This is a genomic window from bacterium (genome assembly GCA_037143175.1).
Classification (GTDB): Bacteria; Verrucomicrobiota; Kiritimatiellia; order CAIKKV01; family CAITUY01; genus JAABPW01.
The window spans coordinates 57,672-163,036 of sequence record JBAWZF010000002.1 but is presented as its reverse complement, the minus strand read 5'-3'; the positions used below and the strand labels follow the sequence as shown (position 1 = coordinate 163,036).

Below are 105,365 nucleotides of genomic sequence, written 5' to 3'. Positions count from 1 at the left end.
ACATGGCGTACTGTTTCGTGGTGGGGCGGAGGGACGCATCCGGCAGAAATTCATAGAGGAGAATCTGCTGGAGGCGGTTATTGGTTTGCCAGCGAACCTGTTCTTCGGGACCGGCATTCCCGCCGCCATCCTGCTGTTTAACAAAGGCAAGACCCATGGGGACGTTCTCTTTATTGATGCCTCCCGCGAATATAAGGACGCCAAGAACCAGAATATTCTGACCGATGAGCATCTCGACAAAATCGTCCGCATCTATCGCAAGTTTGAGACGGTCGAGAAATACGCCTATCGCGCTACCCCGCAGGAATTGGCCGACAATGATTTCAACCTCAACATTCCCCGCTACGTGGATACTTTTGAGGAAGAGGAAGAGATTGATCTCGCTGCCGTGAAGAAAGAGATTGCCGGACTGGAGAAGGAGCTTGTCGTCGTGCGAGCCAAAATGGATCGGTATTTGAAGGAGTTGGGACTGTAATTGCCGCGCAAAAGGAGTCTGAATATGTCAAATGACAAAATGACCATGATTAACGTAAAAGGCGCGGCCATTACCATTGTCTCCCAGAACAGGGAGGACTACATTTCCCTGACTGATATTGCCCGATACCGTGATGCGGAACGGACTGATTACATCATTCAAAATTGGTTACGCAATCGCAATACCATTGAGTTTCTTGGAATATGGGAAGGCTTGAACAACCCCGGTTTTAAACCCATCGAATTCGATGGGTTTAAAAAACAGGCAGGGCTCAACAGTTTCATCCTAACCGCAAAGCAATGGATCGCAAAGACGGAGGCCATTGGTCTGGTATCCAAGCCGGGGCGTTACGGGGGCACCTTCGCTCATAAGGACATTGCCTTTGAATTCGCCTCATGGATATCGGTTGAGTTTAAACTCTATCTAATCAAGGAGTTTCAGAGGCTCAAGGAAGACGAAAACCGCCGATTGTCACTGGCTTGGAATCTCAACCGTACACTTGCCAAGCTAAATTACCGCATTCATACCGACGCCATTAAGGCGCACCTCATTCCTACCGCCCTGACTCCTGAACAAATCAGTTTCACGTATGCCAATGAAGCAGACGTATTGAATGTCGCGCTTTTCGGCCAGACGGCCAGGGAGTGGCGGGCGGCCAATCCCTCTCTGGATGGCAATATGCGTGACTATGCGGCTATTGAGCAATTGCTGGTATTGGCCAATATCGAAGGCATGAATGCCGAGTTCATTCACATGGACCTGCCCCAAGGGGAGCGACTCAAACGCCTTAATCAAATCGCCATCCGCCAGATGCAGACTCTTACCGCCCATTCAAACTTAGCCCGCTTGGAGAAAGGCGATAAGTGAAAGAAACGGAAACCATAGAACTCAAGAAAAGTCTGGCTGAGCTTACAGCCGGGCTGGGTTCCATTTCCGCCATTCTCAACAAACATGGCCATGGTGAACTGTGGTTTGGTATTCGCAATGACGGGAAAGCTGTTGGGCTCGAAGTAAACGAAAAGACACTGCGCGATGTGTCGCAGGCCATAGCCGCTCATATCGAGCCCAAAATATACCCCCATGTCACCCTTGAGATAGTTGATGGGTGTCACTGCATCAAAGTAGCGTTTGACGGACATGAAGCGCCGTATCATTCCCATGGCCGTGCCTATATGCGCGTGGCAGATGAAGACCGGCAATTGAGTGTCAAAGCGCTGGAAAAACTGATTCTGGCGAAAAACAGTGAACTACTGCGTTGGGATAATAGAATTTGTGGACTGAGTGTTGCGGATCTTGACGTTGAAAAGTTGAAGCGGTTTGTTGATCGAGCCGGGCTTAGTTGGGATACGCCGGCTAATGCGGTCGAAAAGCTTGGTCTGCTCAAAGCCGGGAAGCTGCTGAACGCAGCAGCCCTGTTTTTTGCCAAGTCGGCCCCGATGGAGCTACGCTGTGCGGTGTTTGGAACGACCGATAGTGCGATGATTATTGACCGCCACGATATCCAGGGCGACATTTTGGAATTGATCGAAGAGGCGCAACGGTTTGTGCTTAAAAATATTCACATCGGGATGCGGCTCAATGGGTTGTATCGGGTAGACGTGCCGGAGGTATCAGTAGATGCTTTGCGCGAAGCTATCATCAATGCTTTTTGCCATCGTGATTACTGCGACCCGGATTACGTGCAGGTGGCGATCTTCAAGGATCGCGTCGAAATCCGGAATCCTGGAACTTTATATGGTTGCCTGACGCTGGATGACTTGCGCAAAGGGCATGTTTCGCAGCGACGCAATCCCTTGATTGCCGATTTGTTTCGTCGTATCGAAATGGTGGAGGCTTGGGGGCGCGGCATGCCATTGATACTCAAGAATGCTCCCGATGTTGTTTTTCGCGAAATCGGGAGTCTGTTTATCGTTTCATTCAACCGGCCATCCTCAATCGAAGCTCTGAAAATAGTTGAGGTGTCAGGTTCCCGAAAGAAAGTTCCTAAAAGAAAGTTCCTAAAGGAAAGTTCCGGTAAGACCGCCGAGAGAATACTGGCTCTCATGGCGGTGAACCCGGCAGTCACCACGGAGCAGATTGGTGAAGAACTTGGCATTAGCGGGCGTGCCGTTCGAAAGCAAATCGCCACTTTGAGAGATGCGAAGCAGCTTCTTCGTACTGGCGGACGCAAACTGGGCCATTGGGAGGTGCTGAAATGAGCGACTACGACGACATGTTTGAATCCATCAGAGGCTTGGCAGAGCAACTCCAGGCTTTGAATCAGCAAGCCGTGTTGGCGTACACTTCAATCGTAGATGACATCCTGCGATCCAGCAGTCGCGATACCAATCACATCGAACACACCCTCGACGGCCTGCTCTCCTTCTGCTGTTATGAACCAGCCCTCCAACTCTACAAAAAACTCTGCCGCCACTACTTCTTCATAAATCCTGTTGCCACGGCGGAATACATCAACGCCTACAGAGAAATGTGGGATTCGGAGGAAAAGGATGAGCAGCCGAAGCCCGTGAAGAAGCGTGCCCGGAAAGCTGTTGCGAAGGTGAAGCAGTTGAAAGGGAAGATAGTGAGCGGGAAGAAGGGTGGGGTATGAAGCCTAAAACGAATTGGCAGATCAATTTGCTCGGAGAATGGGCCAATATCGAAAGGGGGCGTTTTTCTCATCGTCCGCGCAATGATCCAAGTTTTTTTGGTGGCGATATTCCGTTCATGCAAACTGGCGATGTGAGTGGGGCTCAATTTGGAACGATTCACCATTACTCTCAAACGCTCAACGCAAGAGGGTTGGCGGTAAGTAAGTTATTTCCTAACCTCAAGTTCCCAGCCTTCGCGACCATAGAAGTAACCATACCCGTCGATATCAAGAAACAGCAGAGGATTGCGGACATACTTGATACTTGTGATCAAGAACTTCTCCTTTTGGGAGCTAAGCGGGATGCCCTTGACCAGCAGAAGCGCGGGCTGATGCAAAAATTGCTAACCGGCGCTATTCGCGTCAGAACGGAAAAACATGGCTGACCAAACCAACATACCTACAAACGAACAGTTCTTGCGCGAAGCTTTTGCTACTGAGCAGCAATGCTTGGTCACCAAACTCCAATCCTCTGCGCGTATCATTCATGCCGGTGATCGCGGTGAAGTAAATGAGCAACATTTTATTGATTTCTTGCGAAAGTACCTGCCGAATCGGTACACGGTGGAGAAAGCCATTGTCTTAGACTCGCTCGGTAGTGTAAGCCATTCAATTGATGTTGTGGTATTTGACCGTCAATACACTCCCACATTGCTTGATAATGACAAGCACCGGTATGTCCCTGCTGAAGCCGTCTACGCTATTTTCGAATGTAAGCCGAAGATTGATAAAGGTTATCTGGAGTACGCTGCCGAAAAGGCTGCGTCTGTGCGAAAACTAAAACGCACGTCAGTAGAGATTCACCATGCCGGAGGGGTTTATCCGGCCAAGAAACACTTCGACATTGTGGCGGGCATATTGGCCATTGAAGTGGACTGGAAGGAAGGCTTTAGTGATGCTTTCCGAACGGTACATGCGGGGCTCACTGGGGATAGTGAGATTGATTGCGGCTTTGCTGCGACTGGTGCTTCATTTGATATATTTGCGGGGGCGGGGGCATATACATACGGTCCATCCAACAACGCCCTTGCTTTCTTCGCCTTTCGCTTATTGTGGAAATTGCAATCTCTGGCCACTGTACCAGCTGTTGACTGGATGGCTTATGCCGAAAAACTTAGCCAAAATAATGGAGGTGTCTGACTATGTACGATTACTCAGAACGAATTGAGAGTTTTCGCGATCAAAAAGTGCGACTTAGTGTAGATTTTAGGGAGAAATTGTTATCCCACCGAAAAGCCAATCGCGACCGCTTAATCGCTAGGCTCCCAAATGAAATACCCGGAGTCACTATTGGTGTATCAAGCTTCCAACCTCAAGGCTCCGTTGCTATGCAAACGGTCATCCAAACTAGGTTTGTGAATGATGAGTATGACATCGATGACGGAGTGGTGTTGTGGAAGCACCAGCTGGTGAATAAGGATGGTGAAGAACTTACTGCGGCTCAAGCCAAAGACAAAGTTAGGGAAGCCCTCAAGGATGACCGGTTCAACCGGCAGCCTCGAAATTGCACCAACTGCGTTAGGGTTTTCTATGCAGATACAGATGAGGAGAAACACCATGTGGACTTTCCTGTTTACCGAAAGTGGCTGGAGTCAAATGGCGATATTATGCGCGAGTTGGCAAGCGAAAAGTCATGGGAAAAGTCAGATCCAACTCAAGTCAATGTATGGTTTGATGCCACAGTCGAGGGGCGAAACGCGATTGTAGACGGGTGGGGTACTCAGTTCCGTCAGCTTGTTCAACTGTTGAAGCGATTTTGTCGTAGTCGGCCGGATACAGATTGGGACATGCCAAACGGAATGAAATTGACCATGCTGGTCAGTGAATGCCAGCCTAACTACCATCAACGTATTGATGTCGCGTTCAGGGAATTGTTGACTAATCTTAAGATTCGACTCCTAGGCTCAAAACGTATTTGTAACCTGGCGCATCCGGATAAGCCGGCCATCACAAAAACCGAGGCAGATAGTAACGTTGTTGCATTGCTAGTTCATGTACAGGAAGCGCTAGCTGAGTTGAGTGAACTGGATAAAACTGAAAATAACAATGCAGATTCTGCCAGGACGAGGTGGGACTGGGTCTTCAAGAGCGACGGATTCTTCAAGGAATTTGATGACAAGCGCAAGGATGAGGAGAAGAAGAAGGCTCTGCTTGAAAAGGCTGCGTTAGTGGGAAATGGCGTTCGGACATCATCGGCAGGGGTGTTGGGTGCAATCGGTGTAGTAAATGTAGCGCACAAATTCTATGGATCGAGCAATCATTAAAAAACGTGATCGTGCAGCCGAGTACCGCAATTTTGTCCTTCAAAAGACATTTATGGAGAAACGGTTTCCAGGGTTCCGGTGTGCGCTTCACAACAACTTGCTTGAATGTGAAGGTGAGATTACACCTTCAGAGCATTGCGCTACTTATACAGTCAAAGTAAGTTATAAAAATGGTGGAATACCGGAAGTTCGTATTCGGAGACCACAAATTCCTCGGGGAAGCTGGGGGCATATACACATCTATCGAGAAGGCACGCTATGCCTCTACGATCATCGAGAACAACCTTGGCGATGGAGCGACAATCTACATGATAAAATCATACCATGGACGGCCGAATGGCTGGTGTTCTATGAGCTTTTCCTAATGTGCGGGAAATGGCTGGGGCCGGAAGCCCCTCATAAAAATGATGCAAAAGTTCCGCAACGGCCAATAAAAAACTGATAGGTGAATATGAATAACCCTTCCTTCCAGGAATCCCACATCAGTCAAATCCCAGCCGTGCGGCTGCTGCAGCAACTCGGATACGCGTACCTGAGTCCGGAGGAGGTGTATGCCGAGCGGCGCGCCAAGCTCCGCTATGTCTTGCTGGAGTTTGTGCTTAGCAGGCAGTTAAAGCGGCTCAATTCAATTTCTTTCAAGGGGCAAACGGTGCCGTTCTCGGATGAGAATATTGCCAAGGCCATTGAAGCGTTGCGGGAGGTTCCGTTCGATGGGTTGGTCCGGACGAGTGAGAAGGTTTATGATCTGCTGACTCTTGGCAAGAGTCTGGATCAGACCATTGATGGGGTGACCAAGGGTTTTACACTTCGCTTTATTGACTGGGCTAATCCCCGTAACAATACCTTCCATGTCACCTCGGAGTTTGAAGTGGAGCGCACCGGCAGCAAGGAAACCCGGCGGCCTGACATTGTCTGTTTCGTGAACGGCATCCCTTTTGTGGCAATCGAATGCAAACGTCCGGAAGAGAAGCATTCACTGGAGCAGGCCATCAAGCAGTCAATTCGGAATTGGCAGAATGACGAGATCCCTCATCTCTTCCTCTATACCCAGCTTGTTCTGGCCCTGAATAAGAATGAAGGCAGTTATGGCACGACCGGCACGCCGATCAAGTTCTGGGCGAAGTGGCGCGAGATGCGCGATGTGGATGCGGAGGTGCGTGCTGCCATCAATGGGCCGGTGCGGCGCGAGGAGCATGACAAACTGTTCAAGGGTGCGTTTGCCTATGCCAAGCAGGCATTTGAGGAAATGGCGATCCAGGCTCGGGAGCCGACCGAACAGGACCGGTTGATTTGGGCGCTATGCCGTCCTGAGCGACTCATTGAACTGGCGCGGCAGTTTATGCTCTATGATGAGGGCGGAGCGGTGAAGAAGGTCGCTAGGTATCAGCAATATTTCGCCATCCGTAAGACCTTGGAGAGGGTACAGCAGCGCGATACTGAGGGACGCCGCAAAGGTGGCGTAATCTGGCAAACCCAAGGCTCGGGCAAGTCACTGGTGATGGTGCTGTTGGGCAAGGCCTTGGCTTTGGATGATCAGATCAAGAATCCCCGGATCGTGATCGTTACGGACCGTGTCGATCTCGATGAGCAGATTTGGAAGACCTTCCATCAGTGCGGCAAGGAGCCGCGCATGGCCAAGACTGGGAAAAACCTGCAAGAGTTGTTGAAGAATGAGCGTGTGGCCGTGATCACCACCGTGATTGATAAGTTCCGGGCGGCCGCCAATGTTGCCGATAACTTCAAGAATGAGGATGACGACATCTTCGTCCTCGTGGATGAAAGCCATCGCAGCCAATATGGGGAGGCCAACATCCGCATGCGTAAAGCCTTGCCAAAGGCCTGTTTTATCGGCTTCACCGGAACGCCGCTGATGAAGAAGGAGAAAAACACGGCGCTGAAATTTGGCGGCTTCATCGAACCGGCGTACACCATTCGCGATGCCGTGGCCGATGCGGCGGTAGTTCCGCTCCTCTATGAAGGCCGCCACATCATGCAGAATGTGAATAAGAAGGCCGTGGATGCCATGTTCGAGGCTATGTGCAAGGGCCTGACACCGGCGCAGAAGACCGACTTGAAGCGGAAATTCGCATCGCGCGATGAACTTAACCGATTGGAAAGCCGGCTGTACCTGATCGCGTGGGATGTTTCACAGCACTTTTCGACACAATGGGCAGGCACGGGTTTCAAGGGGCAGTTGACCGCTTCCGGTAAGAAGGAGGCTCTGATCCTGAAACGGTTCTTCGACGAATTCGGAAAGGTAACCAGTGAGGTGGTCATTTCCGGTCCCCAGGAGATCGAAGGCGATGACGGGGTCATGGTGATTAAAGAAGAGAGCGTCGAGCGATTCTGGAAAGCAATGATGGAGAAGTATGGTTCCGAAAAGGAATATAACCGCCAGATTATCAACTCGTTTAAGAAGTCTGAGACGCCTGAGCTCGTCATCGTGGTAGATAAACTGCTGACCGGTTTCGATGCGCCCCGTAATGTGGTGCTGTATATTGCGCGAAGTCTGAAGGAGCATACACTTCTCCAGGCCATTGCCCGCGTGAATCGGCTGCACACCGGCAAGGACTTCGGCTATATCATCGACTACTACGGGGTTGTCACGCAATTGCATGACGCGCTGGAGCTTTACAGCGACTTGGACGGCAAGTTCGATGAGGAAGATCTGGAAGGGACGCTGACCGATCTGACGGAGGCGCTCAAGGCATTGCCTAAACTGCATGACGCGCTCTGGGACTTGTTCCGGGAAGTAACCAACAAGAAGGATGAGGAGGCCTTTGAGCTGTCGCTGGAGAAGCCTGAGCGGCGGGAGGATTACTACACCAAGCTATCCAAGTTCTGCCGTGTATTGCGAATGGGGCTTTCCAGTATCCAGTGGGTAATTGCCACGCCGGACGATAAGGTCGAGCGTTACAAGAAGGATGCGATGTTTTTTCAGAAGCTGCGTGCCTCCGTGAAGATTCGGTATGCCGAGGAGATTGATTACCGGGACTATGAGGCGCAAATCCAGAAGATGCTGGCGACCTATGTTCAGGCGGATGAGGTCATTCAGGTGGTGGACCCTGTAAATATCTTCGAACGCCAGGCATTCGAAAAGGAAGTCGATAAGGCGCGATCCCCGAGGGCCAAGGCCGACATCATCGCCAATCGGACGAAAAAGACGATCACCGAAAAGATGGAGGAAGATCCGTTCTTCTATCGGAAATTCTCCCTGCTGCTGGAGCAGACGATTGCCGAGTACAAGCAGCAGCGTATCACGGATGCCCAATACCTGGCCAAGGTGAAGGAGATCATGGAGCGTGTGCGGGATCGCCGGAAGTCGGATATGCCGGCCTCCCTCGATGGCAATGACTTTGCCCAGGCGCTCTATGGAGCGGTTTCGGAAAAAATGACTCCTGGCGTGAGGGAGGGGTCTCCTTCATACGGGTCTGCGGCGGTTGCACGGGATGCCGCGATTGATCAGATTCGTGCGGAGATGAGCTTGAAACTGGAGGCCATCATTCGGGCAGAGGCGGTGGTTCGGTGGCGGGATAACTCGGACGCCCAGAACCGTATGCGGAACCAGATGGATGATTTTCTGTTTGAACTCCAGAAATTGAAGGGAATCACTCTTTCCCTGGAGCAGATGGATGCGCTGATTGAGTCCTGCCTTCAGATTGCCCGAAACCGTCCGGACGATGTGTAAATGCAAAAGATCTCCACGGTCATTGGGCAGTGTTTCTTGAAGCGAACTAAGCGGCATACGTTGGCGATCAGTGTGCTACCGAATGGCGCTGTGGAGGTGGTTGCTCCTTTGGGCGCCGGAGTTCCCGAGATACAGGACAAGATTCGGAAACGGTCTTTATGGATCATGCGGCAGCGCCGTCATTTTCTGGCCCTGCGTGTGGAGCGACCGGCACGGCGGTATTGCACCGGGGCGACCCATCGTTATCTGGGGCGGCAATACCGCCTGAAAATCTCTCTGGCAGCCAAGCCGGATGTAAAGTTGCGGGGGGGCTACCTGCATATCAGTTTACCATCCAATACCAGCATCGCGGTGTCCGTCTTACTTTCCGGCTGGATGAGGGTGAAGGCCAAGGAGCAATTTGAGCGACGCCTTCTGAAATGGCGAGCCTGGTGCGTCACGCGTGGATTGCCGGAACCCAAGTTGCATTTGCTCGACATGCCTAAACGGTGGGGGAGTACTCATTCTGACGGACGCATGTATCTGAATCCGGAATTGGTTCGCGCCCCGGTGCCGTGCATTGACTATGTGATCGTGCATGAGGTTTGCCATATCAAGCATCCTCGTCACGACAAAGAGTTCTATGCTGAGTTGGAAAAACTTAGCCCAGGGTGGCGAGCGATAAAGCAACGCTTAGAGACGTCAGAGTTGTGATCCAGAGGATGCGGTGAAATTTATCTCAAGCCCGCTATTAGGGCTTGAGATAAATTTGTGTCGTTTCGAAATGCTCCATCAAATACCGTCCGTTTTATCCTGAGAATCAGTCATTGCGGGGGTTGGAACATCCGCTTCAGTTGCTATTTCCTCGGTGTCTGGAATCGATTCTCCGCCTTCTTCCATTGTCACCGGATTTGGGTTACCAATGGGGGCCGGTTCCTCGATGACCACGGGTGGCGGAGTCGGTACCACAGGTATTGGTTCGGGGTGGGGCGGTTCCGGTGGGGGAATTTTCACTATGGGTGGAGCCGCCACCGGATCTGGCGCGATGATGGGGGGCGGGTCTGGCGTAGGGATCGGTGTCGCTACCGGTGTTTCTGTAAAGATCGGTTTAGGTGTCGGGGGCGGTTCATCCACTACGGCCGGTTCCGATGCTGGCGTTACGGGTGGCGGTTCGGACACTGGGGTGGGCGTCGGTTCGGGCTCCGGTATCGGTGTTGCGACCACCGGTTCCGGTGTTGGCGATTCTTCAACAATGACTGGCTCCGGCGGCGGTGCCGTTGGAGGCGCCTCAGGCGTATCTGGTTGCGACATTGGTATTGGGTCGAGAGGCGTTTCAGGTGACTGAATTTCCTCTATGGGTGGATTCACCACCGGCTCCGGCATGATGACCGGAACCGATACAGGTTCGGGTTCATGCGTTGGGATCTCGGCGACTTCTTCCATTGGTAGTGAGGTTGGTGATGTTACCTCGATCGCTGGTTCCGGTGTTGGAGCTTCTTCAATGACTGGCTCTGGCGATGAAAAAGGCTCGAAGTCCGTGATGGGTTCTGGAGCCGGTGTTGAAGATTCAGTTGCAGTTGTCTCTGGTGTTGAAGCCGGTGTGACCGGTGGGGTTTCTGCGGTTACCGGTTCTGGGATTACTGCTGCGGGTTCCTGTGATTGCGGCGTTTCTATGGGCGTTGGGTCTGGAGTGATGGTTGGCGCTTGGGGCCGTGTTTCGACAATGATCGGTGGCGGTTTTGAAGGCGGTGGGGCCGGAACCACGATGGATATGACTGGTTTAGCAGCCTGTTGAAAAATCATCGGCTCAGCCGGAGGCTTCGCCCTACCTTGGAAAATCTCTTGTATTTGGGTAGGGCGAGGCGTCCCTGCCGAGCCGTCTTGGCGAAATTGGTTGCTAGGTTGTGAGGACGATGCCGGTGCTGGAGCCGCAGGCGAACTTGGCCATATGGGCTCAGAGAATATCGCTTTGGATTCGTTGTTCTCGCTGCCCCCTGGTAACTGCCCGCTGCTCACTGCTCTTAGCATCGCCTTCGCTGCGTCTTGCCACAACACGATCACGGGACAGACCCTTCGACTGAGCTCAGGGCAAGCTGTCGCCACGGCCGTTGTTACGACCGCATAGACGCTGGGGCAGGCCAGTATGCCGGCGGGATCTTCGTGGAGTAACTGGCTAATTCGCGCCCGGACCGACGTTGGGTCGGCCGGAGTGACGATGATATTCAGGTGATACCCAGCCGCCGTGAGGTCCTGCTCCAATCCAGGAATCAGCGCCAGGGTGTTAGTCTGAGTGGTGACGGAAAGAACGAGACCGATCTGCTGTGCGATCGGATCCTTCGCTGCAATCTGAGATCTCCCATTTGAGATTCCATCAGGCTGTGCCGCAGCATGCGGCACAGCCTGATGGAGTGCGAAGCGGCGGGTGATCGGGTCGGGCTGATAGCCCAATTGACGGATGGCGGCGGAGACGCGGGCCTGAGTCGCAGGGGTAATTCCGCGTTGCGCGGCCTTCCCGTTGATGACCAGAGAGACCGTCGTTTCCGAGAGTCCGACAGCCTTGGCGACGTCTTTTAAAGTGACTTGTGAATTCATCTCAAGCCCTATAGCAGGGCTTGAGATGAATTGGAAGTGTTGTTTGAAAAAACAAACACCTCCATTGGTGACAATGGAGGTGTTTGCTCAGTCGTTGACTAAGTGGATCAACCGTACAACGGGCCGAAGTTCTGGCAGGCGCGGTAGTCTGCGCCTTGAGCATCCTGCTCGCCAAACAGACCCCACGTGCTGGGACGGAAAATGTTTTCGTCCTCAACATTGTGCATCGCCACGGGAATACGCAGCAACGAAGCCAGGGAGATCAGGTCGGCCCCGATGTGCCCGTAGCTGATCGCACCATGATTCGCGCTCCAGTTGTTCATGACGCTATAGACATCCTTGAAGGCGCCCTTGCCTGTAAGCCGCGGGGCAAACCAGGTTGTCGGCCAGGTCTGATTTGTTCGCTCATTCAGCGTCTTGTGAACCTTGGCGGGAATGTCCGCCGACCAGCCTTCGGCGATCTGAAGGATCGGACCCAGACCCTTGACCAGGCTGACCCGCATCATGGTCATGGGCATGCCGCCACGTGACAGATAGCAGGATGAGAAACCGCCGCCGCGGAAGTACTCGTGCACAGCAGACGGCCAGGTGGTCGCCTTCAGGCACTTGGCCGCTTCAGCCTCGGTGATATCCCAGAAAGGTTTCATTGCCGGTTTGCCCTTGATGGACTGTTCGCCAGTTCCGTCCAGGGAGGCGGCGCCGGAGTTGATCAGGTGAATCAAACCATTCGCCGCCAAGCCGGTCAGTTTCTGTCCTGTCACACGCTTAACCGCTTCGGGGCTCCAGAAGGTTCGCACATCGGCAAAGATCTGGGCGGTATTGGTTAGCAGATAACCGAACAGCATGGCCGTACCGTTCAAGCTGTCATTTTCCGTCGCGAATACCTTGGGCGCCCGGATGCCATTCCAGTCGAAGGAGGAGGTTAGCATGGCCTCCATGAAGTCGCCGTTAGGGAAGTGGTCGGTCCACTGGCGCTGGCCTTGGAAACCGCCGGCTATGGCATTGTGTCCTAGCGCTTCCTCGCCAAATCCGAGCTCTGCCAAACGGGGGTTACCCTCCATCAGGTCACGGGCAATCATGGTCATCTTGACGACAGTCTGCCAGTCGCGATCCTTGCCCTTGGCATCACGAGGTGAGCTGTTGATGTCCTTGCCCTCTTTGCAGTTCTTACGGGTCCAGGCATAGGCCTTCTCGAACTCTTTCGGATCAAAGATGTTCTCGTCGATGCGGCGTGTGAATTCAGACATGTCGATGCTCTCGACGCGCATACCGAGGTAGCTTTCAAAGAAGGGCTGATCGACAATCGAGCCGGCGATACCCATTGAGACGCCGCCCATGGAGAGATAAGACTTACCGCGCATGGTGGAGACGGCGAGTCCGGCCTTGGCGAAGCGCAACAACTTCTCCTGCACGTCCGCGGGAATCGTGGTGTCGCCCTTGTCCTGTACGTCACGGCCATAGATTCCGAAGGCTGGGAGCCCCTTCTGGTTGTGTCCTGCCAGACAGGCGGCCAGATAGACTGCGCCCGGACGTTCAGTGCCGTTGAAACCCCAGACCGCCTTGGGCATGGTTGGATCCATATCCATGGTCTCGCTGCCGTAGCACCAGCAAGGGGTTACTGTCAGCGAAACGCCCACGCCTTCACGACGGAATTTATCGGCACAGGCGGCCGCCTCCGTCACCCCGCCAATACAGGAGTCGGCGATGACGCATTCCACAGGCTTGCCATTGGGATATTTGAGATTGGAGGAGAGAAACTTGGAGGCCGTCAAGGCCATGGCCATGACTTGCTTTTCGAGCGACTCCCGCACGCCTCTGCGACGGCCGTCAATTGTGGGACGAATACCTATTTTGGGAAAACCACCGATCCATGTTGTCATTTTTAGTTGCTCCTTTAGTGAACGTTTCGGGGATCATATCACGCGTTTGTTTGCTACCAATGGCTGCGTTTGACGCGTGAATGTCATTTATTGACTTTTATTTCACAGTAAAATGTCATAATTATAATGCTAAATTTTTGGCGATGAAAGCTGAGCCCACATATTTTAGTGATCAGGTATCCTCCGCGCAGCGGTTTTATCTGCGACTGAATCCCTCTGACCCGGCGCCGTTGACGGTTATTAGCGGTGGGGTTGAGCAATGCCGGCCGGAATACACAATTCATCGCGCAGGCTTTCCACATCCGATTATTGAGTTCGTTGCGCGGGGGGCGGGACAACTCAAGATGCGTGATCGAACCTATCCGCTTACAACAGGGACGGTATTCATCTATAGTCGTGGCATAGAGCACCACATCACCTGCGATCCTGAGCAGCCCCTAAAAAAATATTTCGTTGTTCTGAGTGGTAAGGCAGGGCGCGATCTCATGCATGAATGTCAGCTGACCCCAGGGATGGTGGTGCGAGTGGGGCACCCTGAGCAGGTTCAGCAGATTTTTGAGGATTTGATCCGGCATGGTCGGGACGATCATCCCGACCGTCCGCGCATGTGCGCCGTAGTGGCGCAATATCTGATCATCAAGATCGGGGATCTTGCCACACCTTGTGGCGCGGCTTCCACCTCGCGCGCTTTCGCCACCTATCAGCGGTGTCGGCAGTATATCGGGGATCATTACCTCTCCATCAGGAACTTAAATGAAGTCGCGGAGGCCTGCCATGTTGACCCCGCATACTTATGTCGCCTGTTCCAGCGTTTCGGCCGTGAACGCCCCAGTCGCTACCTGCTGCACCTGCGACTAAATCGGGCGGCGGAATTGATTCAGAATTCAGGACTGATGATCAAGGAAGTGTCAGATAAACTGGGTTTCAGCGATCCCTATAATTTTTCCAGAGCCTTTCGCCGTGCCTTTGGGGTGCCGCCGGGCCATCTCCGTGCCCCTTAACGATTTGCTCAAGGTAGAATGGTCAGGCGGGCGGGAAGATCTATGGCATTCTTTTTATTCGGTAACAGGGAGGTTGCCGTTACCCTGTTCCCGGTTTGCCGGTCAAGCAGTCCGATCCATATTTGATAGTCACCGGGGGTGGCGCTTTGGGGAATGGTCACATTCCGGGATTCGACAAGGATTTCTGGGAAAGGCTGATAGCGGATGGTTTCAAGCGGAGCTTCCGCTAACAACACATGGTCATCCTGAAACAGACTGCCTTTCTTTTTGAAATGGACGAATACAGCCCATGTTTCCGGAGTCACATTGGACTGGCATTTCCAATAGTAACGGATCGGGAGGGTCTGTCCCCGCTGCGCCAAGTCACCCACGGTTACGCCCAACAGTTCAACGCCATTGCGAAACGTCGCAGCCGCAGGCATGGCTGGTTGCGTCGTGACTTTCAATACAGCATCATTCGTGTTGGCTTCCGAAACGAGGCCTTCGGCTGTTAATGCTGATACCAATGCCTGCCGGGCTGGGTAATGCGGTGGATAGGTTTGTACTGCCTGCCGGAGCGCGCTGAGGCGAGCTTGGTGGTTGGTGCTGGTCGTCCCCCTGATGGCTGACTCATAAAGAAGCTGGGATTTTTCTTTGGAGTAATTGGCACTGAAACATCCGTGCTCCGTCCAAAATACACGCGAATACATCGATCCGGCATGTGATTGTTGGTCTGCCTCGACCGCCAGGAGCGTGATTGAGCCCAACTGGATTTCCCGCCATGTCAACTCTGCCGCCCTAAGCACCTCACGGCTTCTTGGCACATCCCGCGAATCCATGAATAAGCCGGTATTTACGGGGAAACCCAAAGGGAAGGGATCTCGCGAATCGGCTCCGGCCATCTCATGGATGGAGCGGGTGAATAATGAAGGGAGCAGCGTCGACAGGGTATTGGACGTTGCTGCCGAAATGCGTTCTGTCAGCCAGCGTGGCGCATAGAAGCGTTTCAGCCCTTCCTTCTGAAGTGCTGTTACGCCCCGGGTCACTAGTGTGGCTGGAGTGTTGGTACTAGCCCAGCCTTCACCAACGGTTCCTCGTGCCATGCTGTCGGATTCCATAAAGAGTGTCTCGCCGAGTTTAATGAAATCCTCTCCTTCCATTGGCCCGAACAGCGTCAGTCGAATCTCGCTGATCCCGCCTTCTGGTGAGTCAAACCGGAATTCCTGGAAATACTGGACGCCATCGATCATGACATAGGGGCCGGACCAGAAATAGGAGGTGACTCCCAGGGGGGGCATCAAGGACTGCCAGGGTGAATCTTTGTCCTGCCGCCCCTCGATGGAGACACGCCAGGGATAGGAGTTATTCAAACTGAACAGGCGGACCCCGCATAGTCGAGTGGGACGTCCAAAAGCAAATGTGAGACTTCCGGTGGATCCAGACTTGAGCAAGGTGGACCAAGAGGAATCCATAACGGAGTCTATCAGAACTTTCCCGCAATCCTTTCCCTGATGATCCCGAACGGTGGAAATAGTGTCGGGTTCAACATAGTGCCATTTATTGGAAGGAGGGATGAGGCCATAATCCACCAGCATATTACCCACGACCGTTTGGCGATCTGCGCTTTTTGTGGCCAGCAGGAAGGCGCCCAGATTTCCGTAGCCGTTCAAGTAGGCGCGCCGTTCAGCCAATTCCACCCGCCGGGCATACGGGGCATAGCGCTCCAGGGGATAGGTTGCGACGCAGAGTTGTTCACGCGAGGCAAAGTTCAGCCAGTGCGTGGTGTAATGATCACCGACAAAATTTCCGTCGCAAAAAGGGGCTACCTCTTTTTGGAGCTGGGCCGCCATCTCCCAGCGCGCGCGATCAGCTGGTACGCCATCAAACATTTTAGGGAGTAACAGGATGTTGGGAGGGATGAGCAGGATAAAAGCCGCCCAGCCCCAGGGAAGCCGGAAACGCTCGAGAAGCCAGTTGCAGGCCACCGCCAGCATCACTGCCACGGCGGGAAAGAGAGGGAGAAGATAGCGGGTGGTATTCACACGCGAGAAGCCGGAGGTGCTGTAGACGGCTATCATAAAAACCGCCAGAAGTAAGGCGCCCAGGCGGAAGAAAAAGCGGTCGTCCTGAGCTGCCCGGATTCTCTCCCGGATTAACAAAGCTATAAAACAGGTCATCAGACCCAGGAGAACAATGAGTCGGGGGGCGCCGCGCCAGGAGGCGAGTGGATCCATTTCAAGAAGTCTCAGGAACATATGCCCGAAACTGACAATGCCCTGCGAGAAGGGTACTTTGGCCATTCCGCCGCCGAAATCGAGGGACCCCCATTGGTTCGCAATGTTCCAGAGCCACCACGGGAGGCTTCCGAGCAAAGTCCCGATGAGGGCGGGAATCAAGCCGACTTTAACCATTCGCCAGCGGAACCCGGTTAAGAGGATTACCCCTGCCGCCATAAGGAACACAACCACCAGTTGCGTTACCCACCAGGCGACCCCTGCCGCAAGGCCCATCCAGAAGTAGGTGCGCCATGAGACAGGCACCCCCCGGCTTTCACGGGAGGCAATCCGGCAGGCCAACCAAAGCGCCAGAAGCCCACCCACCATGACGTTCATGTACCCCCCGCGCGGGGCAACGGAATTATGCAGAAGCGTATCCGAGCCGACCAAACAGTAGAGCATGGCCATCAGTCCTGCACGCCGGCTTCCGGCCTCCCTTCCGAAGAGATACAACAACGGGAGAAGTAGTGTCCCGATCAGGGCGGGACTAAGATTGACTATAAAGGCGGAGACCTCAATGTTTAGGAGTTTGGCCAACAAGGCTGCCAGCCCTGGCTCGAGACTGCCCATATAGGCCACCCCGTAGGCGAAAACCGGGTAATCGGTACCTTCGGCCATATGCTTGGCCATCAGTCCAATGACGCTGAAGTCTCCATTACAGGCGGGATACCGCATGGCCCAGGCCATGCAAAGCCTTATCACTAACCCAATCACTGTGATCAACGTCACGCCTAATGGCCAGCGCCAGTTCCAGAGTTTTGCCCGTAACCCTGGATTCATGGTGTCATGTCCGCCAACAACAACTCACCCTTTGAAAGGGTTTTCTTGCGGCGTTGTTGCACCAGCAATTTCTGTAACTGGTCAAGTAGGAGATGTTCTTCTTCATCCTTCTCCTCGAGTCCCTCAACAAGATCCCTCATTTCAACCTCCAGTCGCTCAATCGGCATGCCGGGTGGTAATACCAATAAATAGCGTGCTGGTGCGATTTCAACCAAGCGGAGCCACTCAATCCTGCTTAGAGATCGGTTTGAATTCACCACAATGAGTGCCTTCCCGTTAAGGACTTCAATCAATTCGACAGGAGTTTTATTTGTATTTTGCGCTCCGATGGCCTCTTCGACGCATTTTACAAGTGCCCGCGCCCGATCGGGGCTTACCCGCTCCAGTGACTGCAGGATTCGTTCAGGCAAAGTTACTGTAATGGGACGACAAACTTCTTTGAACTTAGGTGGTCGTCCGCCGATGGCTTTGTCTATTTGTGTTGAAGTCATGGTGCTTCCTGCTTAATAATTAAACGTTTTTAAGGTTTTAACGTAAAAACCTACATAGGGAAAGAAAAAAGTATGAAGGAAGAAATTATCAAAACCGCGATTGTGCTTGGTGCCGGCCCTGCGGGGCTGGCGGCGGCGTTTGAACTGGCGCAGAATAACCATCGGGTTATTGTATTTGAACGGGACGATATTGTTGGTGGCATTTCCCGAACGACCGAACATCATGGCTACCGATTTGATATGGGTGGGCACCGTTTTTTTACCAAGAACCGTGAGGTGGAAGCCTGGTGGCATGCCGCGCTGAAATCGGATTTTCAACGAACCCCCAGATTGTCGCGAATCTACTATAACCGCCGGTTTTTCAAGTATCCGATAGCCATTAAGGATGCTCTTAAAAATGCCGGGATTGGCCCTTCTGCACTCTGGTTTCTCAGCTTCCTGCGGTACAAAATCAAGCCAATCCGTCCTGAAAAAAGCTTTGCCGACTGGGTGACCAACCGGTTTGGCAAGCGGTTATTTGAAACCTTTTTCAAGTCCTATACCGAAAAAGTCTGGGGCATTCCCACTACCGAGTTGTCGGCCGAATGGGCGGTACAGCGCATTAAGGGACTGTCCCTGTGGGAGGCGATCCGAAACGCCCTGATTCAAACCAAGGCCAAGGAGACCTCGCTGATTGAGGAGTTCGATTATCCAAAATACGGGCCGGGAATGATGTATGAGGCTGTTGCTGAGCAAATAAGGGCGGCAGGCGGAACCATTCTGACCGGACATCAAGTTACGGGACTTCGGCATCAAGACGGAAAAGTGACCGGTGTGAAGGTGACGAAGGAAGGCCTTCACACTGAGCACATAGCAGATGTGATCGTATCTACCATTCCTCTGCCGGATGCGTTGACCCTTCTTTTCCCTGACAAGCCTGAGGTGGCAACCACAGCCCGGAACATGCGGTTCCGCGATTTCATCTCTGTTAACCTCATCCTCGACCAGGCTGACGTTTTTCCGGATACTTGGATATATGTCCATGATCCCACCGTCAAACTGGGAAGGGTTCAGAATTTCAAGAATTGGAGCCGATGGATGACCCCCACGCAGGCTCATACGCCGATTGGTTGTGAGTATTTCTGTACGGAAGGTGATGCACTTTGGGAAACACCTGATGAGGAACTTCTTGAGCTCGCAGCTCTGGAACTCAAAGCCATCGGGCTCGGTGGTAACGCGGCGATCAAGGATGGGTGTGTGTGCCGTGTCCGTAATGCCTACCCGATGTACACCGGGCCCTATCAAGAGGCGATCAGTCATGCACGGTCCTTGCTATCGGGGCTCTCCAATCTGCAGGTGGCTGGGCGTGGCGGGATGTTCCGTTACAACAACATGGATCACTCCATTCTTTCCGGCTGGCTTGCGGCACGGAAACTCATGGGGCAGGATTGCAGCCCTTGGGATGCCAACACGGAGTCCGAGTATCACGAGGAACGATAATTCATATCAGAGGTGCAAAAGTTTAATTCCTTGATATGATGAGAATTCCAAATTTATGAATAAAACATTAGTTTTTACGGCCACTTACAATGAAAGTGACAATATTGCCTCGTTATGCACGCAAATCCTGAGCTCGAATCCTGATTGCGATATGCTGGTCGTTGATGACAATTCGCCCGATGGAACCGGTCGGATTTTGGACGAACTCGCTTTGAATCAACCTCGCCTCAAGGTCAGTCATAGACCCGGCAAATTGGGCCTGGGGAGTGCGCATGAGTGGGCTATGGAGTATGCCAAAAACCTGCATTACGAAGCATTGGTTACCATGGATGCCGACTTTTCACATGATCCGAAAGATATTCCCCGGCTTTTGAAAGCCCTTGGCGATAGCGATTTTGTGACCGGATCGCGATACATGGCGGGGGGCTCATGTAATTATGATGGATATCGGCGTTATGTGAGCAAGTTGGCAAATTGGGGTGCCAGGCGGCTGTTGGGTATACCCTTGCACGAAATGACAACGTCGTACCGGGTGTTTCGGGTAGATTTCCTGCGCCGAGTAGACTTGGGTGCGATCAAATCCAACGGGTATAGTTTTTTCATGGAAATTGTGTTTCGGCTATCCCGCGTGGGGGCACGGATGAAAGAAGTGCCTATCTGCTTTGAGGACCGTCGTGCTGGTGCATCAAAAATTCCGCCGTTTGAGATATTCAATGGACTTAGTCACCTACTTTACCTAGCTTGTCTCCGGTTACGCTGGCGAAAAACGCAAAGCGAATAAGATACTCGGGACAGGATGGTGAGGGGTGCAGAAATATCGATATGGATGGGGGATTTCGATAGCTGTGGTGCTGGGGCTGGCGCTTATGGTACGGCTTGTTTTGTTTTGGTCAGGTTGTTCCAATATGCCGGCGATTGATGACGAGTGTATCATCGCTCTACAAGCTAATCAGATTGTCCGCGGTGAATTTCCGCTTCTGATGATGGCTCAGCCTTATATGTTTCCCCTTGAAGCCTATTTTATGGCTCCATTCAGCAAGTTCCTGCCCCAAACCGCCTTTGGGGCTCGTGTGCTGGCCTTTGGCATGGGGTCGATCGCGTTGCTTATGGCGTGGTTAATCCTTCGCAGGTGGGGCCGATTTTCTGATGTTTGGCCAGGAGTGCTTTTGTTGCTTTTCGGGTCTCCTTTGCTTCTGGTCTTGCAGTTCGGCATGGCTTTGCCTGGCTACCCTTCTCTCATTTTCTTTTCAATATTTTTGGTTTGGCTTTCTCAAGTGAGCAGTGAGTCCAAAATCGCTCCAAAAGGTAAAGCGGTTTTAATCGGTGTTATTGGTGGATTGGTTTGCAGTGTAACGATGCTGGCCATCCCGATTCTGGTTATGGTCGGTGCTATGATAGGCCTGAACCGTAACTGGCGTTCGGCAAGATGGACTCTGCCGCTTTTCTTGATCGGTGTGATGGCGGGATTGATGCCGCACTGGATGGCCAATTATTACTACGGAGCGGGTGGTAATGTATTTCGAATGGAGTCCTGGAGTGTGGCGCTTGACGGGCTCGTGTCGCCAACCCTAAAGACCACGTTGCCAGCGGCTTTGGGGTTTGGGTCTCCCGTGGTTCCGGGGAGCCTTGAGCGGATTGATTTTTTCCCATCCATGAGTTTGGGCTATGGCCTGCTGTGGCTTCTATTTCTCATGGCAGTAACTTTGAAGGCATTGGGCGTAGGTTGGAAGCGATGGCGTCATGAGTGTTGGCCTTCACTGGATGCCGGACTTGTGTTCACGGGGGCATCATGGATCTGTCTGGTGATGTTTCTCTTCAGTGCCAGATCGGCATCACATACCTATCGCTACCTGACACTCATCGCGTTGTCCTTACCATTTCTGGTGGGATACTTTTACTGCCATTCGGGGCGGATTGGCCGGCGGATTGTGGCCGGACTCACAATGCTCATGCTGACGATCAATGTTTATAATGGGTGGAGTGTGCTGAAGCACTGGAGCGATCCGGCGTTTGGGGTTCAACTAAAATCGCATGATTTAAAGCCGGTGATCAAGTATCTGGATGAGCGGGGGATCCGGCGTGCTTATTCAGTTTATGCAGATGCCTATCGCCTGACCTATGCCACAGATGAGCGGATTATCTGCGCCCAGTTATATAATGAAAGATTCCCCTCCTGGCCGTTGCCCTACAAGGTCGCACTGGTTGACCCATCCACGAATGTGGCCTATGTGCTTTCCATGGACAATCGGTTTACCTCCGCAATCTTCGAGCGTGACTTGGCGTCGGCGAAGGTAACCTGTCGTGTCCGGGACTGTGGTGCCTATAAGGTCTATACCGATTTCGCGTCATCCCTGGGGAATGTGACGTCTGCCATGTTTTCTAAAGGAGATGCCAGTCATAGCCCTGAAAATGTGACGGGACGGCTCAATACACCCGATTTATTTTGGCGCTCTGAAGGATTCCATCAAGAACCAGGTATGTGGGTGTCAGTAGAATGGCCTGAGCCGCAGAAAGTCAGCCACATTCTGCTGAACCATGGTGTATTTATTCAGGATTGTCCTGATACTGTTCATGTTTACTTTCGCTCAGAAGGGAAATGGGTTCGGCTGCCGGATCCCATGTCATGTCTTTCCATTCCCTTCATGTTTAAAAATGGACATCCTGTTTATGGGGGGGAAATGACCCGTGTGGATCTGCCTGCCCCTGTCATAACATCTGGGCTCAAGCTCGAGATTGTGAATCCGCGGGTGCGTCGTGCCTGGACAATTTATGAAATTGCTACGGCTCCTTAAATGCAGAGGAATTACATCGCGCATGGTTTGATAGGCGACGTAATCAGTCTTGTTTTTAACTGGAGCTATGGTATAAGTTCGGCTCTTATTAGTGAGTAATACAAGGAATAGGAGCTAAGTTATGGGCGTGTTAAAGTGTGTCAGCCTGGTGATTGTGATCGGCCTATTGTCTTTTGTGAGTGGAGTGCAGGCGCAGGAGCTTGCTCAGAACATACAGGCGCCTGCTACGGCACCCGTTGTGGAGCCTGCGCCAGTAACGCCGGTTGCCGTTCCTGTGGTTACCGAGACTGTTCCCGCTTATGTGACGACTAATATTCCCTTGCATCAGACTGCTGCTGCAGTGGTTCATATTGCCACCAATATGCCTGCGCATGGCGCTACGAATGGAACTGCGCATGTTGCCACAAATGCGGCGGTTGTGCCCGTGACACATGTTGTGGAAGCGCACACCAATGTCGTTATTGCACCCGCCACCGAGGAAATGGTGATTACGGAAGGCGACCAGTTTTTTGTTGATACGTGGAAACATCCCTCCTTTCAAGTGGGTACAAGGAGCTTGCAGGTCAAGTTGTCGGACACGACTCGCGGCACACCCATGAACGGTTCATTTTTCGGGACCATTACCGAAATCTCCGAGGTTCAGGACAATTCGCCGGATAAAGTTTTCATTCAAGCCCGCCTTCCCCATACCCCGATCTGGCTTGGTGTAAGTTACGACCATGTTACAGCCCGGACGATGGATGATATCAATGGGGATGGGGTCCCGGATGCAGCTGGCGGCGATGGGGATGAAGAGATTAAGGGCTTTGTCCCATATGTGCAGGCCGCTTGGGATAATGAGACTCGTTTTACCCCCTATGCACAGGTCGGTTATGCTTTTTATCAGGCTGATTTTATTCCGAATTCCTGGGGTGATAATGGGCACAGATGGGTGGATGCCACAAGTAGTGTGCATGGGTTTGAGTTGGGCGGTGGTTTAGGCGTGCGACTTTATAAGAACCTGTCGGCCGATCTTTTTGCAAAGACCGTGAAGGTCGATGATATTACCGGCGAATGGCATGGCCACGGCGCGAGTGGCGGTCCCTTCGTCATGACCATGAGCTATGTAGCTTATGGGGCCGGGTTGAGCTGCCGGTTCTAAGCATTTTCTCCCAAACGATTATATCGGAAGCCATATGACGTTGCGCGATTCTTCATGGCGTTTGATTTCGGGGCGCCCCCACGGTTTTCTCATTGCCCTCATTTTACTTACCATGCTGGGTGCCGCATTACGACTCTACAAGCTGGGGAATTACCCGGGGGGATTCGGGCAGGATGAGGCGGTAGACCTGTATGATGCCTGGAGTCTGCTTACCACGGGGGCCGAACATCACGGTGACCGGTGGCCCTTAAACTCACGGCAGTTCGGGGACTCGCCCTCAACATTGCCATCGTATATCACCATGCCGTTTGTGGCGCTTCTGGGCACCACTGAGCTTGCCGCCCGACTTCCTTGCGCACTTTTGAACGTGGCTGCCATCCCCCTGTTCGGGCTCCTGTTATATCGTCTTTTCAGGAGTCGCGCTGCCGGCCTTTTCGGCGCCTTGATCTTTGCGGTATCCCCTTGGAATATTTATTTTTCTCGTTGGGCGGTAAGCCCGGGGTTCGTCACCGTTTTCCAAGTGGCGGGGCTCTTACTGATGATTCACCTGTTTACCTCTCAAGCGGGGCGTATTCGTGTCTATGGGACGGCGATTCTGACGGGTTTTGTTTTGTTTCTTTGGACGCACCAATACCTGTCCCAGTATTTCTTCGCGCCCTTTATGGTTGGGGTTGGCGTTCTGTTGTGGAATCGGAAAAACTGGCCGCGAATTCTGGTGATGGGCGGGGTGTATTCTTTTTTTATGCTTCTTGCCGTTTTGACACGAGTCCACAATCCCGCCACCATAGGTCGACTGCATCGCGAATGTGTGTTCTTTGGTGATCACATGTGGCAAAATTTCTGGCACAATTACTGCCAATATCAGTCTTTATTATTTCTTTTTAAAGCCCCGGCGATGTTGCCACTTCACCAGATCCCGTTGGTGTCGCATATTCAGCACAGTCTTGCACCCTTCTATCTGCTCGGGCTTTTCGTTCTGCTTGCGGCCGTCTTTATCCCAAGGCGTCTGCTCATACTATTAGGACGGCCAAATAGCCCTGATGATGTCAGGCACTGGCGGCGTGTCTCGCTTTGGATACTGGCGGGCTTTCTGCTCGCGCCGATCGTGGGCGCCATATTTACTCAGGAACTATACACCTCCAGGATGACCCATTTGCTGGCGCATGCCCTCCTGATTACATCGCTGGGGTGCGCGGCTTTTTGGTATCTGCTTTGCCGCATCCCGCTTCGGGTTGCAGCGCCGATGTTCGCTATCCTGCTTGTCTGCTATCTTGGGCAGTCTACGGTCAAGACCGTCAAAGGACTGGTGCGGAATAACCTCTACTTCAAAGAATATCTGCAACAGGGCGTGCCCGACGTCATGCGCTATCTGGCTTGTCAGCCTAACGTCCGGTCAGCGCGGTTTCCTCGGCTGTTCCAGGGGTACATCTATCACCTGTGTTTTACGCCGGTACATCCCGCCAAACTCAATCATGTCGAAGTGTCGCCCCCTCAGCCGGGTGTCGAAGAACGTTGGCGATATGCTGAGGTCACCCGCGTCGGTAATTATTATTTCAATCAGGATCTGGATGGGGTCGAGATCGCTAAGACGGCCACTCTGCGCCATCAAGTACGTGATGATGACCAGATCTGGTTTGATCTATACGAGCGAGATGGTGACTGGTTTGTGTTGAGGCATGAGAGGCGATAATCGCTTGGCATTATTCGTCGGGTAAGATATTTTTCACCGCAACCTTCAAGGAGAATTATGAATTCTAAAGATTTGGAAAAGATGTATGGCATGGCGAAAGCCCGCTATGCGGAGTTGGGGATCAATACCGACAAGGCGATTCGCCAGGCCTTGACCATCCCTGTGTCCATGCATTGCTGGCAGGCTGATGATGTGGGCGGCTTTGAGGTGAAAGAAGGTGCCTTGAATGGCGGTGGCATCATGGCCACCGGGAATCACGCCGGACGCGCCCGGACACCGGCCGAGGCCCGTTCCGACTATGACAAGGTTCTGGAACTCGTGCCCGGCACGCTGCGTCTGAACATCCATGCTTGCTACGCCGAAACGGCGGGGAAGGCTGTGGACCGTGACGCGCTGGAGCCGAAGCATTTTGCCAACTGGATGGCCTGGGCGAAACAGCACAAACTGTGTCTTGATTTCAATCCCACATTCTTTGCCCATCCCAAAGCCAATGAGGGCTATACGCTGTCACACCGCGATCCGGCCATCCGGGCGTTCTGGGTCCAGCACGCCATCGCCTGCCGCAAGATTGCTGCCGCCATGGCCCGTTCCCAGGGCGAGCCCTGTCTGGTCAATCACTGGATTCCTGACGGCTCCAAGGACTTCCCCGCGGATCGTTGGACCCCGCGAGAGTTGTTAACGGAATCGCTGGATAAGGCGATTGCGAACGAGAAGTCCGTTAGCAAGTCGCTGTGTGTGGATTACGTGGAAAGCAAGTTGTTCGGGATCGGTAGCGAAGAGTATGTGGTCGGTTCCTCTGAGTACTACAATGGATATGCGCTGAGCCGTGGAGTTGGGCTTTGCATGGATATGGGGCATTACCATCCGACAGAGACGATTCACGACAAGGTTTCGAGTGCGCTCCAGTTCCATAAGCGGCTGCTCCTGCATGTCAGCCGCCCGATGCGGTGGGATAGTGATCATGTGGTGCTGTTCGGCGACGATCTGCAGTATCTCTTTCTTGAAATTGGTCGTGGCAATGCCTGGGACCGTGTGGCGATTGCAACGGATTATTTTGACGCCAGTATTAACCGCATTGCGGCCTATGTCATTGGCCTGCGTGCGACGCGCAAGGCGATTCTGTTCGCACTCCTTGATCCTGCGGCAATCCTCGCCAAGTTGGAGCGCAAGGGTGACAATGCCGGCCGGATGGGCTTGATGGAAGAGATGAAGACCCTGCCGTTTGGCGCCGTGTGGGATTGGCTTTGCCTCAGCAAGGATGTGCCGGTAGGCCAGACTTGGCTGGATGAGGTTGGCCAGTACGAGCGGGACGTATTGTCGAAGCGGGGGTAGAATTAAATTTCCCCAAGGTGGCGTTCGACGTCCCCGGCGAACGCATTGGCCTTTCAAAGGTCCCTATACTGGCCCTGCAGCCGCCGAGACGTCGGCTGCCACCTGTTCCTGTTATCTCAGGCCCAAGCTTCTTCAATGATGTCGCCTTGAATGCCGACAATGACGTACTTGATGGGAACCTTGCGTGTGGCTTGAGCGGCGCCTTGTTTGGCAAGGGCCAGAAGGCCACGGCAACAGGGAACCTGCATGATCATCACTGTCAAGGTGTTGATTTTGGCGTCATCGATCCAGGATTTTATTTTCTCCACATACTCTTCCTGTTCGGAATCCAGCTTGGGGCAGCCGATGGCAATGGATTTGCCTTTAAGATAGGCGCTGTGATAGTTGCCAAGCGCATACGCCACGCAGTCGGCTGTCAATACAACGTCTGCACCCTGATAATAAGGGGCCATGGGATTGATGAGATGCATCTGAATCGGCCATTGGGCCAGTTGTGATTTCACAGCCACTTCGTTGCCGGCGGGTGCCGCCGAATCATCTCGTTTGAAAGCCATCGTCTGACTTCCGGGACATCCACATTGACTCATACCATTCTCCTCTATTTGGGGTTAGCCCATTTCTAGTTTATCCACCATGCCAAGATAAAAACTGGCCTTGGCGCCAAATTGTTCATCCACCGTGCTGAATTTTGAAAACAACTGCCCTACCTGCGAATCCGTTAATTCGCGGTTCATCCAGGGATAGAGGATTTCATCTTCTTTCCGGATATGTTCTTTGAGAAGGACGCCATACGCGTTGAGATGATCCATGATGGCACTGGCATCGCCTTGTTCGAGTGCAGTGAGTGCGCTGCGGACATGCTGGCGACCAATCTCATGTTCCTTATACATAACCGCCAGAATATCGGATCCTGCGTCAAAGTATTTGAACAGGATATCCTCTTCCTTGGCGTGGTGATATTTATCTGCATACTGCCGGACGAAATCAATCACCCCGGAAACAGTTTGGCGGGTGTCTGCATCGAGTCCCTGCTGAATCCTGATAGCCAGGGCAGGAATTCGGGCCAGCACACGCTTGATGTTGGTGTGTTCATTCACCAACGCCTGAAGAGGCGGGGAAAGTTTATTAGCGCCGGCGGGTGGAAGCTTGCGCTCGGTTTTAGGTAGTGCCATGGTGCGGCCGGGAAAAATCACCGCTGCAATTCCCGCGAACAGGGAGTGTTCTTGAGCTTCGGTCAAGTTATGGATGCTGACAACATCCTTTATTAGACAAGTTCCGACGCTGCAGGTCACGCACCCGATTCCCGCCGCTTCCAGAACGGCTCCCACGGCCGGATAGGCGGTAATCACATCCTTGATATAGAAGCCGACCACATCGGTCATGTTCGCCGGATTAATCTTTATATTTGCAGTCATTGATTCACCATCTTTCCCGTACTTGATGGGACCATGATTGCAGAGAGGTGGGCAGAAGACCTTGATGGAGATCAAGGAAATGGAAAGTAATGGGAACGAGAGGAAACGGGATTAAGGAGGTTGAATCCCGAATCGAATTAGAACTCGTCGGCGTTGGTAAGTTCTTTTTACATGCTATCCGTGGTAACAAGAAATATGTGAGGGCATCCTTCAGGACGGCAGGCCGGCATCGTGGAGCGCTTGGCCAAGGGTGGATGCTCCGCCGCCGGATGAGGTCTGGGCTACCGTCCAATCGCGGAGCTTTTCCAGTGCGGCCCCTTTACCAAGCGTCTCCTGACTCATGCTCAGGCCTTGGGCCATGGAGTTGGCTCGTCCAGTGGCAAACAATACGGCGGCACTATTGAGGGCGGTGAAGTCCGCGCAGGCACCGGTGTCGCGCCCCGCCAGCACGTGCAGGAAGCGGCGACGTTCCGTGATGAGATTTCCCGTGGTGGCAATGTCGGTGAAGGAGGCCGCTTTCAGGCCAAGATCTTCTGGCTCAAGCTGGTAAATCGAGGGAACGTTTTGTCCGGTAAATTCCCTGATAAACGTCGTCCCCGTAATGGATAACTCATCCATACCGCCGGGGTGCTGCCGGTCCTGCCCGTGTACGACCAGGCCGCGGACATAGCCCATGGCGGGCATGACTTCTGCGAGAAGGGGGAGAAGGGCTTCCGAGTAGACCCCGCGGACGGCGTGGGTCGGTCGGGCGGGGTTTGCCAGTGAAGCGGCGATATTGAGGGTGGAACCGAAGCGAATCTGGCTGAGGATACGCCCCAAGGCTGACGGATGAACCTTCCCGCTCATGCCGTTGTAGAGGCCTATGCCAGCACGGCGTATACTGCCGGTGACTGTTTCGATATCGCATTCCACGTCCACGCCGACAGACTCGAGGATATCCACTGTCCCACAGAAGGAGGTCAGGGCACGTGCCCCGTGGCGGGCCATCGCCACCCCACAAGCCGCCGCGACAATCGCAGCGGCGCTGCTCACGTTAAAGGTCTTAAGCTTGTCCATACCAGTTCCCGAGTTCTCGCACAGGATGTCGGGCAATGGGCCAGTTGCCAGAGTGGTGTCGAATTCAAGAATGGCCCGCCACGCTCCGACGATTTCTCCGGCGGTTTCCCGTTTGGCGACCAAAGCGGCGAGGAAGGCCCCCTGTTGGAGATCCGGTTGGCGATTTTCCAGGATCTCCTTGAAGAGACTGTAGGTTTCGGTTTCGCTCAAGTCCTGGCGGCAGATAAGTTTTTGAATCGCCTGTCCGAATGCCTTGAGATCAGTTTCGTTTGTGCTCATGGTGAGATATTTTTCCTGGTTATTTTGAGTTATGGGTAAATTAAAATTTTCATGCCGGTTCGACGCCGGACGAGATCGAGCCCTTCTGCGAGGCGGCTTAACGGGATGCGATGGCTGATAAGGTCGGCCACCTTCACCTTGCCGGAGCGGATCAGTTTCAAGGCGGCGACGCCATGGCGGTAGCTGCAGCCATAGGCGCCAACAAGGGTCTGCTCGCGATAGTGCAGGGTATTAAAATCCACTGACTGGCAAGATGAGGTGCGGGATAGGCCGGAGAAAATAACGAGGCGTCCGCGGGGTCCCAATCTGAGCCAGGCGTCATGATAGGCTTCGGGTGTGCCTACCGCCGGTATGGCGACATCAAGCGCCATGCCTGGGGGGAGGTCCTGCACGCCGCCAGCCAGGAGCCGTCGCCGGGGATCGGGCTCAATCACAATAGGAGTCGCCCCCATGGCTGCCCCGGCCCTGGCCAATAGCGTCCCTGCCGGGCCTGCGCCCCAGACACCGAGTTGTTCCCCGGCCGTGAGGTGAGCGAGTTCTAGGGCATTGAGACAGCAGGACAGGGGTTCGGCAAAGACGGCTGACTCGAAGTCCAGGTCGGAAGCCAACTCGATCAGGGAGGCGGCGGGAGTTGTGACGTATTCCGCGAATCCCCCGTCACGGTGAAAGCCCATGATTTGCATGTGCTCGCACAGATTTCCGGCTCCGGAACGGCAGGGTCCACAGGATCCGCAGCTGGTACCTGGATAGACATATACCCGCTTACCCAGCCAATCGAGGTCCGTACCGTCGCCTAGGGCATCGACCGTACCTGACACTTCCTCCGCCGGGATGCGGGGTAGTACCAAATCGCGGTGCCCAACTTCAATGAGCTTGAGGTCTGTCCGGCAGAGTCCGGCGAACGCCACTTTCACTCGCACTTCCCCGGGTGCGGGTGAAGGTGGTGGTAGGTTTTCGATTTCAAATGATCCGATCTGTCTGATTACGGCCGCTTTCATGCAGTTATCCTTCACACGTCCTCTATCGCGTTATGTCCAAAAATAAAAAAAGGTTCCGACGCCCCGGTATTAGCCGGCGCGTCGGAACCTTTTTCCATCAGATTCCTAAAAGTCTTGCGAGTGGACAGGTCTTCTGGCTTTCGGATCGGCATCGGGATCTTGCCTTCCCGGTCATGATTTCTGCGCCTGAACGCATGAACTCTGACCAGTGGCTGGTGGCTGCCCACCTCAAGAAACCCGACTCCCCGATTACAGCGACGGGATCGCTGCGGATTCTCACCGCATTCCGGGATGTCCACTACTCTTAATGCGGCCGGGAAGATAAAGGGGAATCAGGGGGCTGTCAATGGTCGTTTCCGCGTTGTCGTTTCCGAGTCTGTCCAGATGCAGACAACTCCTTGATGGCAACCAGCGAGAAAATGAAGATGCAATATATTCGTCCCGCAAGTGGAGCTTCGTGCCGGTTTGGCTCGGCTTAATCTCTATGCGAGAGCATATGCTCCATGGCGAGGATGGTTTTGCTGGCGGCCGCGCGAGAGAGGTCTGTCAGGTTTGTGCAGTGGTGATATTTATGCAGGAAATTGCTCAAGTGATCGTCGTGCCAGCCAAGCGCCTGTTGCAGGTGGCGAATGTAAAGCTTTTGTCGCAGGGTCAGGCCATTGGGATTGGTGGTGTAGTGTCGGCTACGGACCAGGAAGCGCATGAGTTTCCGGAACGAGTCATCGGTCAAGTTCTTGGATGAGTCTACGCCCGCTTCTCGTCGCAGGATTGCCCGGTATTCATCTTCGGAAAGGTTTAATTCCTCCTTCACGATGTGAATCAGGGCCAATTTTTTATGGTCCATGGCCGGCGTCTCCTTTCCCTCATTATTTTCCTGATGCGGCGATGGCTTGCATGCTTTCCCCTTGAACGAGTTCCACGAGAAAGGCCCAAAACGCTTCTTTCTCCAGCGTCTCGACAACTACCTGTGGAGGAAGAAAGCGTTGCATCTCATTAATAAAGGCTTTCCTCATCCTGGAATCGTTTTTTAAACTAACCATGCGCGCCTCAAGGTGTTTTGTGAATTCAGGGATGTTGCGCCGATGATCCGAGATTTTGGCAGGGATCAAGTTGAGCGGGAGTGCAATGCCTTGCTGTTTTAACCAGACGATATCCCACAGATCCCGATTCTTGATCCGGTTCGGGCGGAAAGCCAAGGCGAGCATTTTATCGGCAAGAATCTCTTCCCGGCTTTGCACTTGGATGATTAATCCTGAGGTTCCCATGTCAACGCCATAGAGATTTCTTAACATCATCGGCCTTCTATCGTGGCTGGGAATGGCACAAATATCAATGTGGATACGTTGTGGTGGTAAATCCCGCCTTTCAGGATGAGTGAGTAAAGTCATTTTCCAAGTATCTACCCCCGATGTTTCCTTAACCGGCTCATCGACTTGAACCTTCAGTGCATATTTCTTTTCCAGTCCCTCTACAAGAGTGCCGGCCAGTACGCCTAGTGTGTCACGTGTAAAGTTTTTTCCGCCAGTGAAATCAAGGTCTTCACTTAAACGCGGAGAGCCATAGCATGCCCGCAAGCAGGTTCCCCCAATGAAGGTCATGCCGGCAAGCAAACCAGCTGTACTCATTTCCCTCAGGATATCGTGATGAAGAAGTTCTTTTTCGACAACCGCCCGCACAGGAGTGAGTTCGGGTTTTGCGGTCATTGCCTGCTGAACCAAATGGTCAAATAAGTTCACGAGCCACCTCCCAGTTGATGAGATCCTTATTACGGCGGGTAGCACGCATATCCCTGAGGGCCAAGGATGGAGCCGCTCGCCAGAGTCGGCAAGTCGGATCATAAATGAGGCGGTCCGCTACGTCATCCGGCTTTTGTGTTGTGTGGACGAACTCAATGCGCCCGAAATCGCCGCAGTGGATCACGTTACTGCGGCCTGACGACATCAGGGTGATCCAGTTCATAGGGATCTGGGAAATGACCCCGGCATCGCTGAGGGCGGTTTCGAGACTGATATAGTTGAATTCACCAGCCCGCAGGAGCGCTGCCACATGAAACAACATCAGTCCACGTGGGTAGTCAGCTCGGGCGTAAAGATAGATGCCCCTGCAAATCCTCTTTATAATCCTCGACTTTTCGGCTCTACTGAGAAGTACCGCCATATCTTTTTGTAGAGGGAGCGCTCCCTGAAGATCTGATGATGAAAATAGATAATGCTCACCGTCAGCCAACTCTGCCAGCACTTGCTCTAACTGTTTCATCGGTTGCATTTGCATAACACTGTACACAAACTTTCATTATTTGCAATCTTATGTAGAGAAAGTTTCTGGCATGATAGTAAGTAGCGGAAGAGTCCGAAGCGTTTTGCCCCGGATCGAATGGCAGGTTAAAACGGGACGCTTAATCGGTTAAGTAATGGCGTTTTATGAACGCAGACAGTCGTTCAAAGCCTGTTCCCAATTCGGCAGAGGAGACCCGAATGTCTGGGAAAATTTATTGCAGCTCATGACGGAGTAGGAAGGGCGGCGGGCGGGTGTGGGATAATCGGAAGTAGTGATGGGGACGACCGGAATGTCGGCTGGTGTAAAGGCGCGGGTAAAGCCGTGCCAGGAAGTCTGTCCGGCGCATACACAGTGGTAGAGACCGCTGACTCCGGTCAAGTCGAAGGATCCATCCTGCGCCCGGACGTTTGAGAGGGCAGTGGCCGTGGCATCGGCAATGGTGCGGCACCAGGTGGGACAGCCAATCTGGTCGCTTACCACGCGCAGGGGTTTGCCTTCATTGGCGAGACGGCGCATGGTCAGCAGGAAATTCTTGCCCCTCAAACCATAGATCCAGGCGAGTCGGAAAATAAGGTGGGGGACGCCAGAGGCTTGGATGGCGCGATCGCCTTCCAATTTGGTGGCCCCATAGACGCTGAGGGGATGGGGTAGATCGGTCTCGACGTAAGGGTGCTGCTTGGTGCCATCAAAGACAAAGTCGGTGGAGTAATGGATCAACCCTGCGCCCAGCCGCAGGGCTTCTTCTGCCAGAAGGGTCGGGGCCTCAGCATTGAGTTTCCGGCACAGAACCGGTTCCGATTCGGCTTTGTCGACAGCGGTATAGGCTGCCGCATTGACGATCAGATTGGGCTTTGCCTCGCGAACAATCCGGACGATGGAGTCGGGGTCTGAGAAATCAATGGCAGGGTAGCAGACGGCGGTCACGTGCCCCAGTGGGGCCAGAGCCCGTTGCAACTCAAAGCCCACCTGTCCATCATGGCCAATTAAAAGAATGTTTTTCATTTTCCAGCTTTGTACCGGCGGATCAATTCATTCGTTGACGAATCGTGGGTCAAGGTTGCCTCTGAGGCTTGCAGTTCGGGGAGGATCTTGTTGGCTAACACCTTGCCCAATTGGACGCCCCACTGATCGAACGAGAAGACATTCCAAATCACACCTTGAACAAAAATCTTGTGTTCATAAAGGGCAATCAGTGAGCCCAGAATGCGGGGGGTCAGTTTCTCTGCCAGAATGGTATTGGTTGGCCGGTTGCCATTAAAGACTTTAAACGGGACCAACTTGGCAGGAGTACCTTCTGCGATGACATCCGTTTCGGTCTTACCGAACGCCAATGCTTCAGTTTGGGCAAAGAAGTTGGCCATAAACTTATCATGGTGATCCCCAATAGGGTTCAGGCTCTTGCTGAAGCCGATGAAGTCGCAGGGAATCAGCTTGGTCCCCTGATGGATCAGCTGATAGAAGGCGTGCTGGCCATTGGTGCCCGGTTCGCCCCAGATGACGGGACCTGTCTGCCATTGCACCGACTTGCCCTGTTTGTCGCAGCCCTTGCCGTTACTTTCCATGTCCGCCTGCTGGAAATAAGCCGCAAACCGATGAAGATACTGGTCGTAAGGGAGGATCGCATGGGTTTCGGCCCCTAGGAAATTGTTGTACCAGAAGCCAAGCAAAGCCAGCATAACTGGGGCATTTTGCTCCAGGGGGGCTTCGATAAAATGGCGATCCATGGCGTGGTACCCCTCGAGAAACTCGATGAACTTTTCAGGGCCGATGGCCAGCATAACCGGCAATCCGATGGCAGAACAGAGGGAGTAGCGGCCGCCCACCCAGTCCCAGAAGCCAAACATATTGGCGGTATCGATGCCAAAGGTGCTGACCTCGTTGGCGGCGGTGGAGAGTGCCACGAAATGACGGGCTACCGCGGCGGGATCCTTAAGCGTGTTCAGGCACCAGGCCCGCGCCGTTTCGGCGTTGGTCATGGTCTCCTGTGTGGTGAAGGTCTTGGAGGCGACAATGAAAAGCGTCTCTTCCGGATTAAGATCGCGCGTACATTCCGCGAAATGGGTGGCATCCACATTGGAGATGAACCGGAAGGTGAGATTACGGTCAGAGTAGGCCTTCAGGGCTTCATAGGCCATGACGGGGCCCAGATCCGAGCCGCCGATGCCGATATTAACGATGGTGCGGATGGGTTTGCCTGTGAAGCCAAGCCATTCCCCGGCGCGCACTTTACGGGAAAAGGCGGTCATTTTTTCGAGAACTGCATTCACTTCAGGCATGACGTCTTTGCGGTCAACTAGAATCGGGGTGTTGGCCCGGTTACGCAGAGCGATGTGGAGAACAGAGCGGTTCTCGGTCTGATTGATTTTCTTACCGCTGAACATATCCTGGGCAGCCTCAGTTATCTGGCAAGCACGGGCGAGGTCGAGCAGGAGTTTCAGGGATTCATCGTTGATCCGGTTTTTGGAATAATCAAGGTAGAGCCCGCAGACCTCCATGGCGAAGCGTTTTCCGCGGGTAGGATCATCACGAAAAAGATCCCGCAAGTGGGTGCCTTTGATGATCTCGGCGTTTTTTTTCAAAGCTTTCCACTCGGGGCGTTTATTCAAACGTATTGTTCTGGCCATTGACATTACTCCATAAAATCAGTGTTCAAAATGAATAACGGAAACAAGATGTAAATGAAAGGTTATTGATGATTTCTGCTGGGGATGAAGCAAAATTCAGAGGCGATAATATCGTGATTTTTTTCACGAACTATATCTAAATTATCAGGAAGAATTAAAAATGTTAATTATTTAACGTTAATCGTTTGACAAGATGAGAGGGGATACGTTATTCAGCTATTTCTCAATAATTAAAGGTGATAAAAAGGGAATACTTATGAGTAAACCAATGGAACAATTGCTTGAACTTCGACGGAAAGCCGAACAGCGGCTGCAAAAGGAGAAGTTAAGCTCAAAAATCCGGATTACAGTAGGCTCGGCAACCTGTGAAAATGCTGCAGGTGCCAATGAGGTCTTCAAGCGGGTCGAGGAACTGATTCACCAGCATAAGGTGAAAGATGTCACCTTGAGCCGTGTGGGTTGCACGGGCCGTTGCGACATGGAGCCGGTGATGACGGTGTTTGCCAAAGGTGCAGAGCCCATCAAATATAGTGCCATGAACCCTGAAAAAGTGGGGCAGTTTTTTGAGTCGCATGTTCTCAAAGGTGTGCCGGTCCAATCCCTTTCGATGCCCCGTGGGAAACGAGCAGGCGGGGAATTCCAGGAAGAGAAACTTTGGGCGGATCCACGGTTGGCCGATCGATTTTCCTCCGTGTTCGGCGATGTGGACTTCTTCGGCAAGCAGATGCGTGTGACGTTGCGTAATTGCGGTGTGATTGATCCCGAGAGCCTGGATGAATATCTTGTCGTCCGCGGGTATCAGGCAGCGGTGAAGGTGCTGACGGAGATGAAGCCGCAGGACGTTGTGAATTCGATAACCAAGTCCGGTTTGCGCGGGCGCGGCGGCGGTGGATTCCCTACTGGCGTGAAATGGAACTTTGCCTCGGTTCAGAAGAGCGAAGATAAATACATCATCTGCAATGCTGACGAGGGCGATCCCGGTGCATTCATGGATCGCAGTACCATTGAGGGTGACCCCCATACCATCGTTGAGGGGATGATCATTGGCGGTTATGCAATTGGTGCGAAACAGGGGTATGTCTACATCCGTGCGGAGTATCCTCTGGCCATCAAACGGCTTGAAGTTGCCATCGATGCGGCTCGCAAGGCTGGTTTCCTCGGAAAGAGCATTTTCGGAACCGACTGGGATTTCGATATCGAGATCCGGTTGGGCGCAGGTGCTTTTGTGTGCGGTGAAGAAACCGCTTTAATTCGATCCATCGAGGGCGAGCGGGGCATGCCCCGTCCACGGCCACCGTACCCGGCGGTTTGCGGTTTGTGGGGCAAGCCCACGGTCATTAACAATGTTGAAACGTTTGCCAACATTCCTGTGGTCATTCTGGATGGTCCCGAGTGGTTTGCATCCATTGGTACCGAAAAGAGTAAGGGCACGAAGGTGTTCGCACTGGCAGGTAAGGTTTGCAATACCGGACTGGTCGAAGTACCTATGGGCACTACCCTGCGTGACGTAGTCTACGGGGTCGGCGGCGGAATCCGGGACGGCAAGAAATTCAAGGCGGTTCAAACGGGTGGTCCGGCCGGGGGATGTCTTCCGGACTCGTGTCTTGATACCCCGGTTGATTACGAATCGCTTACGGCGGCTGGTTCCATGATGGGCAGCGGCGGGATGATCGTGATTGATGAGGATTCCTGCATGGTGGATATGGCGCGGTTTTTCCTGGATTTCACCCAGGATGAATCCTGCGGCAAATGCACACCCTGTCGGGAAGGCACGAAGCGCATGCTTGAGATCCTCCAGCGGATTGTGGACGGCAAGGGGGTCGAGGGTGATATTGAGAAGCTCCTTCGCCTGGGGGATACCATCAAGCGGACATCCCTGTGCGGGTTGGGTCAGGCATCGCCGAATCCCGTGATCAGCACGATCAAGCACTTCCGTGGAGAGTACGAAGCGCATATCCGCGAGAAACGTTGCCCTGCCGGGGTCTGTAAACACCTGCTTTCTTACACCATTATTGCTGAGAAGTGTATCGGGTGTGGGGCCTGTAAACGAAAATGTCCTGTGGCTTGCATTAGTGGGAAGCCGAAAGAGGTTCATACCATTGACGCCTCTCGATGCATTCGATGTGGGCAATGTTTTGAAGCATGCAAATTTGATGCGGTGAAGAGGAAATAGTTATGACAACAGAAAAAAAAGTAACTTTATGGATTGATGGTGTCAAGGTGACGGTGCCTGAAAAGAGCACTGTTCTTCAGGCCGCGCGATCCATCAATATTGATGTTCCCAGTCTTTGTTATCACCCGGATCTGAGTGTCGTGGGTGCCTGCCGGGTTTGTCTGGTGGAAGTGGAGGGTCAGCGTAATCCGGTCGCATCCTGTTCCTTCCCGGTCGCGGAAGGCATGAAAGTTAAGACCTCATCCACGTTGTTGCGCCGGTTGCGTCGCGATGTGGTGGAGCTGATTCTGGACAATCACCCGATGGATTGCCAGACCTGCGGACGCAATGGGACGTGTGAATTGCAGAAGCTGGCCTATGATCTAGGTGTGCGCGAGCGGTTGTTCCAGGGTGAACGCAAGCATTTTGAGAAGGACGAGTCGTCGCCGGTTCAACGTACCCCGGATAAATGTATTCTGTGCGGGCGGTGTATCCGCGTCTGCGGAGAAGTACAGGGAGTCCACAATCTGGGCGTCCAGAACCGTGGTTTCCACAACGTGGTGGCGCCGGCGCACGAGTGCAATATGATTGACTCTGTTTGCATCCATTGCGGACAGTGCGTCAACGTCTGCCCCACGGCGGCGTTTACCGAACAGGATGCCACCGAGTCGGTGTTTGAAGCCTTGGCCAACCCCGACTTGCATGTTGTTGTGCATACGGCTCCGGCTATCAGGGCCACGATTGGGGAAGGATTTGGGTTCAGGCCAGGAACCCCGGTGACCGGAAAACTGGTGACGGCCCTTCGGCGTGCCGGGTTCCACAAGGTGTTTGATACCAACTTCGGCGCCGACCTGACCATTATGGAGGAGTCCGCTGAATTCATCACCCGAGTCCAGAAAAAAGAGCGGCTCCCGTTGATCACCTCCTGCTCGCCGGGCTGGGTGAACTTCATGGAGCGTTTCTACCCGGAGTTGATTCCGCTGACTTCGACCTGCAAATCGCCCATGAGCATGCTGTCAACACTGCTGAAGACCTATTATGCGCAGCAGATGGGGATAGACCCGAAGAACATCTTTGTGGTGGCGGTGATGCCTTGCACGGCGAAAAAGTTTGAGGCCAGTCGTCCCGCCCATATGGCTCCGTGGGGCAAGCCCTACACGGATGCCGTGCTGACCACGCGCGAATTGATCTGGATGCTGAAATGCCTCGGGGTGGATTTCCATAACCTGGAAGACGGTATGTATGACTCTCCGCTGGGCGTCTCATCCGGTGCGGCCGACATTTTCGGTGCCACGGGCGGCGTGATGGAAGCGGCGCTTCGTACGGCGTATGAGAAGATTACAGGTCAAGAACTTGAAAATCTGGATTTCGAGAATGTCCGTGGCGTTGAGGGGGTCAAGGAAACCTCTGTTGAAATCAATGGCATGACGATTAATATTGGGGTGGCTAACGGGTTACAGAATGCCAAGCATCTCCTGGATCGCGTGGTGAGTGGTGAGAAACTATACCATATCATCGAGATTATGGCGTGTCCGGGCGGGTGTGTTGCGGGTGGCGGCCAGCCGTATCCGCCGAATGGGATGCATGTGCTGGATCCTGAACTGGGCCGCTTGCGGGCGCGGGCGCTCTATTCAATCGACGGAAGCAAGTCCCTGCGGAAGTCGCATGAGAACCCGGCTATTGAGTTGTTGTATGAGAATTTCCTGGGGGCGCCCAACAGCCATCTTTGCCATGAGTTGTTGCATACCCACTATGAACCCAAGTATCCAAGAGGTGTGAAATGAAGTCAGAGTTGTATAAAAAGGAACAGGACAAGGCCAAGGCGATCTTTCCGGAATCGATTGTTAGCTATATTGCGGAATGTTCCACAAAGAAAAATGCTGACAGTCACCTGATCTCCGTTTTGCATAAAGTGCAGGATCACTTTGGCTTTCTAGCCAAAGAGCATATGGATGCCGTGTCCGTCCTGATGCAGATTCCCTCGACCAAGGTCACAGGCGTGGCAAGCTTCTATCACTTCTTCAACTTTACCCCCCGGGGTAAGCACCGGATTTCCCTCTGCATGGGAACAGCGTGCTTTGTGAAGGGTGCAGGGCTTGTGATGAGCAAGCTAAAAGACCTGCTAGGCATTGATGTGGGCCAGACCACGGCGGATGCCCAGTTCTCGATCGATGTTGCCCGATGTGTCGGGGCCTGCGCCCTGGCACCGGTAATGATCGTTGATGAGAAAGTTTATGCCGGGGTCAAGCCAGAGCAGGTGGCCAAGATCCTTGCGGAATACGGGTTCGATCCGAAAAAAGCAAAAGCGTAAGTCTTCCCTGATAGCCTGTTGAACGCCACGGCTCAGCCGGAGGCTTCGCCCTACCTTGAGGAATCACTCGTATTCCGGTAGGGCGAGGCGTCCCTGCCGAGCCGTCTGGGGCGGTTTATTTTCAGGGCGATTTGACAGTTGCCCTCAGGTCAGGTAATGTATTTCCGTGCTGGTGAGTTGTCGTAAGTCCCCCGCTGGCGATCCCCCCCCTGAAAGTAAATAAGCAAATATGTATCGACCTGACCTTATTCGAAATGTTGCCATTGTAGCGCATGTTGACCATGGCAAGACCACCCTTGTTGATAAACTGTTCCAGCAGAGCGGTATGTTCCGAGACAACCAGGCGGTCGCAGAGCGACTGATGGACTCTATGGATCTTGAGCGTGAACGCGGCATCACCATTGCCTCCAAGAATGGCTCCTTTCAGTACGGGGAGCATACGATCAATATTATCGATACGCCCGGACATGCCGACTTCGGCGGACAGGTTGAGCGCGTATTACAGATGGCTGACGGCGCGCTGTTGCTGGTGGATGCTCAGGAGGGGCCGATGCCTCAGACGTTCTTCGTGTTGAAGAAGGTGCTGGCGCGTAATATTCCCGTGATTGTGGTTGTGAATAAAATCGACAAACCTGCGGCCCGGATTGATTGGGTGGTCAATCATGTGTTTGACCTGTTCGTAAAGTTGAATGCCCATGATGCAGCCCTCGACTTTCACACCATTTATGCCTCCGCCATCGGCGGGTTTGCATCGGCTGATTCTCATACACAGGGCACGGATATGCGGCCCATACTTGACGCCATCATCAAGTATATTCCCATGCCGAGTGGCGATGTTGATGCGCCACTCCAATTGCAGGTGAGCTCTATTGACCATTCACCGTTTATGGGACGGTTGGGTATTGGTAAAATCACTTCAGGCTCCATCAAGGTGGGTATGCCCGTGGTGGTGGCTAATATGGCGGGTAAGTTAGCCCCCACGCGCATTACCAAGCTTTATCGCTTCAATTGTAATCAGAAGGTTGAGACGGAACATGCCGGACTGGGAGAAGTGGTCGCTGTAGCCGGGCTGGATACGGTGGCGATTGGCGATACCTATACAGATCCGGAGTCTCCCCGCCCCGTGGCTTCGATCCCGGTTGATCCGCCCACGCTTTCGATGAATTTCATTCCCAACAACTCCCCGTTTGCCGGCACCGAGGGCACTTTTGTCACCTCGATTCATGTTGCCGATCGACTGAAGCGGGAAGCCCTGTACGATGTGGCGTTGGAGGTTGAGGTGCTGGCCGACGGATCCGGGCATAAGGTATCCGGGCGTGGTGAACTCCATCTATCCATTCTGATTGAGAAGATGCGGCGGGAAGGCTATGAATTCCAGGTTAGCTGTCCAAATGTCATTTACCGGCAGGTGGACGGCAAAATGCTTGAGCCGTATGAAGAGCTTACGATTGATGTGGCTGAGCAATACATGGGGACGGTGATCGAGAAACTCGGGGCGCGTAAGGGTATCATGCTTGAGATGGAGAAGGGCACCGGAATGTCGCGGCTCAAATACCGGATTCCCACGCGGGGTCTGCTCGGGTTTAAGTCCGAGTTTATGTCGGACACCAAAGGGATGGGGGTATTGACGTATATTTTCCTCGAATATGGTCCCTTTGCCGGGGAAATGCGTAAACGCAGAAATGGCGTATTGATCTCCATGGACACCTGTTCCACCGTTTCATTTGCGCTTTTCAATTTGCAGAAGCGGGGCAAGCTGTTCATGGGACCAGGGATTCGGGTCCAAAAGGGGCAGATTGTCGGTGAGCATTGCCGGGATAACGATTTGACCGTCAATCCGGCCAAAGGCAAGCAGCTCACTAATATGCGTGCGGCGGGTTCGGATGAGAATATCATTCTCACACCGCCGACCCAGATGAGTCTGGAAGATTGCATTGCCTATATCAACGAGGATGAACTGGTTGAAGTCACACCCAAGACTGTTCGATTGCGAAAAGATCCGAGAGTTCGCAAGGCCGTTAAAGCCCAGGAAGATTGAGCGTGTTTCTGAATTTCGATCATTGATTAATGATGCTTGAATTTTTTGGACAGGCTCTTCATAATTCATACCTAATCAGATCGTTGCGGACGATAGGGTGATGGGGGAGCATGAGTTATTACAAACTACTAGGCCTGAATGATGAGCCGTTTTCTACGAGCCCAGATCCTTCCTATTTTTTTCAGTCGGCTCAGCATAAATCGGCTCTGACGCGTCTGCGTATCGCGCTCAATCTCAAGCGCGGCCTCAGCATTATTGTGGGCGACCCGGGGACTGGAAAGACGACGCTGAGTCGGAAGCTTTCACAAGTCCTTAGTAATGATGAGGATGTGTGTTTCTCGATGATCCTGAATCCGTATTTCAGGACGCAAAAACAATTTCTTTCACGGTTGGTTTCTATTCTCCATGCCCCCATAGATCCTAAAAAAACATCGGGGCTGGACTGTATCGAAGCGGTGGAGCAATTTCTTTACAAAACCGGGGTTCAGGAAAAGAAACGTGTTGTTTTACTGATTGATGAGGCGCAACTTTTGCCGCCGTACGTGCTTGAGATCTTGCGAATTTTATTAAACTACGAGACGAATGAGTTTAAAATTCTTCAATTAGTTCTGGTGGGGCAGATGGAACTGGTGCCGGTGTTGAGCAAAATGCCGAACTTTTGGGATCGTATTGCGCTGAAATGTGTAATTAATCCCCTGAATTTTGATGAGGCCAAAGAACTGATCAACTACAGGCTTTTACAGGCAGGTTATCACGGGGCCGGGCTGTTCAGGGATGATGCTATACGATTGATTCACACTCATACGCGGGGCTATCCGCGGCAAATGTCCATTCTCTGCCATAATCTTTTAGAGATGCTTGTGATGAGGGAACGGTCCGTTATTGATGAGGCTCTGGTAAGGGAGGTGCTGGCTGAAGAGCTGCGCCCTGTTTCTGGGGTTGTCGAGCCGGTGCCGATTGTGTATTAAGTCAGGGATTATTTATGAGGGTATTAATCAACATATGACACCAGAGGAAAAACTTCTGGCATTGATCCAGCAGGATAAGCGACAAACGGGAACCGTTACGCCGCAAGAGAAACTGTTGGCGTTGATTGAGCAGGATAAGCAGAAGCCGGAGCCCTCCCTTCCGGTTCCGGTTCAGCCCGTTGCCACAGCTGTACCGATCCCAGTCGCTAAGCCGATTCCCGCCCCAGTGGCTGTAGCCGCCCCGCCTGCGGCTAAGCCGGATCCTATTCCGGCCCCCGCAGTCGTGAAGGCCGCTCCTGTTGTTGCAGCACCTCCGCTGGAGATCAAACAGACTCCTGCGCCCGTGAAGGCAGCTCCCGTCGTTGTCCCTCCGGCAGAGACCAAGAAAACACCTCTGGTCGTAATGCCCCCCGCCCCCGCACAGAATACTTCGACTCCGACGGCCAAGTCTGCGACGGTGCCCGTAATAGCTCCACAACCTGTCAGTTTGCCGACTCCTGCTCCCTCCGCTCCCCAGCCCATGCTATTCCCGACAATTCGCATATCGGGGGTGACGATCACGAATCGGGTTTTAGCGGTAATGGTGGTGCTGTTGATTGTAGCGGTTTTCTGCAGTGTCGCGGGAACCCAGCGTGGCGTTGATAATGAAATTCAAAAACAGATGAATGGCGCGGGAGAAATGTCGGTCACCCCGGTTGCAATTTCTGATGAGCCGGTTCCTGCGGCAGAATTTTTTCTGGAAAAAGTAAGCACGAGGAACTTTTTCTCCCCCAAAACGGCTGAAAAAGGCAAAACTGGCGCAGATGTACCGGAGACGTTGGGGCTGGCTAAAGATTTGAAATTGGTTGCGGTGTCAATGGATGCCGCAACGGCATCTGAATCCATGGCGATTATCAAAATCAAGGCTGATTCCAAAACGTATTTTGTGAAAATCGGGGAAAATGTTGGCGATACTGGGTTTGTTCTGACAAAAGTATTGGCTGATCGCATTGTGCTAAAACAGCGGAAGCAGGAATTTGAGCTGAAATAAAAGGGTAATATGAATAAATACCGATATAGAGCGTGTCATGCCCTGCGGTTGAGTTTTGTGTGGGCATTGGTAATGGCGGTGTTTTCTGTCGGGGCGCAGGCTCAGATGGCTGATACTGCGATGCCGGCGGTAATCGCGCAGATACCCAGTCAAAAACCGCATATGATTAGTGAATATCATTTGCCTGGACTGGAAAAAAAGATCTCCCTCGACCTGCTTGAGTCGATGGATGTTGTGGATCTTCTGAAATTTCTGTCCGTCAAGGCTGGCCTTAATATCATTATCGGTAAAGATGTCGCCGGATCCAGCAAGTTGATGATCAAAGATGTGACGATCGCGGATGCAATGGAGATCGTTCTCGCCGCGAACAGTCTGGCATATGAAATCCAGGGAACCATCATCAAGGTGATGACAGACAAAGAGTATCGGGAGCTTTACGGCGAAGGTTTCTATGAGCGCAAAAAGGCCAAGATTATTTCACTCAAGTCATCCATTCCAAGTCAGATGGCGCAGTTGCTGGAGCAAGTCAAGAGTACGATGGGAAAAATTGTTTTTGACGATAGCACAGGGAATCTGGTGTTAATTGATACGCCTGAAAAAATACGGGAGATGGAAGACGTTATCAGTAAGGCCGAACTGCCTTCCTTTCAGCGGGCGTATCCCACGGTAACCACCAATTTTGTGCTGCAATATGCAGTACCGGAAAAAATTGAGCCCCTAGTGACGCCCATGCTCACGAAAATTAAGGACGCCAGCATCGGGCAACTGAAGATTGACGCGCGCACCAAGACGCTCATTGTGACGGATCTTCCCAATGTGGTTCAAAAAATTGGTGATCTGATCGCCATGTTTGACCGGCCTCAGAAGCAGGTCTTTATAGAAGCCAAAATTATTCAGGTTCAACTGTCGGATTCAATGACTTTCGGGGTTAATTGGGATTATCTGTTTCAGGGGCTCGATCCGCGTTTTTCGTTGGCCCCGGCTTCGAGAATGATTCCCGGTGTGGATTCCGCTTCTGCCGTAAATGCTGTGGGAGGGAGTGTGACTTATCACACTATCGCCGCCGGAGCGGACTTGAATATGATTGTGAAGGCCTTGTCCACGGTGGGGAAGACGAAATTACTGCAGAATCCTCACATTGCCGCCCTGGATGGCAAAGAGGCGATGATTAAAGCGATTACTACCGAGCCTTATTCTGAACTGCAATATGAGACGGGAAGCTCGAATATTGTTGGGAAAACGTATAAGTTTGTCGAAGTTGGTGTGACGCTGGGCGTAACACCGCATATTAATGAACTGGGTTTCATTACTTGCGAAATCCGTCCGGAAGTCAGTTCTGTGCTTAGATGGTATGATTCCGATCCATCAGCAGGGGCCCAAAATTCCGGAGTTCCTGTGGTTAAAAAATCATTTGCCGAAACAAGCGTTAGTGTTAAGGATGGGGTTACCATTATTATTGCGGGTATGATTGATGAGAGCCAGACCAAGATGCGCTCACAAATACCTTTTTTGGGTAGTATCCCGCTTCTCGGTGTACTTTTTCGGTATGATGATACAAAGATTGTAAATTCCGAGACTATTATTCTTCTGACACCCCGCATTGTGACCGGCGACAAATTCTTCGAACGCAGTCGAGATATGAAAAAGCCTGTAAAAGGGGCGATCCCCTCGACCGGCCTAACCGCCGCTGAATTTGTGCAGTAAGAGGATCCAGGTTATTCTTCTTTTTTGATGCAGAATGGGAAATGAGGGTCTAAACGAGTGACTCAAGCCGTAAAATACTTCGTCATATTGTTTGCCTTTAGTTTATCTCTGCCAGTTTATGCCCAAACTTCTGCCGTACCTGCCCATATTGATGCCTCTATTTATCAACGTGTTGTAGATGAAAACCTGGATTTGCGAAAAGAGCAGGCTCGGATAGACGGTGAAATGGGCATTTTGCGCCGGAAAAATGCCAGTCTTCTACTTGATATTCAAGATCTTGAACGAAAACGCGATCAACTTTCAGCTTTGGTTGCTCAGCTCAAGACCCCGGATGAATTAACGTCTCAAATGGCGCGCCTCAACGCTGAAAAGGTGGTATTAGTCCGCGAAATAGAGCGTTTGAGGGAGTCGCTTGCAGCAAACGCTCCCCCAATGACCAATACCCCGGTTGTCTCGGTGACTCCCGCACCGAATTCCGATCTGTTTAGAAAGTTAGAGCGAGAAAATGCTGACTTGCGTCAGGATATGGCGAAAGCCCGAGCTGCAGGTATCAATGAGTCGGTCGCAAAAGAAATAGTTCAAAAAAGTGAGATTGCGCTCAAGGCTGAAGTGGCCAGGCTGACCGCTCAATATAAAGACACTGCCGCAGAGCTTGAGTCTTTGCGGCGTCGTGAGACGGGCCTAAAAAGGGCCATGACTGAGCAGGCAAAAAAAGCCTTTGACGCTGAACAAGCCAGGAATAAGGCCCTCGACGCGCAGGTTAAAAAGGATGAAGAAGCCCGGGAGGCCAAGCATAAGGCGATAGAGGCCGATGCCGCTCTTGAAAAGCTCAAAGCTCAAACCGCCCCTCCTGAAAATTCTGCAACTCAGAGTAGTAATGCGCCAACCGTTTCCGACCTGATGGCGGCGGCGCAAAAAAGTCTTTTGACGGGGCAAATTAGGGACGCTGAAAAGCTTTATCTTCAGGCGTATAAAAGCGAACCTAGGAATGCATCCATCAGTTACAATTTGGGAGTGCTCTACGGTGACTATCTTAAGGATTACGAAAAGGCGGCAAAATATTACCGCAACTATCTGGCCCTGGCGCCTAAGGCTGTCGATGCCGATGTGGTCCGTTCCTGGCTCATAGATATGACCGCCAAGGCAAAATGGTGAGAACCCCCTTTCTATGAGGCGGGAAATCAAACTGATAATTCTGGTGTTTGCCCTGGTGGTGGGGCCGGCCATCGCTTTGTCTTTTTTAGCTGTCCGGGTTCTCGAAAGTTGGCAACTTGTTCTGCAGAAGAGGATGGCCGGTGAAGCTGGTCATGTGCTAGATGAAGCTGTGGCGGCGTGGAATCACGAATTAACGGCGCTTCGCGCCATGCCGGATTTCCCTGCCAATCATACTAAGCCCTCAAATATGTGGGTCGCCCACGCCTCCGAATTAAGCCTTCAGCATTCATGGCTAGATGGGTTATTTGTTACCCGGGGTGGTGCTGAAATGGTGTACCCCCCGGTTGAGCCCATTGCTCCCCCGATTGAGCGTGATGTTACAAGTGCTGAACAGGCCGGCCCTTTGTCTCAGGTTGGAGCGTATCTTGAGCAGGGGGATATGGCGGCGACGATCAAATGTCTGGAACTGGTGGCGGAAAACAGGAGTCCGGAGTCCGGAGTCGGAACGCGGAATGCAAAGAACGAACGCGGACAAAGAGACTCTGATGAGGGGTTTCGCTATGATTTGATTGCTCTTAAAAGGCTGGCAACCATTTATGAGCTTCAGGGCCAGACGGCAAAGGTTTCGGAGATCAGGTTGAAAGTCCTGGAGGAGATGCTGCGCCGATATGATGAATTGGTGCCGCTCCAGCGGGAGTCAATGATTGAGTGGCTGGAATGTGCAGGGCTGCAAGGGGGGGAGGCTTCTGGGTTACAGTCCCAATGGCGGGAACGAATGCGGTTAAGGACAATGAAGCCGGATGAGCGGACAAGAGTGGGGAATGGCATTCGGATGATGGAGTCGACAATTCCTGATTCGGGATGGCTCACGATGCGCGTACAGGAGGCCGATTTCCTTGTCACTAAGCTCCCGCAGCCTGGGACTACTTCCCTGGTTTTGGCTTTGCAGTTTGATGAGCACAAGTTAATTGAGCACTTGAACGCCCTGTTTGCGATTGCGGTCAGCAATACGGAGATTCGGGTGAGGTGTCAGATTCGGGATGAGGGAGAGGCGGGACCAATTCTTGCGGTTCGACAATTACCGACACCCTTTGAGGCCATGTCTCTGGTGGCTACTCCCGAGGACGTTCCGGCTTTTGTGGCGAACGCTCGACTTCAGGCAAGGTTATATCGTGGGGGTGGTCTGTTGTTGTTGATCAGTGTGGTGGCTGGCATTTGGCTGGTATGGCGCGAAGCCGCCCGAGAGATTCAACAGGCGGGGGAGCGCAGCGCCTTTGCGGCGGCGGTTTCACATGATCTGCGGACCCCGCTTTCTTCCATGAGAATGTTGGCTGAAAGCTTGTACATGGGAAATGTCACTGACACGAACAAGCAAAAAAAGTTTCTGGGCACCATTATCAAGGAGAGCGATCGGTTGAGTAGGTTGACCGATCGGGCGCTCTACTTTATTCGCTACGGGCAGGGGGCATTACGATACCAATTTACCGAGGGTGATCTGGGAGGAGTGGTCAGGGAGACCGTTGAAACTTTTGCAGTGGGAGCGAGTGGGGAGGTAAAGATCGGGATTGATATCCCTTCCCAGCTTCCGTCGGTGAAATTTGATGCTGGGGCCATAGAGCAGGTGGTGTATAACCTACTGGACAATGCGGTCAAGTATTCGCGTAAAGAGGGAGAGGAGCGTGGAGTTCCGAGCTCCGAGCCCCGAGGGGCAGGGGACGATGGGTTAATCAATGTTAAGCTATTCGTTGAAGGGGGGCAGGTTGTACTCTCTGTGGAAGATCATGGCGTAGGGATGACTCCGGAGGAGGTGCGGCAGGTCTTGAAGCCGTATGCGCGCGGAAAGAATGCGGGACGGCAGAATGCCAGAGGGCTCGGCCTCGGGTTGGCATTGTGCCAGCATATTGTGCAAGCTCATGGGGGCAGTATTCAGATTCAAAGTGAACCCGGGAAAGGGTCGAAATTTAAAATAATTCTGCCGGGATGAAATAACCAATGAAACGACAATATTCCGTATTGATTATTGAGGATGACGAGTCGTTGATGCTGGGGTTGGAGGAAAATTTAAATGTGGCCGGGTATCGCGTGATGACCGCTGCCAGCGGTGGTGCGGGTCTCAAACTCGCCATTGACCGCAAGCCCGACCTGATTTTACTCGATCTCAACCTGCCTGATCTCGGTGGCTATGAGATCTGCAAAAATCTGAGGGAGCAGCGTAACCCGGCGGCCATCATCATGTTGACAGCTCGTAAAGAGGAGTCGGATAAATTACGTGGCTTTGAATTGGGCGCAGACGATTATGTGACAAAGCCCTTTAGTGTGAAAGAGTTGCTGGCGCGGGTGAATGCCATCCTGATGCGGGCTGACCGCAAAGTTGAAAAAGGAGTCCAATTCAGGTTTGGGGATTTTGTATTGGATATGGATACACGTGCTTTGACTACAAAAGGAAAAAACGTTGAGCTGACGCGTACGGAATTTGACTTGCTGGCGTATATGCTGGCCAATGAAGGCAAGTCACTGTCCCGTGAGACGTTATTGCGGGATGTGTGGGGTACGGAATATTACGGGACGCAGCGGTCGCTGGATACTTTTGTGGCGATGCTACGTTCGAAAATCGAAAAAAAATCAAATGCCCCGAGGCACATTCTGACCGTACATGGGGTGGGCTATAAGTTCTTTTTATGATTTCCTTGATCTATACGCCTGATTTGCTCACGGCTCACACGAGGTTCGCCCTCCAGGTGAATCGCTCGATTCATGGGCTTGTCGTCGTGCTCTTGCTTTGCGGGTTTTCTTCCTTTGCTGAGACTAATGCGTCTCTTGCTTTGCGTTATGCGCGGCTCTATGAGCGGGAGCTACTAGGCGAGCAGTCGGGATTGGTTCAGGACTATCGTGCGTTATACGCTTCTGCCCGGGGAGTGGACACAGAGCTTGCTGAAAAGAGCTTGTACCGAATTGGGGTGTGCGAAAAGAAGTTGGGGCGGATGGCGCAAGCTCGTGCTGCATGGCGAGAACTTGCAGACACATTCCCCTTAAATGATCCCGTTGTATCGACTGCCCGAGACCTGCTTAAGGCGCTGGAATGGGAAATGGATAAGGTTCTAATTTCGGGGGTTGTGCGCGTGCCTGCGGTGGAAGCCGGTGGATTGCCGGCTGGCAGGAGTATTGTTTTCGCCGGTGAATGGGGTAATGAGCCCCCTGTATTAACGGGTGTGGATGGTGCTTTCAACATAGGGCGGCGAGCGGCTGGATCTTTGCCGGATGGGCGCAGTTATGGCCTCATTTATGTGGAACATGCTACGTCATCACTTATTGGGGCGGATGTATGGATTGGGTCCAGTACAACGGGCCTGACGGTTTCATTGTCTGTGCCGGTCACCTTGGTGGGGTGGGTGGTTGATCGATCTGGCAGTCCCGTTGCCGGGGCGCGGATTCGTGTTACCGGATTCAAAATGGTGGCTGCAGCTTCTTCAGCCTCAAGGTATCCTGTGCCTTTGCCGGTAGACCGACTTATCCCTCCCATCTATTCTGGCACGAATGGCACGTTTGTCGCGGAGAGGCTTCCCGCAGGATTGCGTTATGAGCTGGCTCCCGAAAAGCCCGACTATCGTGTGGTTCTGAAAAGTGATGTCATTGGTTTTCAAGGTGCCAACAGCGTAATAACCGGATATGCGAACAACTTATCAACTCAACAACTCAGCAATTTGTATGAAAATATCACCTGGCTCAGAGGAAACTTGGCAATGGGGGCACCGTTTCGCTGGGATGAATTTCGGGGGCGTGTTGTGGTATTCCATTTTGGTTCTGTTTATGGGGAGGCCTCTTTACGGTCGCAATATCCGGACGAGGGCGGGGTGTTGTCCCGCTTGGTAGAGCTATATGGGGGACGTGGCTGTCTGTGTTTGTGGGTGCTGCCGGAGGGCGAAGGAAAGGGTGAAGCCGCTCAGATGGCTTTGGGGCTTTATCCGGATTTGCCAGTGGGGGTGATGGGGGAAGAAAGTCGAGAGATGAGCGTCGAAAAGCAGGAGTCGGGAAAATGGGATTGGGCGAGAGTAAGCGGAAACGTGGTGGTAGGGCGCGATGGGCGCATTCAGGCTGTCTGTTCTGACCAGCAGGTGTTTAAGGCGGCAAAAAAGGCCCTTGAGGAGTTTTTTTAATTATCCCTTATTGAGGGATAAAACTTCTTGTTATTGGGTCTTATAATAGGATAATTTTAAAACATGAGGGCTGTGTTCGAAAATCTTATTGATGACTTTTATGACCGACCGTTGCCCACATTAGTGCATCGTGAGAGGGCTATTACAGTTCTGCCGGGCAAGGCATCGGTGGTATTGGGAATGAGGCGGAGCGGCAAGACCTGTCTGTGTTATCAGTATATGACTGAACTAATGGCAGCTGGTACCCCAAAGGATCGGCTGCTTTATCTGAATTTCGAGGATGATCGGCTGCTGCCGATGAAAATTGAGGATATGGATGGAATCCTTGCGGCCTATTTCAGGCGTTATCCTGAAAACAAGGAGCATTCTTGCACGTTCTTTTTTGATGAAATTCAGGCAGTACCGGGATGGGAGCATTTTGTGCGTCGTCTTCTGGACACCGAAAACATCACGGTGGTTGTTACAGGCTCCTCATCGCGTATGCTCAGCCGTGAAATTGCGACATGCCTGCGGGGTCGTTCTTATGCTACGGAGGTTTTCCCCTATTCGTTCAGGGAATTTCTCAGCTGTCATCATGGGGAGGATGTAGAGTTGAATAGTCCACGCTGGGGTGCGTCGCGACGCGCCCGGGTGCAGCATGCGGCTGAGCAGTATCTTAAACTCGGTGGCTTTCCCGAGGTCCAATATTTTGCGGATGAGCAACGCCGGCAAGTGGTACGCAATTATGTGGACGTGGTGTTGCTGAGGGATGTACTTGAGCGGTATGGCGAGACCAATGTGACTGCGCTCCGGGCATTGATTCATCAATGTTTAGCCGCGCCAGCCAACCGTTTCAGTGTCACCAAGTTTTATAACAGTTTAAAAAGTCAGGGTATTGCGTGCTCCAAGAATACCTTGTATGACAATCTGGCCCAACTTGAGGATGCTTATTTGCTGGGGCGAGTGCCGGTATACAGTCGGTCGGCTGCTGTTCGACGTGTCAACCCGGCCAAGATCTATGCAAGTGATGTGGCCCTCCCCTCAGCGTTTAGGCAGCCTGGGGTTGAAGACAGCGGCTATCTTCTTGAGAATATGGTGTGGAGCCATTTGCGGGCGCGGGGGTTGGATTTATCCTATTATCTCTCGGCTGCGGGATTGGAGACTGATTTTGTTTGCCGAAAAGACGATCAGGATGAGGCGCAGTTGATTCAGGTCTGTTGGTCATTACGGGATGAACAGACTCTGGCGCGTGAGGTAAGTTCGCTGAAATCAGCCATGAACGAACTTAAGGTGACTAAAGGCTTGATTGTAACTTGGATGGAGGAGGCAAACCCTTGCGCCGAGATCACGGCGATACCCTTTTGGAAATGGGCGGTGGAGTGTTAGTTTTCAGTTTTATGGAGGACTTATATGATAAATAACTGCGGGCTGTCCCTCGTTTTGATGGCTTGCATTCTGTGAGGTGCATGATTGAATAGCGGAATTAATTGGGTGATATTTTTTGAATGGGGGAAAAGGAGAAATATTATGAGAAAACTGAGCGTACTTGGGGTGGGTATTGTTTTAATGGCAATGGCCGCATGGGTCTGGACGGGGTGCGAGAGTGCCGGTGGAACGGAGGGGATTACATTGTCACCAGACTCCAAAATTATAGGTTCTGGTTCAAGCAATACAACTTCGTCGGTGGTTTTTACCGCTCAGGTCAGTGGGAATCTTGCATTGCCGCTGGAATGGCGTGTGGCAAATTCCGGGTTGGGTAATATTATCAGTGCTTCTGGCAGTAATGCCACTTATCAGGCGAATTCCGGGAAGACGGGAGATAATGTTATTACCGTAAAGGACCAATACGGTAATGAGGGATCAGCTGTAGTGACGCAGCAGTAAAAAGGCTCATTTAGAGCGCTGACCTGTGCCTGATGAAGGGGTGAGGCACTTGTTTCTATTTGCGCGCTTTTTTTATGGGTGATAACATGGCCAACACATCAGGGAGTGAGGGTTAGCCTTATGTTTAATAATCAGGACGCGATCCATGTGCGGGGGGGGCTTCAGGCTCGAATACTGGGTTTATGTCTTCTGGCTTGTTTGATCCTGTCATCGGGTGTTCCAGTCAGTGGAGCGGTGATTACCCTTAAAATTCGCGCGATCAATCCCTCTCAATCGGAAAAACAAAAAGCCATCGCAACGGCGCTTCTGCCCAGTCTTGTCAAACCGGAAAATGTCGAAAACACTCAGGGTTTTGAGTTTGTTTATGATGTGGCCGGTAAAACGTATCGGATCAATAAGGAAGTGGAGCTGAATCCAGCCGAGACCCGTACGTTTGAGGTTGTGATCAAAGATGTTTGGGTCATACCGGAGGACGAGATTCAGAAGTTGGCGTTGCATGCAGGGAAATTGGCTGGCGCATTGAAATCCTCCGACAAAGAGGAAACGGCCGGCCGGCTTCAGGGCGTGATTGATGAGGGTGTAAAAGCCGTAATATCCCGGCAGGCGGCCTATGCTGTAGGAGCGGTTAAACCGCTGGATCATATTCGTGCTTATGAAGCGAATTTGGATGCCATGAGCCGGATCCGAAAAGATGTGGGCGTGCTGGAAAATCTGGTGATTTCCGCGGGGAAAGATCCGGAAATGATTCTTGGGGCACCCAAGAGTTCCCCTGCCGTGGACCGGGATATCAATGACTCAACCAATGCAGTTGTAATCCTGCATATTAAAGTCACTAACACGTCCCCGACTGAAAAGCGCCCGATTCCTGTGCGGCATGAATTTCCTGCGGAAGTACGGGCCACGGATATCATTGATGCGGGCGGTCTGGAGATCGGCGTGGATGCGACGAAGAACGTCTGTTATGCCTACTTGGCTGAAGCACTTGAATTGGAGCCGAAAGGTGAGCGTGTATTCGATGTCAAAATCAAGGATCCCTGGGCCTTGCCGACTGGGAAATTGGCCCGGCTGGAGACACGCATTAAAGAAATTCTCAACATCACTCGTGAAATGGAGACCTATCAGGCGGTGAACGTGCAAGCCCAGGCGATTTTGAAGGATTTGGAAGAGGTGAAAGAGCGGAAGGGGCCGGATGTGGTGAATGACCAGTATGTGGCCTTTGCGCGGCAACAGGTGGCGGATGTGCAGGGAGTTGAGGGGCGTATACGGAGGCTGGAAGAGCTTTTTCAGCCGAGTGAAAAGACGATTAAATCAGGGGTTCCCATGATGGACGTTCCGCGTCCCGATAAACGCACCACTTGGGTGATTATTTACATTATTCTCGGTTTTCTCGGGGTTTTCAGCTTGTTATTTTTCCTGCGTTGGTTCGGCAAGGGAAAAGCCGAAAAAATTGACGGGGCCGGCGGGTAAACATGATCGGGCGTTTAGACTATGGCGATATCATTTAAAATTTCTCCACTCCAGATGAAGGAGTATGGGGTCGTTTCTGAAATCAAGCAGGGGATTGCCCATGTGACAGGATTGACCAACTGCATGAATGGACAGTTGGTGCATTTTGATGGCGGAAGCCAGGGAACCATTGTTGGCTTTGATAATGGGTATGAGCTGGTGATGATTGTAAAAGAAGGCGCCAAGCTCAAACCTGGCGATAAGCTTTTCTCAACTATAGAATCCTGTACCGTGCCGGTTGGCGATCAATTTTTAGGGCGGATGGTCAATGGGTTGGGCGAGCCAATTGATGGCTTGGGGCCCATCAAGGCGGATAGGCGGCAGCCGATTTTTAATCAATCCCCCAGTGTACTTGAACGAACCCCGCTAAAAGAGTCGCTTGAAACTGGGGTGAAGATTCTGGACATGATGAATCCGGTCGGAAAAGGTCAGCGACAGTTGATTCTGGGTGATCGTGTGACGGGGAAAACCACGATTGCCACCGATACCATTCTTAATCAGCGAGGCAAGGGCGTCATCTGTATCTATTGCTGTATCGGCAAGGCCGAGGCCTCGTTGAACAAGGTTCTGGACCTGTTTCGTGAGAATGGGGTCATGGAGTATGGCCTGATTGTGTCGGCGACTGCGGCGTCGGCTGTTGGGCAGCAATATCTTGCCCCCTATGTGGCCGCCAGTTTAGGTGAGTATTTCATGGAGAAGGGGCGCGATGTGTTTGTGGTGTTTGACGACCTTACCAAGCATGCATGGGTGTACCGCCAGATGTCACTGCTTTTGGAGCGATCACCTGGGCGTGATGCCTATCCCGGAGATATTTTCTATCTTCACTCCCAGTTGGTGGAGCGGGCTGGAAAATTGCGACCGGAGCGGGGTTCGGGCTCGATGACATTTTTTCCCATTGTGGAAACGGTACAGGGGGATGTGACCGGGTATATCCCCACCAATATCATTTCCATGACCGATGGTCAGATTTATGTCAGTACGCCTTTGTTTACCGAGGGGTTTAAGCCCGCAATTGATATCGGGTTGTCCGTCTCTCGTATTGGCAGCAAAGTTCAGTGGCCTGCGATGCGGAAACTGGCGGGGATTTTGCGGTTGGAATACATTCAGTATAAGGAGCTTGAAAAACTGACCCGTATCAAAGCCGGGGTCTCGGCGGCAGTCGAAAAACGACTTCAAAAAGGGAAAGTGGTGGCGGAGATTCTTAAGCAGGATAAGAATGCGCCGGTTCCAATCGAGCATCAGGTCATCATTCTCTATGCGCTCGCCAATGGTTTTATGGAAAATCTTAAGCCCGATCAGGTTGGGGCGTATCAGGCCGGGGTATTGGCCAAAATTAAGGCCGAAAGACCGGACTTAATTCAGGACTTGATTCATAAGAAAGATCTCACCGAACAGATTAAGGAGGGGATCCATGAGCAGCTTACCGCGTATGGTGATGGCGCCATTCAAAATTAAGATTTCAGAGACCGGGGTGATCAAGGATATCAAGAAAATGATTGTCCGGATCACTGGGTTGCCCTCCTGTCTGAATGGGCAGTTAGTAGATTTCGGTGATGGCAATAAAGGCATCATCATGGGCTATGACCAGGATGATGTATTGGCGCTCATGCTGGGGAGTGACACCGGCGTCCGGTTAGGGCAATCCGTGGCGGGGAATAGTGAGCCATTCACGATTCCGGTAGGGGAGGCGATGATTGGTCGCATGGTGGATGCGATGGGCGCCCCCTGTGACGGACGTGGCGAGGTGAGTTGCGATGTGAATCGTCCGGTATTTTCCCCTTCGCCTCTGATCACGGAACGAGCCCCGGTTTCAAAAATGTTATTCACCGGCACGCGGGTCATTGATGCCATGGTGCCGATTGGTCTGGGCCAGCGGCAATTGATCATGGGGGATCGCATGACGGGCAAGACAAGCATTGCGACCGATGCCATCCTCAGCCAGCGTGGGCGTGATGTGGTCTGTATTTACTGTTGCATCGGGAAAGCCCTGGTATCCCTGGAAAAAGTGCTGACCGTCTTGTCCGAGAAAGAAGCGCTCCCCTACACCATTATCGTTGCCGCCACTGATAGTGCCACGGCGGGCGAGCAGTACATTGTGCCCTTTACTGCCGCCACCATCGGCGATTATCTGATGCGGCAGGGCAAGGATGTGCTCGTGGTGTTTGATGATCTTACCAAACATGCCTGGGCCTATCGCCAGATTTCCCTGCTTTTGGAGCGCCCCCCCGGCAGAGAGGCGTATCCCGGTGATATCTTTTATGTCCAGACCCAACTGATGGAGCGGGCGGGAAAATTGAATGAGGAGAATGGCAGTGGCTCCATGACGTTCCTGGGTTTGGCGGATACCCTGCAGGGGGATTTGACTGGTTATATTCCCTCCAATCTGATCTCCATTTGTGATGGTTTGGTGAGCCTCAACTCCAGTATGTTCGGTGAGGGGACGAGGCCGGCTGTTGACTTCAAACTCTCCCTCTCGATTGTTGGTGGGCGGGCACAGCCATTGATTCTGCGGGAATTGAGTGGCGGACTCCGAAGAGGTTTCCTGGAGTACATCGAGGTGGCGCGTCTGAGTAAGTTGCAGTCTGGTATGTCACGCGAGGCGGAAGCCATTATGAAGCGGGGGCAGGTGATGATGGTGATGTTCCAGCAGCCTCAATATCAGCCGGCCAGCCTGCTTGAAGAGGTGTTATTGCTCTATGGATTGCGGATGGGGGTGCTCGATAACTTGGATCCAAATGAATGGGTCAGGTTCCGTGGGGGGATTGAAGCTTTTGTCAAAAATAATGACCCGCAGCTTGAACGTGAAATGGAGGCATCGCCTCGTTTGACGATTGAATTTGAGCGACGTATGACAACGGCGATTCATGGTTTTTTTGATGCCAAAGGATAGACATGGCGGCAACTTTCGCGCTGAAAATATTAAATCCGAAGCATGTTGTCTTCGAGGGGAAAGTAAGCAGCGTGTTCCTACCCGGCGACGCAGGCGAGTTTGAGATACTGGCTTATCATGTGCCGATAGTCAGTCTCTTGAAAGAGGGAGATATTGTAGTGGACTGGAAGAGCCGTATACCGATTAAAAAAGGTATGATAAGGTTCTTGAACGAAGAGTGTGTGATTCTGCTGGAGGAGCGGAATCCAAAGAAAGTTGAAAAGAAGGCGGACAACTAAGCGATGCGGAATTTCGTTATTTTTCTGGTTATTTTTCTGGTAGTACTGGGGCCTTCGGCGGTAATCGCCACCATAGGGTATGCCAGTATTCGCGCACTGGGGCGTAATCCCTCGGCCGCCCAGAAAATATTGCAGGCAATGATTATTTCGCTGGTGTTCGCCGAAGCAATAGCCGTGATCGCGCTTCTGGTACTGTTCCAGTTATTCGGGCGCTGAACGACGGGTGAGGACTTGGGTGGAAAGGGTTTAATATGAGAATGATGGTGTATTTGATCATCGCACAGTTAGCGGTTTTTGTGGTTTTGGTGATAGGGCTCAAGCGGTTGCTGATGGGGGATACCCAGTTGGCCGCCACGAAACTCCGTGAAGTTGAGGCGGATCTCGGGCGGAAGGAAGAGGCCGTCCGGAAGCGCATCGAGGATAATGAGGCGGAGTTCCGGCGGAAGAGTGCCGAAGCTCAGGAAGGGTTGACCCGGACGCGGGAAGTCATGGAAAAAGAGGTGTCCCGCACGCGTGATGGCTTGTTGGATGAAGCCCGTAAAGAGCGGGATAAAATTGTGGATGAGGCGAATCGAAGCAAGGAGAAGCTGCGACAGGAGCTTGCCCGGGAAGCGCAGGCGCAGGCAGTTGAGCACGCCCGTCGCGTTTATGAGCTGGTCTTCAGTGAGGAATTGGGACGGAAGCTGGATCACTCCTTTTTAGATGAACTTTTGGTCGCTTTGGATGAGATGGATTCAAGTAGTATTACCATTTCCGCCGCAGCCATTGAGGTGGTGTGCAGTCATCCTCTTGAACCCGCTCATCGTGAAAGACTGCGGGAGATTGTATCCAGAAAATTTGACGTGGCGCTGGAAGTGCGGGAGACGGTCGATCCCACGCTGATTGCGGGGATTAAGATTAAGCTTGGAAGCCTTGAGATTGATGGGAGTCTTCGGAACCGGTTCAACGAGGCAATTGAACAATTGAAGAGCGAGCATGTGTGAGTTCTGTTCCCTCGCCCCTTGAGGGAGAGGGTTAGGGTGAGGGGTGGTTTCGGTCCATGGCGCTATTGAGTCAACTAAGACGGGATCTTCGGTTTAATACTGAGTTCCTTCAATTGATCGTAACGCTGAAAAATATTGCAGCGTCGCAATATCATACCATGGAGCGCGAAAAGGAGCGCTTTTCTGATTTCATGGATCAGTTTGCAGGGTTTTTCCGGGTTGTGGATATGGTTCACGTGGATGCCCCGCTGGTCTCTGTCGCGACTGATGTGATTGGTGTCGTGCTGGTGACGTCTGACTCGGGGTTTATGGGAGGCCTGAATGCCGGTGTGATTGATGCGGGATATGATGTGCAGGGCAACCTCCCGCCTGAAAAAATTAGTTTCATTGTGATCGGGGAAAGAGGCATCGCGAAATTAGCGGAAAAGGGGCGGGAGTTTAAGGCTTTCCCCGGGATTAATCAGGAGACCCGGTTTGAGCAGGCTCTCGAAATTCGTGACTACATTGTGAATGAAGTCAAGGAGAAGCGGATCGGGAAGGTTGTGGTGGTGCATCCCCGCGCCCTTTCTTTCACGCAGCAGACCGTAGATACCGTTCCTATTCTGCCCTGTGGCGAACTGTTTGATAAGAGTTCAGACTCCGAGATTACCCGGCGAACCGGAGTGATGAAACAGATTACGGATGCCCGCAAGGTGACGGTGGAATCCTCGTATCCTGATATGGTCGAATATCTGGCTGGAATGTGGGTGGCTTCGAAGTTGTTTGAAGTATTTGAAGATAGCAAACTGGCGGAATTTGCGGCACGGGCCATGCATCTGGAAGACAGTAGTCAAAAGCTGACGGGGGAACTGAAAAAACTGAAACATCAATGTTTCCGCGCGGCACATGAGCTGGTGGACAAGAGTATGCGTGAGTCGTTTTCGTCACGGAAAAAGAAGAAAAAGGTGGCATAATCTATGAGCACTCAAATTGCAGGAGAATTGAAGAAGGGCCGGGTAGTGGGGGTTCAGGGGCCTATTGTGGATGTCCGGTTTAATCAGATTTCGGATATGCCGGATCTGCATGAGTTGGTCATGGTCAGAACTTTTGATAAACGGGATCTTGCTTTGGAGGTCGCCGAGCATCTGGAGGGCAGTGTGGCTCGCTGTATTGCCTTGTCCTCGACCTTGAATCTCCAGCGGAATGCAGTGGCCACGTCAACGGGCGATGTGTTGCGGGTACCTGTAGGGGAGGCTCTTTTCGGGCGGATTATTAATGTGATGGGGCAGCCCATTGACGGGAAAGGGCCAATTAACGCCACCGAGACGCGACCCATTCACCGGGATGTAAGCAAATTGCGCGTTAATGTCGCCACCCTGGTTGACAATAAACGGGAAGTGATGGAGACCGGGATCAAGATGATCGATCTGCTTTACCCGGTGGTGAAGGGCAGCAAGACCGGGATTCTGGGAGGCGCCGGTTGCGGTAAGAGCGTGGTGATTCAGGAGTTAATTCACAATGTGGCCGCCGAACATGACGGCTGTAGCGTGTTTGCCGGTGTAGGTGAACGTATCCGGGAAGGTAATGAGCTCTATTTTGAATTCGAACATTCCGGTATTCTAAAAAAAGTTATCATGGCTTTCGGTCAGATGGATGAACCGCCAGGTGCCCGTTTTGAGGTGGTTAAAACCGGAATCACGCAGGCGGAATGGCTTCAAGAGCAGGGGAAAAACGTATTACTCTTCATTGATAATGTTTTCCGGTTTGTACAGGCAGGATCGGAAATCTCGACCTTGATGGGGCGTGTGCCATCGGAAACAGGCTACCAACCTACACTCAGTTCGGAGGTCGGCGATATTCACGAACGTATCAAGGCTGGCAGCGGGGGGTCGATCTCTGCCTTTGAAGCCGTCTATGTGCCTGCGGATGATCTGACGGATCCTGCCGTAGTGGCCATTTTCAGCTACCTGGATTCAGTGCTCGTGCTGTCCCGTGATCGGGCGCAACTGGGGCTTTATCCTGCAGTTGATCCCCTGAATTCCTCAAGCTCCAATATGGATTCCGCGATTGTTGGGGAGCGGCATTTTGGCATTGCGCAGGAAGTGGTGCGGATGTTGACTAAATATGATGAACTTCGGCGCATTGTGGCGGTTATCGGTATTGATGAATTGTCGCGAACAGATCGTCTGATCTATGAGCGCGCCCGAAAGCTTCAGAATTATCTGACGCAACCCTGTTTCGTTGCTGAATCCTATACGGGACGCAAAGGCCAGTATGTGCCCACCGAGGTCACGGTCAATGATTGCGCCCGCATTATTGAGGGTGGCTATGACGATCGTGATGAGCGTGAGTTTTATATGATCGGCCGGCTTCCTTAAGGAGAACTCATGGCGCCACAATGGAGTGAATTGCTGGTTGCAGAAAAACTGCTTTCCCCCATTCAAATGGAAGGCGCCATTCGCCTTTCCCGTGAGCGGAATGAACCCCTGATCAGGACGCTGGTGCTTCAGGGGCTGGTGCCGGAAGACAAACTGCTTCGGGTTGTGGCCCGCCAGCAGGGGATTGAATTTATCTCATTGCGGGAAACCCAGCCTGAACCTGCCGCCGTATCTAGCCTGTCCGCCCGGTTGGTGGCGCATTATCGTGTCATGCCTGTGACCTTGATCGGGCAGCGACTGGTGGTGGCCGTGGCGAACCCCTTTGATCAGGCGGCTATCGAGGATATCGAAAGCAGTCATGGATTCCGGGTTGAACGGGTATTGGCCTGTGAAGGCGATATCATGGCCGCCATTCGGATTCATTATGGAGTGGGATCCGAGACGGTGGAACGTATTCTGGCGGGATCCCATGAACAGGGCGCTTCCTCGCAACTTGAGGAGTCTCATGACCTGGAGCACAAGGCGGAGGACGCCTCAGTGATCAAGTTGGTCAATCAGATTCTGCATCAGGCCATTACCGATCGTGCCACGGATATTCATTTTGAGGTCTACCGTGATGATGTGACCCTGAGGAGGCGCATTGATGGGATCCTGTATGATACCCCGGTATCAAGGAATATGGCGGCGTTATATCCGGCCATTATTTCCCGCATCAAACTGATGGCGGGGCTCAATATTGTAGAGCGCAGGTTGCCTCAGGATGGTCGCGCCCGGGTGAACATCGGGTCCCATCAGTTTGACTTGCGTGTATCCGTGGTGCCTTCCGTGCATGGCGAGAATATTGTCATCCGGATCCTTCCCACCTCGATGCTGTTCAGTATGGAGCAGTTGGGGTTGTCGCCGGATCATCTTCATATCTTGACCGATCTGATTCAGTTGCCGCATGGGATTGTGTTTGTGACCGGGCCAACGGGCAGTGGGAAAAGCACGACATTGTATGCGTGTCTGACCCGTCTGAATACAAGAGATCATAAGATTATTACAATTGAAGACCCTGTGGAATATGAGATCAAAGGGATCATGCAGACTCAGGTAAATCCCCGTATCGATCTGACCTTTGCGCGAGCGCTTCGCAGCATGTTGCGGCACGATCCGGATATTATGATGGTGGGCGAAGTCCGGGATCGCGAGACGGCGGAAATCACCATTCAGACGGCCCTGACCGGGCATCTTGTGTTTAGCACCTTGCACACCAATGATGCCGCCAGCGCGGCGATCCGTCTGTTGGATATGGGCGTGGACCCCTATCTTATTGCCTCGACGGTGCGGGCTTTTGTGGCGCAACGTCTGGTGCGCGTGGTGTGTGAACATTGTCGGGAATGGATTGAAGTCCACGGGCGGCGCTGTAGTCGCGGGCGGGGGTGTCCCCAATGCAATGGTACCGGGTATCGGGGGCGGGTTGCCATCAGCGAAATCATGCAGGTGCTGCCGGAAATTCAGGATTTAATTTTGAGACGCGCTACCGCCAGGGATATCCGCCAGCAGGCGGTTGCGTTGGGGATGAAAACCTTGGCGGCCGATGGGTGGGATAAAATTGAGAAGGGGATCACGACGGTGGACGAAGTGACCAGGACGACCTTTGACACCCTGACACACGTTGAGGGCGGGTGAAGTGCCGACCTTTGTCTATAAAGCCAAGCAGGGACCGGATAAAACCGTTGAAGGTGAAGTGTTGGCGGAAAATCGTGCGGCAGCTGTCGCGCGGCTAGAACGGATGGGCTACAGTCCGCTTTCCATCGAAGAACTCGCAGGGCGTCATCAGGTGGCTCCATCGATTCGTGTTCGAAAGATCAAGACTCGCGATATCACGGTCTTTACCCGCCAGCTGGGGGGGCTGTTGCGGGCTGGCGTCCCCATTCTCCGCGCCCTGACGACGATTCAGCAGCAAACAGAGAATGCCGCTTTCCGGGGTGTGGTCATGGAAATTTCCGGTGCTGTCAGGGATGGACGGACGTTTTCAGAAAGTCTGGGGCGGTATCCACTTTTGTTTTCTGAGTTGTTTGTCAATATGGTTCGCTCCGGTGAATCTGCCGGAATGCTGGATGAAATATTGATGCGTCTCGCGGAGGCGAGGGAGAGTGATGATGAGCTTCGTTCGCGGGTGATCTCGGCCATTGCGTATCCCGCACTGGTGCTTTCCGTGGGGGTGCTTAGTGTCTTCGTCATTTTAACTTTTTTCCTTCCTCGTATCATGCACCTTTTTGAGGGATCCTCTGTGGTGTTGCCATGGCCTACCCGAGTCGTGATGAGTGTGAGTACAGTATGCTCTAGCTATTGGGGTATTCTGGTGGTCATGGGGGGGATCATAATCTTGATGTTGGGTCGCTATTTCAAGACAGAGGCCGGGCGGATGGCTTTAGATGGGGCTTTGCTGAAAATGCCGGTGATGGGGGCATTTGCGCGAGATACTGATATTGTCAGGTTTGCACGAACCCTGTCACTTCTGGTCAAGGCGGGGATATCAGTTGACCGGGCGTTAACGTTAGCCGGGAATACGTTGGTGAATGGGCACTTGAGGTCGGCGGTACTGGCGGCGGCGGATGAAACGGTGCATCAGGGGGCCACGGTGGCGGCCGGGTTCAAACGACGAAGCGAAATTCCTGAATTTGTCACCAATATGGTGGCTGTTGGCGAGGAAAGCGGGAGACTGGACGAGGCTTTATTGGAAGTGGCCGCATTCTATCAGCGCGAATTGGATCGTGATCTCCGGCAGGTTACCACGCTTTTGGAGCCAGCGTTGATATTATTGGTAGGGGTGGTGGTGGGATTTATAATATTCGCTATGTTGTTGCCAATATTTCAGATCGGGCAAGCGGTTCGGTAGAGGAGAAAAAAGTTGTTCAGTTGTTGGGTTGCTGAGTTGTTAGGGAAACTTAGACGAATGACCCTCCCCCATAACAACTCAGCAACTGGACAACCCGTTTGAAGAAAGAAGGAGAAGCATGAAAAGACAACATCAGAACGGTTTCACTCTGATTGAACTCATGATCGTGGTGATCATTATTGCGGCCTTGGCGGCAATGGTTGCGCCAAATTTAATTGGCCGGAGCGATGAAGCTAAGGCAAAAATTGCCCAAGGGGATTTGTCCAGTTTGGATACCGCGTTGAAACTTTATCGGCTGGATAAAGGTGCTTATCCAACTGGAGAGCAGGGGCTTGAGGTGCTGTTGGCTTCGCCTGGGGCGGGCCGTGAACCCTATTTGGACAAGCCTGCCCTTGATCCTTGGCAGCGAAAATACCAGTACCGGTGCCCTGGGGTGCACAAACCTTTAGGCTATGATTTGTTTTCAGTCGGGGCTGATGGCAAGGAAGGCACGGGAGATGACGTTAAGAATTGGGAATAAAGGGTTTACGTTGATCGAGGTGTTGGTGGCGGCGGTAATTCTTTTCGCTGGTCTGGGGGCCGTCCTGAAAGCCTATAGTTTGGCAGTGGTTGCCATGGAATCAGCTGCGGATAAATTGGCCATTTTTCAGGTAATGCAGGAGAAGACTGCGGAATTGGATTTTCAGGTATCCGGGTCTGATATAACGCAACCTGCCGGGGAGGGGCGTCAAAAGGTGGGGAATTACGAGTATTTGTGGCGGATCCAATCCATTCGTCAGGTGTTGACGCCGCAAGTTTCGATTTTGCGCGCCGTAATCGAGATCTCGCGAGTCAATCGTCCGCAGGGTAGTAGTTGTGTCTGTGAATGGGCGCAATTTCGTGAAAAGGAGCAGGTCAGGTGACGAGAACAAGAGCAGATGGAATGACTCTTCTTGAGCTCTTGATTGCGACGGCTCTGGTGGCTGTGGCGATGTTGGTTGTGGCGCAGGCGTTTGCAGCTGGCATCAGGGTGTGGTCTCGCGCGAGCCAGTTGGCAGGGAATTATGCCGACTCAGTGATTGCCTTGGAGACGTTTCAGAGGGATGTGCGGAACACAATCTCGTGTCGCCTGAATGCCTTTCGCGGGGGTGAAGTCTGGCTGGAGATCCCCTCGCTGATTGTGGGCGCGGGGATTGATGATCAGCCAGGGTTGATCCGATATGATTTTGATGTTGCCGGGCAGAAGTTGGATAGAGTGCTAAAACCTTGTGACGTTCTAGTGCCGGGGGTGATGCGGCGTGAAACGTTGGCGGGCGGTGTCAAAGAAATATCATTTTTATATGCTGAGCGTGGAGAATCTTCTGGATCGGCTCTGGTATGGGGAAGGACGTGGGAGGGCCGGACGAATAACCCTGCGGCTGTGAAGGTGATATGGCGAGGGCAGCAAGGAGAAGAATTATTTGAGTTTGAACGAACAGTATCGTTGCCCTGCAAGTAATCAGGGGAGTGTCCTGATCCTGACGTTGTGGGTGATATTTATGCTGGCTATGCTGGCGGTTGCGGTGGGGGCCCATATTGAGGGGCGACTCGCACTGGCGCGGCGGATTGAGCAGCGGACAGTGGGGTACTGTGCGGCCCGGGTGGGGGTGGAGCGGGGGCTTGCACGTCTGCTTCAGGAAACCAATGGGTGGGATGGGCTTACAGAGCCATGGGCGGATTCGGCGACTGAGTTTTCGAATGGGGTTTCTGGTGCGGGGGTGTTTTCCCTGTCATATAAGGTGGAACGTTCTGATGGCGGGAGTAATGTCGTTTATGGGCTATCTGATGAGCAAAGCAAAATTAATCTCAGGGGGCGGCTTGAACCGATTGTCGCGCTGTTGGAGGTTGCGGGAGGGCTGAGCCACGAAGCTGCGATCCGGGCGGGGGAAGAAATTGATGCGGCACGAACCCCTGCGGCAGATAAATCCCCCTCGATTGGAGCCAAGACTGGCTGGATCGATTCGCATATTGAGCCGGGCCCCTTTAAGTCGATTTACGAGCTTCGTTGGATCAAAGGAGTGACCCCGGAGATATTTGAGAATATCAAGGAGCATATAACTGTTTCAGGGGGATTTCGGGTAAATTTGAATACTGCGGATGCGGTGGTGCTCCAAAGTCTCGGGATGTTGAGTGGAGGGGTGGGAGGGAAGGCGGCGCAAAGTTTAGCAAGGAAGATATTGCAGTTCCGTGAAAGGGGCGGTATTTTCAAGACTTATCAAGGGGCAGGCTTGGTGGCGGCGATAAGTGAGGAAATCAAGTTAACGGATGATGAGAGCCGTTTGCTGTCGGGAATGACTCCCTTTGTGACTGTGGCCTCTGATCATTTCAGTGGCCATGCGGAAGGGTGGCTGGCGAGCGGATCCGCTCATCAGCGACGAAGGGTGGACTTTGTGTGGGATCGCAAAGAACGGAAGTTTGAGTTTTGGCATGAAGACTGATTTAAAAATTCCATTTGGCAAGACCGTGCTGGCAGTGGAGCCAGGGAGTGAGTGGTTCAAGCTGGTTGAGATTAGCCGGAACCGTGACGAAGTCAAAGTCGTGCGGGTGATCGTGAGGCGGGCTGCGGAGGTGGAATCGCTGGCCGGCCCGAATCTTTTGAAAGCACTCGGTATTGGAGAGTTGGCCGGAGAGCCGGTGGTGATCTGTCTTCCACGTCAGGCGGTCAATGTCCGGCTGTTTGATTTGCCCTCCGGGGATCCGCAGGAGATTGCCGATATGGTGGATCTCCAAATTGCGCGCCAAACGCCCTATTCCCGCGATGAAATTGTTTTCGATTATCGTGTGTTCCGGTCGGATAAAGATGGTTATACCCGCGTCATGCTGGTGATTGCGCAAACCGGGATTGTTCGCCAGAAGTATCGTTTTATTGAAGATGCAGGACTGTCTGTGAGTATGGTGACCACCACGACGGATGGCTGGCTGGCGGCGCTGCAGGACGGGAAATTGGCCTTTTCTCAGCGGCTGGCGGGGGCTGCAGCATTTCTGGATGTTGACATGATGTCCAGCGATTTGGTGGTACTGAATCAGGGTGTACCGTTGTTCAGCCGCAGTCTTTCGGTGGGGGCGAGTCAATTATTGGCCGGGGATGAGCCTTCGCGTGATAAAGCTGTGCAGGAAATTTCCATGGCACTCGAAACCTTTCGGAATGAAGTGCCGTCAGTTTCGATTGTGGCCGTGGCATTGGCTGGGACAGCAGGGGGGAATCAATCCTTTGTTAAGCTGTTGACGTCGGTGTTGGGGGTTGAAATCATTCCTGTAACCGGTGCGGGAGCTGACGCTTACGACAAAACTGGGCCTGAGGCCGCAACAGTCGTATTGACGGGTATTATTGGGGCGGCTGCGGCACCGGAGCGGCTGCAGATCAACCTAACTCCTGAGTCTGTTCGGCTACGAAAGTCGGTGATGGTCAAGGCGCGCCAACTAACGATGATGGCCATGCTTATCATGGCGGTTGTTGGCCTCATGTCATTATTTGTGGTGAGTCGCATTAATCGTCAGCAAGTTTGCCTGAACGAATTAAACATTATGATCAGGCAGACAACGGCTGACGCCGATCGAATTGATGCCATGAGCCGAAAAGTAGTTCTTGTTTCTGAGCGCATGGCGATCAGCATGACCCCTGCCCGGGCGCTGGTGGAACTTTTGGGGCTTGCCCCTGAGACTATGGCCTTTACTTCGATTCAGATTTCAGAGGCCTCGCAGCTGGTTTGCCGGGGATCGGCGGAGACGGTTGCCGACACAGTACGGTTGGTAAACTCAATGGAGGTTTCTTTGCTTTTTCAGAACGTTAAAAATACGCGGACGGTTTCCGGAAAAGATCGAACTGAGTTTGAGATTGCCTGTGAGTTGGAGAAAAAACGGCCATGATCGCTCTTAAATCAATACTTCCCCGGGGCCGGGATGCCTGGGTTATCGTTGCGGGAATTGTTTGCGTTATTCTTCTGTTAGGGGGGATTGCGTTGGGACCCGTTAGAAATAAGTTTCGCGAATTGGAAAATGATATCGTAGCCCAGGAGAAGACGCTCGCAAGAAACTTGAGGATTCTTTCACCTAATGCGCGGAAAGCGGTGGAGAATGAGTATCAGCAATATGGGTTGCGGATCCAGAAAAAGGGGTCTTCGGATGAAGAGAATTCTCAGATGCTGGCTGAGCTTGACCAGCTGGCCGGGCAGAGCAAGTTGACGTTGCTGGCTACAAAACCTCAGAAAACCAAGCCAGATCGAGACTGCGAAACGTATGTCGTTGAGATTGAGGTCGAAGGGGAGATGCCGGTACTAATGGGCTTTGTTTACGGCATCGAAACGTCTGCACAGCTATTGCGAATTGATCGTCTTGTGATTGAATCAAAAGATGGTAAGTCGGCTATCGTGAAAGGGGCGCTAACGGTCTCGAAAATCGTTACGTTATGACCCATTAAAAAAGCTTCAATTACGATTGTCGACGGATACAGTCTGTGGTATAGTGTGTAGTGTTGAGATAAGAAGAGGTTCGCTTTTTAAAGACCATTTATTTCTGGGGGATTAGAAATGAAAAATAAATCAGCGGTTTCCGTTGCAGGTGTATTAGCGTTTCTGTGTGCGGTAGTTGCGGCTAATGCGTATGTGTATGATGGTTTTGATACTCCCGTATCTGCGCCGTCAAATGCGCTCGGATGGTATGGCACGAGTGATGTGATTGTGACGAACAAACCTGCAGGTGGGTTTGGAACTGGATCCCTTTATATCCCAACGCTCAATTCCGTTACTAATACACCGGTTATCACTGTGTCTGACAGAAAAGTCTGGACGGATTTTTACACTGTCCCTCGTCGCTTCATCTCGGAGAGCGGAACTGCGCCAACTGTAGATACCAATGCAACCGCTCAGTTTTTCGTCAATTCTAATGGTTTCTGGGTGACCATTTCTGGAAATGGAACCAATGTTTGCACAAATTCATTTCTTAACGGTATTAAATACCCCACCGTTGATCAATATTCTGTATTCTATCATGTAAGTGTATTGCATGATTATTCAAATACGAATTGGTCATTATTTGTAGATGATGTACCGATTGCTACGAATTTAAGTTTCCTTGCTAGTGGTGTTACGACGCATTCATGGTTTCAGGTTCAAAATTTAGGCGGGAACAGTAATAATGTCTGCTGGTTGGATGATTTTTTGGTGACCAATAGAATGGCTACGACGGGAACAGGGAATAATACGATAACCAATGTTGTCCCTGGAACGACCATACCGGTCGCTGATGCGTTGGCTGGGTTTGGTTCAATGAGTGATCCGCGGCCGACAAATGAAGTGGTCGGCACGGTTGGTGCTACAGTTACTTTGGCATTTGGAGGGGGCGCGAATAATGGCAGGTTCATTGTTTTAGGCACATCGCAATCTTCACTAAGCGGCCTTTCAAGTAATGGTGTTCTTGATGATGAAGGCAACTTCTCTGCGGATCTTGCATCATTCAATGGGGATAGGAAATATTACAAAATCGTAACAGTATCAGATGATAATTTAATAGCCGTAACCAATGACGAAACCTATGCAGCTTTCAAGCAATACACAGATAGAAATAAATATTATGTTATTGGCGCAAACGTTATTTATCAAAATCCTACAAACAGGACAATGGCGGGCGCGATGGGGATGCAATTGAAGTACGGGTTGGGCCTCGATGATTTAATTACAATTATAACAAATGGTGTGAATCTTTGTACCTATAGGCTAGAGGGGGTCGCTCCTTATTCTTGGAACGGTACAGGGGATGAATTGGGGACAAATCAGTGGGCGCAAGGGGTGGGAATGCTATTGAAGAGATCATCATTGGGAGTAGCATCAGCCTCATATTATTTTGGGATTAAGGAGACAAATGCAATAAGTGTAGCCGTTAAAAATGACACGTGGTCCTATTTGTCGTGGCCGTATAACGCAACAAACTTCAGTGGTGATGGGTCAAGTGTTTTAGGATTTACTCCCAGTGAGAACGATTATATTTACATTCAAACTAACGGGAATGCAAATTTCATCCCTGCGAGATTTAAAGACTTTGTTTGGAAAAAGGGCGCAAACACAAATCTTTTGGGTAGTGCTATTTCTCTAACTCTTCAGCCTGGTGATGGGATTATTTATAAATCGAAGGGTGGCGATCGAGTTTTCTCATCTGTAGGTCCTTGATAATATAAGTTTTAAGGGGGTAAATAAAATGAAAGACGAAATAATTAAATCAGTATTAATGGTGATGCTGGCATTGCTGGGTGGTTCGTTGAGCTTGGCGCAAGTCGCGGATCTTGAAAAACCGACCGCTAATTTAACTGAAAAATGGGATACAAATAGTTCTGGTTGGGTGGCGAGTGATGCGAAGAGTGGATGGACAAACGGAGCAATTGCAATAAACTGTCCACTATTAGGCGAAGGTGATTATCTACCAACAACATATATGCTTAAAGCTGTGAATGGGGCTTCAGGTAATATATTTCAAGGGGATTATTCGAAAATAGAGTCAGTTTCGTTTGAGGTACAGCCGAATGAAATACATGCTAAACCTAGGTTTTATTTTGTTTCAGCAAATAGTGGCAAGCGGACATGGAAATTTCCTTTTCTTGACACATATATAAATGGTCAAAAAAGTAATATAAGTATTCCCTTTGTGTATTCTGCTAATTGGTCGACACAGATTGGTTCCACCTCTCTAGAGAACTTTAACATTGATAAAACAAACGTTTCTGAAATAGGTTTCATTTTTACAAGACAGGCTGATTATCGGATGGTTCAACAGTTTGCTGTTGATAACTTGAAGCTGGTGGGGCCTTGGAGTGGACCGTTTAGCAATGGTGTTTCTTTGGCGTGGGTAATGGAGTCCGGATTGACTAATGATTTCGGTTCGGCAGGTATAGCAGATAATGATGGTGATGGCTTTAGTAATGCGGCGGAGTTTTTGGCCGGTACTGATCCAGTAAATTCAAACTCATTCTTTAAAATTGAAATTGCTCGGAATGAGGCCGGAAAAATGGTTGTTAAATGGAATGGCAACCGGGATGTGAATTATGAAGTGCGTGAGGCTAATAGTTTGGGTTCTGACGGCATATTCGTAACAAAAACCAATATTGCGACATCGGCAGTGAAAGCTGAAGAAGTTGAGGTCGATAATTCAGATAGTAATTCAAAATTCTTTAAAGTGGTCATCAGTCAGAAATAGTGGGGAAAAAATGAAAATCACAAATATTTGGCTATTAATTATGACAGTTGGTTTTTTTGTAACGCAGGCTAAAGCTACGCCAACTATGGGTGCGGTTTGGAATTTTGGCGGCAATTCCTCTAGTCAATGGAGTGCTGTCGATTACAGTAGTCCAGGTCTTAGTCCTACAGTTGGTGGATCCGGGCAAAGTGTGACGCTGGAATTCGGGACCGGTGGCCTTGCACCTGCTGCAACACTATCAACGGTTGGTGCAGCTTATACGGAAAATTATGCTAGTTTCAATGATCCTAACTTAGCTTTGAGGTTTACTTTTAATCCGGTTAATGTTGATCCTGCCGAAAATCTAGTATTATATTTTGTGTCCGGAGGGAATACTTGGAGAGCTAATAATCTTAACACACTGAGTACGCCAGGGCTCCAAACATATACAGTCAATATTGGTTTGGAGTCGTACTGGACTCACACAGTAGGGAGTGGTGTTACTTGGAGTACAGGCTTTGGTAATATTCAAGAGATTGGGTTTTATGTTGTTGGCCCTAATCTAGAGTCAATACAGCAGTACACGTTTTCTGATATTTCGCTTACCTCTCAAAGTATGGCGGTTCCCGAGCCCGAAACAATCTGGATGATTTTTATGGTTTTGGCTTCCTTGTCCCTCACATTTCGGAGTCGATTATCTGGACTTGCAGCTCAAGTGAAGATGCAAATTAAAGCCTGATAATATAAGATGATTTAAAGGCCGAACTGAATAAGTTCGGCCTTTTTTTGTTGTAGGCCAAGAAAATAAGGAGTCAGATCAGGCTACTGATAATATCCCGAGAGAAAATAGACTGAAGGTGGCAATGTATGAAGGAGTCAAGGAGTCGATTAGCTGACTCGGATTGCCTTGGGGTACTGAGGGTCCTTTTTGCCATGGCGGGTGTATCTGTGCTCTCCCAGCCTCTTAGCATTCCCAGCACATCATGTGTTAGTGGCAGCGTAATGCTGTCATCGTAACCCTTAAGGCAGTCATTACAAAGAAGTCCGCCTCGTGATATTGAAAAAGTAACTGGGCGGTCCAGGGGAAATGACTGAGTCCCGCAATTGAGGCATTTTGAGAGTTGAGGGGCTACTCCCAAATGTTTAAGCAGTTTCAATTCTGACCAGTTCAATACTGTTTCTGATGTGCCTTGTGTGGCAAGAAAATCTAGAGTTTGTTCAGCCCAGTCAAACAGCGTCGGGCAGGCGGCTCCAGGCGGCGTCAGACGGCTCAGGAGATCGCAAAGGTAGGATGCCGTGAATGCAGCTCGCCAGTCGGTCCTGAAGGACTGCCTTGTGGCGAGTGGCGAGCATTCCTTAAGGATGTGCAGAGAACTGTGGCGGCTTTGATAGAAGAGCAGTTCGCAGGTGTAGAAACAGTCATATTGGCCCACCAAATTGCTTTTAATACGCTTGGCGCCTTTGGCGAGTGTGACCGTACGACCGTGATCCGGTGTGAGCCAGGTGATAACCTGTGAGGTTTTTGAGTAAGGATCCAATCGGAGTACAATGCCTGTTGTCTTGATGATCATGGGTGCTTGCAGATCTATTCCCTCTCCCCTCGAGGGAGAGGGTTAGGGTGAGGGGGGCCAGAGTCCATAAGCTTTGGCGTCTTTTAGCCATCGGAGTTCTCTGCGACGCATCTGTTGACGTCGTTTTGGCGTGTTGTCATCCGCGCCAGACAGATGGTCACACCCATGCGCCAGATAGAGTGCAAGTTCTTGATCAGGGCCTTTAAAGGTCGGTCCTAGTCGACAGGCGAGTTCAACATTGATGACGATTTCACCGCTTACTTCATTCTTGGACTCGCCCGGCATGGGCTCAAAATTAAAGCTTATGACATCGGTGGCATAATCATGGCCAAGATGTGCTTGGTTGACCTTGCGGGACTCCTGGTCGCTCACTAACACCACTGATACCTCGCCCCATTTAATTCCCCGCCGCTTCCCTGCTTTAACCAAAAAAAACTCAGCCAGCTTTCGTAGCGCAAGCCTATTGAGTTTCATTCGATTTTGTCGATCGATTACTATCGCTTTTGTAGTCATGTTGTTGAGTTGCCCGGGTGTTGGATTGATGAGGATAAGCACAATGTGGGGCTTTCAATTAGCAACTCAGCAACCCGACAACTCAGCAACCTTTCTTCTCCTCCTGCTTCGGATAGGCGATTCGGGAATGAAGCATGTTGGATAGACAGAATACAAAAGCTCGTTTGACGCGGGATAGCTCTTCAAGTGTCATTTCGCAATCATCCAACTGATTGTCTTCAACGCGGGCATCGACTATTCGGTCCACGAGTTCTGTAATGCCTGAAGCGGTTGGCTTTTCGAGAGAGCGAGAGGACGCTTCGACGGAGTCGGCAAGCATAATGATAGCGGCCTCTCGCGAAATTGGCTTGGGTCCGGGATAACGATAGCTCGATTCGTCCACAACCGCTCGTGCCTTATTTGGGGAGGCCATTGACTCAGCTTGAGCTTGTCGCCCTGCTTTATGATGGAAATAGACCACCAAGCCAGTACCCTGATGCTGTTGGATGATGTCGATGACGGCTTGTGGCAGCTTGTAAAGCATCGCGAGGGTAATGCCCTCCTTGATGTGAGACATAACCAGTAGGGCGCTCATGCTTGGCGCCAGATCGTCGTGTGGATTCTGGCCTGTCCGGATATTCTCAGTATAATAATCCGACTTGGTGATTTTGCCGATATCATGGAAATAGGCACCAACTCTGGCCAGTACTGAATTGGCGCCAATCTCATCCGCAGCGGCTTGTGCGAGGTTCGCTACCATCAGACTGTGGTGGTAAGTGCCCGGTGCCTCGAAGGCCAGGCGTTGCAGTAAAGGATGGGCAAGATCGGAAAGTTCCAGAAGGCTCACGGTAGAGGTGAGCCCGAAAAGGGACTCGCAAACGGGGAGCAGCAACAAAACAAGCAGTCCGGCCATGAGCCCTCCTGCAACGCTCGCTCCGATCAGGCTTGAGGCTTGTAAGGCATGAGTTGGGATGCGTTCAAATAAAACCCCAAGACATGCGATTTGAAAAATCCCGATCAGGAATCCGATGCGAATAACTTGCGTTCTCCGTCTGATCTTTTTAAGCCAGCGAGCGGAGGCGGCTGTTGCAATGAGGCCGGCGACCAGTAAGGGTGCACTCCCGTTACCCACAACAAAGCAGACAAGGGTAGTCCATAGGCCGACAACTATGGCCGCACCCCCGCCTAAGAGGATGCCGGAGAGCAATGGGGCCAATGCAAACGGGATAAGCATTTCCGCGGAAGTATGTGTGAAGACGGGGCCGTGATCAGTGAGATGAATTAGAATGCTGCCGGGAATGATGGTGAATAGTGCGCTCATGGCCAGCAAGAGAAGGTGGGTATTGCTTTTGAAGATTTTCGGGGCGAGAACCCGCAACATCATTGCTGCAATGACGGTTATAATCAGGAGGAACACCTCGTCGCCGATATTGGCGACAGTCAGTTTGAAGGTGCCTGCTTTATCATCGATACCAGTATATAAAAGCATACTGGCAGCACCCCAAAGAAATACGCCGATAAGCAGCGAAATGGAGGGTTGGTTCCACCAGCCGATATCAATCCTCAGAGGTTTGCGACCTCCGTCTTTGTAGCGTTCTTTAAGCCGCTGAGACCTGAATTTTGACAGCCATTGCTTCATAGGTTGTTGAGCCCGTGACAAACCAGACTTAACTTGATACAAGCCATTAATACATTTTTGGAGCCAACTGGCAAGAATGAGTAACCAGAAGCAATCATATCTATTTGTTGGGGATGATGAATATCCTCTTAACCTAGCCGCCCGGCAATTGGTGAACACCCTTGTGTCTCCTGCAGACCAGGCTTTTGGTCTTGAGGTAATCGAGGGTCGGGCGGATTCGGTAGACGATGCACTTGAGGTGACCAGGCGCTGCCATGAGGCGCTTGTGACTCCCGGTTTTTTAATGACGGGTGATAAAGTGATCTGGTGGCGTGGGGTCTCTTTCCTGGATGCGCCTGCCGAAAAGGAGGATTCCACCTCTGGCGGATCATCCGATGACAATGACAGGGTGAAGGAGGCGGTCAAGGGGCTTGTCGCGGCGATCCAAGCTGGGCAGGCGGGGAACACGGTGTTGCTGGTGACTGCTCCTAAAGTGGATAAACGATCGGCTTTCTATAAGTTATTCTCGAGCCGGTTCGAGGTCCGTGAATTCTGCCTGCCCGACAAAGCCTATCTCGTTGAGCGCGTAGGGCGTGAGAAAATCATCGCCACATTCAAGGAATTGGGCGTGGTATTGGAGCCCGAGGCGTTAGAGTTGTTTCTGAACCGGGTGGGGGCAGATTCCCGGCAAATTTATATGGAAGCCGAAAAACTCACCCTGTTTTTAGGGACACGCCGTCGAGCCACCGTTGAAGACATCAAAATGGTGGTCTCCACGACCCTGACTTCGGTGATGTGGGATCTTCTAGACGCAGTGGGTGAACGAAAATTACCGGAGGCCCTTGAGGTGCTACGCGATCTGCTGGCAGGAAAAGAAAATCCTATCGGTATTGTCGCCTCGCTCTCTTCTCGGATGCGTGATTTGGTTTTATATCGAGAGGGACTGGATCAAGGTTGGGTGCGAATTAGAGGGGGCGGATCCCGTGAAACGGCGGAGTGGACTGGTGGTGTACCAGGAGAGGTTGTGGACGTAATTTCCTCAATCCTTAAGCGCCCGCCAGACACTATTCATCCTTTTGTGGTGAGTAAGATGGCGCAACAGGCTCGTTGCTATTCTGCCTCTGCATTACGTCGCAATCAGCGACTGTTGTTGGAAACATACGAGACCTTAGTTTCGAGCAGTGTGCCAAATCAGACAGTTTTGGAACTTATGTTGATCCGGCTGATGACATAAAAAAGCGCAGAGTTGACAGCGGGCCAGTTTTCGATAAGGTTTGTCCCACTTTTCATCAAGGCCAACATAGCTCAGCTGGTAGAGCAGCGCATTCGTAATGCGCAGGTCGTCGGTTCGATCCCGACTGTTGGCTCCATTACATATGCATACTCCAGAATGCGGGTCATCTTTATTGATGCATACAAAAATATGCGGTTATTTTGGATAATATGGTGATATGGGGTAACAAGAGTGCTTGCGTTTATGGTAGGGCTTTGGCAGTTTCTTTTCCCTTGAAAACGTCGTTTCAAGTCGGTTCCCATGGACGAGTGTCCGGGGCGGCATGGGGCGATTTCTTGGACCACACTGAATCAGGGAGAACTGTATATGCCGAAGATCACTTTTATGGGCGCGGGTAGTACCGTCTTTGTCAAGAACGTCATCGGGGATTCGCTCCTCAGCCCGGCGCTGCAGAATTCCGAAATCGCCCTCTACGATATTGATGCGCACCGGCTCAAGGAGTCCAAACAGATGCTGGATATCCTCAACACCAACATCAACCAGGGCAGGGCCAAGATCAGCGCTTACCTCGGTGTTACCAACCGTAAGGCGGCCTTAAAGGGGGCGAACTATGTGGTCAACGCCATTCAGGTAGGTGGCTACAAACCCTCCACCGTCATTGATTTCGAGATCCCCAAGCGGTTCGGCCTGCGCCAGACCATCGCCGATACCCTTGGTATCGGCGGCATCTTCCGCGCTCTGCGCACCATTCCGGTCATGCTGGACTTCGCCCATGATATGGAGGGCGTCTGCCCTGACGCCTGGTTGCTTAACTATACCAACCCCATGTCCATGTTGACCGGCGCCATGTTGCGCGGAACTAGTATTCGGACCGTTGGCCTTTGCCATTCGGTACAGGTTTGCGCCGACGGTTTGCTGCGCAATCTGGGTATGGCGGAGAAGGTCTCCAAGTTGCGTTGGAGCATTGCCGGTATCAACCACATGGGATGGCTTTTGGAAATCGCTGACGGCGATGTCGATCTCTATCCTGAAATCAGAAAACGTGCGGCGCGGTTGGTGGCCGAGGCCCGGCGCAAAGGTGCGACAAAGAACTGGGATATGGTGCGGCTCGACATGATCCGCCACTTCGGGCACTACATCACCGAATCCTCTGAACACAATGCGGAATACACCCCTTACTGGATCAAGAGCCAGTTCCCCGGCCTCGTCGAGGAATTCGGTATACCCTTGGATGAATATCCCCGCCGCTGCATCAATCAGATCGCGGATTGGAAAAAGCGCAGCGTGGAGCTGACGCGTTCTTCCCAACTCAGTCACACCCGTTCCCATGAGTACGGCTCCTATATCATGGAAGCGATGGAGACCGATGTGCCGTTCCGGATTGGCGGCAATGTGCTTAACCAGGGACTGATCACCAATCTGCCCTCCAAGGCGGTGGTGGAGGTGCCTTGTATGGTGGATCGGAATGGCGTCCAAGGCTGTCATGTGGGCGAACTGCCGGAACAGTGTGCCGCGCTCAACCGCACAAACATCAATGTCCATCTCATGGCGATTGAGGCTGCGTTGACGGGCAACAAGGATGCGTTGTATCAGGCGGCCTATCTCGATCCGCACACCGCCGCCGAGTTACCGCTCGATAAGATTCGCGACCTGTGCGACGCCCTCATCAAGGCGCATGGCAACATGCTGCCCAAGTTCAAGAGTCGGGTTGAAAATCAGCCCAATAACTGGAAGCGAACGAATAGTAGTCGCATCAGACAGACTTTAGATAAGGTACAAGCATGATCAATATATTTCAGCCTTCTTCAGGCGATACGGTAACTCTTTATGCCGGGTCTGAATTAGCCCGTCTGTTGACTACCTTGGCTTCGGAGCCGGTGGCCATCAATTCTAAATCTGAAGCGGAGATCCGATTGCGGGTGGCAATGGAAGTTGATCCAATCCTGGAGGCAGGGGAGATTGCCATCAAATCGGAGGATTCTGTGGCCCGACTGGGCGGTGGCGATGCCGCTGCCCTGCTTCATGCCGTCTATACCTTCTGTGAAAAGCTCGGGTGTGTATTTGATTTTTCCGGTGAAAATCTCCCGCCTCGGAGGTCGTTATTAAAGTTTCCGACGTTGAACTTGCGACACCGACCCACTGTGCGGGAACGCGGGATTCGGATGCACTTGAATTTCGTCCAGGATCAGTCCTTCTTCTCTGAACCGGAGTTCGCCGCCTTTATCGATAACATGGCTCGTCAGCGTTTTAATTACCTGGCCTTCCACATGTATACGCCGCAGCAGTGGTTCCCGTTTTCGTATCGCGGCGTTAAGCCGCTCGATCATTCCCTGGGTAATCTCCGCCGCAAGCCGTTAGCCGCGGACATGATCGGGCGTCGTAAAGTCAAGGTGAAGGAGCACTGGTTCCCTCGTGAGTTTGAGGCTATCACGGATCCGGAAGCCCTGCGTGAGGCGGTCTATTCCCGCTATAAAAAGATGATGGCCCGCGCTCATGCCCGGGGCATTCGCAACAGCGTCTCGATAGAACCTGAATCCATGCCGCCCGCTCTGGCCGAGAAACTTCCCGAGTGGACGTCAGGTGAAGCCTCTGCTTTGGCTGGGTCTGGCGATCTGACTAAAACCTGGCAGGAGGAGTGGTCGGGTGTGAAATTGGCGGAACCGAATTTGCGGCACCCGCTGGTGATTGATATTGCTGTGGAGCGCGTTCTCCAGGGTATTGATGCATTTCCGGATCTGGATGAGGTGCAGTTGATGTCGCGTGAGGGTGTAGCCTGGCGTCCCGAAAAAGGCGAAACGATTGAGGCGGAAGTGGCCCGGTTGACGGAAAAATTTGGATTGCCCCCGGAGGCGTTCGACCGCGAGGCTTTGGGCCATGTGGTCACGCCGGAGCCGGGACCTGAAATGAATCCCAAGGCACATCCCTATTGGACGGTGCTTCCAGGTGACTGTTTCTATCCGACCGTCATCGGCACGTTGCGCTTTGTGGAATTTTCCCTTGCTATCTTGAGTGATGAGCGCGTCAGGCGCAAAATCGCGGAACGCCATCTTGAAACATCCATTGCAGTCTACAGTCCCAACCCGGAGACGATCCGGCTGATGATGCCCGGAGTGGCGCGGATGCTACCATGCGGTTCGCGCTTCCATTGTCTGGCGGACTATGGGGCCCGTGACATTGCCAACAATCTGCCGGCCTGGAAGCCGGTGGCAGAGGCGGGACACCGCATTGGGGTCATATCCTGGCTGGAATTCGATGGCACCATGATGTTGGCTCAGGGGTGGACGGATTCTCTGATTGAGAACATAAAACGTGCTTCCGAGATGGGGGTCGAAACCCTGTACTTCAATCACTGGCGGGTCCGCGGACTGGAGCATAATGCTGCGGCCGCCGCCGCGCTTTGCTGGGATGTCGGGCAGGAGCCGGACGTGTTCTACGCTGACTACTTCGGTCGTCTTTTCGGAACGGCGGCATCAGTACAAGCCATCACCGCCTATCGGCGCTTGGAGGAGGCCACGCTTTATGCCAAGACCAATAATTACAATATCGGTTTCACGGGCGACTGGGTGATTCAAAATTCCACGGAGGCGCCGGGTTATTATTGGCGCCGACTCAATCGTTCCCGTGACAATTATGCTGCTGCTGCAAAAGAGTTTGAGTGTCTCATTTCCAAAGTGACCGGGCCAGGGCGACGTCAGGCGGAATACATGCGGGACTTATGCCGGATCAGTGCCATGCACATTCAGGCTGTCAGTCATCTGCAGAACGCAAAATTGCCGCTCATGGGCTACAAGGCCTGGCCGGTAACGAATCCGATGGCCGCCTGGCCGCCCCCGGAGAAGTTGAAAGATCTGGTGCGTGAAGCTCAGAAGGCCGTCGCTCTCGAAAAGAACTATATGCGAACCTATGCCCGCTGGGTCAAGTCCTGTGACGAGCAAGGTCAATTGGCCCTCCATCATCAGGGCGTGATCGAGCCTTTTTCGAAATTTGCAGCGGCTTTGGCAGCCCGGCTTGTTGAAGAAAGCCAAGCAGATGATCATGGGAAGCGAATTCACGGTTGCGAATAAATAAAAAGGGAAAATAATGACGATGCGCAGCGTGATTCTCTTTTGTGTGATGGCGGGGCTGGCGGCAGGGATGGTGTGTCGTGCCCAAACTCCTGTCCCTGATGAGCGTGGATTATGGCAGGTCTGGGCTGCAAGTACCAATGCCGGCGATGCTCATGCAGCGGTGGTGGCGGCTTGTCGGGAATTCAGAACGAAGTCCCCGCAGGATTCCTTAGGGGTTGTGATTGCTGGTTTGGAAGCTTGGCATCAACTTAAGATGGGGAAAACCAACGAGGCGAGTGCGTTGCTAGAAACGATGTTGTCGGTGCCGGAAAATGCGACGTATCTTCAGGTAGCCAGTGCTGATATGGCGCGCGGTTGGCTTACCCGGCTGGATCGGGAGAAGGTTCGGGGTGCGCTGAAGAAAATCTATGCGCGGGATATTGAGTTCCCCTCATCATTGGAATCGATCAAGGCCCTCAAACTCAGTTCTCTTCCCCCGTTTACTGATCGGTGGGGCAAGCCCTGGGTGTACCGTCAGGAGTCTCTGTTAAAAGGGATGAATACCCAGCAATATGTTCTGGAGTCCACCCGACTGGGAGTGCGCTCCGATCTGGGGAAAGCGTTGGCTGTGCCGTATGCGAGTGGCATCAATATCGAACCCGTCCGTCTGGCGCCGGGCAGCACTGATACCGTTGAGTTTACGACTGCCGCAGGGAAGTCAGCTTTTCTTCAGGCAGGCGGAACCCTTAATAGTATTTCCGTAGCGTATCTGGGAGGAAAAATCATTGTGCTGGCCGATGAAAATCATTGGCGCGTAGTGCTGAAGCCGCAATGATTCCGCCATTAGCTGTTGTGTATCGACTTGGTTTTGGTAACATTCCAAAAACGGTCTGATAAACAAAGGAGCGAGCGCAGATGAGTAACACATTCTTTGTGAACATGCTTGCTTGTGGAGTGTGTGGGCTGCTGTTACTGGCGATACCGGTGTGTGGTCAGGGTGATGCCTCTTGGAATGCCACTCCCAACGACGTCAATAATCTCCTGAAAAGCATGAAGGATATGATCGGCGTGAGCTACAAAACGCAGGTCGCGACGCTGGAGCAGATCGACGTTGATCCGGCCAAGAATCCTCTCCTGTATCGGTCAGGGCATTACAATTATTCCTACACGGAGGCGCAGCGCAAGCGGCTTCGTGAATATGCGCTGGCGGGCGGCATGTTGGTTTATAACACCGGACTGGGCTCGGCTCCCTTTTATCGCTCCACGATCAAGGAACTGGCGCTCATTTTTCCTGAACAACCGGTGCAGAGGCTGACCTCGGATCATCCCGTTTTTCACGCCTATTATGATGTGGATCGGGTAAAGTATTGTCCCGGCGTGAAGAAATCAGGGTTTATCGGCGATGAGCCCTGGTTCGATGCAGTGGAAATCAACTGTCGGGTGGTGGCGCTGGTCTCGCGGTGGTGTATGGCGGTGGGCTGGGAAGATAAGGTGGAGCCGGAGTATCAGGCGTATGAGCCGGAATCTGCCAAGAAGTTGGGTGTGAATATTTTTTCCTACTCCTCGGCCATGCGGGCCTGGGCCAAAAGTCAGGCGCAGGGCATCAAGTTCGTTGATCGCCCCGAATCGAGCGCCGATAAGGTGGCCATCGTGCAGGTGATCTATGATGGGATCTGGAAAACCCGGCATGCGGGGCTGTCGGTGATCTTGCAAACGTTTAACCTGAAGACCGATGTGCCGGTTAAATTTGCCGTCAAGGAGGCCCGGCTGACGGATCCCGCCATTTTTAACGCCCCACTCATTTATTTGACTGGGCACGAGTATTTCACGCTCCGTAAGAGCGAGGCGGAACAACTCAAGAAGTACCTTGAAAATGGAGGCTTTCTGCTGGCTGAGGCCTGCTGTGGACGGAAGGGGTTTGATCTGTCGTTTCGCCAGTTGATGGCCGCGGTGTTCCCTGGCGCGCCCTTGAAACCCATTCCCCAGAGCAATGCGGTTTTCCGTACGCCCAACGATGTGCAGCAGGTGGGCGTGACCCCGTTGTTGCAGCAGGATCTGGGCGTCGCCGTGATCCAGCCGCGCCTTGAGGGGGTGGAGGTAAACGGCCATGTCGCCGTGATTTATAGCCCCTTCGGCATGGCGGGCGGCTGGGAAATGTCGCAGAGTCCTTATGCCAAGGGGTATGACGACGTCAGTTCCCAGCGTCTGGGGCAGAACATTCTGATGTATGTGGTGACGCAGTGAGGAAGCGGGTGGAGCAAGCCATGCCGGAATGTTCAGGCCGCAGGTTGGGCCTGGCGGTGGCAGGCCTGTTCCTGGTTGCCCACATCTCCCTGGGAGGCACTCCCAGCGGGAATGAGTTTGCCCGCGATCTATCGGAGGCGAAAACTCCGTCAGCACGCAAAATGATTCTGGATGATGCTCTGGGCAAACAGCATTTTTTCCGGTATCTGCGCATCGTGAACCTGGAGCAGGGCGAGTCTGGTGGTAATCCGTTTATCGAGCTAACCACCCGGGAACCGAGTTCCGGCATGATGGTTAAGCTGAAAGTTATGAAGAGTATGTCACTGGCAACCCTGAAAGAGGCGCCTGCGTCGGGAGTAGGCGATGCTGTTGCGGTTACAGGGGTCATCCAGAGCGCGGATCCTGTGAAGCGCGTGATGGTCCTTAATCCGGTAGTGGTGCGGTACAAGGATCTTCTGGCGCCTAAAGTGGGTAAGGAAATGCATTATGAGCGGGATTCGTCCGGAATTGTGTATTCCTTCACAGGCGGCAAAGAGGCGGTGAACGTTTCCAAGCGTGACGAGGACCTATTGAAAAATGAGGACGCCATTATTGCCGAGCGAGGTAAAGATGGCTGGGCAAGGTATCTTCTGGATGAAATTGCCAAGCGGGATAAGGCTGCGGATGAGGCGCGTGATAAGTTGGGAATCTATAAGCAAAGCGCGGAGCCGGCGGTGCCCGCCGCTCCATCGGTTCCGCCGCAGAGCGTGATCACGGACGATGAAAACTGAGACCTGACGATTATGGCTAAACACTCTAAACCCCTGGTAAATCTTGCGCCCAAGGAGCCTCAGGAGGAGGGGATTAAAGCATTCCTGAATTCCGAGGAAATGCATAAGCTCAGCCGGATCGTGCTCCTCTCCCGTTATGTCGTGGAAGGCAACCTGTCGGGTGCGCACCGGAGTCCTCTGAAAGGCGCCAGTTCGGAATTTGCCGACCATAAGGCGTACGGGGTGGGGGATGATCCCAAGCACATCGACTGGAAGGTATTGAGCCGTACTGATCGTTATTACATCAAGCGGTACGAGGACGAAACCAATCTCCGCGTGTATATCATTCTGGATCGCAGTAACTCCATGGGGTACGGCAGCGCGGGTGTCCGGAAATTTGATTTTGCCTGTCGTCTGGCGGCAGCCCTGGGCTACGTGGTCGTCAAGGCTCGTGACTCCGTGGGGATGTTCGTATTTTCGGATAAGATTGACATGGAGGTAGAGCCCCGTAACTCCTTAAACCACCTTCATAATATGCTTAAGCGGTTGCAGGGAGTGGAGCCGGCCTCCACCACCAATATGGCAGAAGCGCTTCATCAGATTGCTGCCTCGATTCATAAGCGGGCACTGGTGATCTTGATTTCAGACCTGCTGGATAACGAAAAAGAGGTCACGTTGGCGATCGCCCATTTCCGTAAGCGGCTGCATGACGTGATCGTACTCCATGTGCTGGATCCCGTGGAAATCGACCTGTCGCTCAAGCAGGGATTTGAGTTTGAGGATATGGAAACCGGGGAGCGTATTACGGTGGATCCCCGCGCCCTGGTGAAAGATTATCAGAAGGAGTTTGGTGCCTTTTTAGAACTTTACCGAACCACCTGTGAGGGAATGAAGGTGGATTACCGTCTGGTGCGGACAGATCAGCCGGTTGAGACGTATGTGAGGGCGTATCTGGAAGAGCGGCGGAGATTACCGAAATAACGTTATATGATTTCCTTCCTTAATCCCATATTCCTGGCGTTCGGGGCGGCGGTGCTCATTCCGCTCGTGCTGCACATGATCCAGTCCAGCCGGACGGTACGTATGCCGTTCAGCACGATCCGCTTCCTGAAGCTGGCTGAAAAGCGTTCGTCGCGGCGCATTAAAATGGAGAATTTCCTACTCTGGTTCCTGCGCACGTTGTTGATGGCCCTGCTTACGCTTGCCTTCGCCATGCCTATGGTCCGTACCAAGGATTTCGGGAATCTTCTGGGCCGTGCCGCCCGGGATGTCGCCATTGTGATCGATGGATCCTACAGCATGGACTACAAGATGGGGCGTCAGTTAGTCTGGAATCAGGCCACGGATCTGGCCGCCTCGATCATTGAGGGGCTTGCTGAAAAAGACCGGTTTTGCGTGTATTTGGCTGGCGATCAGGTGACGCCCATTTGCGAGCAATTAACGAGTAAAAAAGAGGAGACTGCCGCACGACTCAGGGCGCTCCCGATGCCCCTGGGCTCCTCTCAGCTCTGTCCTGCGACTTTAGCGGCGCTCGGCGTCATGGATCAGGATGTGAGCCGGGCCGAGCGGGAAATCCATATTATTTCCGACCACCAGTTGCTTCCCTGGACTCGATTCCAAAAGGCGCAAGCCGAGGCGGTGGGCACGAATGCGCCCGGTGCCTCGCCTGCTGGAGCCAAAGAGGGGGTCTGGGATCCCGCTAAGGTAAAAGATAATACCACGTGTTTCGTGACGCTGCTGGGGGCGCCCCTCCCGGAGAATGTTGCGACGGTTGACGTTGAGGTGGAGCCCAAGCTGATTACCGCGGAAACCCCCTGCCAGGTGACGGTACGATTCCTGCGCACGGGCCCCCGGCAGGAAACAGCAGCTTCCCTCTTTGCGGATGATAAGGAATTGGGCCGGCGGTCAGTTACGCTGGGCGATGGCGAGGCGAATGAAGCGAAGTTTATGGTTCCGCCGCTGGGCCCCGGTGTTCATACGATGCGGGTCGAGACCCCGGATGATAGTCTGGCTGTGGATAATGCATTTTACTTTCTGATCCGCTCCCGTGAAAAGTTACCGGCGTTGTGTGTGGGGTCACAGGATAACGCCCTGTATCTGCGTGCCGCCCTGGGAACGGCCCCCGGCGGTATCTCGACCATCGAGGTAAAGACCATTACGCCTGATAGACTGGCAGGGGAATCGCTGTCAGGCTATGCCTGTGTTTTCCTGTGTAACGCCATGTTGTTGGCCGGACAGGAGATCAAATTACTCGAACGCTATGTTGCTGCAGGGGGTATGTTGGTGGTGTTCGCCGGGGACGGTGGCGCCGTGTCGGACTATGGTGCCTGGACCTGCCTGCCAGCAACCCCGTCCGCCATCATTGATGTTCCGCTGGTGGATCGGAAGCGTTTGTTGAATTGGGACAAGCCGCAGCATCCGGTGGTGTGGGGCCTCAAAGAGGGGGGTATTTCTCCGAGCGTTGCGATCAAGCGCCAGTTGAAGTGTGAGACCATAAAGGAGAAAGCCGAGATCCTGATCTCGACGGGAGCGGGGTATCCCTTCCTGATTTCCCGCCCCAGCGGGCGGGGAGAGACGATGTTGTTCACCGTGTCGGCGGACCGCTCGTGGAGCGATTTTCCGCTATCCCCCTTCTTTCTGCCGTTGGCGCACCAACTCATCCAGTATGCTGCCGGCGTCGGTGCTGGCGTTTCATACTTGTGGGCGACAGACAGTCTTTCCATGGAGGAGTATTTGCCGGAGGCCACGCGCGATTCCGTTCTCAAAGGCCCGGATGGAAAGCCGATCTCCCTGCGAAGTGCCGTGGTGGAGGGTGAGACGGTGTCGTATGCGGAAGGTCTCACGCTGCCGGGACTGTATCGCTTGAGCCGGCCCGGGGCGCCGGGCGAAGTTCCTGCGCTGGCGATTAATATGCCGCGAGCGGAGTCCGACCTCACGCCGGTCAAGCAGGAGGATATCCCCGCGATTCTGGGGTTGAAAACCATGCAGGTTGCGACCAGCAGGGAAGAGCTGATGAAGAAAATTGATGATTTCCGCGTGGGCAAGACGTTGGATGAGCCGTTGTTGTGGCTGGCCTTGCTGGTGGCGATCCTGGAATCATTTTATGCCAATTTTCTCCTGCGGAAAGGGTCAAAGTTGACGGATTCGCTGAGTATCGCACCCTCCGGGAAAGTGAAGGATAAGGAAGCGTGATCATTTACGAACATACCGTGCCAGCTGCGGCGATTTGCATTGGGGTCACCTTGGCCCTGGTGGTCAGTGTCGCTGGCTACTGGCTTTACGTGAAGCGAAATTGGGCGCTGGCGCCGCTTATCGCGTTGAGGGCGCTTTTCTTAATTTTGCTGGGTTGGTGCCTGTTTATGCCCGGCGAGCGAACGGTTCAGACGCTCCAGCAAAGATCCAGGTTTCTTGTCCTTGTCGACAAATCCCGGAGTATGACCATGACGCCCGTAAAGGACGCCACGAACCGCTGGCAGGTGGCGCAGGAGGCTCTTCGGCGGCCGTGGTCGGCCGCCATGGCGGAGAAGTGCGATATTGATTGCTACTCCTTCTCAGACGAGGTGAGTGCGAAGTTGACACTCGAGGAGGCTGCGCGTCTGCCGCCTGACGGAACCTCAACACTGCTTCGTGATGCCCTGAAAAAACTGGTGGGCCGTTATGCGGGTCTGGATGTGACCGGGTGTTTGTTGTTAAGCGATGGGCTGGATACGCGTGAGGCATTCACGGATTGGGCTGTGGAAAAAAGGCATTTCCCTATCTTTTCATTACCGCTGGAAAAGGATGCCGTCTGGGAAGAGGAACCTGATGTCCGGGTTGAGACGGTCAGCACACCGCGCCGTGTCACGGTGGGCTGGCAGTCGGAATTGAAAGCCGTGATCTCGGGACAGGGGACCCAGGGCCGTCCGATACCCGTTCAGTTGTTCAAGGATGGCGCGCTGCTGCAGCAACTGGAGACCCAGATTCCGGCGGGCGGGGGAACCCGTGAAGTCGTATTCCCCCTGGATCATTCGGCTGTGGGGACCAGTACCTACCGTGTATTCCTGCCGCCTCTGATGAAAGAGGCGCAAACCAATGATAATGAAAGCGCGGTGGCCGTGCAGGCGCAGGATACCAAAAACCGCCTGATGTATGTCGAGGGGACGCCCCGCTGGGAATCCAAGTATCTCTCCCGTGTTCTCCGGGAGAGCAAACAGGTCAGCCCCGCTATTTTCCTGAGAGGGCCGAAGGGCAAGTTTATGACCTTTGGCGTCAAAGGGGATGTCGCTCCGGATATGCAGGAGTCACAGTTGGCGATGTTTAAGATTGTGATTCTGGGTAATCTCGACGCTGAAGAGCTCGGAGAGGGCCGAGCCAAGGCGCTGCTGAAATTTGTAGAAACGGGTGGGAGCTTGATTTTGCTGGGCGGAAGCAAGGCGTGGGGTGAATCGGGATTCTCTAAGACGCCGCTGAAAGCGTTGTTGCCTGCCAGGCAGTATTCGGAAAAAGCGCAGGAAGGTGAATTTGCCGTAGGTTTGACTGAACAGGGGCGTTCGCATGCCGCCTTCGCCGGGGATGCCGCATTTTGGGACAAGGTGCCGCCGGTTCTTTCGATCTTCCCGGGTGTGGTTCCCTCGCCGGCGGCGCGGGTGCTCGTCGAGGGTAAGACCTCTACAGGGATGCAACCGATGATTTTGGCCCAGGATTTCGGGCAAGGTAAGGTGGTCGCCATTTTCTCCGACTCGCTTTGGAAATGGCAACTGAGCCCGGATGCCTTGAAAAACAATCCCTACCCGCGTTTCTGGTATCAGTTGATTTCCTGGCTGTCGCCGAAGGCGGAGAAAATCGAAGGGAAGGATTGGGATGTGTTTGTCGATCGGGAGCAATGTTTCCTGGGGGAAACGGTTGAGATTACGGCCCGGTGGACCGGCGCAGAAAAACCGCTTGTTGGAATGGTTGTGAAAGCGGAGATCACCCTGCCGGACAAGCGGAAAATTCCCTTTACGATGACCAGTCAACTGGAGCAGGTTTTGGAAGGAAAGACGGTTCCCTCGTACAGTGTCAAGTTTAAGGGGGAAACGGCGGGGATGTTTGTCGTCCTGGCGGCGTCCGAGGCCGGGGGGCGGCGGCTCGAATCCGATCCGGTTTCCTTTGCGATCAAACCGTTTACCCCCGAATCGATTCCGCGGCCGCCCGCCCTCGAAACGTTGAAGGCTATCACGGCGAACAGTGGCGGGACGTTTTTTGAGACTGTAGATGAGATGGACCGGGCCTTGGCCTCCCTCCAGCCGAAGAAGTTGGAGCAGGAGATTTCTGAATATAAATCGTTATGGCAGCATTGGGCGATCATTAGTGGTCTAATAGCCCTGATTGCGGTAGAATGGATCATTAGAAAATTGCGCAATCTGACATAAGGTCCGTTTTGGCAGGGAGGATAAAATGACTCGAATGAAATGGATAGGCGGCGTGATGTTGTGTGGCATAATGGGACTGGCCTCTTTGCCCGTACTGGCGGAGTCAAACTTGTGTCCCAACGGCTCATTCAATTGCAAAACCAACCCGATTGAGGGGTGGAATGTTAATTATGCATGGATGGGTAATTCCAAATATACCGACAACCATACCTATGCGTCTTATCTGCCTGAATACAAGGGGCGGAGGAATGTATTAAAAATGAAGGTGCCCAGGTCGATTGAATCGAAAGTGGAAACCCCGCTGATGAAGTATGAGCCCGGAGATAGATACAAATGTACCTTCGATCTCTATGCCGATGTGGGAGAGGTGCGGATGTTGTTTCTGGGTTACAATTGGCGGCCGGGGATCGCCGCGGGCGAAGCCCCGAAGATTGAGGATATGAGGCGCATCTATAAGGGCGATGCCACCAGTACAAGCGGGGCATCCTGGAAAACAGTGACGGTGGTCTTTCCTCATGAGCAGATTTCAGAACTTGCGTATAGCCATCTGAAAAAAGTCAAATATGTAACGGTCATGTTATTTGTTCCGGGAGGCACAGACTACGTGGGTGACTTCTATCTCACCAACGTCAAGGTGGTGAAGCTGCCGGGAAAATGCACCGTGACAAAAGGGGCGACCAAGCCTGGCTCTGATGATAATGACTAGCGGCGTTCAGGAGGATCTTTATGGCTCCCTCAACATTAATTGGACAGCTTGAGAAAATCGGCAGGATGCTGAATCGATGGGGCGCGGAAGTCCGCCTGACTGTCGGTATTTCAGTACTGCTGTTTCTGCTGGAGGGCTTGGCCTTGTCAGACCTGCTGCTCCGTTACCAACGGGTTGGGCGCGTGGCCGCCTGGAGTCTGCTGGTGATCCTGGCGGGTGTTTTGGCTGGACGGGTTGCTCGGGCTCTGTCCCGGCGCCATACGCCCGAGGCCGTGGCGGTGAGTGTGGAGCGTGCATTTCCCCAACTGGATAATCATTTAATCAATTATCTACTGTTTTCCGCTTCCAGCCTGAAGGATTCCTTTATGGCGGCGTATGTCAAAATGGATATTCCGTTTTGGAGCGGACTGGATTTTCAGACGATGAAGGATCGGCGAACCCTGCGCCGGGCGCAGTTTGCGCTTGCGGGCGCACTCTTGCTGGCCTTAATCCCATGTGCTTTGGTGGGAAAGGCCTGGCCGGTGGCGATGTGGCGCATTGCCAATCCGTTCTCCCGGATGGCGCCCGTAAGCCTGACGCATATCCTGAGTATCGCCCCCGGGAATTCAACCTTGTTGCAGGGCGGAAATCTGACGGTGTCGTGTCAGGTTGAAGGCAAGTCGGGACATGAGGTGTGGCTCGATGTTCTGCCAGCGGATGGTGTGCAGAAGACGTTTAAACTGGGTACGCTGACGGGGCGTGGCGAGGAAGGGTTTTCCAACACCTTTTATAAAGTGACCACCGGTATGCAATATCGGTTTCGTGCAGGCGATGCGTTTACTCCTGATTGGTTCAAGATCACCTTGCGTCCCCCGCTGGCGTTCTCCTCCATTTCGGTAAAGGTTGAGCCTCCTTCTTATATGGCTCTGCCTCCGAAACAATACAATGCGCAGGCAGTGGCGATTGATATTCCTGCGGGCTCGGAAGTGGCGCTTGCAGTGCAGTGCAATGGGCCGCTGACAGGGCTTACTCTTTCAGGCCTTGGTACGCCGTTGGCCCTGGCACGCAAGGGGGATGACAAAGACTGGGGCACGAGCCTTCTTGTCACCAACGGTGCTGGCTTTATTCTTGCAGCGGTGGCGGCCAATGGAGACCGGGCAGAAACCACGTTGGCTTTCAATCTCCAGCCGGATCGCCCCCCGGGGCTCGTGATCAATTCTCCGCGGCAAACGGTGTCCTTGCTGCCCGGTGACGCGCCCGTGATTGACTTCACGGTTTCTGATGATTTTGGGCTGGGTGAAATTACCGTGGAGCGGGTTACTGACCCCAAGGATAAGACGGCTCCGGTTAAGGTACTCAAGACCTATAAGTGGGTGGCCAACAAAGGCCGGGATTTCACAACCCTTTGGAAAGGGGATGTCCGGAAGGTTTCCGAGACAGGGACCCTGACATTGCGGGTCGTGTCAAAGGATAATCGCACAGGCACACCCAATGTGACCGTTTCTCCCACCCTGGTGTTTACGTTGGATGACGTGTCGGCTGCGGCAAAGAAACGTGACGAACTCGATAAATCGGGTGCGGCGGATCTAACCCGGGTGATTGAGATTCAGCGTGAGAACCTTGCCCGGACCCGGCAACTTCTTGGGGTCTTGGATACGAGCACTCCAGACCAATGGAGCGAAGCGGGGGCTCAGCAGGAGACGATTCGGGGGATTGTTAAGCAGCTGTTCGAAAAAGGGGGCGGTCGGTGTTTGGGGAATTTGCTTGGGCCGGTTCGCAAATTGTATGCCGGTGAAATGGCCGAGGTGATCCCCGCGCTGCGCGGGGTGCCTTCCGTGAGGGATGCTGCGGAAAAGGTGAAGCAGGTCAGCCGGGCATTGGCGATGGAAGATAAGATTCTCCGACAACTCACTTTTGCTCAGGAGTCCGGGAAACTGGCGCAGGATAATAATCTGAACGGGTCCCTGATCGGAATGCTGGATGGCATCATCGTCAGGCAGGACAAGATCATCAAAGCCACAACAAAATGTGCCGAGCAGGGTGTGGCTGTGGTGGCTTCCGTGACGGCAGATCAGGATGGCCTGGGTTCAGAAGTGAGTGCGTTCATCAAGGCGTGCCGGACAGAAGCGGCGGCAGGACAAGGGGAGGATAAAGATCACGCGGCCTTCCTGGAGTCCATGGCCTTGACCTGTGAACAGGGAAAAATCGGGGGCGACATGCTTCTGGCGGCTGAGCAGCTTGAAAAGAACGCCCCTCGTGAGGCCATGCCGCATGAGCAGAACGCCTACAATAAACTTCTGTCTGCGCGGCAGAAATTCGAGGAAGTGAAGACGCAGGCTGAAAAAGAAAAAAATCAGGAAATGATCGAGGCGCTTCAGAATGCGAGTACAAAACTTGAAAAGCTTGTGGCGATGGAAAAGAAGCTGATTGCCGAAATGGATAAGGTCGAGGAGAACAAAGACAAGAGCGGCAAGAAAACCGATATGATGGAAGAGGAAGCCGAGGACATTCAGAAGAATATCAAGGATGCGTTACTTCAAGTGCCCAAGGATTTGGATATTTTCGCGCACCTGAATGTTGGTAATGACTTGGTTGAGGATGTGTTTTCCACCTTTGAAGAGGTCACTCAGGCTGAGGATTCCGGTTCATTGGCGGGTGGACCTGTGAAGGAAAAAGCGGTTGCCAAACGCGAGTACCTCGCCGAGCAGATGGAGAAAGTCAAAGGGCTGATTGATGACTTTGAGATGTGGCTGAAAAAGGCGCCAGATGGAACCAAAGTCACAGTGGAGGCTGCTGATAAGCAGGAGATGCCCGAGGGGGTTGCCTTGACGCCTTTGCAAACAGAAATGAATGACATCATTGGTGACTTGCAGAAGGACGATAAAGAGAAGCAGGAGCAGGATGCTGACGGGGCTATTAATGCTGCCGTTCCGGACATGGAAATGGGCGGGCCGATCATGGAAGGGGATACCACGACGTTTTCAGCCAAAGGGAAGTCCGGCAATGAAGCGCCGGACCACAAGGAGCAGGATGGCCGGTCGAATGTCGGGCGCCAGGGCATGGCCAACGGTGAAACGGCCGCCGGCTCAGGCACCATTGGTAAAGGGGATGATAAAATTGAGGCGCGCCGGACGCAGGATCCCACCCAGGCGGGGAAGGTGGAAGCCGATGGCGAGGCGGATACGAAGGCCACGGGCGGCGGCAAACTGGGGTCTGGTAAAGGCGACGACTTCGGGCAGGGGGGGGGCACAACGCGGATGGATTCAATGGAGGCCGGATCCAAGGCTGGAAATATGGCCATGATGGCGAAACGGGCCGATACTGCCTATGCGCAAGCCTCGCTGAAGGGGCTGCGCTCTGATTCTCTGAAGTCGGCCGCACATCACATGCGCCAGGCGGCGGACGCCGTGTCGAAGGGCGCCCCCATCGCTCAGGTGTCGGAGTTGAAGCGGAAAGTGATCGGGGAACTCAAAAAAGCCAAGACTGAACTGGGCGAGGGGAGCGCGGCCAATCTTGACGGACGCAGTTCCACTTCGATGTTGAGCGATATCGTTGAGGCAAGCCAGGACGAGGCGCCAGCAAAGTACAAGGGGTTGGTTTCGGAATACTACAAGAAGCTGAACGATTCACTGTAATGCTTTAATCTAAGATTACGATTATGATTATGATTAAGAGTGCAATTGCGATTGTATCAGGCGGGTTTTTGGCGGCTATTCTTGGGGGGCCGGCATGGGCGGCGGCGCCAAGTGCGTGGGCGGTTAAGGAGGCTCCGATCCGGTTTGTGCTGGATTTGACTCGCGCTCCCAGCCAGCCCAGTGCCGGGTATTTTGTGACCATTCCGGATGGCGGCAGTTTACCTGGCCCCGCCCCAGAACTCACGGTGTTTGACGAGGCGGGAAATCCTTTGACGAGTGGTGTGCTGTGGCATTGTCCGGATACGAGTTGTGCGTTGGTGTTTCAGGCGCCCAAGGCGGGGCAGTCAGTAGTCATTTATGCAAGTGGCGCGAAACAATTGAAGCGCTGGACTCCAGAGTCTGGTCTGACTCCTGGCGCCATCTTATGTGAGATCAATGGAACGTCGGCCCGGAAGGCAGCACTCCAATTAGGCGAATTCGGCCTCGTTGGGGCGAAGGTCCAGTATGGCAATCAGGGGTGGTCGGCAGGAACGTGGAAAAACGAGAAGCTCTTCCTGGCGATGCAGGATTGGCGTCCAGGCGGTACAGCGATGTATCTGCTGTCCTATGTGAATGTCACGGATCCCGGCTCGACATGGGTGGCTCCGGTATCACGGGCCGGACAGATGGATATCGCCATCGACGGGAAGCTGCTGAGCCTGTCCAAGAAAAATGAAAAACGGGGCGGGGTGGGGGAAACTCTGAATTTGACGCCCGGCCTTCACCGGGTGGAATTGTATGGATACAACAACGACGGCGGGGCGTTGGGACCGATGATGTTTTCCTGGCGTACGCCGAAGTCTACGGTTGCGGAGCTGGGTGGGGCCCGTGCCTCGGATGTGAGGTATCCCGGAACCCCCATGTTTGAGAGTCGCCTTCCCCGGGATCAGGAAGTTGTCAAATCCGGGGAATGTGAAATTCGTACGATTGAGTCGCGGGACGGTGGTCCGGTTGCCAGTTTTACGGTGTCGCCGGAAAATGTGTTTTTGTTCAATGGTGAGGATGCCGTGATTCAGTGCATTCTTAAGGCGCAGACGATTAACAATCCGACCGGAACCATGTATCGTTGGAGTTTTGATAACGCGCCTGGGGCGGTGGCTTCAGGTGCCGAGCCGAATTGGCTTTTCAAGGGAGGGGATTTTCACGGGGTAACGCTTGTCGCGGAGGCGGATGGAAAGCGGGCCTCGATCCACACCGTGTTTTACCCGCATTCGAGCGATAAAAGCAGCATCGAGCACGCCTCGACCCGGTCTGCCTTCCGGTCCGCCTGTCTTACCATGTTGAAGGCTTTTCCTGAAAAGAGCGATCCTGTCGCCAAGTGGGATGTGAGCTTGTGGAATAACTTTTTCCGCGTACTCGAGCTGCAGGGGAGAAATCCACTGGTTGAATATATCGTGACGAAGCGCTGGGACTTTTTCAGGAAGAAGTTGGATGCGGATAAAAAGGCGCTAGTGGAAGATCTGTTCCTTTTCTCCATGGAAACGCGAAATCCAAATGAGGCGATACGGTGGGCGGATGAATTCAGTACAGATGCGCCTAACCACGTCCGCTCGGTGATATTACAGTTGAAGAGTGCCGAAATTCGCATGATTTATCTCGGCGATTTGGAGGGAGCTCGCAAGGTCATCACTCCATTTTTGGCAGACAGCACTGAGGGGGGGGAATGGGCACGGATCAGGATGGGCGACCTGGAAATGCTGGCACGAAATATCAATGCGGCCACGCAACGCTATGGGGATGTTCAGAATCGTTCCAAGGGGGGTGCAGCGGCGGCTCCGGCGGTCATGCCGAAGCTTCGCGAATCGACGCCCTCTGGTCCCATGAAGTCAGCGGATTTCAACAGGTTAAGAGCCTCCCCTAAAGCGTCAGACAAGAAAGGGGAATATGCCGAACCTCCGCCCAATGTAGCCGCCTGGAAATTGGCCGCCATCCGGGACGTGGCGGCTTCTGAGAATGTGGCCAATCTGATTGATCAGGAATACTATCTGGAAGCGCTCCAAGCCTTGAAGGCATGGGAAAGGTCGTTCCCTTTGGCCAAAATTACGGGCGATTACATTTTGCGGGAGGCGAAGCTCTATATCGCATTAAAAGACTACAAGCGGGCTCGCATGATTCTAAGCGCCTATTGTGACCAGATTGACACCTCGAACTTTCTGCCTGAAGCGCTGAAGATGAACAGAACCTGCATGGTTTTTATGAATGAACCCGAGGCAGAAGTGGCGAAGTACGACAAAGAGATCCTGAAGCGGACACAGTTCGGCGGCGGGGAGTAAAACGAAGTATTCTGGAGAATTTGGCATGAAGGAATGGGTAAAGATTGGGGCGGGTGTAATGTTGATGGCTTGGGTGGTATCAGGGGCGGAACCGCTCAAGGAGCGCCATCGGCTTTATACGCCGCCGGATCCGACCGCTTCGGGCGGCATCATAGGCGTGATCACCACGCCGGCAAAACCCATTCTTCAGGTGTTGGCCATGCCGCCGGATGAGCCGCAACTCGTTTATGAGGGGCAAATCACCGGATCGAATCAGCAGGGATTTCTGTTTGAGAATCTCCCGATGGCGAAATATGACCTCTTTGTGATTTATGAAGATGAATTTTATGAAGGGCTTGAGCTGACCTATGAACCTGACACATTGACTGAAAAGGATCGCCAGAGCATCTCGTATATCGTGAATGCCTCCGACCCGTTTTTTAATAAGAAGGTGATTCATCGGGTCGCCGGCACCACGGGGCGTGGTAACTTCGCCCGTTGTGTGGTAACCCAATATCGGGATGGGCCGGGCACGGTGTCCGCGGATTATGAAGTGCTTAAAGGGATAAGCCGACGGACGTTCAAGCTGATCTGGCTGAAAGATGTCGGGGTGGGGTGGCAGGTGGTTCAGAAGCGGGATCTTTATCCCGTTACCGTCGCGATGAAGTTACTCACGCCCGCGCACCATTATTCAAAAGTGCTGTCGAGGGTCCGCGTGACGGATCAGGTGAAGAATTTGGGTGATATAAAACTTGTTGATGAAAAGAAAACCGCCCGATAGGGGCATTTCAGGGAGACCGCAATGGCCAGGATACTTGTGACGCAGGGTGATTATAAGGGGCGCGAAATTGAGCTTGTGGGGAATGATATTGTCATCGGACGTGAGGAGGATTGTGATCTTCCCTTGAATGACACCGAGGTGTCGCGTCATCATGCCAAGCTGTATTGTGAAAATGGGCTATGGCAACTTGCCGACTTGGATAGTGCCAACGGAACCACCTTGAATGGCGAGTCGGTTACGGTTGTGGAATTACATGAGGATGATGTGGTGTCCATTGGCGCTACGATTTTCGTATTTAAAAACGGCTCGGGATCTGTGGCAGCTCCGCCCCCGGCGCCAGCACGGCCACCAGCTCCTGCCCCGGCTCCCGCCCGCCCCGCTGCACCTGCAGCAGCACCAGCGCCGACTCCGGCTCCCGCCCCGAGCAAACCTGAAGCCAAGCTCGAGCCCAAGCCTGCGCCTGCTTCCGATCATGCGCCTAAGCCCGGTATGATGGCGACGGCAGATGATCTGAAGCTGGTTGAGCAGATGCGACAATCCATGGATGCTATTCGCAAGGAAGTGGGTAAGGTCATTATCGGTCAGGAAGATGTGCTCAATGAAATTTTGATGTGCATCATTGCTGGCGGACATGCCTTGTTGATCGGCTTGCCGGGGTTGGCCAAGACGCTGACCGTTAATACCATCGCCAAGGTTCTGGATATGAAGTTCAAGCGCGTCCAGTTTACGCCCGACTTGATGCCTTCCGATATTACCGGCACCGAGGTGCTGGAGACTGATCGGGTGACCCAGCAAAAGGAGTTCCGGTTCATGCAGGGGCCCATTTTCTGCAATATGCTGCTGGCGGATGAAATTAACCGGACGCCGCCGAAGACGCAGGCGGCTTTGCTGGAAGCGATGCAGGAGAAGCAGGTCAGTGTGGGCAAGGAAGTCTATAAGCTCGACAAGCCTTTCTTTGTCCTGGCCACGCAGAATCCGATTGAGCAGGAGGGGACGTATCCGTTGCCTGAGGCCCAGCTTGACCGGTTTATGTTCAATATTTTCGTGGATTACCCGACCCGGGACGAGGAGATCACGGTGATCTCCCGGACCACTGTTTCAGGGGGTGCGGAGCCTCAGGTTGTGATTGATAAAAATGCCGTGATTCATCTTCAGGAAGTGGTGCGAAAGATTCCCGTATCGGAGCATGTGATCGGGTATGCCGTCAACCTGGTACGAGCTACCCGGCCCGGCGACTCGATGGCTCCGGAACTCACCAAGAAGTACGTGTCTACCGGAGCGGGGCCACGCGCCGGACAGTTTTTGGTGTTAGCGGCCAAGGCGCGTGCTGTGTTGGAAGGGCGTATTCATGTGAGTTGTAATGATATCCGTAGTGCCGCCATGCCGGTATTACGGCATCGCATTCTGACTAACTTTGCCGCTGACTCCGAGGGATTAAAGTCCGTTGATATCGTCAAACGGCTGCTCTCCGAGATCAAGGAACCCGGGGCAGAGACCTATGAGCCCGCCAAGCCCGCGAAAAAGAAATAGTTGTTGAGGAAAAGAAAGTGGAAGGTGCGGAGCGCGTTGGAGGGCGAACCTTGTGTGAGCCAGGGAGCAAAGGGTGTGCATAATGCGTGGAGTGATCGGTATTTGTGTAATGATTTCCGCGATCCATGCGCATGATTTGAACGCGGCTCACACGAGGTTCGCCCTCCAATGTGCTTCGCTCATATTATGATGAAATCCTTTGGATATTTTTTTTTATTGGTGTGCACCTTGGGTGGTGGGTATCCTTCCCTGGCGGCTCCACCGGTGCCGGAGTCGATCCGGGGTGCGAATGAAATGTCCACTGCGCAGCGAAGGGTTTTTCTTCGGGGAACCATGTTCGATTGGCGGGTCGACACGGATGACCGCAGGGGGCTCGAAGCGCCCCCGATTCAGAAGTCCTGTCCGGTGGACGCCAAACTGCTGGATCTGGTCAAGCCGGAGAAATTTACCGTTGGCGGGATGCGGGTAATTGACGCCATCCGGGACCGGCGGAGCCGACGCGAGTATTCAGAAGATTCGTTCAGTCTCGAGGAATTGAGTTATCTCCTGTGGGCATCGCAGGGAATTTCGCGGATTGACCGCGATAGCCAGGGAAAGAGTGTGGCGCAATTCAGGACGGTGCCGTCGGGTGGGGCGAGGCACCCATTTGAAACCTACCTGATCATCAACCGGGTCAACGGTGTGAAACCGGGACTGTACCGCTATCTGCCCCTGGAACATCAGTTGTTGGTTGTCCGGAACGAGGCTGCCCTGGGGAAGCGGGTTACGGATGCCTGTTATGGGCAGGCGTTCATGGGTAACGCGGCGGTTGTGTTTGTATGGGCGGCTATTCCCTATCGGACCGAATGGCATTACGGTTGTATCGCCGAGAAACTAGTGGCCATTGACGTCGGGCATGTGTGCCAGAATCTTTATCTTGCCGCAGAATCCATTCATGGCGGAGTGTGTGCGGTCATGGGGTATAATCAGGTCCGCATGGATACCCTGATCGGGGTTGATGGAAAAGATGAGTTTGTCATTTATCTTGCAGCTGCAGGAAAGGTCAATGAAACCACCCAACCTTGAACCATTTCTTGTGAAGACATTGGATGAATTGTGTTGCGAAGCGCGGCACCAGAATTTCGACTTGCCGGTGTCTCGTGATACTTCGGTGCTGGGTGAGCCGGTTATGGTGGGCGGATGTACAATTCCCAACCGGCTTTGTGTCCAGCCCATGGAGGGCTGTGATGCCGGTGCCAGCGGAGTGCCCGGGGAACTGACTCTCCGGCGATATCGCCGTTATGCCGAGGGTGGCTTCGGGTTGATTTGGATTGAGGCCACCGCCGTGGATGGGCTGTGCCGCTCTAATCCCCGCCAACTGTGGCTAAATCCGGGAAATGTCAAAACCTTTGCCGAATGGGGCCGGGACATCAAGCAGGCTGGCCGGGACCGCTGGGGGCATGATGTGGTGCTGATTCTCCAACTCTCCCATGCGGGTCGAATAGACTCGGATGAGACTCTGGATCGGCTTCAGGAGACGTATGTGGCCGCCGGGTGCCTGGCGAAGGAGGCTGGCTTTGATGGGGTGGATGTGAAGGCGTGCCATGGCGATCTGGTCGCGGAACTCTTGTCCGCATACAAACGGCCGGGCCGCTATGGCGGTTCCTTCGAGAACCGGACACGGTTTCTGTGTGAGACAACCCGGAAACTTCGGGAGGCACTCGGTGAACCCTTTCTGTTGGCCTCCCGGTTGAATGCCTCTAATGGGGCTGATCCGGATGCATCCGAGTCGGTTAGGGTGGCTCGGGCCGTACGGGATGCGGGCGCGCAATTGCTCAACATTTCGGATGGCAAACTTTCGGGCAGCCGGGCGGAGGATGGGAAGTCTCCCATGGAGCAGTTTGCACGTCTGGCAGAAATGACGCAGATCATTCAGCAGGCTGTGCCTTCAATCCCGGTGGTGGGCGGGGGGGTGAGTTGGTTTCGACATTTTCTGCCGAATGTTGCGGCGGGCATCGTGCGCCAGCGCGGCGCGGCGCTGATTGGAGTCGGGCGTGCTGCTTTGGCTTATCCCGCCCTTGCGGGGGATCTGCTCCGGACTGGGCGGATGGAGCCTGACAAGTGTTGCATTACGTGTTCTGCCTGTATTCAGTTGGTCAAGGATGGGGGGACGGCGGGATGCCCGATCATGGATGGTGCAATCTATGGGGAGGAGTACCGGAGTCGCCGGCATTTTGCCTTGGATAATTTGAGGGATGAAGCACGTCGGTGCCTTGCCTGTGAGCCCGCCCCCTGTCGGGCCGGGTGTCCGACGCGGATTGACGTCCCGGCCTTTCTCAAGGCTTTCGCGGATGACGATATCGGGAAGGCCTATGAAATCATTCGCAAGACCAATGTGCTGCCGGAGATGTGTTCCCATTTGTGCCCGGTTGGCAGGCTGTGCGAGGGACCCTGCGTGACCAATACCCTGGCGGGGAATCCGATTCCTATTCACGATATTCAGTATGCGGTCTGTTGGGATGCCCGCCATAATGGACTCACGGGGGTTCGCGTGCCTCAGGCAGATACCGGGAAGCGCATTGCTATCGTGGGGGGCGGGCCTGCTGGTATCGCTTGTGCGGTAATTTTGCTGGAGCGGGGCCATCAGGTTGTGGTGTTTGAGCGGGGCTCCCGATTGGGCGGAACGCCCGAGCGGCTCATTCGTTCAAGTCGGTTCACCGGGGCTGCAGCTGAGGTTGAGGCCATTTTGCAACCCGCACTCAGAGAGGCTCGATTGACACTGAAATTTGGGTGTGAATTGGGGAAGGAGCTTGCGCTTGAAGAATTGCGGCGCGACCACGACGCCGTGTTTTTAGCGGCAGGGGTTTGGGGTGAACGATCGCTGGGCCGCCCGGAGGGCGTCTTGGATGGGGTGACCTTTCTGCAAAAAGCGCGCGCAGGCGAAATAGAGAAGGTGCCCTCGAAAGTGATTCTATTGGCGGGCGGTGATTGTGCCATGGATTGCGCGATGGTGGCTCGCGAGTTAGGAGCCCGCGAATTGACGATTGTTTATGCTGGAGCGCTTTCAGAAATGCATTGGCATATGCCGGATTCCTGGTTCCGGACGGAAGGTGTAAATTTCATGACCCAGACCCGCCCGATGGGCTATGCTTTGGAGGCTGGTGGCAAAGTCTCCGGGCTCTATGTCCGCATGAATCAGGTGGTTGGGCCAGACAAGGTGCCGGGCACTGAATATTTGATGGAGACGGGAATGGTCATTGAGGCCATGGGGCTTGGCATCGAAAAATCCCTTGTTGAGGCGCTCGAGGGATGCCAATTCAGCGAGAAGGGATTGGTAAAAACCCGGGGGGGTGCATCGCTTTCGTGCGGACTATCCGGCGTCTACGCCGGCGGAGGCCTTATCAATGGTGGTGCCGCTGTGGTCCAGTGTATTGAAGAGGGGATGAGGGCAGGGTGTGAAATCGATGATTTCCTTACGCCATAGGAGTTTAATCAAGCGAGGTTTGGTTAGGATTCGGAGGAGAATTTAATTTGAACAGAAGCACACTAAGACCGCGAAGCCCGCCTGCAACGCTATGCCCGCCCACAACGCTGCGCGTAGTGCTGCGGGTGGGCGTAGCATTGCGGGCAGGGGTTAAGGTTTTTCCGCCGCAGGCGGGTAATACAAATCCTCTTTGTGATCTTCGTGATCTTCTGTTCAAACTCTTTGTTTTGTTTCCGGTTAGGGGATGACACCGTAATATGAAATTGGAAAGCTGTAAAAAGATTGCGTTTGGACGTTGTGTGCCGATTGAAGATACCGTGAAAAGGCTGGAAGCAGCCATCTGGGGGATGCACGAATATCGGCTTTTTGAGACCAAGGTATCGGATCGTCTTTACTGGTCCGCTCTGTACATCGATGAGCTTGAATTTCGCTCCATGGGCAAGGGGATCACGGCTTTGCAGGCGAAAGCTGGCGCCCTGGCGGAGTGTGCGGAGTGGGTTGCCGCTAAGGAAACAGGTGAGCTTCCGGGCTATATGGTGGGACATCAGAAAACCATTCCGAACGCGGTGGGGATAGAAGAGTTTATTGCGCATATTGCCGTTTCAAAGGAAGTGGTTGAGAAGATCAAGCGCACTGATACTGCCATGCATTGGGTGGACGGTTATTCGTTGATGACGGGGAAAACGGTCAAACTTCCAATTGAATTCCTGAGGCGGATTGGCGGGCCCAACGGTATGGCCGCGGGCAACCGGAGAGAAGAGGCGATTGTTCATGCGACCAATGAGATTTTTGAGCGCCGGGTTCATATCACAGTGCTCAAGCAAAAACTCATCATGCCGACAATTGACATGGAGACCATCGGGCATCCTGTGATCCGGGACCAGATTGCGTTTTTAAAGGGTAAAGGGATTGAGATCTATCTCAAAGATTTGTCGTTTGGTGGGGAGATGCCTTGTATTGGTGCCTATTTCTGGGATCCGAATATCCCGGTAAATTATCAGTTCCATCATTTCTTCAAGGTGGGGGCTGGATTTAACTTGGAAGATGCGTTGATCCGTGTGTTCACTGAATATACCCAGGGCCGTATGATCAATGAGTTTATCACAGGGGCTAAGGAGGATCAGGAGCGGGTCTTGAAATATGACTTGCGCGCCCTCAAATGTATCGCGGATGGGGGGGATAATTACCTTTCTGCGTTTATGTTCGGGTTTGTGCCCCATGTTACTGCTGAATTCTTGAAAGAGGGTGACGTCGTGCCTTTTGAGAAGGGGGAGGAGTTTGACGACTGCATGCAGGACATTGAGAAGGCTAAAACCATCTTTGCAAAACTGGGGAAGGATTGTTTTGTGATTGATTTCACGGATCCCAAGATCAATTTCCCGGTTGTTGAGATTGTAGTGCCTGGATACTCGGATGTTCTCCCTTACTATCCCGCCAGCAGCAAGGTGCTTTTTCAGCGGTATACCCGCGGCGATATCCTGCGGTCTTATGAGGCGGCGGAGGGAGAGGCTTCCGTTGGAGGCGCGTCGAATAAAGGGTTTAAGTAATCAAAATTAGCTGTTGTTTTTGGTCAGCTTTTGGCATGATAATATGGTAATTGTAACAGGAGGCAATATGAAGAGTAAGACGTTGAAGAATTTGAAGTATGTGATTCCTATGATCGCTGCAACGTTGTGCATGGGAACGGCTTTGGCCGCCGGTGACGGATCTGATGAGCAGGGTTTTGTACCTCCTCCCAAGGATCGCACGCCTCCTCCCGCTCCGCCCCGCTCGATTTCTTCCGCCGAAACTACCGATCCCTGCTGTTGCTGTCCGGTTACCCCTATGGCTCGAACAGAAGCCAAGAAGCCGCCGCAACCTCCGGCGCTTATTACGAAGCTGAAATCAGAGTAATAATAAGTCCAAAGTCAGAACGTCCAAAATCTTGGGCTCCCAACTTTGGACGTTTCACGCCTCACGCTTCACGTTTCACTCTTCACGCTTTTTCCTAAACACCAGTGCTGCTGCATTCAGGCAGTAGCGAAGCCCTGTCGGCTTGGGGCCATCGTTAAAGACGTGGCCGAGATGGGCATCGCATCGGGCGCAGAGGATTTCAGTACGCGTCATCCCCAACGATGTATCCTTATGCTCGATTATGTTTTCAGGGGAGATGGGCTGAAAGAAACTCGGCCAACCGGTGCCGGAATGGAATTTGGAATCTGAACTGAAAAGGGGTAGGTCGCAACAGACGCAGGCATAGACACCGGGCTCCGCCTGATCTGTTAGCCGACTGCAGAAAGGGGGTTCAGTTCCCTTATTGCGGGTGACGCGGTACTGCTCGGCCGTCAGTTGTTTTTTCCATTCTGCGTCCGTTTTAATTACCTTTTCCATAGGGATCTTCTCCGCAGCTAACAATGCCATACTGGTGAAAATCAAGCAGGATATTATGATGCTTTTCATTTAGATATCGTAGCTGGATGCTTGGCCTGTTGCTCTGGCTTCCTGTTTGTCGACCAGATCCTGGAGGGTGATCTTGGACATGGTCTGTTTCATGTTATCTTCGATTTGACCCCAGACTTCCCTGGTAACACATGAAGAGCTCCGGTCGCAACTTCCAGCTTTGTCCAGACAGTCAACCAGAACAATAGGGCCTTCCAGGGCCGAGATGATATCCAGCAGGCTGATTTTATCGGCTGGCTTGGCCACGGTGTAGCCACCTTTTGGCCCGCGGGCTGAGTTGATGAGGCCCGCCGCCTTGGCAAGATTGATCACCTGCCAGAGATATTTTTCAGAAATCCCCTGCCGTCTGGAGATGTCGCCTAAATTTACAGGCCCCTTTTTCTGGTGCGCAGCAAGGTCTAGCAGAATTCTGAGCCCGTATCTTCCCTTAGTCGAAATTTTCATTTTTCTTCATCCTATGATCTTAGCGCAACATATTCGATAGTAACCCTGTAGAGTACATAACATAACACTTTAACCTTTCTCTGGAAAGGATTTTGCCAGGGCCGACGCATCTAATTTCTCATTTTTCTGACATTATTGGCGCCAATTGGTGACATGGATTTGGAGTGCGGCGGCTTGACGCCGCTTTCCTGTGGCCCGGCTTGACGGGACACACCCTATGAGGCGCGTCAAGCCGTGCCTTTACAAAGCGGCGTCAAGCCGCCGCACTCCAAAACAAGCCTTTGCCCACATGTTTTCAGCCACGGGAATGTCATTAGATGCGTCTGCTCTGGATTTTGCGTGAAATCGATGTATAACCGGAGTAATCTTCACTTATACGTATGGCTAATCTACTCAAGAACAAAAACGATGCGGCCCTGCCTTCTTTCAGTACGGGGATTCCTTCACTTGATGCGACCCTGAAAAATCTGGCGGCGGGCGACAATGTTGTGTGGCAGGTCGATGACATTGAGGATTATCGACCTTTGGTTGAGCGCTTTGTTGAGTATGGATTAACCACTGGGGCACCGCTTGTCTATTTCCGGTTCGCGAGCCATCGCCAGCTTATTCCTGAAACCCCGGGGGTCGAGATTCACAATGTTGAGCCGGAAGCAGGATTTGAACATTTTGTGGGCAAGATCTTAAATGTCATTGAAAACAAGGGGCGGGGAGCCTTGTATGTTTTTGACGGACTTTCCGAACTGGCGGCCGACTGGTATAGCGATCGGATGCTCGGTAATTTCTTTATGATCACCTGTCCGTTCCTTTTCAAGCTCGATACGATCGCCTATTTCGCACTTTTCCGATACCACCATTCTTTCCACGCCTCTGAAAGCATTCACCAGACTGCGCAGCTTGTTTTGGATGTCTATCGCAACCGGGACCGTTTTTTTATTCAGCCGCTCAAGGTGGATCGGCGCTACTCGCCCACCTTGTATATGTTGCATGAATGGACGGAGGACGATAACTGCCTGCCGGTCACCTCCAGTACCACCATTTCGGAAATCCTGGCAGGTATCTCGCAGCCTTGGCTGGACTTCTCTGCCACCCGGCCCGGCATCTGGATGAAAAATCTGGCCCGTGCCCAGAAGACCATCGAGGCGATGAAAGTCGGGGGTGCCCCGGTGCAGGACATTCAGGAATCGTTTCAACGCCTTCTGCGAAGTGCCATTACGCGCGATGAAAAATTCATGCCGCTGATCTGTCGCTATTTTGAGCTTCCGGATCTTATGGCCATCATTCAGCGGATGATTGGAACCGGTCTGATTGGGGGAAAATCCCTCGGGATGCTGTTGGCCCGGGCGATCCTCCGAAAGAAGGCGCCACACTTGTACGAGAAACTCGAGCCACACGACTCCTTTTTTATTGGCGCCGATGTCTATTACACTTATCTCGTCCAGAATGGCTGTTGGGAATTAAAACGAAAAGTTGAGGATGCTCTGGTTTCCCATGAGCGTCATGAGGAGCGGCAGCAGCGCCTGCTGTCGGGCGCCTTCCCCGATCACATCCGGCGTCAATTTGTTGAAATGCTGGATTATTTCGGTCAATCGCCGATCATCGTGCGCTCCAGTTCATTGCTTGAGGATAGTTATGGGAACGCCTTCTCTGGGAAATACGAAACGGTTTTTTGTGCCAACCAGGGAACTCCCGAACAGCGGTTGGAAGCCTTCATGGCGGCGGTCCGTCATGTCTATGCCAGTACGCTTAGCCAGGAGGCCCTTGCGTATCGTATGCAGCGCGGGCTTCTCGATCAGGACGAGCAGATGTCTCTCTTGATCCAGCGGGTGTCAGGTGCTTTATACGGCGACAACTATTTTCCTCAGATTGCCGGTGTCGGGTTCTCGTTTAATCCTTATGTGTGGAACGAGGATATTGACCCCGAAGCCGGAATGTTGAGGCTTGTGTTTGGACTTGGAACCCGCGCGGTGGACCGGATCAGTAGCGACTACACCCGCCTGATTGCCCTGAATGCCCCGGACAAACAGCCGGAGGGAGGCGGCACCGATGCGATCCGGTTCAGCCAGCGCGAGGTGGATATTTTGGATCTGCCCCAGAACAAGTTGACTGCAAAGGAATTTAATTCGGTGATTTCGGGGATTCCTCAGGAATCTTTGTCGCTGGATCTATTTGCCGAAAAGACTCCGG

The 105,365-nt window shown here is 52.8% G+C and carries 86 protein-coding genes, 1 tRNA gene, 1 pseudogene and 1 riboswitch (1 of these 89 only partly in view); of the genes and pseudogenes, 70 read left to right on the top strand and 18 right to left on the bottom strand.

Annotated features, from left to right (window positions below):
- The 10 genes from WCI03_01730 to WCI03_01685 form a co-directional block, all read left to right on the top strand.
- The coding region (locus WCI03_01730; GenBank protein MEI8138568.1) for an N-6 DNA methylase at nt 1–475 on the top strand (475 nt) is incomplete at its 5' end.
- Between the two features lie 24 nt (nt 476–499).
- Nucleotides 500–1,342, top strand: a complete 843-nt coding sequence (locus tag WCI03_01725; protein ID MEI8138567.1) for a KilA-N domain-containing protein — start codon at nt 500–502, stop codon at nt 1,340–1,342.
- Complete coding sequence (locus WCI03_01720; GenBank protein MEI8138566.1) at nt 1,339–2,673, top strand: ATP-binding protein; 1,335 nt, start codon at nt 1,339–1,341, stop codon at nt 2,671–2,673. The genes WCI03_01725 and WCI03_01720 overlap by 4 nt, the downstream gene beginning before the upstream one ends.
- Entirely contained in the window at nt 2,670–3,065 is a 396-nt protein-coding gene (locus tag WCI03_01715; protein ID MEI8138565.1) for a hypothetical protein, read from the top strand. Before WCI03_01720 ends, WCI03_01715 begins: the two co-directional genes overlap by 4 nt.
- The gene (locus WCI03_01710) at nt 3,062–3,490 is read left to right on the top strand and encodes a restriction endonuclease subunit S (GenBank protein MEI8138564.1); all 429 of its coding nucleotides are present in this window, start codon (nt 3,062–3,064) and stop codon (nt 3,488–3,490) included. The genes WCI03_01715 and WCI03_01710 overlap by 4 nt, the downstream gene beginning before the upstream one ends.
- Nucleotides 3,483–4,244 carry a DUF6602 domain-containing protein gene (locus WCI03_01705; GenBank protein ID MEI8138563.1) on the top strand — a complete coding sequence of 254 codons (762 nt, stop codon included), beginning with the start codon at nt 3,483–3,485 and terminating at the stop codon, nt 4,242–4,244. The genes WCI03_01710 and WCI03_01705 overlap by 8 nt, the downstream gene beginning before the upstream one ends.
- A 2-nt stretch (nt 4,245–4,246) precedes the next feature.
- Nucleotides 4,247–5,368, top strand: coding sequence for a hypothetical protein (locus WCI03_01700; protein ID MEI8138562.1), 1,122 nt, complete (start codon nt 4,247–4,249; stop codon nt 5,366–5,368).
- The gene (locus WCI03_01695) at nt 5,349–5,810 is read left to right on the top strand and encodes a hypothetical protein (GenBank protein MEI8138561.1); all 462 of its coding nucleotides are present in this window, start codon (nt 5,349–5,351) and stop codon (nt 5,808–5,810) included. The genes WCI03_01700 and WCI03_01695 overlap by 20 nt, the downstream gene beginning before the upstream one ends.
- A 9-nt stretch (nt 5,811–5,819) precedes the next feature.
- On the top strand, nt 5,820–9,056 hold the full coding sequence (locus WCI03_01690) for an HsdR family type I site-specific deoxyribonuclease (GenBank protein MEI8138560.1): 3,237 nt from the start codon (nt 5,820–5,822) through the stop codon (nt 9,054–9,056).
- Complete coding sequence (locus WCI03_01685; GenBank protein ID MEI8138559.1) at nt 9,057–9,749, top strand: SprT family zinc-dependent metalloprotease; 693 nt, start codon at nt 9,057–9,059, stop codon at nt 9,747–9,749.
- 78 nt (nt 9,750–9,827) lie between these two features.
- On the opposite strand, the gene WCI03_01680 is transcribed toward WCI03_01685, so the two are convergent.
- The gene (locus tag WCI03_01680) at nt 9,828–11,627 is read right to left on the bottom strand and encodes a LacI family DNA-binding transcriptional regulator (protein ID MEI8138558.1); all 1,800 of its coding nucleotides are present in this window, start codon (nt 11,625–11,627) and stop codon (nt 9,828–9,830) included.
- Between the two features lie 107 nt (nt 11,628–11,734).
- Nucleotides 11,735–13,507: an L-fucose isomerase gene (locus tag WCI03_01675; GenBank protein MEI8138557.1), complete on the bottom strand. Its 1,773-nt coding sequence runs from the start codon at nt 13,505–13,507 to the stop codon at nt 11,735–11,737.
- Between the two features lie 143 nt (nt 13,508–13,650).
- On the opposite strand from WCI03_01675, the gene WCI03_01670 reads away from it, so the two are divergent.
- Nucleotides 13,651–14,508: an AraC family transcriptional regulator gene (locus WCI03_01670; GenBank protein MEI8138556.1), complete on the top strand. Its 858-nt coding sequence runs from the start codon at nt 13,651–13,653 to the stop codon at nt 14,506–14,508.
- A gap of 8 nt (nt 14,509–14,516) precedes the next feature.
- Here the strand turns inward: WCI03_01670 and WCI03_01665 are convergent, their stop codons facing one another.
- Both WCI03_01665 and WCI03_01660 read right to left on the bottom strand, forming a co-directional pair.
- On the bottom strand, nt 14,517–17,543 hold the full coding sequence (locus tag WCI03_01665) for a hypothetical protein (protein ID MEI8138555.1): 3,027 nt from the start codon (nt 17,541–17,543) through the stop codon (nt 14,517–14,519).
- A complete protein-coding gene (locus tag WCI03_01660) occupies nt 17,540–18,034 on the bottom strand; it encodes a hypothetical protein (protein ID MEI8138554.1) in 495 nt (164 codons plus the stop codon). Before WCI03_01660 ends, WCI03_01665 begins: the two co-directional genes overlap by 4 nt.
- Before the next feature lie 72 nt (nt 18,035–18,106).
- Here WCI03_01660 and WCI03_01655 point away from each other — a divergent pair, with 72 nt between their 5' ends.
- The 6 genes from WCI03_01655 (at nt 18,107) to WCI03_01630 (ending at nt 26,468) form a co-directional block, all read left to right on the top strand.
- Nucleotides 18,107–19,513 carry an NAD(P)/FAD-dependent oxidoreductase gene (locus WCI03_01655; GenBank protein ID MEI8138553.1) on the top strand — a complete coding sequence of 469 codons (1,407 nt, stop codon included), beginning with the start codon at nt 18,107–18,109 and terminating at the stop codon, nt 19,511–19,513.
- Between the two features lie 55 nt (nt 19,514–19,568).
- Nucleotides 19,569–20,294, top strand: coding sequence for a polyprenol monophosphomannose synthase (locus WCI03_01650; GenBank protein ID MEI8138552.1), 726 nt, complete (start codon nt 19,569–19,571; stop codon nt 20,292–20,294).
- Between the two features lie 25 nt (nt 20,295–20,319).
- Entirely contained in the window at nt 20,320–22,305 is a 1,986-nt protein-coding gene (locus WCI03_01645; GenBank protein MEI8138551.1) for a hypothetical protein, read from the top strand.
- A gap of 121 nt (nt 22,306–22,426) precedes the next feature.
- Nucleotides 22,427–23,446 carry a hypothetical protein gene (locus WCI03_01640; GenBank protein ID MEI8138550.1) on the top strand — a complete coding sequence of 340 codons (1,020 nt, stop codon included), beginning with the start codon at nt 22,427–22,429 and terminating at the stop codon, nt 23,444–23,446.
- 34 nt (nt 23,447–23,480) lie between these two features.
- A complete protein-coding gene (locus WCI03_01635; protein MEI8138549.1) occupies nt 23,481–25,136 on the top strand; it encodes a hypothetical protein in 1,656 nt (551 codons plus the stop codon).
- 57 nt (nt 25,137–25,193) lie between these two features.
- Nucleotides 25,194–26,468, top strand: a complete 1,275-nt coding sequence (locus tag WCI03_01630; GenBank protein MEI8138548.1) for an L-rhamnose isomerase — start codon at nt 25,194–25,196, stop codon at nt 26,466–26,468.
- 116 nt (nt 26,469–26,584) lie between these two features.
- On the opposite strand, the gene WCI03_01625 is transcribed toward WCI03_01630, so the two are convergent.
- From WCI03_01625 to pgi, 9 genes are all read right to left on the bottom strand, one after another.
- Nucleotides 26,585–27,055, bottom strand: coding sequence for a 4Fe-4S ferredoxin (locus WCI03_01625; GenBank protein ID MEI8138547.1), 471 nt, complete (start codon nt 27,053–27,055; stop codon nt 26,585–26,587).
- Nucleotides 27,056–27,076: 21 nt separating this feature from the next.
- A complete protein-coding gene (locus WCI03_01620; GenBank protein ID MEI8138546.1) occupies nt 27,077–27,883 on the bottom strand; it encodes a hemerythrin domain-containing protein in 807 nt (268 codons plus the stop codon).
- Between the two features lie 210 nt (nt 27,884–28,093).
- On the bottom strand, nt 28,094–29,218 hold the full coding sequence (trpD, locus tag WCI03_01615) for an anthranilate phosphoribosyltransferase (protein MEI8138545.1): 1,125 nt from the start codon (nt 29,216–29,218) through the stop codon (nt 28,094–28,096).
- A 29-nt stretch (nt 29,219–29,247) separates the two neighbouring features.
- Complete coding sequence (locus WCI03_01610; GenBank protein ID MEI8138544.1) at nt 29,248–30,216, bottom strand: alcohol dehydrogenase catalytic domain-containing protein; 969 nt, start codon at nt 30,214–30,216, stop codon at nt 29,248–29,250.
- A 128-nt stretch (nt 30,217–30,344) separates the two neighbouring features.
- Nucleotides 30,345–30,504: riboswitch (cobalamin riboswitch) on the bottom strand.
- Between the two features lie 187 nt (nt 30,505–30,691).
- Nucleotides 30,692–31,060, bottom strand: a complete 369-nt coding sequence (locus WCI03_01605; GenBank protein MEI8138543.1) for a phage protein GemA/Gp16 family protein — start codon at nt 31,058–31,060, stop codon at nt 30,692–30,694.
- 22 nt (nt 31,061–31,082) lie between these two features.
- Nucleotides 31,083–31,892, bottom strand: coding sequence for a nucleotidyl transferase AbiEii/AbiGii toxin family protein (locus tag WCI03_01600; GenBank protein ID MEI8138542.1), 810 nt, complete (start codon nt 31,890–31,892; stop codon nt 31,083–31,085).
- Nucleotides 31,893–31,938: 46 nt separating this feature from the next.
- Complete coding sequence (locus WCI03_01595) at nt 31,939–32,481, bottom strand: hypothetical protein (GenBank protein MEI8138541.1); 543 nt, start codon at nt 32,479–32,481, stop codon at nt 31,939–31,941.
- 153 nt (nt 32,482–32,634) lie between these two features.
- Nucleotides 32,635–33,495, bottom strand: coding sequence for a dTDP-4-dehydrorhamnose reductase (gene rfbD, locus WCI03_01590; protein ID MEI8138540.1), 861 nt, complete (start codon nt 33,493–33,495; stop codon nt 32,635–32,637).
- A complete protein-coding gene (pgi, locus tag WCI03_01585; protein MEI8138539.1) occupies nt 33,492–35,123 on the bottom strand; it encodes a glucose-6-phosphate isomerase in 1,632 nt (543 codons plus the stop codon). The genes rfbD and pgi overlap by 4 nt, the downstream gene beginning before the upstream one ends.
- A gap of 250 nt (nt 35,124–35,373) precedes the next feature.
- On the opposite strand from pgi, the gene nuoF reads away from it, so the two are divergent.
- The 32 genes from nuoF (at nt 35,374) to WCI03_01425 (ending at nt 71,308) form a co-directional block, all read left to right on the top strand.
- On the top strand, nt 35,374–37,290 hold the full coding sequence (gene nuoF, locus WCI03_01580) for an NADH-quinone oxidoreductase subunit NuoF (GenBank protein MEI8138538.1): 1,917 nt from the start codon (nt 35,374–35,376) through the stop codon (nt 37,288–37,290).
- Nucleotides 37,291–37,292: 2 nt separating this feature from the next.
- The gene (locus WCI03_01575; GenBank protein ID MEI8138537.1) at nt 37,293–39,053 is read left to right on the top strand and encodes an NADH-dependent [FeFe] hydrogenase, group A6; all 1,761 of its coding nucleotides are present in this window, start codon (nt 37,293–37,295) and stop codon (nt 39,051–39,053) included.
- Nucleotides 39,050–39,580: an NAD(P)H-dependent oxidoreductase subunit E gene (locus WCI03_01570; protein MEI8138536.1), complete on the top strand. Its 531-nt coding sequence runs from the start codon at nt 39,050–39,052 to the stop codon at nt 39,578–39,580. The genes WCI03_01575 and WCI03_01570 overlap by 4 nt, the downstream gene beginning before the upstream one ends.
- A gap of 229 nt (nt 39,581–39,809) precedes the next feature.
- Nucleotides 39,810–41,618, top strand: a complete 1,809-nt coding sequence (typA, locus tag WCI03_01565) for a translational GTPase TypA (GenBank protein MEI8138535.1) — start codon at nt 39,810–39,812, stop codon at nt 41,616–41,618.
- 110 nt (nt 41,619–41,728) lie between these two features.
- The gene (locus WCI03_01560; GenBank protein ID MEI8138534.1) at nt 41,729–42,586 is read left to right on the top strand and encodes an AAA family ATPase; all 858 of its coding nucleotides are present in this window, start codon (nt 41,729–41,731) and stop codon (nt 42,584–42,586) included.
- A 34-nt stretch (nt 42,587–42,620) separates the two neighbouring features.
- Nucleotides 42,621–43,616 (top strand): hypothetical protein, encoded by a 996-nt coding sequence (locus WCI03_01555; GenBank protein ID MEI8138533.1) that lies wholly within the window; start codon nt 42,621–42,623, stop codon nt 43,614–43,616.
- 9 nt (nt 43,617–43,625) lie between these two features.
- The gene (locus WCI03_01550; GenBank protein MEI8138532.1) at nt 43,626–45,320 is read left to right on the top strand and encodes a secretin N-terminal domain-containing protein; all 1,695 of its coding nucleotides are present in this window, start codon (nt 43,626–43,628) and stop codon (nt 45,318–45,320) included.
- Between the two features lie 57 nt (nt 45,321–45,377).
- Nucleotides 45,378–46,475, top strand: a complete 1,098-nt coding sequence (locus WCI03_01545) for a hypothetical protein (GenBank protein ID MEI8138531.1) — start codon at nt 45,378–45,380, stop codon at nt 46,473–46,475.
- 13 nt (nt 46,476–46,488) lie between these two features.
- Nucleotides 46,489–48,459, top strand: coding sequence for a HAMP domain-containing sensor histidine kinase (locus tag WCI03_01540; GenBank protein MEI8138530.1), 1,971 nt, complete (start codon nt 46,489–46,491; stop codon nt 48,457–48,459).
- A gap of 8 nt (nt 48,460–48,467) precedes the next feature.
- The gene (locus WCI03_01535; GenBank protein ID MEI8138529.1) at nt 48,468–49,157 is read left to right on the top strand and encodes a response regulator transcription factor; all 690 of its coding nucleotides are present in this window, start codon (nt 48,468–48,470) and stop codon (nt 49,155–49,157) included.
- Nucleotides 49,154–50,629 carry a hypothetical protein gene (locus WCI03_01530; protein ID MEI8138528.1) on the top strand — a complete coding sequence of 492 codons (1,476 nt, stop codon included), beginning with the start codon at nt 49,154–49,156 and terminating at the stop codon, nt 50,627–50,629. Before WCI03_01535 ends, WCI03_01530 begins: the two co-directional genes overlap by 4 nt.
- A 63-nt stretch (nt 50,630–50,692) precedes the next feature.
- Entirely contained in the window at nt 50,693–51,994 is a 1,302-nt protein-coding gene (locus tag WCI03_01525; protein MEI8138527.1) for an ATP-binding protein, read from the top strand.
- 141 nt (nt 51,995–52,135) lie between these two features.
- Nucleotides 52,136–52,492, top strand: a complete 357-nt coding sequence (locus WCI03_01520) for a hypothetical protein (protein ID MEI8138526.1) — start codon at nt 52,136–52,138, stop codon at nt 52,490–52,492.
- A gap of 120 nt (nt 52,493–52,612) precedes the next feature.
- Nucleotides 52,613–53,959, top strand: coding sequence for a hypothetical protein (locus WCI03_01515; protein MEI8138525.1), 1,347 nt, complete (start codon nt 52,613–52,615; stop codon nt 53,957–53,959).
- A gap of 21 nt (nt 53,960–53,980) precedes the next feature.
- Nucleotides 53,981–55,453: a F0F1 ATP synthase subunit alpha gene (locus WCI03_01510; GenBank protein ID MEI8138524.1), complete on the top strand. Its 1,473-nt coding sequence runs from the start codon at nt 53,981–53,983 to the stop codon at nt 55,451–55,453.
- Nucleotides 55,410–56,888, top strand: a complete 1,479-nt coding sequence (locus WCI03_01505; protein MEI8138523.1) for a F0F1 ATP synthase subunit alpha — start codon at nt 55,410–55,412, stop codon at nt 56,886–56,888. The genes WCI03_01510 and WCI03_01505 overlap by 44 nt, the downstream gene beginning before the upstream one ends.
- Nucleotides 56,889–56,890: 2 nt before the next feature.
- A complete protein-coding gene (locus WCI03_01500) occupies nt 56,891–57,166 on the top strand; it encodes a hypothetical protein (protein ID MEI8138522.1) in 276 nt (91 codons plus the stop codon).
- Between the two features lie 3 nt (nt 57,167–57,169).
- Nucleotides 57,170–57,382, top strand: coding sequence for an ATP synthase F0 subunit C (locus WCI03_01495; protein ID MEI8138521.1), 213 nt, complete (start codon nt 57,170–57,172; stop codon nt 57,380–57,382).
- 35 nt (nt 57,383–57,417) lie between these two features.
- Entirely contained in the window at nt 57,418–58,149 is a 732-nt protein-coding gene (locus WCI03_01490) for a F0F1 ATP synthase subunit delta (GenBank protein ID MEI8138520.1), read from the top strand.
- Nucleotides 58,150–58,205: 56 nt separating this feature from the next.
- A complete protein-coding gene (locus WCI03_01485; GenBank protein MEI8138519.1) occupies nt 58,206–59,102 on the top strand; it encodes a F0F1 ATP synthase subunit gamma in 897 nt (298 codons plus the stop codon).
- Between the two features lie 3 nt (nt 59,103–59,105).
- On the top strand, nt 59,106–60,506 hold the full coding sequence (gene atpD, locus WCI03_01480) for a F0F1 ATP synthase subunit beta (protein MEI8138518.1): 1,401 nt from the start codon (nt 59,106–59,108) through the stop codon (nt 60,504–60,506).
- 9 nt (nt 60,507–60,515) lie between these two features.
- The gene (locus tag WCI03_01475) at nt 60,516–62,177 is read left to right on the top strand and encodes a GspE/PulE family protein (GenBank protein ID MEI8138517.1); all 1,662 of its coding nucleotides are present in this window, start codon (nt 60,516–60,518) and stop codon (nt 62,175–62,177) included.
- Between the two features lies 1 nt (nt 62,178).
- Nucleotides 62,179–63,390 carry a type II secretion system F family protein gene (locus WCI03_01470; GenBank protein MEI8138516.1) on the top strand — a complete coding sequence of 404 codons (1,212 nt, stop codon included), beginning with the start codon at nt 62,179–62,181 and terminating at the stop codon, nt 63,388–63,390.
- A gap of 118 nt (nt 63,391–63,508) precedes the next feature.
- A complete protein-coding gene (gspG, locus tag WCI03_01465) occupies nt 63,509–63,910 on the top strand; it encodes a type II secretion system major pseudopilin GspG (protein MEI8138515.1) in 402 nt (133 codons plus the stop codon).
- Nucleotides 63,888–64,292 carry a prepilin-type N-terminal cleavage/methylation domain-containing protein gene (locus WCI03_01460; GenBank protein MEI8138514.1) on the top strand — a complete coding sequence of 135 codons (405 nt, stop codon included), beginning with the start codon at nt 63,888–63,890 and terminating at the stop codon, nt 64,290–64,292. The genes gspG and WCI03_01460 overlap by 23 nt, the downstream gene beginning before the upstream one ends.
- The gene (locus WCI03_01455) at nt 64,289–64,867 is read left to right on the top strand and encodes a type II secretion system protein (protein MEI8138513.1); all 579 of its coding nucleotides are present in this window, start codon (nt 64,289–64,291) and stop codon (nt 64,865–64,867) included. The genes WCI03_01460 and WCI03_01455 overlap by 4 nt, the downstream gene beginning before the upstream one ends.
- Entirely contained in the window at nt 64,830–65,846 is a 1,017-nt protein-coding gene (locus WCI03_01450) for a hypothetical protein (protein ID MEI8138512.1), read from the top strand. Before WCI03_01455 ends, WCI03_01450 begins: the two co-directional genes overlap by 38 nt.
- Nucleotides 65,836–67,275: a pilus assembly protein PilM gene (pilM, locus tag WCI03_01445; GenBank protein MEI8138511.1), complete on the top strand. Its 1,440-nt coding sequence runs from the start codon at nt 65,836–65,838 to the stop codon at nt 67,273–67,275. Before WCI03_01450 ends, pilM begins: the two co-directional genes overlap by 11 nt.
- Nucleotides 67,272–67,817, top strand: a complete 546-nt coding sequence (locus WCI03_01440; protein ID MEI8138510.1) for a GspMb/PilO family protein — start codon at nt 67,272–67,274, stop codon at nt 67,815–67,817. The genes pilM and WCI03_01440 overlap by 4 nt, the downstream gene beginning before the upstream one ends.
- Nucleotides 67,818–67,934: 117 nt before the next feature.
- Nucleotides 67,935–69,569, top strand: a complete 1,635-nt coding sequence (locus WCI03_01435; protein MEI8138509.1) for a hypothetical protein — start codon at nt 67,935–67,937, stop codon at nt 69,567–69,569.
- A gap of 28 nt (nt 69,570–69,597) precedes the next feature.
- Complete coding sequence (locus WCI03_01430; GenBank protein ID MEI8138508.1) at nt 69,598–70,590, top strand: thrombospondin type 3 repeat-containing protein; 993 nt, start codon at nt 69,598–69,600, stop codon at nt 70,588–70,590.
- A gap of 10 nt (nt 70,591–70,600) precedes the next feature.
- Entirely contained in the window at nt 70,601–71,308 is a 708-nt protein-coding gene (locus WCI03_01425) for a hypothetical protein (protein MEI8138507.1), read from the top strand.
- A gap of 73 nt (nt 71,309–71,381) precedes the next feature.
- Here the strand turns inward: WCI03_01425 and recO are convergent, their stop codons facing one another.
- From recO to WCI03_01410, 3 genes are all read right to left on the bottom strand, one after another.
- The gene (recO, locus tag WCI03_01420) at nt 71,382–72,140 is read right to left on the bottom strand and encodes a DNA repair protein RecO (GenBank protein MEI8138506.1); all 759 of its coding nucleotides are present in this window, start codon (nt 72,138–72,140) and stop codon (nt 71,382–71,384) included.
- A 42-nt stretch (nt 72,141–72,182) separates the two neighbouring features.
- Nucleotides 72,183–72,614, bottom strand: coding sequence for an rRNA maturation RNase YbeY (gene ybeY / locus WCI03_01415; protein MEI8138505.1), 432 nt, complete (start codon nt 72,612–72,614; stop codon nt 72,183–72,185).
- Between the two features lie 121 nt (nt 72,615–72,735).
- The gene (locus WCI03_01410; protein ID MEI8138504.1) at nt 72,736–74,271 is read right to left on the bottom strand and encodes an HDIG domain-containing metalloprotein; all 1,536 of its coding nucleotides are present in this window, start codon (nt 74,269–74,271) and stop codon (nt 72,736–72,738) included.
- A gap of 76 nt (nt 74,272–74,347) precedes the next feature.
- Here WCI03_01410 and WCI03_01405 point away from each other — a divergent pair, with 76 nt between their 5' ends.
- The 20 genes and pseudogenes from WCI03_01405 (at nt 74,348) to WCI03_01310 (ending at nt 102,191) form a co-directional block, all read left to right on the top strand.
- Nucleotides 74,348–75,484, top strand: a complete 1,137-nt coding sequence (locus tag WCI03_01405) for a hypothetical protein (protein MEI8138503.1) — start codon at nt 74,348–74,350, stop codon at nt 75,482–75,484.
- A 60-nt stretch (nt 75,485–75,544) separates the two neighbouring features.
- Nucleotides 75,545–75,620, top strand: a tRNA-Thr gene (locus tag WCI03_01400).
- Between the two features lie 230 nt (nt 75,621–75,850).
- On the top strand, nt 75,851–77,269 hold the full coding sequence (locus WCI03_01395) for an alpha-glucosidase/alpha-galactosidase (protein ID MEI8138502.1): 1,419 nt from the start codon (nt 75,851–75,853) through the stop codon (nt 77,267–77,269).
- Nucleotides 77,266–79,548, top strand: coding sequence for a hypothetical protein (locus tag WCI03_01390; GenBank protein ID MEI8138501.1), 2,283 nt, complete (start codon nt 77,266–77,268; stop codon nt 79,546–79,548). Before WCI03_01395 ends, WCI03_01390 begins: the two co-directional genes overlap by 4 nt.
- 16 nt (nt 79,549–79,564) lie before the next feature.
- Complete coding sequence (locus tag WCI03_01385) at nt 79,565–80,365, top strand: hypothetical protein (GenBank protein MEI8138500.1); 801 nt, start codon at nt 79,565–79,567, stop codon at nt 80,363–80,365.
- Nucleotides 80,366–80,445: 80 nt separating this feature from the next.
- Nucleotides 80,446–81,774 carry a DUF4159 domain-containing protein gene (locus WCI03_01380; GenBank protein MEI8138499.1) on the top strand — a complete coding sequence of 443 codons (1,329 nt, stop codon included), beginning with the start codon at nt 80,446–80,448 and terminating at the stop codon, nt 81,772–81,774.
- Between the two features lie 20 nt (nt 81,775–81,794).
- Complete coding sequence (locus tag WCI03_01375; protein MEI8138498.1) at nt 81,795–82,544, top strand: hypothetical protein; 750 nt, start codon at nt 81,795–81,797, stop codon at nt 82,542–82,544.
- Between the two features lie 12 nt (nt 82,545–82,556).
- Entirely contained in the window at nt 82,557–83,504 is a 948-nt protein-coding gene (locus WCI03_01370; protein ID MEI8138497.1) for a DUF58 domain-containing protein, read from the top strand.
- A 6-nt stretch (nt 83,505–83,510) separates the two neighbouring features.
- A complete protein-coding gene (locus tag WCI03_01365; protein MEI8138496.1) occupies nt 83,511–85,715 on the top strand; it encodes a BatA domain-containing protein in 2,205 nt (734 codons plus the stop codon).
- Nucleotides 85,712–87,913: a glutamine amidotransferase gene (locus WCI03_01360; GenBank protein ID MEI8138495.1), complete on the top strand. Its 2,202-nt coding sequence runs from the start codon at nt 85,712–85,714 to the stop codon at nt 87,911–87,913. The genes WCI03_01365 and WCI03_01360 overlap by 4 nt, the downstream gene beginning before the upstream one ends.
- A gap of 25 nt (nt 87,914–87,938) precedes the next feature.
- Nucleotides 87,939–88,619, top strand: coding sequence for a hypothetical protein (locus WCI03_01355; GenBank protein MEI8138494.1), 681 nt, complete (start codon nt 87,939–87,941; stop codon nt 88,617–88,619).
- 20 nt (nt 88,620–88,639) lie between these two features.
- A complete protein-coding gene (locus tag WCI03_01350) occupies nt 88,640–92,233 on the top strand; it encodes a hypothetical protein (GenBank protein MEI8138493.1) in 3,594 nt (1,197 codons plus the stop codon).
- A 29-nt stretch (nt 92,234–92,262) separates the two neighbouring features.
- On the top strand, nt 92,263–94,545 hold the full coding sequence (locus tag WCI03_01345; GenBank protein MEI8138492.1) for a hypothetical protein: 2,283 nt from the start codon (nt 92,263–92,265) through the stop codon (nt 94,543–94,545).
- A 25-nt stretch (nt 94,546–94,570) separates the two neighbouring features.
- Nucleotides 94,571–95,305, top strand: coding sequence for a hypothetical protein (locus WCI03_01340; protein ID MEI8138491.1), 735 nt, complete (start codon nt 94,571–94,573; stop codon nt 95,303–95,305).
- 21 nt (nt 95,306–95,326) lie between these two features.
- Nucleotides 95,327–95,593 (top strand): annotated as a pseudogene (locus WCI03_01335) (FHA domain-containing protein).
- 201 nt (nt 95,594–95,794) lie between these two features.
- Nucleotides 95,795–96,835: a MoxR family ATPase gene (locus tag WCI03_01330; GenBank protein ID MEI8138490.1), complete on the top strand. Its 1,041-nt coding sequence runs from the start codon at nt 95,795–95,797 to the stop codon at nt 96,833–96,835.
- A 186-nt stretch (nt 96,836–97,021) separates the two neighbouring features.
- Entirely contained in the window at nt 97,022–97,900 is an 879-nt protein-coding gene (locus WCI03_01325; GenBank protein MEI8138489.1) for a SagB/ThcOx family dehydrogenase, read from the top strand.
- Complete coding sequence (locus WCI03_01320; GenBank protein MEI8138488.1) at nt 97,881–100,298, top strand: FAD-dependent oxidoreductase; 2,418 nt, start codon at nt 97,881–97,883, stop codon at nt 100,296–100,298. The genes WCI03_01325 and WCI03_01320 overlap by 20 nt, the downstream gene beginning before the upstream one ends.
- Before the next feature lie 257 nt (nt 100,299–100,555).
- A complete protein-coding gene (locus WCI03_01315; protein MEI8138487.1) occupies nt 100,556–101,845 on the top strand; it encodes a YcaO-like family protein in 1,290 nt (429 codons plus the stop codon).
- Between the two features lie 67 nt (nt 101,846–101,912).
- Nucleotides 101,913–102,191, top strand: a complete 279-nt coding sequence (locus WCI03_01310; protein MEI8138486.1) for a hypothetical protein — start codon at nt 101,913–101,915, stop codon at nt 102,189–102,191.
- Nucleotides 102,192–102,266: 75 nt separating this feature from the next.
- Here WCI03_01310 and msrB read toward each other — a convergent pair whose 3' ends face one another.
- Together msrB and WCI03_01300 are read right to left on the bottom strand one after the other, a co-directional pair.
- Nucleotides 102,267–102,668 carry a peptide-methionine (R)-S-oxide reductase MsrB gene (gene msrB / locus WCI03_01305; protein MEI8138485.1) on the bottom strand — a complete coding sequence of 134 codons (402 nt, stop codon included), beginning with the start codon at nt 102,666–102,668 and terminating at the stop codon, nt 102,267–102,269.
- A 69-nt stretch (nt 102,669–102,737) separates the two neighbouring features.
- Nucleotides 102,738–103,181: an Rrf2 family transcriptional regulator gene (locus tag WCI03_01300; protein MEI8138484.1), complete on the bottom strand. Its 444-nt coding sequence runs from the start codon at nt 103,179–103,181 to the stop codon at nt 102,738–102,740.
- 380 nt (nt 103,182–103,561) lie between these two features.
- Here WCI03_01300 and WCI03_01295 point away from each other — a divergent pair, with 380 nt between their 5' ends.
- A protein-coding gene (locus WCI03_01295; protein MEI8138483.1) for a PEP/pyruvate-binding domain-containing protein crosses the window boundary here: on the top strand, nt 103,562–105,365 show its 5' portion. 821 nt of this gene lie beyond the right edge of the window; 1,804 of the gene's 2,625 nt are visible here — the first part of the coding sequence; the start codon lies at nt 103,562–103,564; its stop codon lies beyond the right edge, outside the window.

Coding starts and splice junctions, on each gene's coding strand:
- WCI03_01725 (MEI8138567.1), top strand. CDS start 500: ATGTCAAATGACAAAATGACCATGATTAACGTAAAAGGCGCGGCCATT.
- WCI03_01715 (MEI8138565.1), top strand. CDS start 2,670: ATGAGCGACTACGACGACATGTTTGAATCCATCAGAGGCTTGGCAGAG.
- WCI03_01710 (MEI8138564.1), top strand. CDS start 3,062: ATGAAGCCTAAAACGAATTGGCAGATCAATTTGCTCGGAGAATGGGCC.
- WCI03_01705 (MEI8138563.1), top strand. CDS start 3,483: ATGGCTGACCAAACCAACATACCTACAAACGAACAGTTCTTGCGCGAA.
- WCI03_01700 (MEI8138562.1), top strand. CDS start 4,247: ATGTACGATTACTCAGAACGAATTGAGAGTTTTCGCGATCAAAAAGTG.
- WCI03_01695 (MEI8138561.1), top strand. CDS start 5,349: ATGGATCGAGCAATCATTAAAAAACGTGATCGTGCAGCCGAGTACCGC.
- WCI03_01690 (MEI8138560.1), top strand. CDS start 5,820: ATGAATAACCCTTCCTTCCAGGAATCCCACATCAGTCAAATCCCAGCC.
- WCI03_01685 (MEI8138559.1), top strand. CDS start 9,057: ATGCAAAAGATCTCCACGGTCATTGGGCAGTGTTTCTTGAAGCGAACT.
- WCI03_01680 (MEI8138558.1), bottom strand. CDS start 11,627: ATGAATTCACAAGTCACTTTAAAAGACGTCGCCAAGGCTGTCGGACTC.
- WCI03_01675 (MEI8138557.1), bottom strand. CDS start 13,507: ATGACAACATGGATCGGTGGTTTTCCCAAAATAGGTATTCGTCCCACA.
- WCI03_01670 (MEI8138556.1), top strand. CDS start 13,651: ATGAAAGCTGAGCCCACATATTTTAGTGATCAGGTATCCTCCGCGCAG.
- WCI03_01665 (MEI8138555.1), bottom strand. CDS start 17,543: ATGAATCCAGGGTTACGGGCAAAACTCTGGAACTGGCGCTGGCCATTA.
- WCI03_01660 (MEI8138554.1), bottom strand. CDS start 18,034: ATGACTTCAACACAAATAGACAAAGCCATCGGCGGACGACCACCTAAG.
- WCI03_01655 (MEI8138553.1), top strand. CDS start 18,107: ATGAAGGAAGAAATTATCAAAACCGCGATTGTGCTTGGTGCCGGCCCT.
- WCI03_01650 (MEI8138552.1), top strand. CDS start 19,569: ATGAATAAAACATTAGTTTTTACGGCCACTTACAATGAAAGTGACAAT.
- WCI03_01640 (MEI8138550.1), top strand. CDS start 22,427: ATGGGCGTGTTAAAGTGTGTCAGCCTGGTGATTGTGATCGGCCTATTG.
- WCI03_01635 (MEI8138549.1), top strand. CDS start 23,481: ATGACGTTGCGCGATTCTTCATGGCGTTTGATTTCGGGGCGCCCCCAC.
- WCI03_01630 (MEI8138548.1), top strand. CDS start 25,194: ATGAATTCTAAAGATTTGGAAAAGATGTATGGCATGGCGAAAGCCCGC.
- WCI03_01625 (MEI8138547.1), bottom strand. CDS start 27,055: ATGAGTCAATGTGGATGTCCCGGAAGTCAGACGATGGCTTTCAAACGA.
- WCI03_01620 (MEI8138546.1), bottom strand. CDS start 27,883: ATGACTGCAAATATAAAGATTAATCCGGCGAACATGACCGATGTGGTC.
- trpD (MEI8138545.1), bottom strand. CDS start 29,218: ATGAGCACAAACGAAACTGATCTCAAGGCATTCGGACAGGCGATTCAA.
- WCI03_01610 (MEI8138544.1), bottom strand. CDS start 30,216: ATGAAAGCGGCCGTAATCAGACAGATCGGATCATTTGAAATCGAAAAC.
- WCI03_01605 (MEI8138543.1), bottom strand. CDS start 31,060: ATGGACCATAAAAAATTGGCCCTGATTCACATCGTGAAGGAGGAATTA.
- WCI03_01595 (MEI8138541.1), bottom strand. CDS start 32,481: ATGCAACCGATGAAACAGTTAGAGCAAGTGCTGGCAGAGTTGGCTGAC.
- rfbD (MEI8138540.1), bottom strand. CDS start 33,495: ATGAAAAACATTCTTTTAATTGGCCATGATGGACAGGTGGGCTTTGAG.
- pgi (MEI8138539.1), bottom strand. CDS start 35,123: ATGTCAATGGCCAGAACAATACGTTTGAATAAACGCCCCGAGTGGAAA.
- nuoF (MEI8138538.1), top strand. CDS start 35,374: ATGAGTAAACCAATGGAACAATTGCTTGAACTTCGACGGAAAGCCGAA.
- WCI03_01575 (MEI8138537.1), top strand. CDS start 37,293: ATGACAACAGAAAAAAAAGTAACTTTATGGATTGATGGTGTCAAGGTG.
- WCI03_01570 (MEI8138536.1), top strand. CDS start 39,050: ATGAAGTCAGAGTTGTATAAAAAGGAACAGGACAAGGCCAAGGCGATC.
- typA (MEI8138535.1), top strand. CDS start 39,810: ATGTATCGACCTGACCTTATTCGAAATGTTGCCATTGTAGCGCATGTT.
- WCI03_01560 (MEI8138534.1), top strand. CDS start 41,729: ATGAGTTATTACAAACTACTAGGCCTGAATGATGAGCCGTTTTCTACG.
- WCI03_01555 (MEI8138533.1), top strand. CDS start 42,621: ATGACACCAGAGGAAAAACTTCTGGCATTGATCCAGCAGGATAAGCGA.
- WCI03_01550 (MEI8138532.1), top strand. CDS start 43,626: ATGAATAAATACCGATATAGAGCGTGTCATGCCCTGCGGTTGAGTTTT.
- WCI03_01540 (MEI8138530.1), top strand. CDS start 46,489: ATGAGGCGGGAAATCAAACTGATAATTCTGGTGTTTGCCCTGGTGGTG.
- WCI03_01535 (MEI8138529.1), top strand. CDS start 48,468: ATGAAACGACAATATTCCGTATTGATTATTGAGGATGACGAGTCGTTG.
- WCI03_01530 (MEI8138528.1), top strand. CDS start 49,154: ATGATTTCCTTGATCTATACGCCTGATTTGCTCACGGCTCACACGAGG.
- WCI03_01525 (MEI8138527.1), top strand. CDS start 50,693: ATGAGGGCTGTGTTCGAAAATCTTATTGATGACTTTTATGACCGACCG.
- WCI03_01520 (MEI8138526.1), top strand. CDS start 52,136: ATGAGAAAACTGAGCGTACTTGGGGTGGGTATTGTTTTAATGGCAATG.
- WCI03_01515 (MEI8138525.1), top strand. CDS start 52,613: ATGTTTAATAATCAGGACGCGATCCATGTGCGGGGGGGGCTTCAGGCT.
- WCI03_01510 (MEI8138524.1), top strand. CDS start 53,981: ATGGCGATATCATTTAAAATTTCTCCACTCCAGATGAAGGAGTATGGG.
- WCI03_01505 (MEI8138523.1), top strand. CDS start 55,410: ATGAGCAGCTTACCGCGTATGGTGATGGCGCCATTCAAAATTAAGATT.
- WCI03_01500 (MEI8138522.1), top strand. CDS start 56,891: ATGGCGGCAACTTTCGCGCTGAAAATATTAAATCCGAAGCATGTTGTC.
- WCI03_01495 (MEI8138521.1), top strand. CDS start 57,170: ATGCGGAATTTCGTTATTTTTCTGGTTATTTTTCTGGTAGTACTGGGG.
- WCI03_01490 (MEI8138520.1), top strand. CDS start 57,418: ATGAGAATGATGGTGTATTTGATCATCGCACAGTTAGCGGTTTTTGTG.
- WCI03_01485 (MEI8138519.1), top strand. CDS start 58,206: ATGGCGCTATTGAGTCAACTAAGACGGGATCTTCGGTTTAATACTGAG.
- atpD (MEI8138518.1), top strand. CDS start 59,106: ATGAGCACTCAAATTGCAGGAGAATTGAAGAAGGGCCGGGTAGTGGGG.
- WCI03_01475 (MEI8138517.1), top strand. CDS start 60,516: ATGGCGCCACAATGGAGTGAATTGCTGGTTGCAGAAAAACTGCTTTCC.
- gspG (MEI8138515.1), top strand. CDS start 63,509: ATGAAAAGACAACATCAGAACGGTTTCACTCTGATTGAACTCATGATC.
- WCI03_01460 (MEI8138514.1), top strand. CDS start 63,888: ATGACGTTAAGAATTGGGAATAAAGGGTTTACGTTGATCGAGGTGTTG.
- pilM (MEI8138511.1), top strand. CDS start 65,836: ATGAAGACTGATTTAAAAATTCCATTTGGCAAGACCGTGCTGGCAGTG.
- WCI03_01440 (MEI8138510.1), top strand. CDS start 67,272: ATGATCGCTCTTAAATCAATACTTCCCCGGGGCCGGGATGCCTGGGTT.
- WCI03_01435 (MEI8138509.1), top strand. CDS start 67,935: ATGAAAAATAAATCAGCGGTTTCCGTTGCAGGTGTATTAGCGTTTCTG.
- WCI03_01430 (MEI8138508.1), top strand. CDS start 69,598: ATGAAAGACGAAATAATTAAATCAGTATTAATGGTGATGCTGGCATTG.
- WCI03_01425 (MEI8138507.1), top strand. CDS start 70,601: ATGAAAATCACAAATATTTGGCTATTAATTATGACAGTTGGTTTTTTT.
- recO (MEI8138506.1), bottom strand. CDS start 72,140: ATGATCATCAAGACAACAGGCATTGTACTCCGATTGGATCCTTACTCA.
- ybeY (MEI8138505.1), bottom strand. CDS start 72,614: ATGAAACTCAATAGGCTTGCGCTACGAAAGCTGGCTGAGTTTTTTTTG.
- WCI03_01410 (MEI8138504.1), bottom strand. CDS start 74,271: ATGAAGCAATGGCTGTCAAAATTCAGGTCTCAGCGGCTTAAAGAACGC.
- WCI03_01405 (MEI8138503.1), top strand. CDS start 74,348: ATGAGTAACCAGAAGCAATCATATCTATTTGTTGGGGATGATGAATAT.
- WCI03_01395 (MEI8138502.1), top strand. CDS start 75,851: ATGCCGAAGATCACTTTTATGGGCGCGGGTAGTACCGTCTTTGTCAAG.
- WCI03_01390 (MEI8138501.1), top strand. CDS start 77,266: ATGATCAATATATTTCAGCCTTCTTCAGGCGATACGGTAACTCTTTAT.
- WCI03_01385 (MEI8138500.1), top strand. CDS start 79,565: ATGACGATGCGCAGCGTGATTCTCTTTTGTGTGATGGCGGGGCTGGCG.
- WCI03_01380 (MEI8138499.1), top strand. CDS start 80,446: ATGAGTAACACATTCTTTGTGAACATGCTTGCTTGTGGAGTGTGTGGG.
- WCI03_01375 (MEI8138498.1), top strand. CDS start 81,795: ATGCCGGAATGTTCAGGCCGCAGGTTGGGCCTGGCGGTGGCAGGCCTG.
- WCI03_01370 (MEI8138497.1), top strand. CDS start 82,557: ATGGCTAAACACTCTAAACCCCTGGTAAATCTTGCGCCCAAGGAGCCT.
- WCI03_01365 (MEI8138496.1), top strand. CDS start 83,511: ATGATTTCCTTCCTTAATCCCATATTCCTGGCGTTCGGGGCGGCGGTG.
- WCI03_01355 (MEI8138494.1), top strand. CDS start 87,939: ATGACTCGAATGAAATGGATAGGCGGCGTGATGTTGTGTGGCATAATG.
- WCI03_01350 (MEI8138493.1), top strand. CDS start 88,640: ATGGCTCCCTCAACATTAATTGGACAGCTTGAGAAAATCGGCAGGATG.
- WCI03_01345 (MEI8138492.1), top strand. CDS start 92,263: ATGATTAAGAGTGCAATTGCGATTGTATCAGGCGGGTTTTTGGCGGCT.
- WCI03_01340 (MEI8138491.1), top strand. CDS start 94,571: ATGAAGGAATGGGTAAAGATTGGGGCGGGTGTAATGTTGATGGCTTGG.
- WCI03_01330 (MEI8138490.1), top strand. CDS start 95,795: ATGATGGCGACGGCAGATGATCTGAAGCTGGTTGAGCAGATGCGACAA.
- WCI03_01325 (MEI8138489.1), top strand. CDS start 97,022: ATGATGAAATCCTTTGGATATTTTTTTTTATTGGTGTGCACCTTGGGT.
- WCI03_01320 (MEI8138488.1), top strand. CDS start 97,881: ATGAAACCACCCAACCTTGAACCATTTCTTGTGAAGACATTGGATGAA.
- WCI03_01315 (MEI8138487.1), top strand. CDS start 100,556: ATGAAATTGGAAAGCTGTAAAAAGATTGCGTTTGGACGTTGTGTGCCG.
- WCI03_01310 (MEI8138486.1), top strand. CDS start 101,913: ATGAAGAGTAAGACGTTGAAGAATTTGAAGTATGTGATTCCTATGATC.
- msrB (MEI8138485.1), bottom strand. CDS start 102,668: ATGGAAAAGGTAATTAAAACGGACGCAGAATGGAAAAAACAACTGACG.
- WCI03_01300 (MEI8138484.1), bottom strand. CDS start 103,181: ATGAAAATTTCGACTAAGGGAAGATACGGGCTCAGAATTCTGCTAGAC.